Raw genomic sequence first — 113,471 nt, 5'->3', positions numbered from 1 at the left:
GTCATCGCGCTGGGGATCCTCCTCGCCCCGGTCACCCTGCTGCTCGGGGCGCCGGTCACCTTCGCGCTGCTGGCGCTGGCGAACCTGGCCGGCACCGCCGTCGCCTGGTATCTGCTCTTCACCCGGGCGCTGGGCGCCCACCGGGTCGCCGCCGCGCTGGGCGCCGCCCTCTGCGGCTTCGGCCCGGGCATGGTCTCGCAGACCAACAGCCACCTGCACATGACCGCCCAGTGGCTGGTCCCGGTGATCGTCTGGCTGGTGGTCCGGCTGCTGCGCGCCGCCGACCCCGCCGGCCGGGCCACCGCCGACGGGCCGGACCGCCGGCGGGTGGTCAGTTCCGCCGTCGGCCTGGCGGCGGCGGTCACGGCGCAGGTCTTCATCGGCGAGGAGGTGCTCTTCCTCTCCGCGCTGACGCTGCTGGTGATGGCGGTCACGTACGCCGTGACGGACCCTGGCCTGGCCCGCCGCGCCCTGCCCGGCTTCGCCGGCGGGATGGTGCTCGCCGCCGGGCTGGCCCTGCTCGTGCTGGCCTGGCCGCTGTGGTTCCAGTTCGCCGGGCCGCAGGGCGTCGCGGACGGCATGTTCAGCCCGCACTACTTCTCGGCTGACCTGCGCAGCTGGTGGACGGTGTCGCCGCTGTCGGTGGTCGGCAGCGACGGGGCCGCCCGGCTGACCACCGGCCCGGCCGAGTACAACACCTTCCTCGGGTGGCCCCTGCTGCTGGTCACCACCGCCTGCGCGGTCTGGCTGGGTCGCCGCCCGCTGGCCGTCGCGTGCGTGGTCGGAGCGCTGGCGATGGGGGCGCTGTCGCTCGGCCCCCGGGTGGTGCTCGACGGCGAGCGCACCGCCGTGCCGGGGCCGTACACACTGCTCTCCGGACTGCCCGTGGTGGACGGCGCGCTGCCGATGCGGTTCGCCCTCGCGACGCTCCCGCTGATCGCCACGCTGCTGGTGCTCGCGGCCGACCGGGCGCTGCGCGGCGCGGGCCGGGCCCGGCGGCTGGTCCCGGCGGCGGTCGGCGTGGCGCTGCTGCCGCTGCTGCCCGCCCCGCTGCCCACCGCCGAGCGCCCGCCGCTGCCGGAGTTCGTCACGGCCGGCCACTGGCGGCAGTGCGTCGAGCCGGGCGGGGTGCTGGTGCCGGTGCCGCTCGCCACGCCGCAGGAGCCGTGGCCGATGCGCTGGGCCACCGCCGCCGACGCCGCGTTCGGCATGCCGGAGGGCTTCTTCATCGGCCCGTACGGCCGGGACGGCACGGCGGCGATGGGCACCTACAAGCTGCCCACGTCCGCCCTGCTGACCGAGGTCGCCAGACGCGGCGGGCAGCCGGTGATCGGGGACCAGCAGCGGCGGCAGGCCGCGAAGGACGCCGACTTCTGGGGTGCCTCCTGCGTCGCGCTGGCCGTCGACACCCCGCACGCCGACAGCCTGCGCGGCACGCTGGAGCAGCTCTACGGGCCGTCGACCCGGATCGCCGACGCCTGGATCTGGCGGGTCTGACCGGCGTACGCCCGCCCGGCGCGGCGTGAACCCCGCCCCCACACGGACAGCAGGCCCCTCCGCGCGCGGAGGGGCCTGCTGTCCTGCTCGGTCAGGACCGGCGGGCGCCGACGGGCTGGGACGCCTCGGCGAACTCCTCGCGCGGGTCGTGCAGCTGGCCAAGGGCGACCACCTCACGCTTGAGGAAGAACGCCAGGGACCAGTCGACCACGACCCGGACCTTCCGGTTGAACGACGGGATCCGGCTCATGTGGTACGTCCGGTGCATGAACCAGGCCGGCCAGCCGGTCATCTTGATCCCGTACACCTGGGCGACGCCCTTGTGCAGGCCGAGGCTGGCCACGCTGCCGGCGTGCTTGTGCTTGTACTCCACTGGCTCGCGGCCGCGCACCACGTTGGCGATGTTGTCGGCCATCCGGGCGGCCTGGCGGACCGCGTGCTGGGCGCTCGGCGAGCAGTAGTTGCCCGGCTCCTTGGTCAGGTCCGGCACCGCCGCGCAGTCACCGGCGCTCCAGGCACCCTCGACCGCCCGGTCGCCGTCGACGATCTGGAGGGTCGGCAGGCAGGTGACCCGGCGCCGCTCGTCGCGGGGGAAGTCCGTCGCGTCCAGCATCGGGGACGGCTTGACGCCGGCCGTCCAGACGATGGTGTCGGAGCGGAAGCTGTCGCCGTCGGAGAGCTTCACCACCCCGTCGACGCAGGACTCCAGGCGGGTGTCCAGCCGGATGTCCATGTTCCGCTTGAGCAGCTGCTGGACCGTGTAGGCGCCCATGTCCCGGTCGACCTCCGGCAGCACCCGCTGGGTCGCCTCGACCAGCACCCAGCGCATGTCCTCCGGCCTGAGCTCCGGGTAGTACCTCAGCGCGTCCCGGGCCATGTCCTCCATCTCGGCGAGCGCCTCGATGCCGGCATAGCCGCCGCCGACGAAGGTGAAGGTCAGCGCGGACCGGCGGACCTCCGGGTCCGGCGTGACGGCGGCCACGTCGAGCCGGTCCAGCACGTGGTTGCGCAGGTAGATGGCCTCACCGATGGTCTTGAAGCCAATGCCGTGCTCGTGCAGGCCGGGGATCGGCAGCGTCCGCGAGACCGAGCCGGGGGCGACGACGACGTGGTCGTACGGAATCTCCCGGGTCGGGCCGCTGATCGGCTGCACCACGGCGGTCTTGCGGTCGTGGTCAATCCGCGTCACGGCGCCCGCCACCACCTTGCACCGCCGCAACTCCCGTCGCAGCGGCACCACGGAGTGCCGGGGCGAGATGTTGCCGGCCGCCGCCTCCGGCAGGAAGGGCTGGTAGGTCATGTGGGGCTGAGGGTCCACCACGATGACCTCAGCCTCACGGGAGCTGAGCTTCTTCGACAGGCGCAGGGCCGCGTAGAGACCGACGTGCCCGGCACCCACCACAAGGATCCGCTTCGGATTCACGTCATCTATCTTTCCCGGCGCGGCCCGGCTAATCCCGATCGCGCCCCTCTTCTGTGACGGAGCACAACCGCTGTGACCTGCGCAACGGCTGTTACCGGCAGGTTAACGGCGGCGCAGCAGCCACCCCAGCAACGCTGTCAACGCTATCGCCGTCAGTAGTCCGGCCGCGGTCGCGAGTTGGGATCCGGCGCCGTCGCCGAGGCCGCCGATCTCCACGAGGAGCACGCCGAGCACGAAGGTCCCCAGCAGCACCGCGCCGGCCCGCGCGAGCCAACGCACGATCACGTCCGGGTCGACCACCGCGTCGTACGGCAGGACGGCGGCCAGCGCGCAGAGGGTGTGCGTGAGGTAGAGCACGGCCGCCACGGCGAGCAGCCGCCAGAGCGCGATCGGCCGGCCGTACCCGTCGGTGGCGACCAGCCAGCCGCCGACCGTGACCAGCGCGGCGAAGGTCGGCCAGACCCGGCGCGGCCCGAGCGCCGGCAGCAGCGCCACCACGACCAGGGCGAGCAGCGGCCGGCCGAGGAGCACCTGCGACGGGTACGCCACCACCAGCCCGACCAGCGTGGTGAGGAAGATGCCGGCGCGGACCAGCAGCGGCGTCAGGCTGACCCGGGCGGCGGCGTACCGCACCGCCCGGACCCGCTCGACCGGATTCATCGAGCCCCCACCCTCGGGGCGGTGGCCAGCCGCGCCACGTCCCGCAGCACCTGGTCGAGGCTGCCCGCGCCGGCCCAGCGCACCACCGGCACGCCGTGCTCCCGCAACTGCCCGATCATGGTGTCCCGGTCCAGCCGCCACAGCCGGTACGCCACCTCGGCCCAGCCCCGGTCCTTGGGCGGGGCGAGGTCGGCCGGCAGGGTGTCCACCGCGACGACGAACCGCCCCGAGCGGGCCAGCCGGGCCAGCATCTGCGCCGACCGCTCGTCCAGCAGCGGGGTGAGGACCACCACCAGCGCGTCCGCGGAGAGCAACTGCGGCCCGAAGACCTGGTCGTACGGCTCGTGCGGGGAGGACTCGGCGCGCACGTCGAGCAGCCACTCCAGGACGGTCAGGTACTGCCGGCGGCCGGTGGCCGGGCGCAGCCGGCGGGCGGCCGGGCCGTACTCCAGCATCGACACCCGGTCGCCGCGGTGCAGGTAGTGCTCGGCGATCGCGGCGGCGGCCCGGACCGTGGTGTCCAGCACGGAGGCGGCGCCGGACACGCCGCCGGAGCGGCCCGCCTCGGCGAGCACGTCGAGCAGCACCACCACCTCGGCGTCCCGGTCGGAGAGGGTGGCCGCGACGTGCAGTTGCCGGGCGCGCAGCGACACGCGCCAGTCGATCCGGCGCAGCCGGTCGCCCGGGGCGAAGACCCGCACGCCGGCCAGCTCCCCGCCCTCGCCGGGCCGGCGCGAGTGGTGCGCCCCGACCAGGCCGGCGGCCCGGGGCATCGCCTCGACCGCGTCGAACGGCTCGGTCCTCGGGTAGACCCGGACCCGGGCCGGCTCGGTGACCACCGCGCGGGAGACCAGCAGACCCTGCGCGGCGGCGACCCGGGCGCCGGCCGGGCCGACCGGGTGCCGGCCCCAGCGCAGCGCCGTGCCGGCCAGCTCCAGGTCGACGGCCGCGTCGGTCGGGACGGCGGTCACGAAGGGCCGGTCGGCGACGGACGGGACGACGGCCGAGGGGGCGCCGGGCGCGGCCACCGCCCCGGCGATCGTGGCCCGCTCCACCCGCAGCCACGGCGAGACCCGGCTGCGGACCACCGCCACGTCGTAGTCGAGCACGTCCGGGTTGCCGACGCTGACCGTGCCGGTCAGCTCGCCGCCCTCGACCAGGTGCCCCTCGTCGGCGGAGATCCAGACCTGCGGCAGGGCGGCCGGCCGGCGGCGCAGCGCGCACGCGGTGCCGATCGCGAACGGGGCGGCCAGCACGATCAGGTCGACCCGGCCGAGCAGCACCCCCGCGATCAGCAGCAGGCCGGTGAGCAGCACCGCCCGGCCGAGCGCCCAGGTGGGCACCCAGCCGGTCGCGGGCTGCGGCCCCTGCTCCGGCGACTCGGTGCGGGGCGGCACGGCGGGCGCGACCATCAGTGCCCGGGCCGGCCGGCGGCGTAGCTGGGCAGCGCCCCGCTGGCCGGCGCCGGGGTCGCCTCCAGCACCTCGCCGACCACGAAGGACGGGTCGACGCGGCGCAGCCACATCTCCGGACGCAGCGTGATCCGGTGCGCCAGCGCGGGCGCCGCGACCTCCTTGACGTCCTCCGGCACCACGTAGTCGCGGCCGGCCATCACGGCCCGCACCCGGGCCAGCAGCAGCAGCGCCAGCGAGCCGCGCGGCGAGGCGCCCACCAGCACCGACGGGTGCTCCCGGGTGGCGGCGGTCAGCGCGACGATGTAGCGACCGACGGAGTCCTCGACCACCACGTCCTCCAGCGCGGCCTGCATGGCGCGCAGCGTGGCCGCGTCGACCACGGGCTTGATGTCCGCCTCCTCGCGGCGGCGGGCCATCCGCCGGCGCAGCACCTCCCACTCCTCCTCGTGCTCGGGGTAGCCGAAGGAGACCCGCAGGAGGAACCGGTCGAGTTGCGCCTCGGGCAGCGGGTAGGTGCCCTCGTACTCGATGGGGTTGGCGGTGGCCAGCACGTGGAACGGCTCGTCCAGCCGGTAGGTGACGCCCTCGACCGAGACCTGCTTCTCCTGCATCGCCTCCAGCAGGGCCGACTGGGTCTTCGGCGGGGTCCGGTTGATCTCGTCGGCGAGGAGCAGGTTGGTGAAGACCGGGCCGGCCCGGAACGCGAAGTCGCCGCTGCGCTGGTCGTAGAGGAACGAGCCGGTGACGTCGGCCGGCAGCAGGTCGGGGGTGAACTGGAGCCGGCGGAAGTCCAGCCCGAGCGCCTGCGCGAAGGAGCGCGCCGTCAGCGTCTTGCCCAGGCCCGGCAGGTCCTCCAGCAGCACGTGCCCGCCGGCCAGGATGCCGGCGAGGACCAGCTCCAGCGCGTCCCGCTTGCCGACCACGACCTGACCGACCGCCTCCAGCACCGACCGGGCGAGGTGGCCGACCTCCGCGGCGGGCATGCTGCGGTCCACGTCGTTCATATCTTCTCCAGTTCGGCGACGATCGCCGCGAGGTCGCGCGGCGACGGGGGGCGGCGGGAGGGCGTGCTGAGGAAGGTCCAGAGCCGGTCGCCCAGCAGGTCACGGGCGCGGGCCGGGTCCGACTCGCGGGTCAGGCCGTGACGCTGACGCAGCCGCTCGTCGGCCAGTTCGCCGAGCCACGGCAGGACCCGCTCGGCGAACCGCTCCCGGCTGCTTTCGCACCAGTCCAGCGGGCGCTCCCAGCCGTTGATCGCGGTGCGCAGCGCGTCCCGGGCACCCCAGTTCCACGTGCCGTCGTCGTCGCCGGCCGGGACCCGGGCACCGGCCCGGGACGGGGGCGGGGGCGCGAGGGCGGCGACGACCCGGCGCACCACGAACAGCGCGACCACCCCGGCGACCAGGACCAGCAGGGAGACCTGGAGCCCCACCACGCGCAGGCCGGCGACCAGCACCACCACGACCGCCGCGATGCCGGCCAGGGCGCGGAACACCCGGCCGACCCGCCCGCCCCGGGACCGGCCGGCGCGCCCCGGCCGCTCCTCCTCGAAGCTCAGCAGGTCGTCGATGCTGGTGCTGCTCACCGCGCCACCTCATCACGCCGGGCGCGCGCCCGCCACGACCCGGTCACGTCGGCACCCCGGCGTCGCCGGCGACCACGGCGGTCAGCTCGGCGCGGAGCCGGCGCAGCGCCGCACGGGCCTGGTCGCGGGTGCGCTCGTCGACGGGCCGGGTGGCGTACCGCGCCTCGCGGTAGACGTGCGCGAACTCGGCCAGCACGTCGGCGCTGGCGATCGCCGGCACCCCCGCCGACGGGTCGCCCCGCAGCAGGCGGGTGACCAGGTCGGTGGGGGTGTCCCCGGCCAGCCGGGGCACACCGGCGCCGGCCGCGGCCTCTTCGAGGCGTACCCAGCAGGCGATGACCGCGGCGCGCGGGTCGGCGTCCGCGTCGTCCAGCTCCACCAGGCCGGCGTCGAGGGCGGCGGCCACCTCGCGGGCGGTGCCCTCGGCCGTGCGCCGGTTCCGCTGCCGCGGCAGTGCCCGGGTGGTGCGGCGCATCGCGCCCCGGACCAGCGTCCAGGCGAGGTAGCCGAACGCGGCGAGCAGGGCCGACCCCAGCAGCACGAGGGCTATCGTGCCGAGCCACGGCGGGATGCTCGCCTGGGTGGCCTCGCCGGCGTCCCGGGGCTCGACGGGGATCGACGCGGCCGGCTCGGCGGTCGGGTATTCCGGCACGTAGGGGATGTTGTCGGCGGGCGGGATCCGGCTGGCGCCGATCGACGAGTGGGCGGACGCCAACGCGGCGACGGCAAGCAGGACGCCGACTGCGGCGACCGGCCACCACCTGCGCAGCACGCTCAGATCCATCCGGGGTTACCTCCGGGCCGCCGGGGGGTGCGTCGCGGGCCGACGCGTTCCGTCCGTCATCGCCACCGCCCCCGCGTGCCTCAGTCCACCCCGGCCAACTGCTTCGCCCGGGCGAACACGTCGTCCAGCATCCCTGGTGTCAGCCGTCCGGTGAAGGTGTTCTGCTGGCTGACGTGGTAGCAGCCCAGCAGCTCCGGTGCGGCCGTGCCGGACCAGTGTGCCCCATGACCGAACGCCGGTCGCGGGGCGGGCGGGCGCTGGGCGTACACCTGACGCAGCACCGGCCACCACGCGGACCAGGCGAAGGCGCCCAGCGCGACCACGACGCGCAGGGTGGGCCGGATCAGCGCGACCTCGCGGTGCAGCCACGGTGCGCAGGTGTCCCGCTCGCCCGGGGTGGGCTTGTTGTCCGGCGGCGCGCAGCGCACGGCGGCGAAGATGCGGGTGTCCCGCAGGGACAAGCCGTCGTCGGCGGCGACGCTCGTCGGCTGGTTGGCCAGCCCGGCGCGGTGCAGCGCGGCGAAGAGCACGTCGCCGGAGCGGTCGCCGGTGAAGATCCGGCCGGTGCGGTTGCCGCCGTGCGCGGCGGGCGCCAGGCCGAGGATGGCGATGCGCGCGTCGGGGGCGCCGAAGCCGGGCACCGGCCGGCCCCAGTACTCCTGGTCGCGGAAGGCCGCCCGCCGCGTGCGGGCCACCTCCTCGCGCCACTCGACCAGGCGGGGGCAGGCGAAGCAGTCGCTGACGGCGGCGTCGAGGTCGGCGAGGTCGGTCGCCCGCGCGGCGCGGGCGACCACCTCGTCGGGCGTACGCGGCTCAGCCAAGCTTGGCCCGGAAGAGTTCGAGGGTGCGCGCCCAGGCGGTGGCGGCGGCGCGCTGGTCGAAGTTCTCCGGCCGGTCCTCGTTGAAGAAGGCGTGCGCGGTGCCGGGGTAGTCGTAGGTCTGGCACGTGCCGCCGGCGGTCTCGACGGCGCGGCGGACGGTCTGCACGCCGTCGGCGGCGGAGGTGCCGTCGGCTTCGGAGCAGTGGATGAGGGCGGCCTTGCCCGCGTAGTCGGCCCACTCGGAGCGCATCCCGTCCCAGGGCAGCCGGGGGTAGAAGGCGGCGGTGGCGACGATCCGCTCGGTGCGGCTGGCCGCCCACAGGGCCAGGCTCGCGCCGGCGCAGAAGCCCGCGCAGCCGACCTTGCCGGTGACCTCGGAACGCCCGGCGAGGTAGTCCGCCGCGGCGGCGATGTCCGCCGCCGCCTCGTCCATCTGCGGGCTGTTCAGCATCTGGCGCGGCTCGTCGGGCTTGCTGGCCGGGCCGCCGTGGCGGAAGTCCGGGGCGAGGGCCACGAACCCGGCCTCGGCGAACCGGTCCGCGACGGAGGTGATGTGGGGCACGAGCCCCCACCAGTCCTGGATGACGATGACCGCTGGGCTGGCCGCACCGCCGGACGGTATCGCGAGATACCCCTCGCGCGTACCCCCGTTGCTGGTGAAGCTCACCATTTCGCCCATCGGCCCGTCCTCCTAGCGGTCAGTCATCGTTGGCTGGTCGCCCAGTGGTCCTACGTGCCGGTAGCCTGCCACGCCGTGCGCGCCCCGGGGAAGACGCCGGAACAGTGGCATTCACCTCCCGTTCGCCGGCCGTACGCGGAGACGCCGACGGCGGCGCGGACCGTCGTCCGCGCCGCCGTCGGCGGTGCCGTGGTGCCGGTCAGGCCTTCTTGGTCAGGCAGAGCAGGTAGCCCTTCTTGCCCGGCTCGATGCTGTAGAAGACGTAACCGTCCTGGTCTTCCTTGATGTACTGCTCGCACGCCTCGCCGGAGCGGGCCTGCGCCTCGGTCTGCCCGTCGACCCGACCGACCACGTTGTACACGGCGTCGGTGGAGGTGCACTCGACGACCTTCGCGCCGTCGACCTCCTCCTCCTTGGTGCCGGTCACCTCGGGCAGCTCGGCGATGCAGTCGCCGACCTTGGCGTCGGCGGTCTCGTCCTTGTTGAGGAAGTTGCCGATCGCCGAGCCGACGCCGAACTTGAGCCCCGCGATGACCAGGAACGCGACGATCGCGCCCACGATGCCGAGCACCTTCCTGGAGCCGGACTTCTTCGTCTCCGGCTCCGCCGGGGGCGCCGGGAAGGCCGACGGGGGCTGCGCGGCGTCCGGCGCGGGGGGCGGTGCGACCTGCTCTGACACGGGTTGTCCTTCCGAGGGGTGGATGAGCAGACGACACCGTAGCGATCGGGTACGACGGCCGCCGCCCCGTCGACCTCATCCGTTCAGCTATTTCCCAGCTTTCCCGGACGCGATCCGGCTCACGTCCGGCTCGGCGCCGGGGTGGCGGCCGGGGCCTCCGTCGCGGGCGGGGCCTCCACGGTCGGGACCGCGGTCGGTCCGGCCGTCGGGCTGCCCGTCGGGACCGGGCCGGACGGGTCGGCCGACGTGGTGGGCGCCAACGGGGGCAGGCCGGGCGCGGGCGGGGTGGCCGCCGGCGGGCGCGGCGCGAACGGTGCCCGGTCGGGGCAGTACGGGTACGGACGCAGCAGCGGGTTGCCGACCCCGTTCGGGTCCCGCCCGTCCGGACAGTTCGGGTGGCCGAGGCGGATCGGGTCGCCGTTCTGGTCGAAGAGCCGGGCGTTCTCCACCAGCCGGCCCTCGCTGTCGTAGACGTAGACGTCCCGGACGTGGGAGTACCGGTCGTCGACCGAGATCTGCTCGTAGCCGAAGTCCCCCGAGCCGACGCGGCTGTTCATGTCCGCCAGGCCGACCAGCCCGAAGAGCACCAGCACGGCGGTGCCGGCGTGCAGCAGTCGCCGCTTGGGCCGGCTCAGGCCCGGCGTGTGGTGGCCGAGCCAGATCGAGGCGAGCACGCTGCCGGCGAGCAGCACCAGGCCGGCCAGCGCGCTGCCGTTCAGCTCGGGCAGCACGCCGAACGAGTCACCGGTGGTGGCCACCGTGACGAGCATGGCGGCCAGGTAGCCGCGCAGCACCCACCAGGCCGGCCGGAGCAGCCGGAGGAACTCGCTCGCCGAGACGTACCCCAGGGTTGGTCCGAGTTGGACGTCCCAGCGCCGCGCCCGCGCGCGGAGCCGGTCCACGGCGGCGCCCAGGCGGCGGTCGAGGCGGCGTCCGCCGGCCACGGCGCCGACCCCGGCGGCGGCGCGCAGCTCGGCCGCGTACGCCTCGGGCTCGCCGAGCCGCTCGACCAGGCTGCCGCCGGCCTCGACGGCGACCTCGGCGAGATGTTCCGGCAGGTCCTCGGTCAACTCGTCGCGGTGCGCCGGCGGCAGGTCGGCCAGTGCGGCCCGCACCCGTGCGACGTAGTCCGCGATCTCCTGCTCCGTGACGGTCATGCCGCCATCCCCCGATCGTCGAGCAGTGCGTCCATGGTGGTGGCGAACGAGCGCCAGAGCTTGCCGTAGCGGGTGAGCTGGTCCCGGCCGGCGGCGTTGAGGGAGTAGTACTTGCGGTGCGGGCCGGACTCGCTCGGCACGACGTAGGTGGTCAGCAGGCCGGCGGCGTAGAGCCGGCGCAGCGTGCCGTAGACCGAGGCGTCGCCGACCTCCTCCAGCCCGGCCTCGCGGAGCCGGCGCAGGATGTCGTAACCGTAGCCGTCCTCCTCGCGCAGCACGGCGAGAACCGCGAGGTCCAGCACGCCCTTCAGGAGCTGTGTGGTGTCCACGCTTCGCACACTACTGCGCATTGCGAAGTAGTGTCAAAGGAACGCGCCGCGCGGCGGGTCAGGCCGCGCGGCGCGCCGCGTCCTCCGCGATCCGCAGCAGATCCCGGAGTACGTGCACCAGCGCGCGAGCCTGCGCCAGGTCGATCGGCCAGCGCTCCGGATCGTCGCCGGCCGACAACTCCAGCAGGACGCCGGCCGGAGACAGTCGCCCGACGTCCATCTGCCAGAGCGCGGCACGCACCTGGATCACCTCGTCGCCGCGCGGCGCGACCGGCCGCAGGCGGGACAGGTGCAGCGCGCTGGTCCCGCAGCCGCTCTCGGGCACGCACCACGTCGGGTGGAGGCGTCGGATCGTCACGTCATCGCCCCTCGTCGGGTTGTGAGGGCACTGTGGGCCCCGGGTCGCCCCCATCATCGTGACCACCCGACTACGGTCGGAAGTCACGCGACGGGCACCGGTCGGCGGTGGCCCGCCCGGCCCGGCATGTGAAGCCCGGTGAGGGAGATGTGATGACCAGGCCCCAACTGTCGACGCTGGATCTCCTGGCCGGTGAGCTGCGGCGGCTGCGCACCGAGCGCGGGCTGAGCCAGGAGGAGCTGGCCCGGCGGATCAACTACTCCGGCTCGCTCGTCGGGATGGTGGAGATCGGCCGGCGTACGCCCTCGCTCGACTTCGTCCGGCGCGCGGACGAGGCGCTGGACAGCGGCGGCCTGCTCGGGCGGATCCTGCCGCTGGTCAGCGTGGAGACCGCGCCGGCCTGGTTCCGGCCCTGGGTGGCCGTCGAGCAGGAGGCGGCCACGCTGTGGTGGTTCGAGATCTCCGTCCTGCCCGGCCTCCTCCAGACCGAGGCCTACGCCCGCGCGGTCCTTTCCGACGGCGGCCTTGTGCCCGACGCCGAGGTCGAGGAGCGGGTGACGGCACGACTCCAGCGACAGCAGATCCTCGACCGCGCCCAGCCGCCGCAACTGGTCGCGGTGATCGACGAGACGATTCTTCGTCGCCCGGTGCCGGACCGGTTCGGGGTGATGCGCGAACAGCTCGACCACCTGATCGAACTGGCGGCCCGCCCACACATCCACCTGCACGTGATCCCGGCCGAGGTAGGCGTGCACGCTGGTGTGGCCGGGCCGTTCATCCTGGCGGGGTACGCCGACGGAGGCTGGGTGGCGCATCTCGACAGCCCGCTGCGCGCCCAGGTGCTGGACCGCGCCGAGGAGATTGCCAGCCTGCACCGCAGGTGGGAAAGTGTCCGCTCGGAGGCGCTGTCCCGGCGGCAGTCGCTGGCCCTGATGCAGGAAGTGGCGAAGACATGGAGCTGACCGGCGCCCGGTGGCGCAAGTCCACCCGGAGCGGAAACGGCGGCGCCTCGTGCGTGGAGGTCGCCGACAACCTGCCCGACGTGGTGCTGGTCCGCGACAGCAAGGACCGCTCGGGCCCCGTGCTCTCCTTCGGACCGACCGCCTGGTCCCGCTTCGTCACGGGCGTCGTGGACGGCACGGGTCTCCGGAGCTGACGACACCGTTTCGCCGAACGGGTCCCGTTAGCCCGTCAGCAGGTTGACCACGACACCGGCCGGGATGGACACCGCGACCCCGGCGAGGAAGAACCACCACTGGGCCCGCTGCCCGCGCTCGTTCGTCGTGCGCACCAGGGTCTCCAGGTTCACCAGCCTCTGATGCACGTCGGGCGCTGGCCCGGGCGGAGCGGGGGGCGGGGGCACCGGGTCCGGCGCCGAGGTGAGGAAGGTGCTCGGCCGCGTCTTGGGCCAGCGGCGTACCCGACTGGTGGAAGACGCGATCTCCCTAACCGTGGAACTGAGCCACCGCAGTCGCCGCTTGGAGCGGGACTGCGCCAAGGGCAGCGAATCCGACTGGGGCGGGCCGTACGATGCGCCAGCCCGCGTTGCTCCGCGCCGCCGGGACGGTTCCTCGTGTCCGCCGGGAGGCCGGGCCTGCGGGTACCACCGGGTCTCTGACGGTTCGATCCGATGGCGCAGGAGCACGTCCCGGTTGCGACCGGCCCGGAGCCGGAGCCCGCCGGCCAGCCCGACCAGCAGCAGGTCCGCCACGGCCGCCACGAGCGACCACGGCTGCGGAAGCCCGTACGCCACGACGCCCGTCACGCCGGCCGCCGCGATCAGCACCTTGGGCACTCGGCTCATGCCGCTATTCAAGTCCTTCGTTCCCGGCTGTCATGACGCAAAGGCGACACCGGGCGCGCATCGGTTTCCGACCTCGCGCAGCCGGCGTCGCTGCCCGGGCCGGCTACGCGAGGCTCCAGGCGATGCCGTCCGGCAACTGCGACAGAATTCGTACAGTCAGATCAAACATAGAGCTTGCGGAGTTCCCGGGCGATGTCGGAGACCTCGGTCATCGCGCCGCCGGCCACCGACATCACGAGAGCTTCGGCCTGGTCGACGTCGACATCCCGGATCGGGACCTCGTTGAGGGCCAGGAAGACACGCGCCGCCGCCCAGGCGAGACGCTTGTTCCCGTCGATCAGCGCGTGGTTCATGCAGATCGAGTGCAGCAGCGCGGCGGCCTTGCCCCACAGTTCGGGATACGCCTCCTGGCCGAACGCAACCGTGGCGGGCCGCACGACCGCGGAGGAGAGCAGGCCGGGATCACGTACCTGCGGTGCCTCGCCGAGGACGATCGAGGCGATCTCCATCAGGTCGTCGACGTCCAGATAGTTGATCACTCGGCAAGTCGCCGCAGCAGCTCGGCGTCACGGTCCGCGACCTCGCGGGCAAGGCCCTGTACGCGGGCGCGACGGCTGCGAGCAGCCACGTACTCCTCCACCGCCACGACGATGGTGGCGTTCATCGACCTGTGCTCCTGCTCGGCGAGATCCTTCAGCCGCTCGTGCAGACCGTCGGGGAGATTGACCGTGGTGACCATATGGAAATCATACCGCTGGTGACCAGCGGATTCCGGGTCACGCGACCTCAGGCCAGCGACCAGGCGATGCCGTCGAGGATGTCGTGCTCGGAGGCGACCACCGAGGCCATCCCGGCCCGCTCCATGATCACCCGCAGCACCAGGGCGCCGGCGCCGATCACGTCCGCCCGGCCAGGGTGCATCACCGGGATCGCGCGCCGCTGCTCCCGGCTCTTGCCGAGCAGGTCGGCCGTCACGTCGGCCACCGCCTCGTACGACACCCGGGCGTGGTGGATGCGGCCCGGGTCGTACTCCTGGAGGCCCTGGGCGATGGCGACCACGGTGGTGACCGACCCGGCGAGCCCGACCAGGGTGGCGGCCTGCCGGCCCGGCACGGCCGCCAGCGCCCGGTCGACCGCGACCGCGATGTCGGCCTGCGCGGCGGCGACCTCGTCCAGGCCCGGCGGGTCGCCGTGCAGGTGCCGCTCGGTCATCCGGACGCAGCCGATGTCCATCGAGATGGCCGCCTCGACGCCGCCGGCGCGGGTGCCCACGACGAACTCGGTCGAGCCGCCGCCGATGTCGATAACCAGGAACGGCTCCTCGGTGCCGGCGGGCAGCCCGCGTACCGCGCCGGTGAAGGAGAGCCGCGCCTCCTCGTCGCCCGTCACCACCTCGGGCGCGACCCCGAGAGTCCGCTCGACCATCTCCCGGAAGTCGGCGGCGTTGGAGGCGTCCCGGGACGCCGACGTGGCGCACATCCGGACCCGCTCCGCGCCGAGCTTCTCGATCTCGGCCGCGTAGGAGGCCAGCGCGACGCGGGTGCGCTCGATGGCCTCCGGGGCCAGCCGGCCCGTCTTGTCGACGCCCTGGCCGAGGCGGACGATCTCCATCCGCCGGTTCAGGTCGACCAGCGGCGCGTCCGGGCCCGCCGAGGGATCGGGCAGGTCGGCGACCAGCAGTCGGATCGAGTTGGTCCCGCAGTCGATGGCGGCCACGCGCGTCGTCACGGCAGCAACCCTACGGCAGGATCCGGGGCTTGTTCGCCGCCCACCCGCACCGGGCTGAGGCCACGGGCGGTCAGAGGCGCAGCAGCATCCGGGTGTTGCCGAGGGTGTTCGGCTTGACCCGTTCCAGGTCCAGGAACTCGGCGACGCCCTCGTCGTAGGAGCGCAGCAACTGCTCGTAGACCGGCTGCGGCACCGGCGCGCCGTCGATCTCGGTGAACCCGAACGAGCCGAAGAACCGGGTCTCGAAGGTGAGCACGAAGATCCGGGCCACGCCCAGCTCGCGGGCGGCGTCGATCAGCTCCGCGACGATCCGGTGGCCGAGCTTCCGGCCCCGGCAGGACGGGTCGACCGCCACCGTCCGGATCTCGGCCAGGTCCTCCCACATCACGTGCAGCGCGCCGCAGCCGACCACCGCGCCGTCGTCCGCCCGGACCGCGACCCGGAACTCCTGCACGTCCTCGTAGAGGGTCACGGTGGCCTTGCTGAGCAGCCGCCGGTCGTCGGTGTAGGTGTCGACCAGCCGCCGGATGCCGCGCACGTCGGAGGTGCGGGCCCGCCGCACCACGATCTCGTCGGCCCCCGCCACGCCCCCGCCCGCGTCCGCGCCCGCCATGGTCAGTCGGCCGCCGGCACGTCCACGCAGGGGCCGGCCGCCCACCACTTCTCCACCAGCGCCAGCGTCTCGTCGCCGAACGGGTTGACCCCCGGCCCGGCACCCAGCGCGTGCCCGAGGTGCACGTGCAGGCACTTCACCCGGCCGGGCATGCCGCCGGCGGAGATGCCGGCGATCTCCGGCACCTCGCCGATCGCCTCCCGGCGGGCCAGGTAGTCCTCGTGCGCGGCGCGGTAGCGCGCGGCCAGCTCCGGGTCGGCGGCCAGCCGGTCGGCCATCTCCTTCATCAGCCCGGCCGACTCCAGCCGGCTGCACGCCGCCGTGGCGCGGGGGCAGGTCAGGTAGAACAGCGTCGGGAAGGGCGTGCCGTCGGCCAGGCGCGGCGTCGTCTCCACCACGTCGGGCAGGCCGCAGGGGCAGCGGTGGGCGACCGCCCGGGTGCCCCGGGGAGTGCGTCCGAGCTGCGCGGCCACCGCGGCCAGGTCGGCCTCCGTGGCCGGCTCGCGCTTCGGCGGGGGTACGGAGTCCGCCGCCGGCTCCTGCGGTGGTACGACAGTCACGGTGCCCATCTCTCGTTCGGTGCTCGGGTGTTGCTCACTTGTCGGGCTGGTCGCCGTTGGCGGCCCGCACGCTGGACCAGAGGGTGTCGTACCAGGGGTCGGGCGTGGCGGCCTTCGCCGACTGTGCGGGCCCACCGGCGTCCCGGGCGGCGCCCTCGGGGTCGGAGAGCACGACCAGCAGCGTCTCGTCGGGGCGGACCATGAAGAACCGCTCCCGGGCCTTCGTCTCGATGTACGCCGGGTCCTGCCACTTGGCCGCCTCGGCGGAGAGCCCCTCGATCACCTCGCGCTGGGCCGCCTGGGCGGCCTCCATCCGCTCGATGTCGGCCTGTTGGTCGAGGTAGACCCGCACCGGGTAGGTGTAGGCCAGGGCGAGGGCGATCAGCACCGCGAAGAGCACGGTGGCCCGCCCGGTGAGGCCCCGGGAGTGGGGTGCGGTGAGCCGCTTGACCGTGCCGCCGGCCGCCGTACGACGGGCCCCGGCGGGCCGGTTCGCGGAGCGTACGCCCTCGGCGCCCCGGGCCGTCCCCGGTGCGCGACCGGCGGTGGCACGCGGCTCGGCGCGGACGCCGCCGTCGCGGACCGAGGCCCGGGCGCCCCGGGCCCCGCCCGGCCGGCCGGAGTGACCCGGCCGGCGGGCGGGACGCTGGCCACCCGGTGTGCGGCGCTGCTGCATCGTCACACCCCTCCCCCGAGGCTTCGCGCGTCTCAGGCCGAACGGTAGCGCGGGAACGCGCCCGCCCCGGCGTACCGCGCCGCGTCGGCCAGCTCCTCCTCGATCCGCAGGAGCTGGTTGTACTTCGCGACCCGGTCCGAGCGGGCCGGTGCGCCGGTCTTGATCTGGCCGCAGCCGGTGGCCACCGCCAGGTCGGCGATGGTGGTGTCCTCGGTCTCGCCGGAGCGGTGGCTCATCATGCACTTGAAGCCGGCCCGGTGGGCCAGGTCCACCGCGTCCAGGGTCTCGGTCAGCGAACCGATCTGGTTGACCTTGACCAGGACCGCGTTGGCGGCGTTCTCGGCGATGCCGCGGGCGATCCGCTGCGGGTTGGTGACGAAGAGGTCGTCGCCCACGATCTGGATGCGGTCGCCGACGGAGGCGGTGAGGGTCTGCCACCCGGTCCAGTCGTCCTCGGACAGCGGGTCCTCGATCGACACGATCGGGTAGTCGCCGACGAGCTTGGTGTAGTAGTTGCTCATCTCCTCGGCGGTCTTCGCGGCGCCCTCGAAGGTGTAGGTGCCGTTGTCGAAGAACTCGGTGGCGGCCACGTCGAGCGCGAAGACGATGTCGGCGCCGAGCCGGTAGCCGGCCTTCTCGACCGCCTCGGCGATCAGGTCCAGCGCGGCGGAGTTGGTGGGCAGGTTCGGCGCGAAGCCGCCCTCGTCGCCGAGGCCGGTGGACAGGTCCTTCTTCTTCAGCACCGACTTCAGCGCGTGGTAGACCTCCGCGCCCGAGCGCAGCGCCTCGCGGAAGCTGGGCGCGCCGATCGGCGCGATCATGAACTCCTGGATGTCGACGTTGGAGTCCGCGTGCGCGCCGCCGTTGAGGATGTTCATCATCGGCACCGGCAGCAGGTGCGCGTTCGGGCCGCCCAGGTAGCGGAAGAGGCTCAGCTCCGCGCTGCCGGCCGCCGCCTTGGCCACGGCCAGGGAGACGCCGAGGATGGCGTTCGCGCCCAGCTCGGACTTGCTGTCGGTGCCGTCGATGTCGAGCATCTTCTGGTCGATCAGCCGCTGCTCGCTGGCCTCGTAGCCGATGAGCTCGTCGACGATCTTGTCCTCGATGTTCGAGACCGCCTTCTCGACACCCTTGCCCTGGTAGCGGTCGGCGTCACCGTCGCGCAGCTCGATCGCTTCGAAGGCGCCGGTGGAGGCGCCGGAGGGCACCGCCGCACGGGCGATCGTGCCGTCGTCGAGCCCGACCTCGACCTCGACGGTCGGGTTGCCCCGCGAGTCCAGAATCTCCCGCGCGACGATTCCCTCGATGGTTGCCACTGAGTCGCTCCTCGTTTGTGTGGTTCCGGTCCGGTTCGGGCCGCGACGGTGCGGCTGAGGCAGGTGTGTTGAACGCAGCGTATCGGGCGGCCGTCGGACGCGGGCGGTCCGGGCGCACGGGGACCGGATCCGGAACATGCCCTCCGGCGGCGCTTTACGCAGACATTCCCGAATTCTCGGGCCTCAACCGGCAACGGGTTTGCGCGCGGTTGACCCGATCGGCCACGCTGTTCGCCATGCCCGCCGCCTCGACCACTCTCCGCATGCTCGCCGTGTCGGTCATCGCGTCGCTCACGGTGACCGGCTGTCAGACCCTGGACGACGCCGGCCGGGCGATCGGGCGGGCCGACCTGGTCAACGACATGGCCACCCGGCTGGACGGGGCGCTGGAGCTGACGTACTCGGCCGACTACCAACTTCCCGGCGGGCAGACCGCCACCATCGCCCAGGCCCAGGAGCCGGCCCGCTCCGCCTACACCTGGCCGGGCGGCAAGCTCACCGTCACCCCGGAGGCGACCGCCCGCTGCGAGACCGCCGCCGGCCGGGCGACCTGCACCCTGGAGGCCCCGCCCGCGCCCAACGCGAAGCCCTCGGTGGCCGTGTTCACCGAGGCCAAGCAGCAGGGCCTGGTCACGCCGCCGATCGTGGTGGGGCTGCTGACCGCCGCCGCGCTCGATCCGGACGCGGTGATCACGCAGAGCGACACCACCCTCGCCGGTCGCCACGCCACCTGCGTCGACGTGGAGCGGTCGAGCGGCGACTTCGTCGCCTGCGTGACCACCGAGGGGGCGCTGGGCAGCTTCACCGGCCAGGTCGACGGCAAGCCGGTCGAGCTGGCCCTGCACCGCTACCGCGAGACGGTCGACGCCACCGCGTTCGACCTGCCGTCCGGCGCCGGCGTGGTGGACCGCCGGACGACCACCTCGTGACCGGCCCGGCCGGCCCCGGCGCCGCCGCCCCGAAAGCGGCCGGCACGGCCGCCACCCCGTCCGGTGCGGCCGGTGGGCACGCGGCGTCGGGTCGCGGACGACCGGGCGGGTTCGTCCCCGGAGCCGACCGCTCCGTCGCGCCCGCGCCGACCGACCTGGCCCTGCCGGTGGCCGGGCGCAAACTGCTCACCGCCGCCGACGGCGCCGTCCTGCGGGTCGCCGACCTGCCGGCCGACACCGCGTGGGTGCCGCTGGGCACGCTGGACGGCGTCCCCGCGTGGGCGGCCGAGGCGACCGGGCAGGAGGAGCCACCCGGGGCGACGGGGCTGCCGGCCCGCTGGCGCGGCTGGGCGTCGCTGGCCGCCGAGGTACCCGAGCCACTCGCCACGCTGGCCGGCCGGGCGCTGACGGTGGTCGACTGGCGGCGTACGCACCGGTGGTGCGGGGCCTGCCGGGCCGAACTGGCCGACGTGCCCGGGGAGTCGGCCCGGCGCTGCCCCGACTGCGACCTGTACGTGCCGATGCGGCTCTCCGCCGCCGTGCTGGTGGCGATCACCCGCCCCGGGCCGGCCGGCCGCCCCGACGAGCTGCTGCTGGTGCGGCACGCGTCCGGGCCGACCGGGCTGTGGGCGCTCGTGGCCGGGTTCGTCGAGGCCGGCGAGACGCTGGAGGCGGCCGCCCACCGCGAGGTCGGCGAGGAGGTCGGGCTGGAGCTGGCCGAGCTGGTCTACTTCGGCAGCCAGCCGTGGGCGCTGTCCGGCCCGAGCGTGCTGCTCGCCGGCTTCACCGCCACCGCCGCCGACCCCACCGCCGAGCCGGTGGTGGACGGGCGGGAGCTGACCCAGGCGCGCTGGTTCCCGCTCGACCGGCTGCCGGCGGAACTGCCGCCCGCGTACTCCATCTCGCGCTGGCTGATCGACGCGACGGCGACCGCCGCGCGGCGGTGAGCGTGCCCTGCGCGTGCTCTACCGCGCGGCGCTGCGCATGCGCTGTTAGGAGGGGGCCCTTCCTCTACCGAAAACGTTAACTAGGTGCCCTTCCTTACACGCCGAGCAGGGTGCGCAGGTGGCGCGGGGGCGGGCAGTCGTGGGCGAGCATCGCGTCGTGCCAGTCGCGCACCGACACGCCGGCCGGGCGGGCCGCGGCGATCTCGGCCACCTCGCTGTAGCCGACGAAGTACGTCGAGAGCTGGGTCGAGGTGAGCAGCGCGCGCCGCCACTTGCCGGCCGCCTCGCCCTCCTCCTGGAAGCCCCGCCCGGTCATCAGCGCCATCGCCTCGGCCTCCGGCAGCCCCTCGCAGTGCACGAGCTGGTCCAGCAGCGCGTTGATGGTCATCCGGAGCTGCATCTTGAGCTGCTGCAACCGGACCGGCAGGCCGCCGAAGCCGAGGCCGGCCATCAGCTCCTCCGCGTAGACCGCCCAGCCCTCGATGAACGGCCCCGACTCGGTCAGCGCCCGGACCCGGGTGGGGCCGACGTGCCGGCGGGCGTGGGCGAGCTGGAGGAAGTGCCCCGGCATCGCCTCGTGCACGGTCAGGTTGCGGATCATGTGGTCGTTGTACTCCCGGTAGAACGACTCGACCCGGTGCGCGGGCCAGTCCGCCGGGGTGGGCGCGATGCAGTAGAAGGTCGGCACGGCCGCCGTCTCCAGCGGGCCGGGCGAGTCGCAGTAGGCGACCGCGACGCCCCGGGCGAACTCGGGCATCTCCTGGATCACGCAGGGGTCGTCGACCAGGGTGACCAGGTCGTGGGCGCGGACGAAGTCGGTCGCCTCGTCCAGGGTGACCGAGGCGAGCGCCACGATGGTGTGGTCGTCGGGGTGCTCGGCGGCCAGCATGTCCAGCGCGCGCCGCACGGTCTCGTCGTCGGCCGGGCCGCCGACCAGCTCGACGGCCGCCGCGCGGATCTCCTCGGTGACCCGGTCCAGGTTGGCCCAGGCCCGGCGCTGGATCTCGGCAGCGCCCAGCTCGGTGTCGAGGGTGTGCCAGAGCCGCGCCTCCCAGCGGCGGCGGCCCAGGCGCGGGTCGCGCCCGGGGCCGGCGTCGGCCGCCAGGCCCTGGCGCAGCCATGCGACGAACTCCTCCAGCGCGGCGATCGCCGAGATGGCGGCCGGCTCGACCCGGTCGTGCAGCGCGGGCGCCTGCGCGAGCAGGGCCGGCACCTCGTCACGGATCAGCGCCGCCGTGCCGGTGAACTGCCCGACCGCCGTCTCGGCGTGGACGCGCGGCATGTCGCGCAGCGTGGCGCGGGCGGTCGCCAGCGCGTCCGGCACCGCCGCGAGCCGGCCGGCCAGGCTGGTCAGCCGCTCCTCGACCGGGGCGTACGGGCGGGCGGCCAGCGCGTGCAGCAGCGGCCCCGGATTGTGCACCAGCGGGTCCCACTCGTGCGCCCGGATCTCGCTCCACTCGAACAGCTCCCGGTCGACGAACGACGTGAGCAGGGCGTGGTCGACCCGCTCCTCGACGCCCAGCGCGTCCGGGTCGAGTTCGGAGAGCGCGTCGGCGGCCTCCCTCAGCATCGCCTGGTCGGCCGCGGCGGCCGTCGCGGACAGGTCCGGCAGCCGGTCGTCGTACCGGTGGTCCCCGGTGGAGGTCGCGAGCCCCGGCCGGCTCTCCAGCAACGCGTCGACGATCCGCTCGGCGAGCGGCACAAAGGATTCCACCCACCGACCCTACCGGCGTTCGGCCGTCCTGACCGCGTCCGCGTAGGCGAGGGCGGCTCGGCGCAGGGCCGCCTCCGCGTCCAGGCCGGCCTCGCGGGCCGCCGCCACCGTGGCGAGCAGGCCCGCGCCGAGCCGCGCCTCCGGGTCCACCTGGGACTCCGCCAGCGGGGGCGGCACGGCGAGCCCGACCCGGCCGGCACGGTCGAGGATCTTGGCGGCCAGGGCGAGCGCGGGCTGGCTCAGCGCGATGCCGTCCAGCACCGAGTCACGCGCCTTCTCGGCCCGCTTGATCCGCTCCCAGCTCGCCTCGATCTCCTCCAGCGTGCCCGCCTCGCCCTCCGCGAAGACGTGCGGGTTGCGCCGGACCATCTTGTCGACCAGGCCCCCGGCCACGTCGTCGACGGTCCACCGCCGCCCCTCGGGCAGCTCCTCGGCGAGCCGGGCGTGCAGCACCACCTGGAGCAGCACGTCGCCCAGCTCCTCGCGCAGCGCGTCGGTGTCCTCGGCGCTGATCGCGTCGTACGCCTCGTAGCACTCCTCCAGCAGGAAGCCCGCGAGGCTGCGGTGGGTCTGCGCCCGCTTCCACGGGTCGCCGCCCGGCGAGACCAGCCGGTCCATCACCGCCACCGCGTCGAGCAGCCGGGCCCCCGGCGGGTCCCACGAGCCGTACATCAGCTCCAGCTCGGCCAGTCCCGGCTCGCGGGCCAGCCGCAGGCCCAGCTCCCGGGCCAGCGACTCGTCGCCGGCCGGGCCGGCCAGCCACACCACGGTGCCGTGCGCCGCCGCCGCGTCCAGCAGCGCCTGCGTCGCCGGACCGTCGACCACGGTCACCTCGGCGCCCGCCGCGCGGACCGCCGTGGTCGACTCGCTCTCCGCCCCGGTCAACACCGGATGCCGGCGTACGACGTCCCAGGCGGCGGCGGTCAGCAACCCGGCCGGCAGCCGGGGCGAGGTGACGAGCAGGACGATCCGCGCCGGCATGCTCAGCTGTCGGCCGGGCCGGCCGCCTCCGCCCCGGCCGGCGGCAGCGGATCCGGGGTGGAGACGTCGGTGACCGCGTCCGAGCCGGGCTCGCCCAGCGGCACGCTCACCGCCGGGGCGTTGCCGGCGAAGCTCAGCACCGGGAACTCCAGCGGGCGGTAGCGGGGGTTGACCGTCACGTCGTGCGCGGCGACCACCTCGGCCAGTGCCTTCCGGGTGGCCAGCGCGGTGCGGAACTGCGCGCCGTCGAGCTGGCCGGCGGCCGCCTCGTCGGTCACGTCGGCCGGGATGGCGCCCGCCTCGCGGCCCGCCGCCACCACGTCCCGCAGCTCCTGCTCCGTCGGCGCGGCCGGCGCCCCGGTCGGCACCCCCGACAGGCAGGTGTAGAGGTCGGCCACCCGCCGCACGTAGTCGGTGTCGGGCGACAGGCCGAACTGCTGGGCGAGCTGCGCCGCCGCCACCGCCCCCCGGGGCTGGTAGTTCTTCTCCGCCGAGACCTGTGCGCAGACCTCGCCCAGCACCAGCACACTGACGACCTCGCCGCGCCCGGGCAGCTGCGGCGCGGGCGCCGAAGGCCGGGCGTCGGGGGCGGTGGACTCCCCGCCCGGGGTCGGGTTCTTCGCCCGCAGGTCGGCCATGACCCCGGCGACGGCATCCTCGGTGATGCGCTGGTCGCCCACGTAGGCGGCGACACCGGGCTCGGCACGGCAACCGGAGAGGGCGACGAGGCCGATCGCCACGCTGGCGACGGCGACAAGACGGCGAGCACGCATGACGGCCACTCTCTCATGCCGCCCGCAGCCCGTGTGACGCCGCCCACCCGTCGCCCCGCTCACCGGGCCGGCGCCCCGACCGCCGCCGGCTCGCCCAGCACGTCGGAGAGGAGCTGGGCGCACCACTCCAGGAGGGCCTGGTCGCGCAGCGGCTCGCCGCCGATCCGCCGGGTGCTCGGCCGGGGCACGCTGACCTGGTCGAGCGCGGACTTGTAGACCGAGTCCGGGTGGTAGCGCTTGAGCCGCAGCTGCTTCGAGTCGGGCAGCGGCAGCGGGCCGAACCGGATGTGCTTGCCCTGCATGGAGACGTCGGTGAGGCCGTAGCGGCGGGCCAGCAGCCGGAACCGCGCCACCGCGACCAGGTTCTGCACCGGGGCGGGCGGCTCGCCGTACCGGTCGGTCATCTCGGCGACCACCTCGCGCAGCCGCTCCTCGTCGCGCGCCTCCGCGAGCTTGCGGTACATCTCCAGGCGCAGCCGCTCCACGCCGACGTAGTCGTGCGGCAGGTGCGCGTCGACCGGCAGGTCGACCTTGACCTCGGTCTCCTCCTCCGGGCGCTCCCCCTTGAACGCCTGCACCGCCTCGCCGACCATCCGCACGTACAGGTCGAAACCGACGCCCTCGATGTGCCCGGACTGCTCGCCGCCGAGCAGGTTGCCGGCGCCCCGGATCTCCAGGTCCTTCATCGCCACGTACATGCCGGCGCCCAGCTCGGTGTGCTGGGCGATGGTGGCCAGCCGCTCGTGGGCGTGCTCGGTCAGCGGCTTCTCCGGCGGGTAGAGGAAGTACGCGTACGCCCGCTCCCGGCCCCGGCCGACCCGGCCGCGGATCTGGTGCAGCTGGGCCAGGCCGAGCAGGTCGGCACGCTCCACGATCAGGGTGTTGGCGTTCGGGATGTCGATGCCGGACTCCACGATCGTGGTGCAGACCAGGACGTCGAACTCCTTCTCCCAGAAGCCGACCATCACCTTCTCGAGCGCCTCCTCGCCCATCTGGCCGTGCGCCACCGCCACCCGGGCCTCGGGCACCAGCTCGCGGAGCTTCCGGGCCGCCTTCTCGATCGACTCGACCCGGTTGTGCAGGTAGAAGACCTGCCCGTCGCGGAGCAGCTCGCGGTGGATGGAGGCGGCCACCTGCCGTTCGTCGTACGCCCCGACGAAGGTCAGCACCGGGTGCCGCTCCTCGGGCGGGGTGGCGATGGTGGACATCTCCCGGATGCCGGTGATCGCCATCTCCAGGGTGCGCGGGATCGGGGTGGCCGACATGCTCAGCACGTCGACCGAGGCGCGCATCGTCTTCAGGTGCTCCTTGTGCTCGACGCCGAAGCGCTGCTCCTCGTCGACGATGACCAGGCCGAGCGACTTGAACCGGGTGGCCGCCTGGAGCAGCCGGTGGGTGCCGATGACGATGTCGGCGGTGCCCTCGGCGGCCATCGCCAGGGCCTGCTCGGCCTCCTTGGGCGTCTGGAAGCGGGAGAGCTGCCTGATCGTCACCGGGAACTGGCTCATCCGCTCGGCGAACGTGTTGTAGTGCTGCTGCACGAGCAGGGTGGTGGGCACCAGCACCGCCACCTGCTTGCCGTCCTGCACCGCCTTGAACGCCGCCCGGACGGCGATCTCCGTCTTGCCGTAGCCGACGTCGCCGCAGATCAGCCGGTCCATCGGGACGGTCTGCTCCATGTCCCGCTTGACCTCTTCGATCGCCGCGAGCTGGTCCGGCGTCTCCTGCCACGGGAAGGCGTCCTCCAGCTCCCGCTGCCACGGCGTGTCCGGGCCGAAGTTGTGCCCCTTGGACGCCTTTCGGGCAGCGTAGAGCTGGATGAGCTGCGCGGCGATCTCCTTGACCGCCTTGCGGGCCCGGGCCTTGGACTTCTGCCAGTCCGAGCCGCCCATCTTGTGCAGGGTGGGCTGCTCGCCGCCCACGTAGCGGGAGAGCTGGTCGAGCTGGTCGGTGGGGACGAAGAGCCGGTCGCCGGGCTGGCCGCGCTTACTCGGGGCGTACTCGATGACCAGGTATTCCCGGGACGCGCCGTTGACGGTGCGCTGCACCAGCTCGACGTAGCGGCCGATGCCGTGCTGCTCGTGCACGACGTGGTCGCCGGCCTTCAGCTCCAGCGGGTCGATGGTGTTGCGCCGCCGGCTCGGCATCCTGCGCATGTCCCGCGTGGAGGTGCCCCGCCCGCCGGTGACGTCGTTGCCGGTGAGCAGCACGAACCGGGACGCCTCGTCGACGAAGCCGCTGGCCAGGTTGCCGCAGCTGACCAGCAGCTCGCCGGGGGCGGGGGCGGCCGGGATCTCCTCGGTCAGCCGCGCGCCGAGGCCGGCGTCGCGGAGCACCTCGACCGCCCGCTGGGCGGGGCCGTGCCCCTCGAAGACCAGCGCGATCGACCAGCCCTCGCCGGCCCAGCGCTTCAGGTCGTCGACGACCCGGGCGGTCTCGCCGTGGTAGAGCGGGGCCGGCTGCGCGGCCAGGGTCACCGCGATCGCGTCGTCGGGGGTGACGTCCACCTCGCCCGGCTCGTCCTCCCAGGGCTCCCGCGCCGGGGCGCCCTCCGCCTCGGCCAGGCCGAACGGCGACAGCGTCCACCAGGGCCGGCGCAGCCGCGCGGCGGCGGCGCGGACGTCCGCCAGGGTCCGGAAGGCGGCGGCGCCGAGGTCGACCGGGGCCTGCCCGCCGACGGCGGCCGCCGCCCAGCTCGCCTGGAGGAACTCCTCGGAGGTACGCACCAGGTCGTGCGCCCGGGTGCGGATCCGCTCCGGGTCGCACAGCAGCACGTGGGTGCCGGCCGGCATGCAGTCCAGCAGCAGCTCCATCGAGTCGGCGCCGATCAGCGCCGGGGCGAGGGACTCCATCCCCTCGACGGGGATGCCCTCGGCCAGCTTGTCGAGGATCTCGGCCAGCTCCGGGTGCTCCTCGGCCAGCGCCGCGGCCCGTTTCCGCACCGACGGCGTGAGCAGCAGCTCCCGGCAGGGCGGCGCCCACAGCTGCGGCACCTGCTCGATGGTCCGCTGGTCGGCGACGGCGAAGGTGCGGATCTCCTCCACCTCGTCGCCCCAGAACTCGACCCGGGACGGGTGCTCGTCGGTGGGCGGGAAGATGTCGAGGATGCCACCGCGTACGGCGAACTCGCCCCGCTTGGTGACCAGGTCGACCCGCGCGTACGCCATGTCGGTCAGCCGGCGGGCGACGTCCTCCAGGTCGGCCTCCTGGCCGGCGGCGAGCTGCACGGGTTCCAGGTCGCCGAGCCCCTTGAGCTGCGGCTGGAGCAGCGACCGGACGGGCGCCACGACCACCCGCAGCGGGCCGGTGCGGCCGTGCGCGTCGGCCGACCCCGGGTGCGCGAGCCGCCGCAGCACGGCCAGCCGCCGGCCGACCGTGTCGGAGCGGGGCGACAGGCGCTCGTGCGGCAGCGTCTCCCAGGACGGGAAGACCGCCACCTGCTCGGGCGGGAGGAGGGCGCCCAGCGCCGAGGCCAGGTCGTCGGCCTCCCGCGTGGTCGCGGTCACGGCGAGCACGGGGCGGCCCGCGCCGCCACCCGCCCCGCCGCCTCGGGCACCGCCGCCGGCCCCGTCGCCGACCGGGTCCGCCGCGACCGCGGCGACCGCGAACGGGCGCAGCGCGGGCGGCGCGGTGATATCGAGGCCGTCGACCTGCGCGGCACCGGAGCGCGCCAGGTCACGTGCCCGGGCCAGCCCGGGGTCGGCCAGGGCGGCGGAGAACAGACCGGTGAGCATGTCAATCACTTCCCGTGGGATCGCCGGCTCGGCACGCGGCAGCGCCGCAGCACGACAGAAGCCCCGCGTCCGTCGGGACGGGGGGTGCACGCCCGCCAGCCTATCTCGCGGCGGGGACAATCTCGCCCAGAGCCGACGGCGGCGCGTGGCGCGGAACCCGGATCCCGCCCGGACCGGACCGGGCGGGATCCAGACCGGACCGGGCGGGACCGGATCTTGACCGGGCGGGACCGGACCGGGCGGGACCGGATCTTGACCGGGCAGCGCCGATCGGGAGCGGATCTTGACCGGGGCAGCGCCGGCGTGGTCGGCTTCGATCATGGGTGGGCAGTGGCGGGCACAGTTCGACGCGGAGGTCACCTTCGCCAACGGCGGCGGGCTGCGGACCGACGGGTTCCGGCTCGACATCCCCGGCCGGGAAATCGGCGACGACGAGCTGGCGGCGCTGTTCGTCCGGCACCTCGGGCTGCTGATGGTGGCCGAGGTGCGGATCAGCGACAAGACGGTCGTCCAGGAGCCGCACAAGGGCGGTCGGGGCCTGACCGGCCCGGACGGTCCGGCCAGTGCGGCCGGCGCGGACGGGCGGCGGCTGGTCGAGCTGAGCCACGTGGTCACCGACGGGATGACCACCCTGCCGGGCTGGCCGGCCCCGCGGATCAGCGAGTGGCTGACCCGCGAGGCGTCCCGGGCGAACTACGCCCCGGGCACCGAGTTCCAGGTGGGGCGGATCGACATGATCGCCAACACCGGCACGTACCTGGACACTCCCGCGCACCGCTACGCCGAGGGCGCCGACCTCGCCGGCACGCCGCTGGACCGCCTCGCCGACCTGCCCGGCACCGTGGTCCGGGTGCCGGCCGGCACCCGCGCGATCGACCGGCTGATGCTGGCCCCGTACGACGTCGCCGGGCGGGCGGTGCTGCTGCACACCGGCTGGGACGCGCCTTTCGGCACCGACCGGTACGCCGCGCCGGAGGCGCCCCACCTCACCGGGGACGGCGCCCGGGCCCTGGTCGAGGCGGGTGCCGCCCTGGTCGGCATCGACTCGATCAACATCGACGACATGAGCCCGGCCGCCGCCGGCGAGCGCCCGGCGCACAGCACGCTGCTGGCCGCCGGCGTCCCGATCGTGGAGCACCTGACCGGCCTCGACGCCCTGCCCCCGAGCGGTTTCCGGTTCACCGCCGCTCCGCCGATGGTCGCCGGGATGGGCACCTTCCCGGTCCGCGCCTTCGCCGTCGTCCCGGCCTGACCTCGTCCCGGCCCGCGAGCGGGCGGCCTCGCGCTGGAGTGTGACCCGGTCCGTCCGCGCGGACGGCTTCGGTGGAACGTCATGGGTGTCAAGACCGTTCGTTGACACCCGTGGCGTTCCACCGAGCGGGCGCCGACAGCGGCGGGTGGTCAGTAGCGCACCGAAATCCGGCGCTCGACCGCGTCCACCCGGATCTCGCCGCCGTACGGGACGATCAGCTGCGGATCGGTGTGGCCGAGGTCGACGTCGAACACCACCACCGCGTCCGGGTTGTAGGCGGCGAGCGCCCCGGCGACCGCGTCCCGCTGGGCGTCGGCCCACGCCCGCCGCTCGTCGACGGTGTGCGGCCGCTCGAAGTCCCACGCCTTCGCCCGGCCGACCAGCACCGCCGGGAACGCGGCGAGCAGGCCCCGCTCGCCCATGTTGCGCAGGATCCGGAACACCTCGGTGGCCGAGGGCATCTCCTCCGACGTCTCGACGATCAGCACCGACCCGGCCAGTGCCCCGGCCGACGGAACCCGGTCGGTGGCCATCAGAAAGTGCAGGATCTCCAGGTTGCCGCCCCAGGTACGCCCCTCGACGACCGCCGACGGCCCCTGCCAGCGCCAGCCCTCCCCCGGCAGCATCTCCGGCTCGTGGGCCAGCGACGCCGGGTCCCGCCAGTCGTTCGGCCGGTCGCCCCACTCCGGCGCGGGCGTCAGGTCGTACCAGCCGGAGGTGAAGAGGGCGGCGCGCAGCGAGTCGAACGTCAGCGGGTGCGGCCTGCCGGGGCGGCCGAGGTGCACCAGCACCGACCCGCCGTGGTACGCCACGATCCCCAGTCGGTGCAGGTGGTTGAGCACGTTCGTGTTGTCGGAGTACCCGAAGTACGGCTTCGGGTTGGCCCGCAGCACCGCGTCGTCGAGGTGCGGGGTGACCGTGATCAGGTCGTCCCCGCCGATCGTGGCGAGCACGGCGGTGACCGTCGGGTCGGCGAAGGCGGCGGTCAGGTCCCGCGCCCGGTCGCGCGGGTCGGCGCCCATCACCCGGGTCGTCGGGTACTCCACCGGCTCCAGGCCGAACTCCTCGCGCAGCCGGCGCAGCCCCAGCTCGTACACGTGGGGGAAGATCGCGGGCAGGCCGGCGGAGGGCGAGACGACCGCGACCCGGTCGCCGGGGCGGGGTTTCGGGGGATAGCTCGGCGACGTCATGATCGGACGCTATCGGGTCAGTCGAACGGATTCGGCCGGGATAATCGCCACGAAAGCTCCGAAAGCCGCCCTAGGCTGGCGGCGTGGACGAGGGGGCGCGCAACCGGCTGCGGACCGTGGGGCTTCTGCTCGGCACCCTCGCGCTCGCCATCGCGTTCATCGCCGCCTACGTCGGCGCGCTGCACCAGCCGACCCCGCGTGACGTGCCCGTCGGGGTGGTGCTCGGCGACCAGAAGGCGCAGGCCCTCCTCGCCGCCGTGCGCAACCAGACCGACAAGATCAAACCTGTCGAGTACGACGACCCGGGCGCCGCCGACGACGGCCTGACCACCCGCGAGGTGTACGGGGTGCTCGCCGCCACGCCGGCGGGCGGGCTGACCCTGACCACCGCCAGCGCCGCCGCGCCCGCCGCGGCCGACGTCGTCGTGCAGGTGCTCTCCACCGCAGCGCGGCAGGCCGAACTCCCGCTGCGGGTGACCGACGAGGTGCCGGTGGCCGGGACCGACCCCCGCGGGCTGGTCCCGTTCTACCTGGCCGTCGGGTACGTCCTCGGCGGGTACCTCGCCTCCACCGTCCTCGGCCTCGGCAACGGCACCGCGCCGCGCGGACCGCGCCGCGCCGGGCTGCGGATCGCCGCGCTGGCGGCGTACAGCCTGGTGCTCGGGGCCCTCGGCGCGGTCGTGGTCGGCCCGGTTCTCGACGTCTGGGACCACGACCTGGTGGGCGTCGCCGCCACCGGGGCGCTGGCGGTGTTCGCGGCGGCGATGGTCGCCTCCGCCGTGCAGGGCTGGCTGGGACTGCTCGGCACCGGGCTGGTGATCCTGCTGCTGGTGGTGCTCGGCAACCCGGGCTCCGGCGGCATCTACGCCCCCGAGTTCCTCCCCACCTGGCTGCGCGGCATGCACCGGTGGAACGTGCCGGGGCTGGCCACCGACCTGCTGAAATCCGTCGTCTACTTCGACCGCCGGTCGACCGGCTGGGCCGTGACCGGGCTCGCCCTGTGGTGCGTCCTCGGCGCGGCCGGGCTGCTCACCGCCAGCCTGGTCCGGGGCCGGCGGACGGCGCCCCGCCAGGCCGGGCGCCCCGCGTCCCCAACGGACTGAGGAATGGGACGAAACCGGGACCCCCTCCTGACGACGGGGTCGCCGTGGATACGATCCAGGGGATCGGACAGCGCTGTCCTTCGTACTCACGTAAGGAGCGCCCCGTGAGCGACCAGCACGACCACGACGGCCCCGACGCCGCGTTGCGAGCCGACATCCGCCGCCTCGGCACCCTGCTCGGGCAGACCCTCGCCCGCCAGGAGGGTCGGCCGCTGCTCGACCTGGTCGAGGAGATCCGCGCGCTGGTCCGCTCCGACGCCCCGAGCGCCGCCCAGCGTCTCGCCGGCCTCGACGTCACCACCGGCACCAAGCTGGCCCGCGCCTTCTCCACCTACTTCCACCTGGCCAACATCACCGAGCAGGTGCACCGGGCCCGGGACCTGCGCCGCCGCCGGGCCATCCAGGGCGGCTGGCTGGACCAGGCGGCCAAGATGATCGCCGAGCGCGGGGTGCCGGCCGAGGAGATCGCCGCAGCGGCCCGACGGCTGGCGGTACGCCCGGTCTTCACCGCCCACCCGACCGAGGCGGCCCGCCGGTCGATCCTGTCCAAGCTGCGCGCCATCGCCGACGAGCTGGACACCGAGACCGCCAACGCGATCCTCTACGGCGCCAGCGACGAGGGCCCGGCCAACCGCCGCCTCGCCGAGCTGCTGGACCTGATGTGGCAGACCGACGAGTTGCGGTTGGACCGGCCGGACCCGACCGACGAGGCCCGCAACGCCATCTACTACCTGCGCGACCTGTACGCCGAGGCCGCCCCGCAGGTCCTCGACGACCTCGCCGACACGCTGCGCGCCCTCGGCGTGGAAACCTCCCCGACCGCCCGGCCGCTGACCTTCGGCACCTGGATCGGCGGCGACCGCGACGGCAACCCGTTCGTCACCCCGACCGTGACCCGCGAGGTGCTGACCATCCAGCACGAACACGGCATCGAGGCCACCGAGAAGGCGATGGACCACCTGATCAACGAGGTGTCGGTGTCCCGGCGGCTGCGCGGGGTGTCGCTGGACCTCTCCGCCAGCCTCGCCGCCGACCTGGACGCGCTGCCCGAGGTGGCGCCCCGGTTCCGCCGGGTCAACGCCGAGGAGCCCTACCGGCTCAAGGCCCGCTGCGTGAAGGCGAAGCTGGCCAACACCCGGCAGCGGCTACGGCAGGGCACCGCGCACGTGCCCGGCCGGGACTACCGCGGCTCGGCCGAGCTGATCGCCGACCTGGAGCTGCTGCGCGCCTCGCTGGCCCGCAACTCCGGCCAGCTCACCGCCGTGGGCCGGCTCGCCTCCACCATCCGCACGGTCTCCGCGTTCGGGCTGCACCTGGCGACCATGGACGTGCGGGAGCACGCCGAGGCCCACCACGCGGTGCTGGCCCAGCTCTACGCGGCCGTCGGCGAGGTCTCCGACTACCCCTCGCTGACCCGCCTCGAGCGGACGAAGCTGCTCGCCGACGAGCTGGCCGGCCGTCGACCCCTGTCCACGCTGGACACGCCGCTGACCGAGGCGACGCGCAAGACGTTCGACGTCTTCGGCACCATCCGCGAGGCGCAGGACCGGTTCGGCGCGGAGGTCATCGAGTCGTACATCATCTCGATGACCCTCGGGGTGGACGACGTGCTCGCCGCGGTGGTGCTGGCCCGCGAGGCCGGCCTGGTCGACGTGCACAGCGGCCGGTCCCGGATCGGGTTCGTGCCGCTCCTGGAGACGCCGAGCGAGCTGAACTCGGGCGGCGAGCTGCTCGACGAGCTGCTGTCCCTGCCGGCCTACCGGGCGCTGGTCGCCGCGCGGGGCGACGTGCAGGAGGTGATGCTGGGCTACTCCGACTCCAACAAGGAGGCCGGCATCACCACCAGCCAGTGGTCCATCCACCGGGCCCAGCGCGCGCTGCGCGACGTGGCCGCCCGGCACGGCGTGCACCTGCGCCTCTTCCACGGCCGCGGCGGCACGGTCGGGCGCGGCGGCGGGCCGACGCACGAGGCGATCCTGGCCCAGCCGTACGGCACGCTGGACGGCGCGATCAAGGTGACCGAGCAGGGCGAGGTCATCTCCGACAAGTATTCGCTCCCGTCGCTGGCCCGGGAGAACCTGGAGCTGACCCTGGCCGCGGTGCTCCAGGCCACGCTGCTGCACACCGCACCCCGGCAGCCCGCCGAGATGCTGGAACGCTGGGACGCGACGATGGAGCTGGTCTCCGACTCGGCCTTCCGGTCGTACCGGTCGCTGGTCGAGGACCCGGACCTGCCCGCGTACTTCTGGGCGTCCACGCCGACCGAGCTGCTCGGGGCGCTGAACATCGGCTCCCGTCCGGCGAAGCGGCCCAACACCGGGGCCGGGCTCGGCGGCCTGCGCGCCATCCCGTGGGTGTTCGGCTGGACCCAGACCCGGCAGATCGTGCCCGGCTGGTTCGGGGTCGGCTCCGGGCTGGCCGCGGCGCGGGCGGCGGGGCTGGCGGACGTGCTGGCCGAGATGCACCGCAACTGGCACTTCTTCCGCACGTTCCTGTCCAACGTGGAGATGATGCTCACCAAGACCGACCTGAGCATCGCCCGCCGGTACGTCGAGACGCTGGTGCCGAAGAAGCTGCACCCGATCTTCCACAAGATCGAGCAGGAGTACGAGCTGACCAAGCAGGAGGTGCTGGCGGTGACCGCCTCGCCCGCCCTGCTGGAGAACTCCCCGGTGCTCCAGCGCACCCTGGCCGTCCGAGACACCTACCTGGAGCCGCTGCACCACCTCCAGGTCGCCCTGCTGCGCCAGTACCGGGAGTCCGGGGCGGCGGGCCGGGCGTTGGCGACCGCGCCGGGCGGCCGACGGGCCCCGAGCGACGGCACCGCGCTGGAGCGTGCCCTGCTGACCACGGTCAACGGCATCGCCGCCGGCATGCGCAACACCGGCTGAGGTGTAAGGAAGGGCACCTTGTTAACGGATTTTGTATAGCAAGGTGCCCTTCCTAACACGGCGACCGGCGGGAGCTCACTAGTCGCCGCCACCACCGAAATCGCCGCCGCCGAAGTCCCCGCCGCCGAAATCGCCGCCACCGAAATCGCCGCCGCCGAAATCGCCGGGCTGGTCGCCGCCGAAATCGCCGGGCTGGTCGCCGTGGTCGGCGCCGTCGCCGAAGCCCTCCTCGTAGCCGGCCACGTAGCCGTAGCCCGGGTCGGCGAAGGCCGGCGAGAAGAGCGCGTCGGCGATCAACAGGCCGCCGACCACGCCCGCCCCCGCGCCCAGCGCGGTCTTCCACCACGGCGTGGAGTACCAGCCCGCCGGCACCGGCCGGCCCTGGTAGCGCCCGCCCGGGTAGTAGTAGGGCGTGTCCCGGCCCGGTTGCGGGCCCGCCTTGAACGTCTGCCCCCGCACGTCGACCTGCCGCTCCCGGGTCAGCTCGCCGGCGCCCTGCGCGGCGGCCAGCGGGGGCAGCTCGGGGCCGGGGTCGATGCCGAGCGCCACCCGGGCGGCCCGGGCGTACGTCAGCCCCTCCAGCGCGGTCTCCCGGGCCAGGCGGTACTGGTGGACGGTCCGGGCCTGTTCGAGCTGGCTGCCGGCCGCGTTGTAGCGCTCGCCCGCGTCGACCAGCGCCTGGCGGACCGCCGGGTGGTCGCCGTGCAGGTTCATCACCTGTCCGCCCAGGCGCTCGTACCAGCGCTGGGCGTCGGCCCGCACGTCGGCCAGGCTCCGCGCCTCCCGGGCGGCGCGTTCCCGCCGCCACCAGACGAACGCGCCCACCAGCAGCGCCGCCAGGATCACCACCAGCAGAATTTCCATGGCACGAACGTACCCGGGACGGTCCGGCCGTACGCGTCTGGCAAGCTCCGGTGGTGGACTTCTCGACGCTGGCCGTGGTGGTCGTCTGCCTCGCCGCCGGAGGCGCGGTGGGCTGGTACGCCGCCCGGGCCCGCTCGGCCACCGACATCGCCCGGCTGGACGCCACGCTGCGGGCCACCCGGGAGGGCGAGGGCCGGCTGGAGCAGTCCATGCGGGCGCTCAGCTACGAGGCGACCGCGCAGTCCCAGGAGGCCGTCGCCCGGGCGGTGGCCCCGCTGCACGAGACGCTGCGCCGCTACGAGCAACGGGTGGCCGAGCTGGAGCGGGACCGGGTCGACGCCTACGCCGAGCTGCGCGAACAGGTCCGCACGATGAGCACCGTCTCCGGCGAGCTGCGCACCGAGACCAAGCAGTTGGTGGCGGCGCTGCGGGCGCCGCAGGTGCGGGGCCGCTGGGGCGAGCACCAACTGCGCCGGATCGTGGAGGCGGCCGGCATGCTGGAGCACTGCGACTTCTCCGAGCAGGTCACCGCCGCCACCGACCACCAGGGGGTCCGCCCCGACCTGGTGGTCCGGCTGCACGGGGGGCGGTCGGTGGTGGTGGACGCCAAGGCGCCCTTCGACGCCTACCTGACCGCGATGGAGTCCCGCGACGAGCGGGGCCGCGACACCCACCTCGACGCGCACGCGCGGCACCTGCGGGCACACGTCGACGCGCTGGCCGCCAAGTCCTACTGGGCCGCGTTCGACAGCACGCCGGAGTTCGTGGTGCTCTTCGTGCCGGCCGACCCGTTCCTCGACGTCGCGTTGCAGCGCGACCCGACGCTGCTGGAGCACGCGTTCGCCCGCAACGTGGTGCTGGCGACGCCGGCCACCCTGGTGGCGCTGCTGCGCACCGTCGCCTACTCGTGGCGGCAGGAGGCGCTGGCCCGCAACGCGGTGGCGGTGCACTCGCTGGCCCGCGAGCTGTACGGCCGACTGTCCACGCTGGGCGACCACGTCGGCAAGCTGGGCGCGTCGCTGGGCGGGGCGGTGACCGCGTACAACCGGGCGGTGGGGTCGCTGGAGGCCCGGGTGCTGGTCAGCGCCCGCAAGCTCGCCGAGCTGGGGGTCTCCGACGAGGAGCTGGCCGCCCCGGCGCAGGTCGAGCTGGCCCCCCGCCAGCCGCAGGCGCCGGAGCTGCTGGGCACGGCCGATGCGCCGACCGGTGGGTCGACACTGGACTGACGGCCGATTCCTACCACCTCCGCTGTGACAATGCGCATCGGTGCACGTCACGAAGTGGTCACAACGAACTCGCCGGTAGTGACACCGACCTGCGCCGAAGGATTTCGGTCACGCGTGCCCTGCATCTGAGGGCCCTGTTCTCTGGAGGAAAGAGAACGTGAGCAAACCCCGAAACCTGAGCCGGCGTACCTCCGCCGCGCTCTTCGCGTCGGTCGTGGCGGCCAGCGCCGTGACCGGCGCGGGCGGAGCCGCGAACGCGAGCACCGCACCCACCGCCGCCCCCGACACCTCGCAGGTCACCCCCGTCGAGGCCCTGGGCTCGCACGACGCCAAGCTGCTCGCCGAGGCGGAAGCGAAGAAGGCCCCGACCGTCACGCTGATCGTCGCCACCGAGAAGGGCGAGGCGAAGGACGTCGCCGCCGACCTCAAGGCGCTCGGCGCCGCGGTCACCGAGCGGTACGACAGCATCGGCTACGTCCTGGCCAAGGTCCCCACCTCGAAGGTGGTGAAGGCGGCCACGCTGCCCGGCGTCTCCGCCGTGGACCTGGACGAGACCATCCAGCTCCCCGACCCGACGCCCGAGGTGGCCCCCGCCGGCAAGAAGGCGGCGAAGCAGGCCGCGACCCTGCCCGGCCCCGGCGCCGACACCCCGGCCGCGAACCCGTACATGCCGACGCACGAGACCGGCGCGGTCTCGTTCGTGAAGCAGCACCCGGAGTGGGACGGCCGCGGCGTCACGATCGGCATCATGGACTCCGGTGTGGACCTCGGCCACCCGGCGCTGCAGCAGACCACCACCGGGGAGCGGAAGATCGTCGACTGGGTCACCGCGACGGACCCGTTCGAGGACGCCACCTGGCGCGCCATGATCACCGAGGTGACCGGCCCGTCGTTCACCGCGTCCGGCGCGACCTGGAAGGCCCCGGCCGGCACCTACCGGTTCAACCGGTTCACCGAGTCGGTCACCACCAACAGCGACCCGGCCGGTGACGTCAACCGCGATGGGGACCGCACCGACGCGTTCGGCATCCTCTACGACCCGGCCACCCACAACATCTGGGTCGACACCAACCAGAACAACGACTTCACCGACGACGCCCTGATGCGGCCGTACAAGGAGAAGTTCGACGTCGGCCACTTCGGCACCGACAACCCGGCGACCCCCGTCGCCGAGCGGATGCCGTTCGTCGTGGAGTACCGCGAGGACGTGGACACCACCCCCATCCGCGGCCCCGGCCCGGTCGACTACGTCAACATCGGCATCGTCGAGAGCACCCACGGCACCCACGTCGCCGGCATCACCGCCGCCAACGACATGCTCGGCAACGGCGCCTTCGACGGTGCCGCGCCCGGTGCCAAGCTCGTCTCCGCCCGCGCCTGCTCGTGGGGTGGCGGCTGCACGTACGCCGCCCTCACCACCGGCATGGCCGACCTGGTGATCAACCGCAAGGTCGACGTGATCAACATGTCGATCGGCGGCCTGCCGGCGCTGAACGACGGCAACAACGCCCGCGCCGAGCTCTACAACAACCTGATCACCACCTACGGCGTGCAGATGTTCATCTCGGCCGGCAACTCCGGCCCGGGCCTGAACACCATCGGCGACCCGTCGGTGGCCGCCAACGTGGTCAGCGTCGCGGCGAGCATCAGCAAGGACACCTGGCTGGCCAACTACGGCTCGGTGGTGGAGCAGAAGAACGCGCTGTTCAACTTCTCCTCCCGTGGCCCGCGCGAGGACGGCGGCGTCAAGCCGAGCATCACCGCGCCCGGCTCCGCCATCTCCACCGCGCCGACCTGGCAGCTCGGCAACCCGGTCCCCGAGGCCGGCTACCCGCTGCCCCCGGGCTACGCGATGCTGAACGGCACCTCGATGGCCTCCCCGCAGGCCGCCGGTGCCGCCGCCCTGCTGCTGTCGGCCGCCAAGGCGACCGACAAGGGCGTCACCCCGGCCGCGCTGCGCCGGGCCGTCTACTCGTCGGCCAAGCCGATCAAGAACGTCCCGACGTACGCCCAGGGCTACGGCATGTTCGACGTGGCGGGCGCGTGGAAGCTGCTGCGCAAGGGCGTGGAGACCCGCTCCTACACCTCCGACGCCCCGGTCTGCACCGTGCTCTCCGGGCAGCTCGGCACCCCGAACCGGGGCACCGGCGTCTACAACCGTTGCGGCTCGGCCGACGGCGGGCACCGGGTCGGCCAGTCGAAGACCTACCAGGTCGCGATCACCCGTACCAGCGGGCCGGCCGGCACCGTGAAGCACGTGGTGGGCCTGCGCGGCAACGACGGCACCTTCAAGGCGCCGAAGACCGTCTCGCTCCCGCTGAACAAGACCGTCACCGTCACGGTCACCGCCAAGCCCGCCACCTCCGGCGCGCACGGCGCGATCATGACGATCGACGACCCGCGTACCTCGGTCATCGACTTCGAGGTCTCCACCGTCGTCGTGGCCTCGAACGACGTGCAGAAGCCCGACTACTCCTTCTCGGCCGAGGGCTCGGTCGACCGGAACGGCTTCACCTCGTACTTCGTGACGGTGCCGCCGGGCACCGGTGCCCTCCAGGTGAACCTGTCCGGCATCGCCACCGGCTCGCAGACGCGGTTCATCGCGTTCAACCCGTACGGCGTCCCGGTGGAAAGCACCTCCAGCCTCGCCTGCTACACCAACTTCTCCGACGCCAACGCCTGCAAGCCGCAGGAGCGCGACTACCAGAACCCGATCGCCGGGGTCTGGGAGATCGAGGTGGAGTCCCGCCGGACCTCGCCGTCGCTGAACAACCCGTACCAGCTCACGGCGCGGGTGCAGGGTGTCGCGGTCGAGCCGGCCGTGATCGAGCTGCCGTCGGTCGACGCCGGTGCGGCGACCCCGGTGACCTGGTCGCTGGCCAACACCTTCGGCCCGGTCGCGGTGACCGGCCAGGGCGGCCCGCTGTCCAGCGTGCACGCCGAGCGGCCGACCATCACCGAGGGCGCGACGCAGGAGTTCATCGTGGAGGTGCCGGCGGGGGCGACCCGCTTCACCGCCCGGATCGGCAACCCGGCCAGCGCCGCGGCCGACCTCGACCTCTTCGTCTTCCGTGGCGCCACGGAGGTCGGTCGGGCCGCCGACGGCGACTCGGAGGAGGCCGTGACCATCAACAACCCCGTGGCGGGCACCTACCGGGTGGTCGTCGACGGCTACGCGGTCGACGGGGCCGGTGGCAGCACCGCCTACGACTACCGTGACTCGTTCTCCGCCGCGGCGCTGGGCAACCTCTCGGCGTCGGCCACCCCGCTCACCCTCGCCAACGGCGCCACCGCCACCCTGACCGGTACGGTGACCGCCCAGTCGACCCCGGCCGCCGGCCGGGCGCTCTTCGGTGAGCTGTCCGTGGTGACCACCGAGGGCGCGGTCGTCGGCCGCGGCGCCGTCTCCATCGGCACCGTGAGCTGACCCGTCCCGCACCGGAACACCGGAGCCCGCCCCCACCCGGGGGCGGGCTCCGCCCGTTCGTGCCTCCGACCACAGCCAATCGGCCTCGGGCCTCGGGCCTCGGGCCTCGGGCCTCGGGCCTCGGGCCTCGGGCCTCGGGCCTCGGGCCTCGGGCCTCGGGGCATTGTCCACGCCACGCTGTCGAGCTGCCCCGTCCATGAGACCGGTTCGAGGCGGCGTCCCGACGGGCCTGCCACCGCCGGCCCTGCCCCTATCCGTGGGGCAGCTCGACAGGGCACACGGCGGGACGGGTCTGCGCAGTTGGCCGACCACCGGCGCCCCGCGCCGAACCCGCCGACCACCGGCCCCGCGCCGAACCCGCCGGGAACCGGCCCCGCGCCGAACCCGCCGGCAACCGCCCCGCGCCGAGCCCGCCGGCGACCGGCGCCCCGCGCCGAACCCGCCGGCAACCGCCCCGCGCCGAACCCGCCGGCAACCGCCCCGCGCCGAACCCGCCGGCAACCGCCCCGCGCCGAGCCCGCCGGCGACCGGCCCGCGCTGAAGTCCCGGCGGCACCGCTGCCCGCCCGCAACGACGCCCGCCGCGATCAGGACCCCGCGCGATGAGCACCCGACGCGCCGCCTGCGCGCGGATGGCGGCTCAGCCGCGGCGGGCGGTGTCGACCTGGAAGGGCGTGCCCTGCTGGCAGGTGGTGAGCAGGTCGGGCTGGACCCGACCGGTGACGGTCACCTTCGCGCCGGGCTTCAGCACGTCGCGCGGGCCGCCGATCAGCAGGTAGTTGCCGAGCAGCAGGCAGTTGGGCTCGACCCCGGGGGTGACCGTCCCGGTCAGCGTGGTGCCGCCCGCTGGCGGCGACGAGGTCGGCCGGCCCGGGCGCTTCGTGGGTGGGGGCAGGACGGGGCCGCTCGCGTCGTCGCTGGTCGGCGGCGTGCCGGGGGTGGTCTGATCCGGGCTGGACGGCGTGGTCACTGGGGCTCCCGTCGGGCTGGGGGTGGGGATGTCGCCGCCACCGTCCTGACCGCCGCAGGCGCTCAGCGCCACGCAGACGGCCAGCGCGGAGGCGGCGAGCCGAAAGGTCCTCATACCCGTATCGGACGCAGCGAAGCCCGGCGCCGTTCCCTGCCGGGTCAGCCGCGGGCCGCGGCGGCCTTCATGTCCCGCTTGAGCTCCTGCGGCAGCGAGAAGGTCAGCCGCTCGTTGGCCGTCACCACCTCGTCCACGTCGGTGAACCCGTGCACGGCGAGGTGGGCGAGCACCTCCTGCACCAGCTCGTCCGGGACGCTGGCGCCCGAGGTCAGCCCGACCGTGCGCGCCCCCTCCAGCCAGGCGTCGTCGATCTCGTGCGCGAAGTCGACGAGGTGACCGGCCCGCGCGCCGGCGTCCAGGGCGACCTCGACGAGGCGTACGGAGTTGGAGGAGTTGCGCGAGCCGACGACGATCACCACGTCGCACTCGGGCGCGATCTCCTTGACCACGTGCTGACGGTTGGAGGTGGCGTAGCAGATGTCGTCGCTGGGGGGCGACTGGAGCATCGGCAGCCGCTTCTTGAGCCGGGCCACCGTCTCCAGCGTCTCGTCGACCGAGAGGGTGGTCTGGGAGAGCCAGACGACCTTGTTCGGGTCGCGGACGGTGATCTTGTCGGCGTCCTCCGGGCCGTCCACGAGCTGGATGTGCTCCGGGGCCTCGCCGGAGGTGCCGATGACCTCCTCGTGCCCCTCGTGGCCGATGAGCAGGATGTCGTAGTCCTCGGCGGCGAACCGCTTCGCCTCCTGGTGCACCTTGGTGACCAGCGGGCAGGTCGCGTCGATCGCCTTGAGCGAGCGCGTGCGGGCCTGCTCGTAGACCTCCGGCGCCACCCCGTGCGCGGAGAAGATGACGGTGGCGCCCTCCGGCACCTCCTCGTTCTCCTCCACGAAGATCGCGCCCTTGGCCTCCAAGGTCTGCACGACGTGCTTGTTGTGCACGATCTGCTTGCGTACGTAGATCGGGGCGCCGTAGAGCTTGAGCGCCTCCTCCACGGTCTGCACCGCGCGGTCCACGCCCGCGCAGTAGCCGCGGGGCTTGGCCAGGAGCACGCGCTTGCCGGTCCGGGACGTCGCTTCAGCCTGAGTCACCCGCCCATCGTACGTGCCGCCCGGACGGCGACATCGACTGCGACCGCCGCCACAGGGACAGCCCGCGCCCAGCACCCGACCCACCTCGTTGATCATGAAGTTGCCCACGACACGCCGTCAGCAGGGCAACAGCTTCATGATCAACGGAGCTCGGACGGCGGGCCGTAGGGTGGGCGGGTGAGCACAGGCGAGGTGGGGCGGAGCACGTCCGAGGAGCCGTGGCCGGTCCGGGTGGTCAGCCAGAAGGTCGGCGCCTGGATCGCCCGGCTGGGCTGGGTGTGGGTCGACGGGCAGGTGGCGCAGATCAGCCGCCGGCCGGGCGCCACCACCGTCTTCCTCACCCTGCGGGACCCGTCGGCCGACCTGAGCCTGACCGTCACCACCAACCGGGACGTCCTCGACGCCGGCGCGCCGGAGCTGCGCGAGGGTGCCCGGGTGGTGCTGCACGCCAAGCCGGAGTTCTACGCGGCCCGGGGCACGCTCAGCCTGCGCGCCGACGAGATCCGGCAGGTCGGCCTCGGCGAGCTGCTGGCCCGGCTGGAGAAGCTCAAGAAGCTCCTCGCCGCCGAGGGGCTCTTCGACCGGGCCCGCAAGCGCCGACCGCCGTTCCTGCCCAACCGGATCGGGCTGATCACCGGCCGCGCGTCGGCCGCCGAGCGGGACGTGCTGACCAACGCCCGACGGCGCTGGCCGGCCGTGGAGTTCCGCACGGTCAACGTGGCCGTCCAGGGGCCGAGCGCGGTCCCGCAGATCGTCGACGCACTCAAGGTGCTGGACGCCGACCCGACCATCGACGTGATCATCATCGCCCGGGGCGGGGGCGGCATCGAGGATCTGCTCCCCTTCTCCGACGAGGCGCTCTGCCGGGCGGTGTTCGCCTGCCGCACGCCGGTGGTCAGCGCGATCGGCCACGAGACGGACGCGCCACTGGTCGATTACGTCGCCGACCTGCGCGCCTCCACGCCGACCGACGCGGCCAAGCGGGTGGTCCCCGACCTCACCGAGGAGGTACGCCTCATCCGGCAGGCCCGGCACCGCCTGGAACGCGCGGTGCGCAACCTCGTCGACCGCGAGTCGCACCGGCTCGACGGGCTGCGCTCCCGGCCCGTGTTGGCCCGCCCGCAGGTGATGGTCGACCAGCGGGCCACCGACCTGACCGGGCTCCGCCAACGGGCCGGGCGCTGCCTGGACCACCGGCTCGCGGCCGCCGACGACGACCTGCGGCACACCCTGGCCCGGCTGCGTGCCCTCTCGCCGGCGGCCACCCTCGACCGGGGCTACGCGATCGTCCAGCGGGCCGACGGGCACGTCGTTCGGGCCGCGTCCGAGGTGGGCAAGGGCGACGCGCTGCGGGTCCGGCTCGCCGACGGCGAACTGGCCGCCACGGTCGACGGCTGAACGGGCAGGGCAGACACGATGTGGTGGGATGGCAGCGATGACTGACGAGAAGAAGGACGAGCGCCTCAGCTACGAGCAGGCCCGCGCCGAGCTGGCGTCGGTGGTCGAGCGGCTGGAGGCCGGCGGCACGACGCTGGAGGAGTCGCTGGCGCTCTGGGAGCGCGGCGAGAAGCTGGCCGAGGTCTGCCAGCGCTGGCTCGACGGCGCCCGCGCCCGGATCGACGCCGCCCGGCAGGAGGCCGCCTCCTGACGTCCCCGCGCGTCGATCACGGGGTTTGTGGGGGACGAGACGTCACCCACCACAAACCCCGTGACCGACGCGGCGCGCGTCAGTTGAACAGGTTGTAGAGCTCCGCCGGAGCCTCGACCACCTGGTCCGCCGGCGGCCTCTGCGCGGCGGTGGCGTTGCCGTAGTCCGAGTAGGTGATCCGGATGTCCTGCGCCTTCGTCTGGCCGGCGGCCGGGATCTGGATGACCATCTCGCTGAGTCGCCCCTGCGGGTCGAGCTTCGCGGTGAACGGCACCGACTTCGCCTGCGCGCCGAGGGCCGTGACCACCGCCGGGTCCACCGAACCCGCCTGCGCCGCCTTCGACACGTCGATGGTGCCGGCGTACGCGCCCTCGCCCGTCTGCCGCACCTCGGTGATGCCCTGGGTCAGCACCTCGCTGCCCGCCGGGTCGACCTTGTCGAAGTCGAAGCCGAGGTTCCGGTTGCCCTTGATCCGGGTCTGGTCGAGGTGCTGGTACTTGCCGAGGTTCAGCTTCTGCACGCCCGGCAGGCTGCCCGCGGTCGTGCCGCCGAGTTCCAGCTTCACCCAGCTGTCCGGCTTGGCGTGGATCAGGTCGAGCTTCATGAACAGGTCGTCGGTCGGCTGGCCGATCGTCACCCGCATCTCGGCGCTCTGGCTGGGCTCGTGCACCTGCCCCTCCGCCGCGGAGCCGGCGCCGGACATGGTGAACCGGAAGTTGCCGTTGCTGATCTCGCGGGTGGAGGCCAGCAGCGCCTGCTTGGCGTCGCCGGGGACCGGGGTCGCGGCGCCGGAGGCCGCCACCGTGCCGGACGCCGACCCGGACGGGGAGGCGGACGAGCCCGCCTCCGGTGTCCCGCTGGCATCGCAGGCGGCCAGACCAGGAGTGAACAGCGCGGCGGCCACCAGGCCGGCGCTCAGGCGTCGAAGAGTCATGCGTGTCTCCCACGTGGGTCACCCGACGCACCTGACGGCGCCGGAAACCGGGCGACGCACCGCGTCGGCTACGTCGCGCGAGCCCGCGGGCCGGCCGCCGGAGCGGCCGGGCGGGCCCGCTCCCCTGTTGTTCCCTGCCACCGCGTCGCACAATCACCGGTCTGTCCGGTTGCCCCGGTCGGGTGACCGCCGAAACGCGGAAACGGGCGGCCGGAGCCGCCCGTTTCCGTCGTGCCGGTGTTACTTGAGCATCTCGTACGTCGAGGCCGGGGCCTCGACGACCTTGTCCGCCGCCGGCTTCTGCGGGGCGGTGGCGTTGCCGTAGTCGGCGTAGGTGACCGTGATGTCGTGGGCCTTGGTGTCACCGGCCGCGGGGACCGAGATGACCAGCTCGGTGAGCCGGCCCTGGGCATCCAGCTTGGCGGTGAAGGGCAGCGACTTGGCCTGCGCGCCGAGCGCCTTGACCAGGTCGGAGTCCAGGGCGGCCGAGTCGTCGCCCACGGCGGACGCGTCGAGCTTGCCGGCGTAGCTGCCCTCGCCGGTCTTCTGCACCTCGGTGATGCCCTTGGCGAGCACGGCGGTGCCGGCCGGGTCCACGTCCTCCATGTTGAGGCCGAGCTCGCCGGCGTCCTTGACCTTGGACTGGTCGAGGTGCTGGTACTTGTCCTTCATCTTGTCGGCGCCGGGGATCATCGCCCCCAGGTCGCCGAGGTCCATCTTCACCCAGCTGTCCGGCTCGATGTAGATCATCTCCATGCCGAAGGTCGTGCCGGAGCCGTCGTCGACCTTCATCGTGAACTGGGCGCTGTTGCTGGGCTTGTGCACCGAGCCCTTGCCGCTGATGCCGTCACCGGCGATGGTGAAGTTGAAGTTCCCCTTCTCGATCTCCTTGGTGGAGGCGAGCAGCGCCTCCTTCGGGTCGGCGGGGACGGCCGGGGCCGACGACGCGGACGAGCCGGCGGCGCCGGGCTCGGCGGCGTCCGACTTGCAGGCGGCCAGGCCGGGAACGAGCAGGGTGGCGGCGAGCACGCCGACGCTCCACCGTCGAATGTTCACTGTTGTCTCTCTTCGCAGAACGGTAAGCACCCGGCCGACCGTGGTCGCCGGAGGTGAGCCGGGGCAGCGTAGCCGATGGGACCGACGTCCGGGGGCCCTCGACGGCCGGCCGCTACCGGATCGTCCCGGCCAGGTGTCGCAGCTCGTTGTCCCGGGCGTCGCCGACCACGATCACCGTCCGGTTCGGTTCGAGCAGCACCAGCGCCTGCTCGTTGGCCCGGGCGGTGTACCGCTGCCAGGTGCGCCCGCCCAGGTCGGTCTGCCCCTGGGGTTGCCCCTCGGCGGTCAGCTCGGCCGGCAGCAGCCGCTCCGGCGGCACGTTGCTCTGCACCAGCTGGGCGCCCCGCCCCTCCGGGGTGAGGTAGCCGAGGCGCAGGCTCGCCCCGCCCTCGACGTTCTGGAAGGTCGCGTTGACCGTCCGCCACCCGTCTCCCAGCTCCACCGGCTCGCTGACCGGGAACGCGTTGGCGGCCCGGGCCGACTCGACGGCGGGCGCGGGGTCGACCGTGACCGGCTGGTCGCCGCCGAGGAACCCCCGGTAGAAGGCGAGTAGCAGGGCGATCGGGATCAGCAGCACGAGCAGCGAGAGCGCCATGTCCTTCGGCGACCGCTCCGACTTGCGGGCGTCGACCGCGGGCGGCGGCGCGGGCAGCTCGCCCGTCTCCGTCGCGCCGGCCGGCACGGCGCCCGGCGCGGCGGGAGGCTCCACCAGCGCCGGCTCGCCCTCCGGCACGGCGGCGGCCGGGGTCGGGGCGACCGGCGGCTGACCGTCCGGCGGCGTCTGGTCGGCGGGTACGCGATCGGCAGGCTGTGCGGGTTCCACCCCGCCATCTTCCCGCACCGCCCGACCGGCCGTATCCGGGCCATCACCGCCCCGGCACGGCGCCCGGTCCGCCATCGTGTGAGGATCAGCGACACAGCCGGCAGCGGCGACGCCGCACCCTGCCGCCCCGCAACGTCGCGAGGAGGAGCCGTCATGACCAACACCACCAGGACGCGGATCCCACAGGATCTCGACCGCAACCTCGCCCTCGACCTGGTCCGGGTCACCGAGGCCGCGGCGATGGCCGCCGGCCGCTGGGTCGGCCGGGGCGACAAGGAGGGCGGCGACGGGGCCGCCGTCGACGCGATGCGCAAGCTGATCAACTCGATCCCCATGCGGGGCGTCGTGGTGATCGGCGAGGGCGAGAAGGACAACGCGCCGATGCTCTTCAACGGCGAGGAGGTCGGCGACGGCACCGGGCCGGAGGTGGACGTCGCGGTCGACCCGATCGACGGCACCACGCTGATGAGCAAGGGCATGCCGAACGCGCTGGCCGTGCTCGCGGTCGCCGAGCGCGGGGCCATGTTCGACCCGAGCGCCGTGTTCTACATGGAGAAGCTCGCGGTCGGCCCGGTCTACGCCGACGTGGTGGACATCAACGCCGGGGTGGCCGACAACCTGCGCCGGATCGCCAAGGTCAAGGGCGCCGACATCTCCGAGGTGACGGTCTGCGTCCTGGACCGTCCCCGGCACGACGACCTGGTGGCGCAGATCCGGCGCGCCGGGGCGGGCATCCGCTTCATCTCCGACGGCGACATCGCGGGCGCCATCGCCGCCGCCCGTGGCGAGTCGGACGTCGACGTGCTGATGGGCATCGGCGGCACCCCGGAGGGGATCACCGCGGCCTGTGCCCTCAAGTGCATGGGCGGGGTGATGCAGGCCAAGCTCTGGCCGCGCGACGCCGAGGAGCGGGAGAAGGCGCTCGCCGCCGGGCACGACCTGGACCGGGTGCTCACCACCGACGACCTCGTCACCGGCGACAACTGCTTCTTCGTGGCGACCGGGGTCACCTCCGGCGACCTGCTGCGCGGGGTCCGCTACCGGGCCGGCGGGGCGTACACCCAGTCGATCGTGATGCGCTCGAAGAGCGGCACGATCCGGGTGATCGACTCGTACCACCGGCTGGAGAAGCTGGCCCTCTACTCGGCGGTGGACTTCGACGGTCGCCCCCTGGCCGAGCAGGAGTGACCGCCACCGGGACGATGGCCCCGCCGGCCCCGTCGGCGACCCGCCGGATCGCCGGCGTGGGCCTCGCGACCGCCTCCGGGGTCGCCGTGGCCGTGCAGTCCCGGATCAACGGCGAGTTGGGCGTACGCCTGTCCGACGGGATCGCCGCCGCGGTGGTCTCGTTCGGCGTGGGCCTGCTGGTGCTGTTGGTGCTGGTTCCCGCCACCCAGGGTGGGCGGCGGGGACTGGTGGCCCTGCGTGGTGCGCTCGCCGACGGCACGCTGCGGCCGTGGCAGTGCCTCGGCGGGGTGTGCGGCGCCCTGCTGGTGGCCGCGCAGGGGCTGACCATCGGCGCCCTGGGCGTGGCCGTGTTCACCGTGGCGGTGGTCGCCGGCCAGTCCGGCAGCAGCCTGGCCGTCGACCGGGCGGGGCTCGGCCCGAACGGGCGCCAGCCGGTCACCGCCCAGCGGTTGGCCGGCGCGGCGCTGACCGTGGTAGCCGTCCTGCTGGCCGTCGGCGACCGGCTCGGCGACCCGGGCACCCTCGGGCTGGCGCTGCTGCCGCTGCTCGCGGGGGTAGCCATCGCCTGGCAGCAGGCGGTCAACGGTCGGGTGCGGATGGCCTCCGGCAGCGCCCTGGCGGCCACGCTGGTCAACTTCACCGCCGGGACGACGGCCCTGCTGGCGACCTTCGCCGTCGACGTCGCGGTCCGGGGCTGGCCGGCAGGCGACCTGCCCACCGAGCCCTGGTTCTACCTGGGTGGGCCGATCGGGATCGTGTTCATCGCGATCGCGGCCGCGATCGTCCGGTTCACCGGCGTGCTGTTGCTCGGCCTGGCCACCATCGCCGGTCAGATCGTCGGCGCCGTGCTGCTGGACGTGCTGCGGCCCACGACGGCCTCCCACCCGAGCCCCACCACGCTGCTCGGCGCGGCGCTGACCATGGTCGCGGTCCTCGTCACCGCGCTCGCCCCGGCTGCGCCCCGCCAGCCGGACGGCCCGGCCCGCTGACGTCGTCAGGGCGGTGGCCGACAAGGGATCCTGCTCGACCGCCGACGACCCGACGCCGGGCCTGTCCACCGACACGGCCGACCACCTGTCCACCGACACCGACAGCCGGCCCCCTGCCGCCGCCGGGCGTGCCGGCCCGCGTGGAGCGGACCGGCGGGCGTGCCGGGTGTTCAGGAGGCCCGCGCCGGAGCCGGCCGGGCGCGGAGGGCGGCGACGGTGTCGGCGAGGGCGTCGTCGAGCGGGGTCGGGTCGATGCCGAAGGTCGCGACGGCCGCAGTGGAGTCCAGCACGAACGGCCGGTCGAACTGGTAGGCGATCTCCCGCAGCTCCTTCGCGGCCGGGTCGAACAACCCGCCCAGCCACAGCACCGGCCCGGGCATCCGGGCGAGCTTCGGCGCGGGCGCCCCGGCGAGCATGGCCGCGCGGGCGGCCAGGCCACGGATCGAGACCGCCGGCGCGGTCGGCACGTGCCAGGCCCGGCCCCAGCCCCGCTCGTCGGTGGCCGCGGCCACCAGGGTGCGGGCCACGTCCGGCACGTACGTCCAGCTGTGCGGCGCGTCGAGGTCCGCCGGCACCAGCGCGCGCCGGCCGGCCAGGACCTGCGGCAGCACCAGCATGCTCGGCAGCGATTGGGCTCCGGCGCCCAGGTAGTCCGAGCCCCGCACCTCGGTGACCCGGACCCGGCCCGCCTCGTGGGCGGCGAGCGCGTCGGCCCACATCTGCGCCCGGACCCGCCCCTTCACGCTGCTCGGCCGCAGCGGCGTCGCCTCGGTCATCGGGACGTCGACGGGGCCGTAGCCGTAGAGGTTGCCGACGGTGGCGAGCACCGCCCCGCTCCGCTCGGCGGCGGTGAGCAGGGCGGTGGCCAGCGGCGGCCAGTCGGTGGTCCACCGGTGGTAGGCCGGGTTGGCGCAGTTGTAGAGCGCCGCCGCGCCGGTGGTCGCCGCGGTGAGCCGGTCGGCGTCGGTGGCGTCCGCGGCGATCCGCTCGACCGCCGGGTGCTCCGGCCCACCGCCCCGGCGGGTCACCAGCCGCACCCGCTCGCCCCGGTCGGCGAGGAGGCGGGCGGTGGCGGTGCCGACGGGGCCGGCGCCGACGATCACGTGCAGTGCCATCAGGGGTCACCTTTCAGACCGGCGATTCTCTCCGAGAGCGGTGCTCTCGTTCGACCCAAGCATGACCCAGGACCCTACGCTGCGTCAAGAGCACTGCTCTCGATTTTGATCTGCGCTCTCATCCGTGGCAGGGTGGAGGCATGGCTGCATCCTCCATCCGCGCCCGGGTCCGCGCCGAGATGATCGACGAGATCAAGGCCGTGGCCCGGCGACACCTCGCCAGCGACGGCGCCAACCTGTCGCTCCGTGCGGTCGCCCGGGACATGGGCATGGTCTCGTCGGCGATCTACCGCTACTTCCCCAGCCGCGACGAGTTGCTGACCGCGCTGATCATCGAGGCGTACGACGCGCTCGGCGAGGCCGTGGAGGCGGCCGACGCCGGATGCGACCGCCTCGACCTGCGCGGACGCTGGCACGCCGCCTGCCGGGCGGCCCGCGGCTGGGCGCTCGCCCACCCCGCCGAGTACGCCCTGCTCTACGGCAGCCCCGTGCCCGGCTACGCCGCCCCGGACGACACCATCGGCCCCGCCCAGCGACCGCCGCTGACCCTGATCGGCATCCTCCGCGACGGATTCGGCGCCGGTCGGCTCGATCCGCCACCGGCCGCCGAGGTGGCCGGGCCGCTCCGCGCCGACCTGGCGGACCTGGCCGGGATGCTGGGCGGTGAGCTGCCCGAGGCACTGCTCGCCCGGGGCATGGCCGGCTGGACCCAGCTCTTCGGGCTGATCAGCTTCGAACTGTTCGGCCGGATCAACCGCACGCTGCCGCATCGGGACGCGTACTTCGACCACCAGACGGCACTGATGGCCGACCTGATCGGGCTCCCCCGCACGGGCTGAACCCGTCCCGCGCGACGGTCAGCGGGGCGGCACGGCGGGACGCGGCGTCGGCCACGGCGGATCGACCGGCTCGGCGGACGCTCCGACCAGCCGGGCCGCCCGCCAGCCCAGCAGCAGCCCCGGCACCGTGGCCACCGCCGCGAGCAGCAGAGCCGTGCGGGTGTACGCGGGCCGGCCGTAGAGCCAGCCGACCAGCGGCAGCGCGGTCAGCGCCAGGGTCAGGGCGGTGGCCAGCAGCGCCTCCAGGGTCCACCGACCGGGCGCGCCCCGCGACCAGGCCGGCACCAGGGCGAACAGCAGCACGCCCAGCAGGACCGGGAGCAACGCGAGGAGGGCCAGCCAGAGCTGCGGCTCACCCGGCCAGACGACGGCCAGCAGCGCCCAGGCGCTGGCCCCGAGCGCGGCCAGGCAGGTCGGCAGCCAGGGCCCGTTCCCGGCCCGGAGCCCCGCCCGGGCGCCCGACACGGCGAGCACCGATACGCCCAGCATGAGCCCCGCGAGCAGGGCGAGGAGCGGATCGGCACCCCGGTCCGCCGGGGTGCTCCGGCCGAGCGCCGGCGGGCGTCGGTCGAACGGGTACCCGCCCACCTGGGCGTCGACGAAGCCGAGCCGCTCCCAGGTCCCGTCCGGCCGGCGGAGGGCGAAGCCGTCCCGACCGTTGGCCACCAGCACGACGTGCCGGCCGTCGCCGGTGTCCCGCACGGTCAGCTCCTGGGCGGCGATCCGCTCCCCCCGCGGCCCCGGGTCCGGGTACTGCCGGAGGAGGACGGCCCGCTGCGCCTCGGTCACCGCCCAGGCGGGGTGCCAGCTCCGGCCCCCGTCGTCGCTCTGGTCCACCGCGAGCCGGCCGGGGACCACCCGGTAGCAGCGCGTCGGTACGGCGGTCGAGCAGTCCCGGCTGACCGGGCCGGCGACCGGCCCCTTCACGCCGGTCAGCGCCTCGATCTCGCTCCGCGTCGGATCGCGCCACGTCACCCCGGCGTCATCGCTCACCCGCCAGTCGGGCGTGGTGCCGAGGACCTGGTCGGCGTAGCCGTGGCCGATGCCGGCCGCCAACCGTTCGTCGAGGACCACTGCCCGGACGGCGTCGGGATAGTGGACGGCGCTGGTCGCCGCCACCGCGAGCGTCGCCGCCGGCAGCAGCACCAGCAGGTGGACCAGCCGGGCGGACCGCCGCCGCACCGGCTCCCGCCGCGCCCAGGCCCAGCACCAGCCCGCGAGGGCCAGGGCCGGCAGGGCGAGCAGGTCGCTGCGGTCCGCCCGGATCAGCGAGGGCCCGCTGACGGCGCTCCAGGCCGCCGAGGCGACGGTGGCGGCGTACCCGCTGGACTTGACCACGGTGAAGCCGGCGGCGACGAGACCGAGCCCGAACCCGGCGGCGGTGCGGGCCGGCAGCCGCGGCGCCAGCAGGGTGAGCAGCACCGCGACCAGCGGCGGCGCGAGGACCAGGCCGGCGAGGTCGCTGAGCTTGCCGGTCAGCGCGCCGGGGAAGGCCGCCTTGAGCAGGTGGTCGTTGACCACGAGGAGGACGAGGGCGGCGACCGTCGCGGGGTGCCCCAGCCAGGCCAGGGTCGCCGGCGCGCCGTCGCGGTGCGGAGCCGGGACGCTCATCCGCCCACCGTCGCAGCCATTGATCTCGATCCGGCCACGGCCCGGGCGGCATCCGGTACCGGTGCGTCAGGTGCCGTCGGAGGAGTGCCCGGGGAAGAGGTGCGCGCTCGGGTCGATGGCCACGGCCGCGTTGTTCACCGCCGTGGCGGCCTCGCCGAAGCCGGTGGCGATCAGCCGCACCTTGCCCGGGTACTCGGTGATGTCGCCGGCCGCGAAGACCCGGGGCAGGTTCGTCGCCATCGCGCTGTCGACGACGATGTGCCGGCGGTCGAGCCGCAGCCCCCACTCGGCCAGCGGGCCGAGGTCGGCGGTGAAGCCGAGGGCGGCGACCACCGTGTCCACCGGCAGCAGCTCGGCGGCGCCGCCGCGTACGGTGATCTCGGCGCCGCTCACCGCCCCGTCGCCGTGCAGCCCGGTCACCTCCGCGTTGACGATCACGCGCACCGGCAGCTCCAGCACCCGGGCGACGGTGGCGGCGTGGGCGCGGAACTTCTCCCGCCGGTGCGCCAGCGTCACCGAGCGGGCCAGCGGCTGGAGCGTCAGCGCCCAGTCGAAGGCGGAGTCGCCGCCGCCGACGATCAGCACGTCCCGGCCGGCCAGCTCGGTCGGCTGCGGTACGAAGTAGACGATCCCCGTACCGGCGAAGTGCTCCGCCACCGGCAGCGGGCGGGGCGTGAAGCTGCCCAGCCCGCCGGTCACGATCACCGCCCCGCAGCCGAGCTGCTCGCCCCCGGCGAGGCCGAGCACCGGCCGCCCGTCGGCGTACGAGAGCTTCTCGGCGCGGGTGCCGAGCAGGTAGCGCGGGTCGAAGGGCGCCGCCTGGGCGACGAGGTTGGCGATCAGGTCCCGCCCCTTGACCGCCGGGAAGCCGGCCACGTCGTGGATCAGCTTCTCCGGGTACATGGCGGTGATCTGGCCGCCGGGCTCGGGCAGCGCGTCGACGACCGCGACGGAGAGCCCGCGGAAGCCGGCGTAGTAGGCCGCGAACAACCCGGCCGGACCGGCCCCGATCACCGCGACATCGACCTCGCGCATGGGCGTACCGTCGCTTTCCGCTCACGGATCAACGCGTGCTGATCCCGACGGTAGGGCCGGCGGTGTGCCCGGGCAAGCACGTCCCACCGGCCGCACGGCACCGGCGCGTCGGCGCTCAGGGCAGGGTGAGCGTGGACTCCGAGCGGTGGGGGCCGCCGAGGTCGTCCCGGCGGCGCCGGAAGATGATCGCGGCGACCGCCCCGCCGAGCAGCCCGAACAGGTGCCCCTGCCAGGAGATCCGCTCGTCGGTGGGGAGGATGCCGACCAGCTGCCAGCCGTAGAGCAGGCCGACCAGCAGGAAGACCGCGAAGTTCCACCAGCTCCGCTCGACGATCCCCCGCATGAGCAGGATGCCCAGGTAGCCGAAGATGACGCCGCTCGCGCCGACCACGACGGAGTTGGACGAGCCGGTGAACCACACCCCCAGCCCGCTGACCAGGACGATGACGAGCGTCGACCAGAGGAACCGGCGGGCGCCGGCGGCGAGCACGAAGGTGCCGAGCAGGATCAGCGGGATGCTGTTGCTGTAGAGGTGGTCGAAGCCGTGGTGCAGGAACGGCGAGAAGAACACCCCGTCGAGCCCGTCGATGCGCTTGGGGATGATCCCGGCGGCGGTGTCGAAGCCGGCCGCCAGCCCCTTGTCGAGGGCCTCGATGAGGAAGAGGAACGGCACCACCGCGCACATGGCGACGAAGGCCCGGCCGAGCGCGGCGTAGAACGCCTCGGTGCCGAACCGGTGCGGATCGCCGCTTCGCGGGTGCAGGGTCACCCGTCAAGAGCTATCAGGTGACGGCCCGTGCCGCCACTCCTGCGGCGATCCGTGCGCCCCGACGACGGAGGCGGGGTGTGTGGACGCCCACACACCCCGCCTCCGGTCGGTCGGTCAGTACCAGCCCACGTCCTGGGAGTGCGCCCAGGCCTTGCAGGGCGAGCCGTAGCGGCCCTCGATGTAGCCGAGGCCCCACTTGATCTGGGTCGCCGGGTTGGTCTGCCAGTCGTCGGCGACCGAGCCCATCTTGCTGCCCGGCAGCGCCTGCGGGATGCCGTACGCCCCGGACGAGGAGTTGCGGGCCTTGTGGTTCCAGCCGCTCTCCTTGGTCCAGAGCTTGTCCAGACAGGGGAACTGGTCCATCCCGAAGCCGGCCTTCACCATGAGCGCGCAGCCGACCTCGCGGTTGCCGCTGAACTCCGCGCAGGACGCCGGGATCGGCCCGTCGTACGGCTTGCTCTCGGCGGCCTTCTCGGCCGCGGCCTTGGCGGCGGCCTCCCGCGCCTTCTTCCGGGACGCGGCGGCGGCCTCGGCCTCGCGGGCCCGCTTGGCGGCTTCCTTGGCCGCCGCGGCGGCGCGCAGCTTCGCCTGGTATTCGGCGGCCCGCTGCTTCGCCGACTGCACCTGGTGGGCGGCCTGGCGTTCGCGCTGGTAGTCGAGCTCGGCCTCCTCCACGGCGGCGCCGACCTGCGCGGTGAGGCCTTGTTGCTGGGTCTGTCGGTCTTCGCCCAGGTAGACACCGCCGGCAACGCCCACGGAGAGCAGTGCGACAGCGGCCGTGCGGGCGCCGAACCGGCTCCACAGCCGACTCACGAAGTGGTCCCTTCGTCGGGGGCAAGGACACGGCGCGGGCACCCTTCATGGGGCGGGTCCGCGCCGCGAGCGCCCCGACCCTGTGCCGGTCGCAGCCGACGCACCGGGGGTGGAAGATGTCGGTGTGACGAACGATCACCAACGATCTTGTCGGTACGTGGGCGCTCGTTGGACACCATCGCGCACGGTGAGGCCGATGGGAAACCAAGAGGCTTAATTGTGACTTGCGTCACTCAAATTATAGGCACAAACAGCCAGATAACGGTCATCAGTGCGGGATGTCCTCCAGCAGGTCCGTCACCATCGCGGCGATCGGCGAACGCTCCGAACGGCTGAGGGTGACGTGGGCGAAGAGCGGATGGCCCTTGAGCGCCTCGATCACCGCGGTCACCCCGTCGTGCCGTCCGACGCGGAGATTGTCCCGCTGGGCCACGTCGTGGGTGAGCACCACCCGCGAGCCCTGGCCGATCCGGGAGAGCACGGTCAACAGCACCCCGCGCTCCAGCGACTGCGCCTCGTCCACGATCACGAAGGCGTCGTGCAGGCTCCGGCCCCGGATGTGGGTCAGCGGCAGCACCTCCAGCAGGCCGCGCGACGTGACCTCCTCCAGCACGTTCTCGTGCACCACCGCGCCGAGGGTGTCGAAGACCGCCTGCGCCCAGGGCGACATCTTCTCCGACTCCGAACCGGGGAGGTAGCCCAGCTCCTGCCCGCCGACGGCGTAGAGCGGGCGGAAGACCACCACCTTCTTGTGCCGCCGGCGCTCCATCACCGCCTCCAGCCCGGCACAGAGGGCCAGCGCGGACTTGCCCGTCCCGGCCCGCCCGCCCAGCGAGACGATGCCGACCGACTCGTCGAGCAGCAGGTCGAGAGCGATCCGCTGCTCGGCCGAGCGGCCGTGCAGCCCGAACGCCTCCCGGTCGCCGCGGACCAGCCGCACCGTCTTGTCGGGCAGCACCCGGCCGAGCGCCGAGCCGCGGGCGGAGTGCAGCACCAGGCCGGTGTGGCAGGGCAGCCCGGCGGCCGCGTCCAGGTCGAGCGTCTCGCCGGCGTAGAGCCGGCCGATCTGCTCCTCGGCCAGCTCCAGCTCGGACATCCCCGTCCAGGTGGGGTCGCTGGCCTGGCCGTGCCGGTACTCGTCGGCCCGCAGGCCCACCGAGGCCGCCTTCACGCGCAGCGGCATGTCCTTGCTGACCAGGGTCACCTCCCGCCCCTCGGCGGCGAGGTTCAACGCGACGGAGAGGATCCGCGCGTCGTTGGAGTCGGTGCGGAAGCCCGGCGGCAGGACGCCGTCGTCGGCGTGGTTGAGCTCCACCCGCAGCGTGCCGCCGGAGTCGTTGGCCGGCACCGGGCGGTCGAGCCGCCCGTGCCTGACCCGCAGCTCGTCCAGCATGCGCAGGGACTGCCGGGCGAACCAGCCCAGCTCCGGGTGGTGCCGCTTGCCCTCCAGCTCGGAGATGACCACGAGGGGCAGGACCACCTCGTGCTCGGCGAAGCGGTGGAAGGCCGCCGGGTCGGAGAGGAGCACCGAGGTGTCCAGGACGAACGCCTGGCCGGCTGGTCGGGGCTCCTCGGCGTCGGCCGGAGCGGCGGACGCCCCGCGGCGGCTCCGGGTGGTGCGGCGGGTCGTGGCAGTCGCGGCCGTGGTCCGGTCGGCCCCGGCGGTCGTACGGCGAGTCGTCACAGGCCTGCTCCGACGGATGGGCATCCGCCACCCGCGTTCCGCCTCCTCCGGTGCCCGGGGACACGGGGTCGGATGCGGAACCCCGTGCGCGAGGTCGCAGATCCGGGCGGACCGGCTGGCTCGGGAGAACCCCGTGCCATGCCTAGACGCTAGCGGCGTCGGACCCTCCGGGCTAGAGGGCGATCGTGGATCTCCGGGGACCGGCACGTTAACAGGCGTGGACGGCGGAACCGGCCGGGATGCATGCCCCCTGCGCGCATCCCGGCCGGTGGGACCACCGTCACCGGTCTGACGTGGTCCCGACGGTGCGTGTCCGCCGCGGACGACGCACCGTGCCCTGGGTACCGGCCGACGGGGCCTCGGGATCCCCGTCGACCGGGCTCAACCGGTCCGCCGCACGAGGGTGCCGGTCGGGTGCCGCCCGGTGACCGGGGCGGCCGGGGCCGCGAACGACGAGCCGGTGTACGTGGTGCCTGGCCGGACCACCGTGCCGGTGACGCGGGTGGTGGTGGGCGACGGGCCGGCCAGCGCTGACGCGATGGCCGCCTGGGCGTCGCGGCGGCGTCGGTTCCACGCGCCCCGGTCGCCGTCGAAGTAGCCCTGTCGGTAGCCGAACCGGTAGCCGATCCGGTAGCTGAGCTGCCCGTGCAGCCGGCCGGCGGCGTAGCTGGTGGCGCCGAGGACGAGGACGAGGAAGACCGCGAGGAAAGGGCTCATCCGGCGGCTCCGGTGCGCCGCGGGTGCCCGGTCATCGCTCCTCCGGCTCGACCGGGGTGGGACCGACGACCAGGAGCTGGTCCAGGTCGTCCGTGCTGACCTCCTCGACCAACTCGACGGTGATCCGGCAGCCGTCCAGGACGACCTCGGCCACCGAGGACCGGCGGATCTCGCCGCCGGCGTCGTACACCCGGACGCTGAGCTCCGGGCAGCCGAGATGGGTACGCCAGGTGTCCCACTCGGTGCGGTCACCGACGCTGAGCGAGAGGTAGCGGCAGCCCCGGGCGACGTAGAGGCGCCAGGGCGCGCTCAGGCCGGCGGCCACTCCCTCCGCGATCAGGCCGAAGGCCTGGGCTCGGGTGGCGAGTTCGGTCACCACACCCCCCTCGCGCCGGGGGCGTGACGCATGTGAGCACTGATCGTCTCATGCACGTGACACACCGTAGGTTGTCTCATGGGCGTGACAGTATCAGCTTTTCGTCTGTTTACTCCGCCTCTACGGGCACCTACTCTGCCCAGGTGACACCCCTCAGGAGCGGCGCCGGATCGTTTACCGGCAGGCCGGCATTCGCGTCTCGTCCGCGTGACACCAGCGTGCCGGGGCGGGCACGGCTGGCCGGCGGGTCGTACCGTCACGACGTGACCGAGACGGCCAACGCACGGAAGATCGCCTTCGCCACCTTCGTCCGTCGGGCGCTCGACGAGGCCCGGGCCACCCGGGCCTGGAGCGGCACCGAGGTCTCCCGTCGCACCGGGGTCTCCCGGCAGACCATCAACCGCTGGGTCCGGGGCGACTGGGCCAGCGACCCGGAGGCCGAGCGCGTGGTGGCGTTCTGCGAGGGCCTGGGGCTCAACCCGGCGACCGCCTTCGCCGCGCTGGGCTGGGACCGCACGGCGACGCCCCGCAGCACCCCCACCCCGCCGCCGATGGACCCCGACGTCGAGGCACTGCTGCGCCGCCTCGTCGATCCCGACGTCTCAGACGCGGAGAAGTTCCACATCCGGGAGACCATCCGTTACCTCGCATATCGCCCGACCCTGCCGGCCGATGTCCGAAAACGAGGTAAACAGGCCGGCTAGTTCCTCAGATGGCGAAAGAACGGCAGGTCAGACCCATTCGTTTCGCTCCGGGGCCGGAACGGGCACGCTAGCGTCCCTATTCGTACTGCTTGGGCTCGTCGTCGGTGGGGGGACGGGACAAGGCCGAACCCAGCCCTGCGGGACAGAAGGAGGGGTCTGTCCATGACCCTGAAGTGGATGGCAGTCGTCATCGCCACCGTGTCGATGACACTGGGCATGACCGGAAACGTGGTGACGCTGGCGGTCAACGGCGGGCAGCTTCCCCTGCTCGTCAACCTCCTCGTGCTCGCCACCGCCGGCACCGCGGTCGTCCTGGCCGTGGTCGCCGAGCTGCACGACCGGCTGAACGACCGGATCAGCGCGCTCACCGACTTCCTGGTGAGCCGGCTCAAGGAGATCGAGGAACGCAGCGGCGACCGGAACACCGGGTTCGTGGAGGGCTACCTGCTCAGCCACGGCCAGGAGGCGGCCGTCGTGCCGTTCGGGCGACGGGGACGGGGAGCCGCCGAACGCTGACCCGCCAGGCCCGCCTCCCGTGCCGACCGCGCCTCCGGACGCCGGCCGGACCACATCGTTCGACCGGGATTGAGCCGACCCGGCCGGGGTACGCTGACGCGCGTGCCGCCGTTGAACCTGGGCAACCAGCAGCCGAAGACCCCGTTGGACGCCGACCTTGCCTGGCGGACGACCGCCGGGCGGGCTGACGCGACGGTGCTCTTCTTCGACTTCGACGGCACCCTGGCGCCGGTCGACGACGACCCCACCGCGGTACGGCCCGCGCCGAACGTGATCGCCGCGATCGAGGCACTCGCCCCCGTCGTACGGCGGGTCGCGATCGTCTCCGCGCGACCGGTCGAGTTCCTCCGCGACCACCTCGGCGGGCTGGCCGGGATCGACCTGTACGGCCTCTACGGCCTGGAGCACAGCCACTCGGGCGGCGAGACCGTGACCGAGCCGGCGGCCCTGCCGTGGGTGCCCACCATGGCCGAGCTGGCCGAGCTGGCCCGGGCCGAGCTGCCCGAGGGCGCGCTGGTGGAGTACAAGCGGCTCTCCGTGGCGCTGCACTGGCGTACGGTGCCGCAGCTCGGCGACACCGTGGAGCGGTGGGGCCGGGCCCAGGCCGAACGGCTGGGGCTCAGGGTCCAGGCCGGTCGGATGGTGCTGGAGCTCAAGCCGCCGGTCGACCGGGACAAGGGCATGGTGATCGACGAGGTGGTCCGGGACGCCCAGGGCGCCTGGTACTTCGGCGACGACGTCTCCGACATCAAGGCGTTCGCCGCGCTGCGGGCCCGGGCCGCCGCCGATCCGAGCTTCTTCGGCGTCTGCGTCGCCGTCGCCAACCCCGAGACCGGCCACGAGGTCGCGGAGGCCGCCGACCTGACCCTCGACTCCCCCGCCGCCCTCGGCGACTTCCTCACCGCCGCCGCCCACCGCCTCACCTGACGCCGGGGCGGCCGGGGCCGGGAGGTCAGGCCCCGTAGCGGCGCTGCCGGTTGGCGTAGGAGCGCAGGGCGCGGAGGAAGTCGATGTGGCGGAAATCCGGCCAGTTGAGTTCACAGAAGTAGAACTCCGAGTGCGCGGACTGCCAGAGCATGAAGCCGGACAGCCGCTGCTCGCCGCTGGTGCGGATGACCAGGTCCGGGTCAGGCTGACCCCGCGTGTAGAGGTGCTCGGCGATGTGCTCGACGTCCAGCACCTCGGCCAGCTCCTCGATGGTGCCGCCGGAGGCGGCGTGCTCCAGCAGCAGCGAGCGCACCGCGTCGGTGATCTCCCGCCGGCCGCCGTAGCCGACCGCGATGTTGACCTCGGCCCCGCCGCTGCGCTCGCGGGTGCGCTCCTCGGCCGCCTTCAGCGCCGCGGCGGTCGACGCCGGGAGCAGGTCGAGCGCGCCGACCATGCGCAGCCGCCAGGGGTTGCCCTCCTCGGCCAGCTCGACCACGAGGTCCTCGATGATCTGCAGCAGCGGGTCCAGCTCGCTGGCCGGCCGGCGCAGGTTGTCGGTGGCCAGGAGGTAGAGCGTGACGTGCGCGATGCCGGCCTGGTCACACCAGCCCAGCACGTGTTTGATCTTCGCGGCGCCGACCCGGTGCCCGTCGTTCGGATCGACGTAGCCCATCTCCCGGGCCCACCTGCGGTTGCCGTCGCACATCACGCCGACGTGCCGGGGCACCGGCTTGCCCGCGAGCTTGGCCGTGAGGCGACGCTCGTACACCGAATAGATCAGGTCCCGCAGAGTCATCACCTTGCAGCGTAGCGACCTGTCCCGCCGATCACCCCCTCGGATGGCGTTCCCACGCCGACAGACCGATGCCGATCATGCCCAGCGTGCGGGCGTCGAGCCGCCCGTCGCCCAGCCCCAACTCGACCACCGTCCGGTAGACCCGGTCGTCCCGGCGGGCCGCCCGCACCGCCGCGTCGACGACCCGCCGGTGCCGGGCCAGCCACGCCGCGAACGAGCTGTGCCGCAGGTGAACGCCGAGCCGGCGGCGCAGCGCCGCCGCGTACCGCCGGGCGGCCTGCTCGGGCGAGCCGACGGCCGCCGCGCCGGCGAGCGCGCCGGAGAGCAGGGCGTAGAAGATCCCCTCGCCCGTGAACGGATTGATCAGCGAGAGCGCGTCGCCGGCGAGCAGCACCCGGCCGCGCCCGGGCGACGGGCGGTGCGTCGACAGCGGCAGGTGGTGCGCCCGCAGGTCGGTCACCGTGGCCAGGTCCGTGCCGGGCAGCAGCGCGCCGAGCCGGTCGACCAGGTGCGCCCGGCTCAGCGGCTCCCCCCGCAGCACCTCCCCGTACCCGACGTTCGCCCGGCCGTCGCCGATCGGGAACGACCAGGCGTACGCCGGCCAGCGCGGCGCCGAGGTGACGATGAGCTGTTCGGGCGGGCCGGGCAGCGCCGGGGCGTACCCCCGGATGGCGAGCGCCAGGTGGCGGTCGGGGTTCACCCGGTGCCCGAGCGCCCGCCGGACCACCGACCCGGCGCCGTCCGCGCCGACCACCACCCGCGCGGACAGTTCCCCGTCGAGCACCACCCGGTCGGCGCGGACCTCCACCCGCCGCACCGCCTGCCGGCGCAACCGCGCGCCGGCCGCGACCGCCGCCGCCACCAGCCGGGCGTCGAAGACCCTCCGGGGCACCGTGTACGCCGGCCGGGGCAGCGCCCGGGCCACCGTGCCGCCACCCGGCCCGACCAGGCGCAACGCCGGCAGCGGCGCGTGCCCGGCCACCGCGTCGGGCACACCCAGCTCGGCGAGCACGTCCAGCGCGTGCGCCGCGATGCCGTCCCCGCACGCCTTGTCCCGGGGAAAGTCGGACCGGTCCAGCAGCAGGACGCTCGCCCCCGCCCGCCGGGCCGCGAGCGCGGCGGCCGACCCGGCCGGACCGGCCCCGACCACCACCACGTCGAACTCATCGCTCACCGCGTCGCCTCCCTCCGGCCGGCGGCACCGGCCCGGCCCGGCCGCCCCGGCCGGCCCGGCCGGCCCGGCAACCCGTCCTGCCCGGCGATCCACCGGCCCGGCAACCCGTCCTGCCCGGCGATCCACCGGTCCGGCGATTCGTCGTGCCCGGCGAACCGTCAGCGCCCGGCGAACCGTCGGGTCCGGTCACCGCCCCGCTGGTCCGTCTGCCTCCCGGCTTCCCGGGTTCCCGGCCTCCTGACCTTCCGGCTCTCCGGCCATCCTGCCGTCGCGCACGCGCAGCGCGCCGAAGCCGCACCGGCATGTCCGTCAGCGCGTCGTCGACCCGGCACCGACCAACGGCTCGGGCCCTGTCGAGCTGCCCGCACAGACGGGGCACGATCCGGGCGTGCGGCCTCGTCATTCCGGCGGTCCCATGGACGGGGCAGCTCGACAGCGCGCGACAGGGGTCCCGCGACAGCCGTGATCCGCGCCGGAGTCGTCGCTCCGTCAGGCCGGTGCGGCGCGCTCGGCTGCCCCGGCACGGCTCGGGTTCACCCGGCGCGCTCGGGTTCACCCGGCGCGCTCGGCGCGCTCGGTTCGCTCGGCGCGCTCGGTTCGCTCGGCGCGGGTCGCGCGCCACAGGCCGTAGAGCGTCAGGGCGGCGGCGGCCAGCAGCGGGCCGCCGTCGCGGACCAGCCCGTCCAGCCCGAGCAGCCACCAGCACAACGGCAGGTCGACGGCGAGCACGACGACGGTCACCGCCACCAGCAGGATGCGCGCCCAGCCCTTGCCGCGCATCAGGAAGGCGGTGCAGAACAGTACCGCGTAGCTGGTCACGATGCCGGCGACGAACCAGAACAGCACTGCCGGCACGGCGGTCAGCCGGTCGTCCAGCACGGCGCCGCCGGCGATCAGGGCCGGAACCAGCATCAGCGGGCTGTAGGTGAACGCGGCAACCCGGCTGGTGAGCAGCCAGCCGCTGACCTCGGGCCGGCGGGGTGGGCTCTCCCGCCAGGAGATGCCACTACGGTCGATGACCAGCCGGGGCCGGTGGCGGACCAGGTGCCCGGACACCGCGGGCGAGCGGTAGAGCAGCCAGACCACGGCCGCGCAGAGGGCGGTGAGCAGGGCGAACCCGAGCAGCCCGGGCAGCGGCGGCACCCCCTGCCGGGGCACGATCAGCCGCCCGACGGCGAACACCGTGGTCACCGCGAGGATCAGCCCGAACGGCCGGGCCACCGTCCGGCCGCGACGGACGTGCCCGATCAGCAACAGGAAGCCGAGCGAGCGGAGCATGGCCCAGCCGGTGCGTACGGCCAGCCCGAAGCCCTGCTCCGGGGCGTACCACCAGTTGAGCAGCTCGACCACGACGGTGGCCGCCGCGGTCAGTGCGAGCAGCGTGGTCAGCGCCCGGACGGCGGACGGCCGCCGGACCTCGGTCTCGGCGGCCGTCCTCATGGGAACCGATGATGCCCGGTACGGGCGTCGATCACACCTGTCGTCAGCGCTGCGGCTCCGCGTCGAGCCGGGCGCGCAGCGCGTCCAGCTCGGCCCAGAGCACGCCCGGCAGCTTGTCGCCGAACTTCTCGAACCACTCGGTGACCAGCGGGAGCTCGTTGCGCCACTCCTCCGGGTCGACCTTCAGCGCGATCCGGACGTCCTCCGGGGTCATGTCCAGGCCCTCGATGTCGAGCGCGTCCTGGGCCGGGACCATGCCGATCGGGGTCTCCACCGCCTCGGCGCGCCCCTCGATCCGCTCGACGACCCACTTGAGGACGCGGGAGTTCTCGCCGAAACCGGGCCAGAGGAAGTTGCCCTCCGGGTCCTTGCGGAACCAGTTGACGTAGTAGATCTTCGGCAGCTTGGACTCGTCGCCGTCGGCGCCCTTGCCCATCTCGATCCAGTGCCGGAAGTAGTCGCCGGCGTGGTAGCCGATGAACGGCAGCATCGCCATCGGGTCGCGCCGGACGACGCCGACCGCGCCGGAGGCGGCGGCGGTGGTCTCCGAGGAGAGCGTCGCGCCCATGTAGACACCGTGCACCCAGTCGCGGGCCTCGGTCACCAGCGGGATGGTGTCCCGGCGACGGCCACCGAAGAGAATCGCGTCGATCGGCACGCCGTTCGGGTCGTAGTAGTCCTCGGCCAGGATCGGGCACTGGGTGATCGGGGTGCAGAACCGGCTGTTCGCGTGCGAGGAGAGGTTGTCGCTCTCCGGCGTCCAGTCGTTGCCCTTCCAGTCGATCAGGTGCGCCGGCGGCTCACCCATGCCCTCCCACCAGATGTCCCCGTCGTCGGTCAGGGCCACGTTGGTGAAGATGGAGTTGCCGCGGTCCAGCGTCCGCATCGCGTTGGCGTTGGTCTTCCAGTCCGTGCCGGGCGCGACGCCGAAGAGGCCGTACTCGGGGTTGACGGCGTAGAGGCGGCCGTCGGGGCCGAAGCGCATCCAGGCGATGTCGTCGCCGATGGTCTCGACCTTCCACCCCGGGACGGTCGGCTCCAGCATGGCGAGGTTGGTCTTGCCGCAGGCGGACGGGAACGCGCCGGCAATGTGGTAGACCTTGCCCTCCGGCGAGGTGATCTTGAGGATCAGCATGTGCTCGGCGAGCCAGCCCTCGTCGCGCCCCATCACGCTGGCGATCCGCAGCGAGTAGCACTTCTTGCCCAGCAGCGAGTTGCCGCCGTACCCGGAGCCGAAGGACCAGATCTCCCGGGTCTCCGGGAAGTGCGAGATGTACTTCGTCTCGTTGCACGGCCACGGCACGTCCTGCTGGCCGGGGGCGAGCGGGGCGCCGATCGAGTGCAGCGCGTGGACGAAGTCCACGTCGTCGCCCATGGCCTCGAGGACCTTGGCGCCCATCCGGGTCATGATGCGCATGGAGGCGACCACGTACGGGCTGTCGGTGATCTCGACGCCGAACATGGGGCTCTCGGCCTCGACCGGGCCCATGCAGAACGGGATGACGTACATGGTGCGCCCGCGCATGCAACCGCGGTAGAGCTCCGTCATCGTCTGCTTCATCTCGGCCGGCGCCATCCAGTTGTTGGTGGGGCCGGCGTCCGCCTCGTCGACGGAGCAGATGAAGGTGCGCTCCTCGACCCGGGCGACGTCCGTCGGATCCGTCCGCGCGTAGAACGAGTTGGGCTTCTTCTCCGGGTTGAGGCGGATCAGGGTGCCCGCCTCGACGAGCTCATCGGTGAGGCGCCGCCACTCCTCGTCGGACCCGTCCACCCAGACGACACGGTCGGGGGTGGTCAGTTCAGCGACCTCACGGACCCAGGCGAGCAGTTTGGGGTGGGACGTCGGGGCCTGATCGATACCCCGAACGGTAGCCGGAGCAACCATGACACATCTCCTTGGTGGTCGACGCTGACCGGTCTATGGGATGCACGAGTCTTGACGGCGCTGTGCGCCCTTACGGCGCGGTGCGTCGCCCTTCGTGGAAACCTGGGATTGGCCTCAGCGTAAACCGGGTGGCGTCGCCAGTCAGTGGGACTGGTTGTGAAGAACTGCACAAGGTACGGTCACGCTGCGGCATCACGAGCTAATACCCGCTTTCGCGCGCAGTTTCACGCAAATCCTCTGGGAAACCCCCGGCGACCGACCCGCCGCGTCCCGTCGACGGACTCGCGAACCGCCCCGCTCGACCACCCCGACTCGTTACGCTCTGTCCACAGGCGCACACCCGCGCGGGCCGCTCGTCGTTGCTACCCGTGTGGGATGCAACCAGCCGGTAGGCTCGGCGTCGTGGCCGCGACGATGACCGGGGAGCCAGGCTCCCGGCAGACCCGCCCGGGTCTGGCCCACGCACTGGTCGAGCGTTTCGGCCACCTCGTCCGCGAGATGAGCAAGTTCGCCACCGTGGGCGGAATCGCCTTTCTGATCGACTTCGCGCTCTTCAACTACCTGACGAGCGTGCGGGGCGTCGAGCAGGTGACCGCGAAGACCGTCTCGACGGTGATCGCGGCGACCGTCGCGTTCATCGGCAACCGGTTCTGGACGTGGCGGCACCGCAAGCGCTCCAACCCGGCCCGCGAGTACGCGCTGTTCTTCTTCTTCAACGGTGTCGGCCTGGGGATCGCGGTGGCCTGCCTGGCCATCAGCCGCTACGGCCTGGGCAGCATCTGGCCGGAGGTCTTCCAGACCCCGTTGGCCGACAACATCGCCAGCTTCATCGTCGGCACCGGGCTCGGGACGCTGTTCCGATTCTGGTCCTACCGACGGTTCGTCTTCGTGGAAGCGGGAACCCCAGCCGTTCCGGAAGTGAAGCACGACCGAGACCACCGGGCGTGACCTGCCGCCCACCTCGTCCCGGCCGGAGCCTCCCGGCCCCGCCCACTGCCCTAAGGTGTTCCGCATGCGTCTTGTCCGTCTGCTGCCCGAGCGCTGGCAGAAGTTCATCCACGAGGCGCTCAAATTCGGCATCGTCGGCGGCGTCAACACCGTCATCAATTACGCGGTGTTCAATGCCCTGGCACTCACCGTTTTTGTCGACGGCCAGTTGAAGGCGACGGTCATCGCCACCATCGTGGCGACCATCACGTCGTATCTGATGAATCGTCACTGGACGTACCGCGACCGCCCGAAGTCGGCGATGCGGCGCGAATACGCCCTGTTCTTCCTCTTCAACGGAGCCGGCCTGCTCATCGAGCTGGGCGTCCTCGCCGCCGCCAAGTACGGCCTGGGCATGACCAGCCTGCTGGCCCTGAACGTGGCGAAGACCGGCGGCGTGCTGCTCGCGACGCTGTTCCGGTTCTGGTCCTACCGGACGTTCGTCTTCCAACCGGCACCGGCCCACGCCGCGGAGACGTGGCACAGCATCCCGCGCGACGAGTGGGACACGATGGCCGAGATGGACCCGGTGGCGGAGCTGGCCGAATCCATCTCCGAGCTGGAGGAGGCGCAGCCACCACCGGGCGCCGAACGGCGCGGCCCCGTGCCGGCGACCGGCCAGAGCGCCCCGCTCCAGGGCCGCCCCGTGCCGCTCGACGCCGGCATCGGCAGCTCCCTCGACCGGGAGCTGGAAGCCGAGCTGGCCGCCGAACTCCAGGCCAGCACCCGCCGCACCCCGCGCCGCTGACCCGCCACACCCCGCGCCGCCGCGCCGTTACCGTGCGGCGGGCGGGCGTGGGGCCGGGCTCAGGCGGTGGGGTCGCGCAGCGGCTTCCCCTCGTTCATGTCCGCCAGGATGTCGCGCATCTCAGCGTCGCCGAGGGAGTGCTTGTCGTGGTGGGCCTCGACCAGCTCGTAGAGCTTGGTCTGGACCTGGCCGACCCCAGGCACGTCGTGCAGGACGGACTGCCCGCGCTCGCCGGCGGACTCGATGGTCAGGGTGCCGCAACCGAGCAGACGCTCGACGAACCGCTGGTTCATCGCGTGGTCGTTGACCCGGGTGAGCGGGATGTCCCGCCGGTCGCGGGAGAGCACGCCGTGCTGGAGCAGCACCCGCTCGTTCGTGAAGAGATAGTGGGTGGTCCGCCAGACCAGGAACGGCCAGAGCGCCAGCCAGAACACCGCCGCCAGGGCCAGCACCCCGATCACGGCGAGCGCGATCGAGCCGCCCCCGCCGGACGGCAGCAGGACCATGCCGGCCACCACCGCCGCGACGGCGAGCACGAGCACCGCGACCGGCCGGATCAGCGCCTTCCAGTGCGGGTGCAGGTGCAGCACGACATGCTCGTCCTCGGTGAGCACGTCATCGGGGAACGCCACGGGAACCTCCTCGCAGAAACGGACGCGCTGACCGTAACCGCTCTCCCTCCCGCCGCGACATCAGCCGCGCGGCGATCCCGCCCCCGCGATCTTGCAGTTTCGGCTCCCGTCTCGCGGCTTTCGCCCCGTTCGCCAGGGCAAGAAGTGCAAGGTCGCGGGGAAGGGGGCGGGGGCGGGGGTCAGCGGAGGTGGAGGACGTCGCCGGCGGCCAGGGCGCGCACGCCCGTGGGGGTGGTGACCAGCAGTCGGCCGTCGGCGTCCACGCCGGTCGCGGTGCCGGTGACCTCGTCGCCGCCGGGCAGCAGCACGCGTACCTGGCGGCCGATCGTCGCGCAGGCGGCCAGGTAGGCGTCGCGCAGTCCGCTGGCGACCGCGTCCCCGCCGGTCGAACGCCAGCGGCCGTACCAGTCGGCGACCGAGCGGAGCAGTGCTCGCAGCAGCGGATCGCGGTCGGTGGCCGCCGCGCCGGCCAGTTGCAGCGAGGTCCGCGGCAGGCCGGTCGGGTTCTCCGGCAGCTCGTCGGCGCGGAGCGTGACGTTCAGGCCGATGCCGAGCACGATCGCGGGCGGCTGCGCCGGCGAGTCCCCCGGCACCGCCTCGGCGAGGATCCCGGCGCACTTCGCGTCGCCGATCAGCAGGTCGTTGGGCCACTTCAGGCCGGCGTCCAGCTCGGCCAGCCGGGCCACCGCCTCGACCAGGGCCACACCGGCGAGCAGCGGCAGCCAGCCGTACGCCGCCTGGGGCACCGGTAGCCAGCCACGGTCGGTGACGGCCTCCCCCGGCCGGAGCAGCACGCTGGTGGCGATGCCCGCCCGCGCCGGTGACTGCCACGCCCGGCCGCGCCGCCCGCGCCCGGCGGTCTGCCGCTCCGCGACCACCACCAGCCCCTCCGGCTCGCCGGCCCGGGCCGCCTCGGCGACGTCCGCGTTGGTCGAGCCGGTCTCGACGCGCAGCTCCAGCCGCGCCCACGGCCCGTGCGGGGCGACCAGCGCCCGCCGCAACCGGGCCGCCGACAGCGGCGGACGGTCCAGATCGGTGTACGGCGAGCCCGGCATCCCGTCAGCCTACGGCCCGCCCGACGCCCACCCGCCGGCCGCCGGGCGGGCGGCCGTGGGCGCCGGGGGCGAGCGTCCGTGGGCGTCGGGCGAGCGTCCGTGGGCGTCGTCGCCGAGCGGTCGCCGGGCTGAGGCGAACTGCACAGGGGCGACGGCCTGAACCATCGTTATATTCCCAGGGTGACTACCGAGACCGGGATCAACATTCACAGCACCGCGGGCAAGCTGGCTGACCTGGAGCGACGGGTCGACGAGGCGGTGCACGCCGGGTCGGCGCGCGCGGTCGAGAAGCAGCACGCGAGGGGCAAGAAGACCGCCCGCGAGCGGATCGAGATGCTGCTCGACGAGGGCTCCTTCGTCGAGTTGGACGAGCTGGCCCGGCACCGGTCCACCAACTTCGGGCTGGACAGGACCCGCCCGTACGGCGACGGCGTGATCACCGGCTACGGCACCATCGACGGCCGCCAGGTCTGCGTGTTCGCCCAGGACTTCACGGTCTTCGGCGGCTCCCTCGGCGAGGTCTTCGGCGAGAAGATCGTCAAGGTGATGGACCTGGCCATGAAGATCGGCTGCCCGGTCGTCGGCATCAACGACTCCGGCGGCGCCCGCATCCAGGAGGGCGTGGCCTCGCTCGGGCTCTACGGCGAGATCTTCTTCCGCAACGTCCGGGCCAGCGGCGTCATCCCGCAGATTTCCCTGATCATGGGCCCGTGCGCGGGGGGTGCCGTCTACTCCCCGGCGGTCACCGACTTCACCGTGATGGTCGACCAGACCTCGCACATGTTCATCACCGGCCCCGACGTCATCAAGACCGTCACCGGCGAGGACGTGGCGATGGAGGAGCTGGGCGGCGCCCGTACGCACAACTCCCGCAGCGGCAACGCGCACTACCTCGCCAGCGACGAGGAGGACGCGATCGAGTACGTGAAGGCGCTGCTGTCGTACCTGCCGTCGAACAACCTGGACGAGCCGGTGGTCTACGAGGCCCCCGCGGACCTCTCCGTGAGCGATGAGGACCGGGAGCTGGACACGCTGATCCCCGACTCGGCGAACCAGCCGTACGACATGCACCGGGTCATCGAGCACGTCCTGGACGACGGCGAGTTCCTGGAGGTCCAGCCGCTCTACGCGCAGAACCTGATCATCGGCTACGGCCGGGTCGAGGGGCGCCCGGTCGGCGTGGTCGCCAACCAGCCGATGCACTTCGCCGGCACCCTGGACATCGCCGCGTCGGAGAAGGCCGCCCGGTTCGTGCGCACCTGCGACGCGTTCAACATCCCGGTACTGACCTTCGTGGACGTTCCCGGCTTCCTGCCCGGCACCGGCCAGGAGTGGGACGGCATCATCCGCCGCGGCGCGAAGCTCATCTACGCGTACGCCGAGGCCACCGTCCCGAAGGTCACCGTCATCACCCGCAAGGCCTACGGCGGGGCGTACGACGTGATGGGCTCCAAGCACCTCGGCGCGGACCTGAACTTCGCCTGGCCGACCGCGCAGATCGCGGTGATGGGCGCGCAGGGCGCGGTGAACATCCTCTACCGGCAGGAGCTGGCCACCGCCGAGGACCCGGCCGCCGTACGGGCCGAGAAGATCACCGAGTACGAGGACACCCTCGCCAACCCGTACATCGCGGCCGAGCGCGGCTACGTCGACAGCGTCATCCCGCCGCACGAGACCCGCACGCAGATCGTCCGCGCCCTGCGGGTGCTGCGTACCAAGCGCGAGACCCTGCCCCCGAAGAAGCACGGCAACATCCCGTTGTAAGGACATTTCCGGAGGTTCCCGCGTCCTCGTGGAGGCGGGAACCTCCGTCTTCAGCAGCCGGGGTTCGCCGCCGCGCACATCCGGCGCGCCGCGGTCCTGCCCAACGCTTCCAGCTCGGCGTGACTCAGGCCACGGCCGGGACGGACGCCGTCGACCGTGTCCGCGACGGCACCCGGGCCGGTCGCGACCACGGTGACCAGGTCACCGACCCGCACCACCATGGTGACCTCGACCGACGGCGCCGCGGCCACCACCTTCCCGCCGAACTGGCCGCGGGGGGCCAGTGACACGTGACGCACCATCACGGACTCGTCCCCGGCGAAGCCGCTGACCGGCGTGTCCCACCGGTGGGTGTCGACGGTCGTCACCGAGCGGCCTTCCACGAACGCGGACCCGGCGAGCCGCCATTCCGCACAGGCGTTGAGCAGCAGCCCGACAAGGCCGAAGACCAGCCGTCCCTGATCCGGGTCGACCCGGTACACGTCCTGGGTGAGCATCGGGTGCTGTGTCGTGGCGTCCGTCGGCGCCCAGAGCAGGGTCTGGGACCTCGAATAGCGGGACGTGGGCAACCCCGTCGGCACACCCCGGGCGCGGCCGCAGGACTCCAGCACCCGGTCGACCCGTACCGGCTCGACCATGCCGGTCTCGCCGAGCTGCACACCCGTCTTCAGGGGCACGTCCCGGGGAGTGAGCAGGGCCTCCTGCGGGATCTCGGCCGGCGCGGCATTCGCCGGTGACACCGGGATGGCGGCGACCAGGGGTGGCGGCGACACCGGCCGCCCGGCCGCCGCGTACGCGGAACCGGACATCACGGCGAGCACCGCGACCGCCGCCGTCAGCGCCGCACGCCGGCTGCGCCGGCGGGCCCGGGCACGGATCTCGGCGGGCTCCGGCCAGCGGACGTCCCGCAGGTCCCGGTGCAGCCGGTCGACGAACCTCGTCTCGTCACGCATCGGCGGCCTCCTTCAGATCAGAGACGGCGAGCAGCCCGGCCAGCGCGGCGCGCCCCCGGGAGAGTCGGGCCTTGACCGTGCCCACGGGGGCGTCGGTCTGCCGGGCCACCTCGGCCACCGGCATGCCGACCAGGTAGTACAGGGCGATCGCGGTGCGCTGCTCCTCGGGCAGCCGGCGCAGCGCGGCGACCACGTCGACGGTGTCGGGATCCGGGCCGGGAACGGTATCGGTGGCGCCGTGCCGCAGGTAGGCGCGGGCGCGGCTGCGCAGGCTGCGCCAGCGGCTGACCGCGATCCGACTGGCCACCACCCGCACCCACGCCTCCGGCTCCTCGTACGCGCTCACGGTCGACCAGCGCTGCCAGGCGCGCACGTACGCCTCCTGCACGGCGTCCTGCGCCTCGGCGAGGTCACCGGTGAGCACGTAGACGAAGCCCAGCAACCGTTGCCGGCTGCCCCGGTAGAACTCGTCGAAGCCGTCGACGTCCGGCACCCTGCTACCTCCCCCGTGACGGTCGCAGGGGACACGCGCCGGCCGGGGCCGTCGGTTGCCCGCTCAACCGATCATTTTCGCCAGCTCCGCCGACCGGAACCCGCCGGCCGGACCCCGCTCCCGCAGCGCGCGGCGGACCGCGAGCTCGGGCCCATTCTGCCCGCTCGCGCTTCCGCGCCCTCCCCGGCGACGGCGGACGGCCTGGTCAGGCGTGGTGTCTCCCCGTACTTTCCCCGTGCCGGGTCGGTGCCGCTCAGAGCGTGATGCCGGCCTCGGCGAGGATCGGGCCGGCGAGCAGCAGCGCGCCCGCGGCGAGGGCGACCAGGTTGACCAGGGCAAACACGGTGACCCAGAAGAACGCGGGCAGCGGGGTGATCCCGGCGAGCTGGTCGGCGTCGGAGGCGGGCATCCGTCCCCGGGAGCGCAGCCGTTGCAGCTCCACCACGGGTCGCACGCCGCCGAGCAGCAGGAACCACACCCCGGTGTACGCGAACGCCGCCTGCACCTGCGGCGTGGCGTACCAGGAGACGGCGAGCACCACCCCGCCGGTGACCAGCAGCGAGAGCACGCCGAAGACGTTGCGGATCATGACCAGCATGGCCAGTAACAGCGCCACGGCGACCCAGAGCAGCAGGGTGATCCGGTTGCCGCCGAGCAGCCACGCGCCGGCCAGCCCGACCAGCGGCGGGGCGACGTAACCGGCCAGCAGGGTGAGGATCATCCCCGGGCCGGCGGGCCGGCCGGCGGAGAGGGTGAGCCCCGAGGTGTCCGAGTGCAGCCGGATGCCGTGCAGCCGGCGGCCGGTGAGCAGCGCGACCAGCGCGTGCCCGCCCTCGTGGGCGATGGTGACGGCGTTTCGGGCGATCCGCCAGGGCAGCCGGGTGGACACGACCACCAACGCGACGGCGGCGGTCAGCAACACCAGCAGGGGCGGTGGGTCCGGCTGCGCCGCGAACAGCTTGTCCCAGAGACCGCCGAGCCCCTCGATCGACACCATGGGGCGCCAGCCTACCGGCCCCGACCTGTGTCGCTGCGCCCTCGTGGGTCCGTATCGTGTGAAGCTGACCTGGTGGCGATCGGAGCGGGAGGTGGACGCCGGTGAGCGCGGCACCCCTGGAACCCCACGTCGGCCTGTGGACAGAGGCCGAGTACCTCGCCATGGGCGAGACTTCGAACCGGATCGAACTGCTCGACGGAAGCCTGATCGTGAGCCCTGCCCCGAGCAAGCGACACCAGCGGGTGTCGAGACTGCTGGCCAACAGCCTCGACGACGCGGCCGGAGCCCTCGCGGTCTTCGAGGCGGTGAACGTCCGGCTCGGGGTCGACCGGATCGTCATCCCGGACGTTGTCGTCGCCGACACCGACGACGAGGGCACCGTGGTCGAGGCGGGCGAGGTCGTCCTCGTTTGCGAGATCGTCTCTCCGGGGAACGCGGCGGCCGACCGGCTGGTCAAGATGCAGCTCTACGCCATCGCCCGGATTCCCTGGTATCTGCTGGTCGAGCAGGACGGCCAGACCCACTCGTTGCGGCTGTTCCGGCTGGACGGTGCGCACTACGTCGAGGACCAGGTCGCCAAGGCGGGCGAGCGCCTCACCCTGAACCAGCCGTTCCGCTGGGGTGTCGACCCGGCTTCGCTCCGCTGAGCCCAACGTCAGTCGTCAATGTAAATTTGTTTAGCGCCCCTTGTGATCGAGGACGCTTATCTCCAAAGATGGTCGTCAATTCCATCGGCGTCCTTGGAGGCATCCATGACCCGTACCAGACCATCGCTGCGCAGAATGCTCGCCACCGGCCTCACCGTGCTCGCCACCGTGGCGGCGGGGCTCGTCGCCACCAGCACCCCGGCGGCCGCGGCCACCACGCCCGGCATCGACGTCTCGCGCTACCAGGGCAGCATCAACTGGACGAGCGTGCGCAACGCCGGGATCCAGTTCGCCTTCATCAAGGCCACCGAGGGCACGAGCTACAAGGACCCGAACTTCAACAGCAACTACACCAACTCGTACTACGCGGGGGTGATCCGGGGGGCGTACCACTTCGCCCGGCCGAACATCTCCTCCGGGGCGATCCAGGCGAACTACCTGGCCTCCAACGGCGGCGCCTGGTCGGCCGACAGCCGCACCCTCCCCGCCGCGCTGGACCTGGAGGCCAACCCGTACAGCGGAGGGTACTGCTACGGCCTGAGCACGTCCGGGATGCGCAGCTGGGTCCAGGACTTCCTCAACACCTACCGCTCGCGCACCGGCCGCTACGCGGTCATCTACACGACCACCAGCTGGTGGAACACGTGCACCGGCAGTTGGACCGGCCCGTGGGCGAACCACCCGCTCTGGATCGCCCGCTGGTCCACCTCCCCCGGCACCCTGCCGGCCGGGGCGCCGTTCTGGAGCTTCTGGCAGTACACCGACAGCGGCAGCGTCGCCGGAATCAGCGGCCCCGTCGACCGCAACTACTGGAACGGTGACCGTACCCGGCTGATCGCGCTGGCCAACAACACCGCCTGAGCCTGACTCGCCTGGGGAGGCATTTGGCGGCAGCGGGATCGGCTGTCACCGTACGGTCGACAACTGGTCCGGCTGCCGCCACGCCACTGGCGCCGGTGTCAGGCCCGCCGTCGGGCCTGCGGGCGTCAGACCCTCCTTCGGGCCGCCACCGGAACGGTCACCGCGTTGTCACGGGCGAGCCCGTCACGCCGCGTGATCCGCCAGGCCACCACTGCGGCGAGGGTGACGGTGACGACGCTGAGCAGCGCGAACAGTGCCGGCAGGCCGGCGCCGACGAGCAGCAGGACGACGTCGCCGAGGGCCACGAGCATCCACAGTGCCACCCGAGGCCGGGCGTCCTTCCGTCGGTAACCCATGTCGTGCCTCCCTTCCGTCGTGCGGGTCAGATACCCCGTACGACGGAAGGTCATGCGAATCAACCTCGCGGCGGCGCGAATCCCGCGGATCAGTCCTTGCGGTCGGGCACGAACCCGGCCGCGATCCGGTCGAAGTTGGGCAGGTTGGCCTGCCAGTCCGCCGCGGCGACCTCCCACCGGAGGGCGTAACCGCGATTCTTGGCCGTCACGAAGCCCCGGTTGCGGACGTGGATCCGCGTGCCGTCGCGGGTCTCCAACCACTCCCAGTCCGCGCAGGTCTTCCAGTAGTCACAGCGCTCGATGCTCAGGTACTTGTAGTTGTCGACGATGCCCTTGCGGGCCGGCTCGATCCGCCTCCATTCAGCGGCCGCGTCCGACTTCGGCGTGCTCGTCCACTGGACGAGCAGTTCGCCGACACCGCCGGGCTCGTCGAAGATGACAGTGTCCGCTCCGACGCTCCGGCGCACCCAGTTCGCCGGCAGCGGCAACTCGAACCCGGCCGGGTCCTTGTGCAGCTTCCAGCCGGCCGGCAGTTCCGCCGCCGAGGGGGTGACGGACGGCGTCGGGCTGGGGGCGACGCTGGTCGGTGGCGGCGCGGCGGGCCCCGACGTCTGCGGCGCCTGCGAGGCGGCAGTGGTCGGGTCGGCCTGCGGGGTGTCGTCGCCGTCGCCGCTGCTCAGCATCGGTACGACCAGCACCAGACCGACCAGCAGCAGCGCCACCAGCACCCCGATCAGCACGTTGCGCCGGGTGTTGTTGGGCTTCGTACCGTCGGGCGGCACCACCGTGGCGCGGCCGGACGGCGGGCTCACCGGCGCGGGCATCACCGACGTGGGGTTCACCGGCCTGTGCGGCGCGGGGCTCACCGGCACGGCCGGCGAGGCACCGGTCGCCGGCTTCGGTGCCTCGACCTTCGCCGTCGGCGCGGTGTCGGACGTAGACGACCCGACCTTGGCGGTCGGCGCGACATCCGAGGCGGCGGACGCAGTCTCGGCCGCCACGGTGACCCCGGCGGAGGCGACCGCCTCCTGCGGCGCGCGGGGCGCCGGCGGGCTGACCGGCCTGGCCGCCGGGTCCTCGGCCGGTCGCGGCGCCGGCACCAGCGGCGGGCGCGGCTCGCGCGGGCCGTTCGGCCCCGGCCGGCGTACGCCGTCGAGCAGCGGGATGGTGCGCGTGCGCTTGCCGCCGGCACGGCGCAGCAGCTTCTCCGCTACCTCGGCGGTGATCCGCTCGTTCGGGTCCTTGCGCAGCAGGCCGTTGAGCACCGGCTTGAGCGGGCCGGCGTTCTTCGGCGGCGGCGGTGCCTCGGTGGCGAGCGCCGCCAGGGTGGCGATCGCCGACGGGCGGGCGTACGGCGACTTGCCCTCGACCGCGGCGTAGAGGGTGGCGCCCAGCGACCAGAGGTCGGCCTCCGGCCCGGCGGTGCCGTCGCGGGCCCGCTCCGGCGCGATGTACGCGGGCGAACCGAGCACCATGCCCGTTCGGGTCACGTTCGGGTCGCCGGGGATCGTGGCGAGACCGAAATCGGTCAGCACCACCCGGCCGTCGTTGCCGAGCAGCACGTTGCCCGGCTTGACGTCGCGGTGCATCACGCCGGCCTTGTGCGCCGCGTTCAGCGCGCCCAGCACGCCGAGCCCGATCTCGACCGCGCGCGCCGGCGGCACCGGGCCGTCCTCGGCGAGCGTGTCCTGCAACGACCTCGACGCCACGTACTCCATGACGATCCACGGGTCGCCGTCGGTGCGCAGCACGTCGAAGATGCGGACCACGTTGATGTGGTTGAGCCGGGCGATGGCCCGGGCCTCGCGCAGCGACCGCTCCCGCATCTCGCGGCGCTCGTCGTCCGTGAGGCTGGGCGGCGGGACCAGCTCCTTGATCGCCACGTCCCGGTGCAGCACCTCGTCGCGCGCCTTCCACACCCGACCCATGCCGCCCTGACCGAGCGGCGAGAGGAGCCGGTATCGGTCAGCGACGAGTTGGGGCAGCGCGTTAGACATCGCCCAGACGGTACCCGGCGGGCACGACGCTCACACCGCCGGCACGCCACTGTGCGGTTCAGGTCAAGCTTGCCGCCGCGTACGCTGACGCCATGTCTGCCGAAGAGCCGCTGTTCCGGGTCGTCCGCGGGGTCCCCACCGCCGAGGAACTGGCCGCGCTGGTGGGCGCGATCGTCGTCCGGTCCCGTCCGGCCGCCGCACCCTCGCCGGCCGCCGCGTCCGCCTGGGCGCGCAGCGGGCGCCCGGCCACCGCGACGCCCGTCGCCGGTCCCGGCGCGTGGCGCGCCTCCGGCCTGCCCCGCTGACCTTTTCCCGGTACGGATCACCCCAGCTCGGTGCCCCTGCCCGCCGGCCGGACGGCTCGGGTGTGCGGGGTTGGGGCTGCCGACATCGCCGGAGACCCATTAACCTCACTCAGGGAAACGGCGCAGTGACGGGTAGGGAGGGCCGATGATCCCCGAGGAGGACCATCCAGCGTCCTGGCTCCGCGGTTACGGCGGCATCGAGGCCGACATCCGCCGGTTGCGCGAGTTCGCCGACAAGCTCCAGGCCGAGGTGGAACGCAACTACGCCCCCCACCTGTCGTACATCGCCGAGGACATGAAGGCGCCGGTGCCCAACCCGGCCGACGCCTTCATCGAGCTGGTCAACTTCCTGCGCGCCCACCACGAGACCCAGCAGGCCACCGCCGACATGGTCTGGGGCGTCCGCGACGCCACCGGCCACCTGGCCGGGGCCGCCGGCGTCGTCGCCGCGCGCTACACCGACTCCGATGCCTTCTCCTCCGCGCGGGTGGCCGACGTCGAGCGGGCGCTCGCCAACCCGGCGACCGCCGCGTCACGCGGCCCGTCACCCGTGTTGCACGATCCCACCGGGCCGGAGACGGGGCCGGGGCGGGTGGTGCTGCCGTGATCGAGCGGGGCAGCGGCCGCACGTCCGGCCTGACCGACTGGCGGCTGATGGACGTGGCCAGCATGTGGGCCTGCCTCCAGGACCACGACACCACCAACCACTGGAAGCAGGTCGCCGGCTGGCGCAAGGTCTGTGACCTCGCCCGGACCCACCTGAGCCGGCTCCAGGAATACCGGCGCGGGCTGGCGGAGGCCTGGCCCCCGGAGACCAACGAGGCAGCCCGGGCGTACGTCCGCGAGCTCGACGAGCTGATCGACAAGGTGCAGCGCACCCACGACGCGGCCAGCGCCAACTACACCGCGCTCTCCGCCGCGACACAAGCCATCGGGACCACCCGCACCGAACTCAAGAAGATCTACGACGAGTACGCCGTCAAGCTCCAGGAGAAGCGGACGTACGAGGCGACGCTCGCGGACCCGAAGGCGGCCATGGGCAGTCGGGTCCCCGACCGCCCGGTGACGGACGCCGACCTGGAACGGCTCAACGTCCAGGCGCGGGGCATCATGTACGGCCTCAGCGGCGAACTCCAACACGCCCAAGTAATGCTCCAAAAGCCGCCCCCGGCAGTACGTCCGCCACGGCCTGGCATCGATCCTGGGACTTCAGAAATATATGGAGGTGGGATCGCGCCAGTTATTCCTCCGATCATGCCGGTCCCAGTCCCGACATCAACTGGTGCGCCATCGGTCAACCGACCCTCGGGTCCCGTCCGGCCGGTCCAAACCCCCACCGCACCGAACACCGGCCCCGTGCTGGGCGGCGCTGGCCCTGGATTGGCACCGTCACCAGCCAATCCAGGGCCGCCGATCGCTACGCCGCCCGCACCGCCCAATCCGCACCAGAGTGCGGGAGGGCTACCGCCGCTATCGACAGGATCGGGCCGACCCGTCGCTACCGGGCCACTACACGGCCCGTTGGGCAGGCCCGTCGCCGGAGGCACCGGCAACCAAGCCCACCCGACACCCCCCTCCCTGGGTCGGTCAATGCCTCCTGGCGGGCTGATCGGAGGAACGCCGGGGATGGGGCTTGGCCAGCCGAATGCGGGCAACAACCAGCCACGGCGGGTGAATCCGATCGGCGGTGTAATCGGCGGCGGCGGTGCGGGCACCGCGCCGACGGGCGGCGCCGGATCCCGCCCGGGTGGCGGTCGTGGCATCGGAGCGACGCACGGAATGTCACCAATCGGCGGCGCCCCATTCGGCAGCACGTCGGGGCGACCCGGACGGCGGGAGACCGAGGAAACGCGCCGCTGGGACCCGGACCACCCGTGGGAGACAGACGAGGGAGTGCCTCCAGTCGTCCGCCCGCCCAACGAGGAGGGACCAATCGACCCGGGGCCAGCTATCGGCTTCAACAGGTAATGCTCCGCGCAATTCTCGGCACGCTCGCCATAAGTGCGTCTTTGTTGACGGCGCCTGCCGCACAAGTTGCCACCTCAGAGCATGCAGCGCAGCCACGCGGTGTCGGCCGGATTCGAAGTGACCAGTGGCATCTGCGCTACCTGAAGGTAGACCAAGCGCATCGAATTTCCCGCGGGGATGGCGTTACTGTCGCGGTGCCAGACACTGGTGTGGAACCCCATCCCGACCTCCGCAACAACTTGCTCTCGGGAACAGACGCCATCCCTGGAGGAAGCGGCGATGGCTGGCAGGACCGCAACGGGCATGGAACCGGGATGGCCGGACTGATCGCCGCGCACGGTCAGTCTCGGCAGTTGGGCGCCCTGGGCATCGCCCCTAACGCCAAAATTCTCCCGATCATGTCGTCCTCGGCTAGCAACCTCGGGGACGCGGATGACCTAGCACTGGGAATAGAGTTCGCCATTTCTAGCGGTGCCGATGTAATCAGCATCTCTAGCGGAGGCGGCGCCAGTCCTCGCCTCACACAGGCGGTCCGAACGGCGCTTGCATCAGACGTTGTCATAGTTGCGGGTTCCGGCAACATCCCGTTCGACAGAACAGTCGCATACCCAGCCCGAGAGCCAGGCGTCCTCGCCGTTGGCGGGATAGATCAAGCCGGTCGGCATGCATCAATATCGGCCACAGGTCCCGAAATTGACGTGGTTGCTCCAGCCGTTGATATCTACAGCACGAGTATCGACGGCAAGTATCGCAAGGGCACCGGCACGTCGAACTCGACGGCAATCGTCGCCGGAGCTGCTGCACTGATTCGGTCGAAGTACCCATACCTCCCGGCCTCCGAGGTAGTGCATCGACTCACGGCCACCGCCGTCGACAAGGGACCGCCCGGACGGGACGACGAGTACGGCTACGGGGTCATCGACCTCGTTGCGGCGCTGACGGCAGACGTACCCCCGTTGGGCTTCGGATCGGCGACGGCGAGCGGCCCGGCGCCCACCGCCTCGACCACGACGGCGGTCGCGGAGCCCGCCGACGACGGAGACGGCGGAGCGACCGCCCGTGGCCTGGTCACCCTCGGTGTGATCGTGGCTGCCGGTGGCGCGTGGGTCCTGGTTGCGCGTCGCCGGCGCCACGGCGACGACCCACCTCCCCGGATCAGCCGGTAACGTCGGCGACGTGCCAGAAACGATGCCGCTCCGCCTCGTGCTCGCCTCGGCGAGCCCCGCCCGCCGCAAGATTCTCCAGGCCGCCGGGATCGAACCGGACGTGCTGGTCAGCGGCGTCGACGAGTCCCTGGTGGTCACCGAGCGGGCCGAGGATCTCTGCCTGGAACTGGCCCGGTTGAAAGCGCAGGCGGTGCTCACCCGGCTGCGGCCGACCGACGACCAGCGGACGCTGGTGATCGGGTGCGATTCGGTGCTGGCCTTCGACGGGGACATCCTCGGCAAGCCGGCCGACGCGGCGGACGCCACCCGGCGCTGGCAGCGCATGCGCGGGCGCAGCGGCGTGCTGCACAGTGGGCACTGCCTCATCGACATCGTGACGGGGCGTCGGGCCGAGGCCGTCGCCTCCACCGTCGTGCACTTCGCCGACGTCAGCGACGACGAGATCGCCAGGTACGTGGGCACCGGCGAGCCGCTCGCGGTGGCCGGCGCCTTCACGATCGACGGGCTGGGCGGGCCGTTCGTGGAGCGGATCGAGGGCGACCCGAGCACCGTCATCGGGCTCTCGCTGCCGATGCTGCGCCGCCTCCTGGCCGAGCTGGATCTGCGAATCACCGATCTGTGGACGAAGGTCGCGCCTGGCAACCAGTCGGTCGAACCGCTCGGCTAACGTCCGTCCATGACCACGAAGTCGATCCCGCTCACGTCGGAACTGCACGCGTACCTGGTGGCGCACGGCTCGCCGCCGGACGAGATCATGCGGGACCTGGCCGAGAAGACCCGCGCCGCCCTGCCGGACGACGCACAGATGCAGGTCGCGCCGGAGCAGGCCGCGTTCCTGACCTTCCTCACCCGGCTGCTCGGCGTGCGGCAGGCCGTGGAGGTGGGCACCTTCACCGGCCTCTCCTCGCTGGCGATCGCCCGGGGGCTGCCCGAGGGCGGGCGGCTGACCTGCTTCGACATCTCCGAGGAGTTCACGGGCATCGCCCGGCGGTACTGGGCCCGCGCCGGCGTGGAGGATCGCATCGAGCTGCGCATCGGCCCGGCCGGCGACACGCTGCGCGAGCTGCCCCACGAGCGTCATCTTGACTTCGCGTTCATCGACGCGGACAAGACCGGGTATCCGGTCTACTGGGCGGAGCTGGTGCCTCGGATGCGTCCCGGCGGGGTGATCGCGGTCGACAACGTGCTGCGCGGCGGCCGGGTGATCGCCCCGCAGAACGCCGACGACCGGGCCATCGCCGCGTTCAACGACGAGGTGCTCGCCGACGTCCGGGTGGACGCGGTGATGCTCCCGGTCGCCGACGGCCTGACGCTGGCCCGGGTGCACTGACCGCCACAGTCTGGGCCCCGCCCTGCGCGATCTTGGTACTGAAGGGCCCCTGGAGGGCCGTTCCGTACCAAGATCCGACGGAGCCGGCCGACCCGGCGTCAGACGGCGGCCGGGGTCCGGACCTCGGTGGGGGCCGGGCGTAGGGCGCGGCCCAGGCGGGCGGCGAGCAGCGCGGCCGCCGCGATGAAGCCCGGCAGCAGCAGGAACGCCAGGTGCGGGCCCACTCCGTCGGCCACCCAGCCGAGCGCGACCGGCGCGATCCCGAAGCCGACCCCCATCGAGTACGACGCCCAGCCGGCCGCCCGGTCCGCGGCCGGCCCGGCGACGGCGAGCGCGATCGAGATGGCCAGCGGGTAGTGCAGCGCGTTGCCGAGGCCGAGCACGACGAGGCCGGCGACCGCGAGCCAGCCGACCGGGGCGACCCAGAACAGCGCGAACCCGGCCAGCGACACGCCTAGCGCGGCCAGCAGCAGCGGCACCGGCCGGTACCGCAACGCGAACCGGCCGCCGACGAGCCGGCCGACGAACATGCCGCAGACGATCGCGGCGACGGCGGCCGAGGCGGCGCCGGCCGCCATTCCGGCGTGCGAGCGGAGCACGTCGGCGGTCCAGAGGGACAGGCAGACCTCGATCGAGCCGGTGACCGCCATCAGCACCCAGGCGATCCAGTAAGTCGGGGGCAGCCGCCGCGCGGCGCCGGCGACGGGAGCAGCCCGACGCGCGCCGACGGTCGGGTCGGCGTCGGCCGGGTCACCGGCCGGGGGATCCCCGGCAGCCGCACCGGGGGCGGCCTCCGGCAGGCGTACGCGGAAGATCACGGCGGCGAGCGCGACCAGCGCGATCAGGCCGGCCTCGACGGCCATCACGGGCCGCCAGCCCCAGCCGGCGTCGACGCTGGTGCCGATGACCAGCGGGGCGAGGATTCCCATGCCGGCGCAGGCGGCGTTGGCCTCGGTCAGCGCGGCCGGCGCGCCGGTGCCGTGCCGGTCGGTGAGCACCACCGACACGCCGCTGATCACCAGCATGCCGAAGGTGGCGATCACCGCGACGGCGGTGATCGTGGCAGGCAGTGCCCGCAGGGTGCCGAGTGCGGTGACGCCGAGCGCCACCCCGGCCAGCCCGGTCCAGATGGCGCGGCCACGGCCGACCCGGCGGGCCAACGGCGCGAAGAGCGCCCCGCCGGCCAGCGCGCCGACGGCGATGCCGGTGCTGTGCAGGCCGGCGACGGCGGCCGAGGTGCCCTGTTCGTCGCGGAGCAGCGGCACGACCGGCCCGAATCCGTAGAGGAAGAAGCCCCACAGCCCCAGCTGGGCGTAGGTCAGCCAGGTGGTCCGGTCACGGGTGAGGCGGGGCACCGGCCTTACGGTACAAGCGTCCGGCCGGTGCCTCGCCCCGGTGAGAGGCAGCTCTCCCCACCGTCAGGAGGGGTTCCATCCCGCTGTCGGAGGCGCTCCCAGGGTGTTCAGCGGACGGTGCGCGCGAACTGCCGGGCCGCCCAGACGACGCCGGCCGCGGCGAGCACCGCGATGATGCCGAGCCCCTGCCAGACCTTGTCGTCGCCGAGGTCGCCGTTGAAGAGGGCGCGGGTGCCGTCGACGGCCCAGGAGAACGGGTTCCACTCGGCGATGCCCTGGAGCCAGCCGGGGGCGAACGTGAGCGGCAGCAGGATGCCGGAGAGCAGCAGCACCGGCTGCGCCACGGTGTTCATCAGCGGGGCCAGCGCGTCCTCACTCTTGACCTTGAGCGCGACGCCGTAGGAGACGGCCGAGGTCATCAGCGCGATCAGGGCGAGCATGAGGTACGCCAGGAGCAGGTCGACGATGAAGACGCGCAGGTCGAACAGGAGCGCGAGCAGGGTGATGATGACCGCCTGCACGATCAGCGACACCACGTCGCGCAGGGAGCGGCCGAGCAGCAGGGCGAGCCGGCTGACCGGGGTGACCCGGGAGCGTTCGATGACGCCGGCGCGCAGCTCGGCGATCAGGCCGAAGCCCTGGAACAGGCCGCCGAAGATGGCCAGCAGCACCAGCAGGCCGGGCACGAAGATCTTGTAGGCCTCCGCCTGGGTGGGGGCGTTCAGGGCCGGCTTGAGCAGCGGGGCGAAGAGCAGCAGGTACATCACCGGCTGGAAGATGCCGACGAAGACCCAGACGGGGTTGCGCAGCAGCAGTTGGAGCTGACGCTGGAAGATCAGCCAGGTGTCACGGGCGAGTTTCATGCGGTCTCTCCGGTCTGGGATCAGGACTCGCGCAGCGAGCGGCCGGTCTTGGTGAGGAAGACGTCGTCGAGGCTGGGCCGGTGCAGCTCGATGGAGTCGAGCGTGAGGCCCGCCGTGTCGACGCGGCGCAGGATCTGCGGGATGGCGGTCGCGCCCTCGTCGACGTAGAGCCGCAGGCCGCCCTCCTCGACGGTCTCCAGCTTGTTGACGTACGGCTCGCTGTCGAGCAGCTTCGCGGCCTGCGGGGTGGCCGCCGCGTCCAGCCCGACCAGCACCACGTCGCCGGAGATCTCGCGCTTGAGGCCCGCCGGGGTGCCCTCCGCGACCACCTCGCCGTGATCCATGATCGCGATCCGGTCGCAGAGCGCGTCGGCCTCGTCGAGGTAGTGCGTGGTGATGAAGACGGTCATGCCGTCGGCGCGCAGGCGGCGGATCTCGTCCCACATGTGCGCGCGGCTCTGCGGGTCGAGGCCGCTGGTCGGCTCGTCCAGGAAGACGATCTTCGGCTCGTGGATGATGCCGAGGGCGATCTCCACCCGTCGCCGCTGGCCGCCCGAGTAGGTCTTGCACTTGCGGTCCGCGTACTCGGTGAGCTGGAAGGCGTCGAGGGCGCGGGCGGCGCGCCGCTGCGCCTCGGCCTTGCCGATGCCGTACATCCGGGCCTGGAGGACCAACTCCTCGCGGGCGGTCGACTCGTCCCAGGTGCTGCCGCCCTGGGCGACGTAGCCGATGCGGCGGCGCACCTCGGCCGGGTCCTTGCGCAGGTCGGCCCCGGCGATGGTGGCCTCGCCGCCGTCCGGCTCGATCAGGGTCGCCAGCATCCGCAGGGTGGTAGTCTTGCCGGCGCCGTTGGGGCCGAGGAAACCGAAGATCTCCCCCGCGGCGACCTCCAGGTCGACCCCGCGCACCGCGTCGACGGTCCTCGTCTGGCGACCCTCTCGGGAGCGGAACGACTTCCGCAGCCCTCTGGTCTCGATCATCTCTGCTCCTGGTCGTCCGGGCCGGTGCGACCGGCCATCTGGTCTGTCCCTCGGGGACGACGCCGGACGGCGTGCTCCCCCCGTCGCGCCGCGAGCAGGCTAACGCGATATAGCTCCAGTGGTCAATCTTGATTATTCGGTTGTGTCGCGAGATGTGGCCTCGCCGTCGGACCACCCGTTCCAACCCTCCGCCCCGACCAGGCCATCAGGCAGGTACGACACTCCGGAGTCGATGCGTTCGGCGATCCGTTCGCACCAGCCGACCTCGGCCTCCGCCCGTGCGGTCCAGAGTTCGAACATCCACCCGACGTGCACCGGCTTGGAGTTGCGCATCCAGTCGGAGGCCAGCGCCGCGCGCATCGACTCGACGCCGGCGCGCAGCAGGTTCGCCCGGTTGCGCAGGGCCGCCGACGCCTCCTCGCGGGGGAGCGCGGGCAGGAACGAGAACGCCGCCGCGAACGGGTCCGGCGGCTCGTGCAACTGCCACCAGTGCCCGCGCAGCAGCGACTCGAACTCGTCCTCGCCCTTGGCGGTGACCTCGTACGTGGTGCGCGCCGGCCGGGCGCCCACCTGCTCGGTGGCCACCTCGCGCAGCAGGCCCTCCGCGGTCAGCTTGCGCAGGGCGTGGTAGATCGAGCCGGGCTGCACGTTGGCCCACCGGTCGGCGTTCCAACTGAGCAGTTCCCGGCGCACGTCGTAGCCGTGCACGGGCTGCATCCACCGCACCAGCCCGAGGATCATCATTCGCGTGGCAGACATCCGGCAAGCGTAATAAGCAAGTTTGACTAGGACGCGACGCGACAGTGCGGCATCCCACACTGAGCGATCGTTAGGGTCCTCAGGGTGGCCGATACACTCCCGGTCAGTAACCTCCCGGGAGGAGCCCCCAAGGTGCGCAAGGTACTCATCGCCAACCGCGGCGAGATCGCCGTCCGCGTCATCCGCGCCTGCCGCGACGCCGGTCTGGGCAGCGTCGCCGTCTACGCGGACTCCGACCGGGACGCCCTGCACGCCACGCTGGCCGACGAGGCGTACGCGCTCGGCGGGGACTCCGCGACCGAGACGTACCTGCGCATCGACAAGCTGCTGGAGGTCGCCGCCAAGGCCGACGCCGACGCCGTCCACCCCGGCTACGGATTCCTCGCCGAGAACGCCGACTTCGCCCAGGCCGTCATCGACGCCGGGCTGACCTGGATCGGCCCCACCCCGCAGGCGATCCGCGACCTCGGCGACAAGGTGACCGCCCGGCACATCGCCCAGCGCGCCGGCGCCCCCCTGGTGCCCGGCACCCCCGACCCGGTGGCCAACCCGGACGAGGTGATGGCGTTCGCCGTCGACCACGGCCTGCCGGTCGCCATCAAGGCCGCCTTCGGCGGCGGCGGGCGCGGGCTCAAGGTGGCCCGCACGATGGAGGAGATCCCGCACCTGTTCGAGTCGGCCACCCGCGAGGCGGTCGCCGCGTTCGGCCGGGGCGAGTGCTTCGTCGAGCGCTACCTCGACAAGCCCCGCCACGTCGAGGCGCAGGTGCTGGCCGACCAGCACGGCAACGTGATCGTGGTCGGCACCCGCGACTGCTCGCTCCAGCGCCGGCACCAGAAGCTGGTCGAGGAGGCCCCGGCGCCGTTCCTCACCGACGCGCAGCGCGCCCAGATCCACGACAGCGCCAAGGCGATCTGCCGGGAGGCCGGCTACCACGGTGCCGGCACGGTGGAATACCTGGTCGGCGCCGACGGCACCATCTCCTTCCTGGAGGTCAACACCCGTCTCCAGGTCGAGCACCCGGTCACCGAGGAGACCGCCGGCATCGACCTGGTCCGCGAGCAGTTCCGGATCGCCGACGGCGAGAAGCTGCGGTTCACCGAGGACCCGACGCCGCGCGGGCACTCCATCGAGTTCCGGATCAACGGCGAGGACCCGGGCCGCAACTTCCTGCCCGCCCCCGGCACGGTCACCGCGCTGCGGCTGCCCACCGGCCCCGGCGTCCGGGTCGACACCGGCATCTCGGCCGGCGACGTGATCGGCGGCAACTTCGACTCGCTGCTGGCCAAGGTGATCATCACCGGCGAGACGCGCACCGAGGCGCTGGAGCGGGCCCGCCGGGCGCTGGACGAGATGGTCGTCGAGGGCATGGCCACCGCGCTGCCGTTCCACCGGCTGGTCATCCGCGACGAGGCGTTCACCGCCGAGCCGTTCACCGTGCACACCCGGTGGATCGAGACCGAGTTCGACAACACCGTCCCGCCGTTCACCGCCGCCGCCGGCACCGCCGAGGCGCCGGCCGAGCGCGAGACCGTCGTGGTCGAGGTCGGCGGCAAGCGGCTGGAGGTCACCCTCCCCGCCGGCCTCGGCGGGGGTGCGGCCGCCGCCGCGCCCGCCGCCCGCAAGCCGGCCCGCCGGGGTGGCGCGGCCAAGGCCGGCGCCGCCGTCAGCGGCGACGTGCTCACCTCGCCCATGCAGGGCACCATCGTCAAGATCGCGGTCGCCGACGGGGACACCGTCGCCGAAGGCGACCTGGTCGTGGTGCTGGAGGCGATGAAGATGGAGCAGCCGCTGCACGCGCACAAGGCGGGCACGGTCAGCGGCCTCGCGGCCGAGGTCGGCGCCGTCATCTCCGCCGGCGCGGCGATCTGCACGATCGCCTGAGGTGTAAGGAAGGGCACCTTCCTAACGTTTTCGGTAGAGGAAGGGCCCCTTCCTAACGCAACGCTGGGCGGCACCGGCCAGCCTGACAGTCAGCGCAGCTCGGTGCGGGCGACCGCCCGGACGGCGGCGGTCAGCGCGTCCAGCGTGGCGGAGTCCACCCGCCAGTGCTGCCAGTACAGCGGTCGGTCCAGGTGACGCCCGGCACCGATGTCGACGCAGCGCCCGGCCGCGATGTCGGCACGGGCGATCCGCTCCGGCACCATCCCCCACCCCAGGCCCAGCCGCACCGCCTCGTTGAAGCCGTCGAAGGACGGGACGTAGTGGACCGGCGGGGCGATCCGACGCCGGGTCACGGTGCGGGCGAACCGGTGCTGGAGCTGGTCCTTGCGATCGAACGCCATCATCGGCGCCGTCGCGAGGGCGGCCTCGGTGGGGCCGTCGGGGAAGTGGCGGGCCGCGAACCCGGTCCGGGCCAGCGCGACGTACCGCATCGCGCCCAGCCGCTCCACCCGGCAGCCCTGCACGGCCTCGCGCTGCGCGGTCACCGCGGCCATCGCCGTACCGTCGCGGATCAGCTCCGCCGTGTGGTCCTCGTCGTCCCGGCGGACGTCGAACAGGAGCGCCAGCTCGGCGGGCAGCCGCGCCAGGGCGCCGACGAACCAGGTGCCGAGCGAGTCGCCGTTCGCCACGATGGTCACCCGGCTGGGGGCGGGCCCGCCGACCGTCGGCGGGCGGGCGGCGTCCAACGCCTCCCGTTCCAGCAGGGCCACCTGGCCGGCGAGCCGCAGCAGCGGCCGGCCCGCGTCGGTGGCCTGGCACGGCTTCGTGCGGCGGACCAGCACCTGCCCGACGGTCTGCTCCAACGCCTTCATCCGCTGGCTGACGGCCGACGGGGTGACGTGCAGCGCGTGCGCCGCCGCCTCGAAGCTGCCCTCGCGGACCACCGCGGCGAACGTCCGGAGCTGCGTGGAGTCAAGCATGGTGAAGCTGAGCTTATCTGCCGTGAGAATCTTTAGCTGGGCTGCATCGGCTGCGGCTCGTAGCCTCGGCTCGTGCCCGACATCCTCAGCAACTCCGTGACAGGTTCCGCCGCCGCCGGCTTCTCCCTCTCGATCGCGCTCATCGCCGCCATCGGAGCGCAGAACGCCTTCGTCCTGCGGCAGGGCCTGCGTCGGGAGCACGTCCTGCCCGTGGTCGCCGTGTGCGCCGCCTCCGACGCGCTGCTGATCTCGGTCGGCATCGCCGGGATGGGCACCGCCACGGCGGAGCACCCCGCCGTGCTGACCGCCGTCCGCTGGCTGGGGGCCGCGTTCCTGCTCGGGTACGCCGTGCTGGCCGCCCGCCGCGCGCTGCGCCCCGGCGCGCTCTCCCCCGCCGACCGGCCGCCGGCCACGCTCGGGGCGACGCTGCTGGCCTGCCTCGCCTTCACCTACCTCAACCCGCACGTGTACCTCGACACCGTCCTCCTGCTCGGCGGGGTGGCCCGCCAGCACCCGCACCACTGGGTCTTCGGCGCGGGCGCGGCGCTCGCCAGCGTGGTCTGGTTCACCACCATCGGCGCCGCCGCCCACCGGCTCGCGCCCGTGCTGGCCCGCCCGACGGCCTGGCGGGTCGTCGACGGTGCGATCGCCCTCGTGATGACCGCGCTCGCGGCGGGGCTGCTGCTCGGCTGACCCGGCGACGCCGGGCCGCGCGCAGCCTCTTCCTGGCCGAGCTGGCGGTCTTCGGCGACGCCGGCCGGGGGTGTTTTCGGCGACCACCGGGGGCGCGGACGGCGGCCGGCGGGAATGATGGCGGGGTGCGGTTCCTACACGGCGCGGTTCCCGCGCACGACCTGACCTACAACGACGTCTTCATGGCGCCGGCCCGCTCCGAGGTGGGCTCGCGGCTCGACGTCGACCTGGCCGCCAGCGACGGCACGGGCACCACCATCCCGCTGGTCGTGTCGAACATGACCGCGGTGTCCGGCCGCCGGATGGCCGAGACGGTCGCCCGGCGCGGCGCGATCGCGGTCATCCCGCAGGACATCCCGATCGAGGTGGTGGCGAACGTCGTCGCCTGGGTCAAGCGGCGGCACCTGGTGCACGACACCGCGATCACGCTCGGCCCGACCGACACCGTCGGGGACGCGATCCACCTGCTGCCGAAGCGGTCGCACGGCGCCGTGGTGGTGATCGACGACGAGGGTCGGCCGCTGGGCGTGGTGACCGAGGCCGACACCGTGGGCGTGGACCGCTTCGCCCAGCTCCGGCACGTGATGTCCACCGAGCTGCACACCGTGCCGGCCGACGCGGATCCGCGTACGGGCTTCGACCGGCTCTCGGCCGGCCGGCGTCGGCTCGCCCCGGTGGTCGACGCCGAGGGCCGCCTCGTCGGGGTGCTGACCCGGCAGGGCGCGCTGCGGGCGACCCTCTACAAGCCGGCGGTGGACGACCGGGGCCGGCTGCGCATCGCCGCCGCCGTCGGCATCAACGGCGACGTGACCGGCAAGGCGGCGGCGCTGCTGGAGGCCGGGGTGGACACGCTGGTCGTGGACACCGCGCACGGCCACCAGGACCGGATGATCTCCGCGTTGCGGGCCGTCCGCGCGCTGGACCCGGCGGTCCCGGTCGCCGCCGGCAACGTGGTGACCGCCGAGGGCGTACGCGACCTGGTGGAGGCGGGCGCCGACATCGTCAAGGTGGGCGTCGGCCCGGGTGCGATGTGCACCACCCGGATGATGACCGGGGTGGGTCGGCCGCAGTTCTCCGCCGTGCTCGACTGCGCCGCGGCGGCCCGCCAGCTCGGCCGGCACGTCTGGGCCGACGGCGGCGTACGGCACCCGCGGGACGTGGCGCTGGCCCTGGCCGCCGGCGCGTCGAACGTGATGATCGGCTCCTGGTTCGCCGGCACCTACGAGTCCCCCGGCGACCTCTACACCGACGCCGACGGCCGGCGCTACAAGGAGAGCTTCGGGATGGCGTCGGCGCGGGCGGTCAGCGCGCGGACGGCCGACGACAGCGCGTACGACCGGGCCCGCAAGGCGGTCTTCGAGGAGGGCATCTCCTCGGCCCGGATGTACCTGGACCCGGCCCGCCCCGGCGTGGAGGACCTGATCGACGAGATCATCGCCGGGGTGCGCAGCGCCTTCACCTACGCCGGCGCCCGGGACCTGGCGGAGTTCCACGAGCGGGCCGTCGTCGGCGTGCAGAGCACGGCCGGCTACACCGAGGGGATGCCGCTGCCCACGAGCTGGTGAGAGCCCAGCCGGCCGTCACTCCTCGGGGAAGAGGCGTCGGATGACCTCGCGGGCGGCGGCCCGGGGGTCGTCGCCCACCCGCTCTGGCAGCGCGCCAGCGAGCCAGAGCGTGGCGAAGCCGTGCACGATCGACCAGGCGGCGAGCGCGTCGCCCTGCGGATCCTCCGCCGTCGGGCGCCCCTGGGGCAGCCCGGCGACCCCGGCGTGCAGCGCGTCGCCGGCGCGCTGGCGGGCCGCCGCCACGTCGTCGGCGTCGGCCCGGTAGAGGTCCGGGCGGAACATCACCTCGAAGTGCGCGCGGTGCCCGACGGCGAAGTCGACGTACGCGACGCCGCTGTCCAGCAGGTCCTCCGCGCCGCCCAGAGCCTCGGCGAGCAGGTCGAAGCCCTCGGCGGCGAGGGCGGTGAGCAGGCCGGCCTTGTCGCCGAAGTGGTGCGCCGGGGCGGCATGCGAGACGCCGGCCCGGCGGGCCAGGTCGCGCAGGCTCAGCGCCCCGGGGCCGGACTCCTCGATCACTCGCACCGCCGCCGTGAGCAGGGCGCGACGCAGGTCGCCGTGGTGGTAGCCGCGTGTTCCGGTCATGCCGCGATCCTATCTTGCCATTGACAAGATGCCACCTCGGGGCGCAATCTTGTCGGCGACAAGTTCGCGCCCTGGGGGGTATCGATGGCTCCGCTGATCGCGCTCGTGGCCGGCACCGCACTCGCCCGGCTGGCCGGCCTGGCCGGCGTGGCCGCGCTCGACGGCTGGCACCCCGCGCTGCGGGTGGGGCTGGCGCTGATGTTCGTGGTGACCGGCCTCGCACACTTCGCCGCCACCTACCGGTCGGACATGATCGCGATGGTGCCGCCCACCCTCCCTCGACCCGACCTGCTGGTCACGGTCACCGGGGTGTTGGAACTGGTGGGCGCGGCCGGCCTGCTCGCGCCGGCGACCGCCCGCTGGGCCGCGGCCGGGCTGGCCCTGTTGATGCTGGCCATGTTCCCGGCGAACGTCTCGGCGGTGCGGCGCGGGCTGACCCTCGGGGGCCGGCCGGCGACCCCCCTGGGGCCACGGACGGCGGAACAGGCCCTCTTCGTCGGCGCGGCCGTCGCTATTTCGTTTGGGGCCTGACGTTCAGGGAGCTAATCTGGCCACCATGAAACTGATCGAGCTGCGGGACGTGCCCCTCGGGCGACTGCTCGTGGTCGCCGGGCACGTCACCGGGCAGCGGTGGAACCGCTACCTCGCCGAGGAACACGGGCTCACCCAGGCCGGGATGGCCACCCTGATGACCCTCGCCGAACACGGCGAACTGCCGCACCGCACGGTGGCCGAGCACTGCTTCGTCCGGCCGGCCACCCTCACCGGCATCGTCGACACGCTGGAACGCGACGGCCTGGTCGAGCGGCAGCGCGACGAGGCCGACCGGCGCAGCATCCGGATCGCGATCACCCCGGCCGGGCAGGCCCGGATCGACGCGCTGACCGCCGTGATCCGGTCCGGCGCTCCGCTGACCTCGGTCGACGCCGACCCGGCGAAGGCGGCGGTGATCCGCCAGTTCCTCCTGGAGGTCATCGGCAGCGGCGACGCCGGCACGCCGGAAGGGGCACCGACATGTTGACCCGGCTGCTGCGCACACAGCTGCGCCCCTACCGCCGGGCACTGGCAGCGGTGCTGCTGCTCCAGTTCGTCGGCACGATGGCGTCGCTCTACCTGCCCAGTCTCAACGCCGACATCATCGACCTCGGCGTGGCGCGGGGCGACACCGACTACATCATGCGCACCGGCGGGTGGATGCTCGCGGTCAGCCTGGTGCAGATCGTCTGCTCCGTCGCCGCCGTCTACCTCGGCGCACGCACCGCGATGGGCTTCGGCCGGGACGTCCGGGCGGCGGTGTTCGGGCACGTGAACGGCTTCTCCGCCCGCGAGGTGGCCCGGTTCGGGGCGCCCTCGCTGATCACCCGCAACACCAACGACGTGCAGCAGGTGCAGATGCTCGTGCTGATGAGCTGCACCATGCTGGTCGCCGCGCCGATCATGAGCGTCGGCGGCGTGGTGATGGCGCTGCGCGAGGATCTCGGGCTCTCCTGGCTGATGCTGGTCAGCGTGCCCGTGCTGGCCGTCGCCCTGGGGCTGATCATCCGGCGGATGGTGCCGGGCTTCCGGCTCATGCAGACCCGGATCGACACGGTCAACCGGGTGCTGCGGGAGCAGATCACCGGCATCCGGGTGGTCCGGGCGTTCGTCCGGGAGCCGTACGAGACGGAGCGCTTCGCCGCCGCGAACGCCGACCTCACCGCGACCGCCCTGCGCACCGGCCGCCTGATGGCGTTGATCTTCCCCGTGGTGATGCTGGTGCTCAACGTCTCCAGCGTCGCGGTGCTCTGGTTCGGCGCCCAGCGCGTCGACGCCGGGGCGATCCAGGTCGGCGCCCTCACCGCCTTCCTGCAGTACCTGATGCAGATCCTGATGGCCGTCATGATGGCCACCTTCATGCTGATGATGGTGCCCCGCGCGGCGGTCTGCGCGGAGCGGATCGTCGAGGTGCTGGACACCGACTCCTCGGTGGTGCCGGCGCCCCGCCCGGTCACCGAGGTGGCCACGCGCGGCGAGCTGGAGCTGCGCGACGTGTCGTTCCGGTATCCGGGGGCGGCCGCACCGGTGCTGCGGAACGTGTCCTTCCGGGTGACGCCGGGCACCACCACGGCGGTCATCGGCAGCACCGGCGCGGGCAAGACCACGCTGCTGTCGCTCGTCCCCCGGCTGGTCGACGTGACCGCCGGCACCGTGCTGGTCGATGGCGTCGACGTCCGCGACCTGGCGCCGGACGAGCTGTGGCGCCGGATCGGGCTGGTGCCGCAGAAGCCCTACCTGTTCACCGGGACGGTGGCGAGCAACCTGCGCTACGGCAACCCGGACGCGACCGACGCGGAACTCTGGGACGCGCTGGAGATCGCCCAGGCGCGGGACTTCGTCGAGGCGATGCCCGAGGGGCTGGCGTCGCCGATCGCGCAGGGCGGCACGAACGTCTCCGGCGGGCAGCGGCAGCGGCTCGCGATCGCCCGGGCCCTGGTGCGCCGGCCGGAGATCTACCTCTTCGACGACTCCTTCTCCGCGCTCGACCTCGGCACCGACGCGCGGCTGCGGGCGGCGCTGCGGCCGGTCACCGCGGACGCCGCCGTGGTGATCGTGGCGCAGCGGGTCTCCACGATCGTCGAGGCCGACCAGATCATCGTGTTGGAGGACGGGGGCGTGGTCGGGATGGGCCGACACGACGAGTTGCTGGAGACCTGCCCGACGTACGCCGAGATCGTGGCGTCGCAGAACACCACGGGGGTGGCCGCGTGAGCGAGCGGAGCGAGCGAACCATCAGGCACAGCAGCGTGGCGCCCCGCGCCGCCGCCGAGCGGAGCGAGGTGGCCGCGTGAGCGCCGTACCGCAGCAGAAGCCGGCCGCCGACGCGCGGACGCCGAAGCGGCTGCCGGGCGGCGGGCAGCGCGGCGGCCCGCCGTGGGCGGGGGCCGGGATGCCCGCCGAGCGGTCGATGAACTTCGGGCCGTCGGCCCGGCGGCTGCTGCGCCGCCTGCGCCCGGACCGCCTCGCGCTCGTCGCGGTGATCGCGCTGGCCGTGGTCAGCGTCGGGCTGAGCGTGGTCGGGCCGAAGGTGCTCGGGCACGCCACCGACCTGATCTTCACCGGGGTGATCGGCCGGCAGCTGCCGGCGGGCACCACCGCCGACCAGGCGGTGGCCGCGGCCCGGGCGGCCGGCAACGACAGCTTCGCCGACATGCTCGCGCGGATGGACGTGGTGCCCGGCGTGGGCATCGACTTCGCCGCGCTGGCGCGGGTGCTGCTGCTGGCGCTCGGCCTCTACCTGGCGGCCAGCGCGCTGATGTGGTGGCAGGGCTGGCTGCTCAACGGCGTGGTGCAGCGGACCGTGCTGCGGCTGCGCGCCGACGTGGAGGACAAGCTCAACCGGCTGCCGCTGCCCTACTTCGACCGGCAGCCCCGCGGCGAGCTGCTCAGCCGGGTCACCAACGACATCGACAACATCTCGACCAGCCTCCAGCAGACGCTGAGCCAGTTGCTCACCTCGTTGCTCACCGTGGTCGGCGTGCTGGCCATGATGTTCTGGATCTCGCCGTTGCTGGCCCTGGTGGCGCTGGTCGCGGTGCCGGTGTCGGTCGTCGTCACCGGCGCGATCGCCAAGCGGTCGCAGGCGCAGTTCATCGCCCAGTGGACGCACACCGGCGAGCTGAACGGCCAGATCGAGGAGGCGTTCACCGGCCACGAGCTGGTCAAGGTCTTCGGCCGGCAGCGCGAGGTGGAGGCGGCCTTCACCGCCAAGAACGAGGAGCTGTTCCGGGCCAGCTTCGGCGCCCAGTTCATCTCCGGGATCATCATGCCGGCGATGATGTTCGTCGGGAACCTCAGCTACGTGGCGATCGCCGTGGTCGGCGGCCTGCGGGTGGCGTCGGGGTCGATGAGCCTCGGCGACGTGCAGGCGTTCATCCAGTACTCCCGGCAGTTCACCCAGCCGCTCACCCAGGTCGCCTCGATGGCGAACCTGCTCCAGTCCGGGGTGGCCTCCGCCGAGCGGGTCTTCGCGGTGCTCGACGCCGAGGAGCAGAGCCCCGACCCGGCCGAGCCGGCCCGGGTGCGCGACCCGCACGGCCGGGTCGAGTTCGCGCACGTCTCCTTCCGGTACGCCCCGGACAAGCCGCTGATCGAGGACCTGTCGCTGGTGGCCGAGCCCGGGCACACCGTCGCCATCGTCGGGCCGACCGGGGCCGGCAAGACCACCCTGGTCAACCTGGTCATGCGCTTCTACGAGCTGGACGCCGGCCGGATCACGCTGGACGGCGTGGACATCACCACGATGCGCCGCGACGACCTGCGCGGCCGGGTCGGGATGGTGCTCCAGGACACCTGGCTCTTCGGCGGCACCATCCGCGACAACATCGCCTACGGCCGGCCGGGCGCGACCGAGGAGGAGATCCTGGCCGCGGCCCGGGCGACCTTCGTGGACCGGTTCGTGCGCAGCCTCCCCGACGGCTACGACACGGTGATCGACGAGGAGGGCAGCAACGTCAGCGCGGGCGAGAAGCAGCTCATCACCATCGCCCGGGCGTTCCTCGCCGAGCCGTCGCTGCTGATCCTGGACGAGGCGACCAGCTCCGTGGACACCCGCACCGAGGTGCTGCTCCAGCGGGCGATGGCCGCCCTGCGCTCGGACCGCACCAGCTTCGTCATCGCGCACCGGCTCTCCACCATCCGCGACGCCGACCTGATCCTGATGATGGAGGACGGCCGGATCGTGGAGCAGGGCACGCACGACGAGCTGCTGGCCGCGCGGGGCGCGTACCACCGGCTGTACCGGTCGCAGTTCACCGCCGCCGCCCGGCCCGACCCCGAGCCCGCGTCGCTGTGACGGTGGTCGCCGTGACGACAGTCCGCCCGGCCGCGACGGGCGGCCGGGCGGCGGGGCCGGAGCCGGGCGGAGGCTCAGTCCGCCGGGAGGAGGGCCGCGCCGCGCCCGGCCACGACCGCGCCGATCAGCCGGAGGGCGTCGGCGGCGGGCATCGGGTCCAGGGCGCGGCCGCCGCGCAGCCGCAGCGAGACGTCGCCCTCGGCCGCCTCGCGGGGACCGATCACGGCGGCGTACGGGACCCGGGCGCGGGCGGCGTCGCGGATGCGGGCACCCAGCGAACCGGCCGACTCCACCTCGACCCGCAGCCCCGCCGCGAGCGCGTCCCGGGCGAGCCGGGCCGCCGCCCCGGCCTGGTCGTCCCCGACCGGCAGCACGACCAGCTGCACCGGGGCGTACCAGGCGGGGAAGGCGCCCTCGTGCACCTCGATCAGGTACGCGAACAGCCGCTCCATGCTGCCGACGAGGCTGCGGTGCACCATCACCGGTCGACGCCGCCCCCCGGTCGGGTCGGTGTACGACAGGTCGAACCGCTCCGGCTTGTCGAAGTCGAGCTGGACGGTGGAGAGGGTGGACTCCCGTCCGGCGGCGTCCAGCACCTGGATGTCGATCTTCGGCCCGTAGAACGCCGCCTCCCCCGGGGCCTCGGTGAACTCCACCCCGTCGAGCGCGGCGCGCAGCAGCTCCTCGGCCCGCGCCCACTGGTCGTCGTCCCCGACGTACTTCTCCCCCGGCCCGCGCAGCGACAGCCGGAACCCCGCCGGCCGTACGCCGAGCGCGGCGTGCGCCTCACGGATCAGCCGGAGGATCTCCGCCACCTCCTCGCCCACCTGCTCCAGGGCGCAGAAGTTGTGCGCGTCGTTGAGCGAGATGGCCCGCACTCGGGACAGCCCGCCGAGCACCCCCGAGCGCTCGGCCCGGTACATGCCGCCCAGCTCGGCGATCCGCAGCGGCAGTTCCCGGTAGGAGCGGCCCCGGGCCCGGTAGACGAGGGCGTGGTGCGGGCAGAGCGCCGGGCGCAACACGAACTCGTCGTCGGCGGAGAGCTTCATCGGAGGGAACATGTCGTCGGCGAAGTAGCCGAGGTGGCCGGAGAGCTCGAACAGCTCCCGCTTGCCCAGCGGCGGGGTGTGCACGTGCCGGTAGCCGGCCCGGCGCTCCAGGTCGCGGACGTACTCCTCGACGGCGTGCCGGGCGGCGGCGCCGGCCGGCAGCCAGAGCGGCAGCCCGGCGCCGGCCAGCGGGTCGGAGACGAACAGGTCCAGCTCCCGGCCGAGCCTGCGGTGGTCGATCATGTCGCGCTCCTTGATCGGGTACGACCCGGAGGCGACCCGGTCACCGGACGCCACGAGGCCCCGGGGCGGATCGCCCCGGGGCCTCGTCGACGGTCAGGTCAGTGCGGCGCGCCGGGGTCTCCCGGCGTCGTCGTCAGCACCGCACTGCTCATGCGGCGACGGTACGCCCGCCCGCGTGGGGGCCGCAGCCGGTTTTTCGCGGGCGGCGCGGCACCTCGCGCCCTGCCCGGGGTCGCGGGAGCGGACGGCCCGCGGAACGGGGGCGGGCCGCCGGCACGGGACCTGCCGGCGGCCCGCGGCGGCCCGGTCGTCGAGAACGGGGGACCCGACGGTGGTGGGGCCGCGCGCCGACAACGGTACGCCGACCGACGCCGATCCGCCGACCCCCGACGGCGGTACGCCGTCGCGTCACCTTCGCCGACGCCCGCTCGTTGGTCCCGGGTAGCCCTGCCGTGTCGGTGGTCACCACGAGCCAGGGCCGTGCCCGGTGACGCCGGACACGCCGTCAGGCTCGGTACCCCGATCGGCCCCATCCGGCGAGGTGGCAGTGGTGCCCGAACTACTCACTGAGGTCGCGTCGCCGACCTGGGCGTACCTCGCGCTGCTCGGGCTGCTGGTCGCCGACGCCTTCGTCCCGGTGATCCCCACCCAGGTCGTCATGATCACCAGCGGCGCCCTGACCGTGTACGGCGGGCTGAACCTGCCGGTGACCATCGCCGTCGGCGCGCTCGGCGTCTTCGCCGGAGACCTCGCCTGCTACCTGCTCGGGCGGGGCGCACCCGACCGCCGGTCGCCGCGCGACGTCGCGCCGGGCCGGGCCCGACGGGTCGCCAGCCGGGTCACCCAGGGGCTGCGCCGGCCCGGCCCGCTCGTCATCCTGCTCTGCCGCTTCGTGCCGGGCGGCCGGATGGCGGCCTGCTTCTCCGCCGGCCGCAGCCGGTACCCGTACCGGCTGTTCCTGCTCTACGAGGGCCTGGCGGCGCTGGGCTGGGCGACGTACGGCGGACTGGTCGGGCACCTGGGCGGGACGGCGCTGACCGAGTCGGCGTGGCGGCTGGCGGTGATCGCGGCGGTGGCGGCGGCCGGGTTCGCGGCGGCGGGCTGGGCCATGACCGTCGTCGGCGCCCGGCGGGCGACCGAGCCGGATCCGGCGGTGCCGGTCGTCGTCGGGGCGCGGGCGGACGTCCCCGGGGCGGACTGACCCACCCCGGCCGCCTAGGGGTGGTCCCCGGGACCGATCTCGGTGGCCCGCCCGGATCCGTCTGGGGTCCCCTGCGGGACAGGCTGAGGCATGCCTGGTACCCGGAACAGTGGACTGCTGACCCTCGGCGGGATCGCCGTGGCGGCGCTGCTCGCCGTGATCGGCCACGTCGAGGTGAACGACGACCTGAACCCCTGGGCACTGACCGTCAGCGACTTCGCGGTCTCCGACCGCGGCGGCGTGATCGACGCGGCCATGGTCGTGCTCGCCGCGGCCACCGCCGTGCTCCTGCCCGCCCTGCGGCGCGCGCACCGCTCCCCCGCCGCCCGCCCGGGGCGGGCCGCCGAGCTGCTCCTGGCCGCCTGGATCGGCGGGCTGCTGCTGGCCGCGCTCGTGCCGACGAACGAGCCCGGCCTGCCCATGGACACCGCCGCCTACGTCCACCGGTACGCCTCGGTGGTCGCCTTCCTGGCGCTGCCGCTCGCCGGCTGGCTGCTCGCGGCCCGGCTGCCGGCCGTCGCCCGCGCGGTCCGCGGGCTCACCCTGGTCAGCCTGGCCCTCGCCGCGACGATGGTCTGGTCGGCCTACCCGGGCGACCGGCTGCTGCTCGGGCTGGTCGAGCGGCTGCTCATCCTCGCCGAGGTCGCCGTGCTCGCCGTCGTCGCGGTCACCCTGCTCCGCCGGTCACCCACGGCCGACCTCCCGGGCGGGCGGGTCACTCCAGCTCGTGGAGCATGAGCTGGCGGGCGGCCTCGGTGATGGAGCCGGACAGGCTCGGGTAGATCGTGATGGTCTGGGCCAGCTCGTTGACGGTGAGGTTGTTCTCCACCGCCATGGTGATCGGCAGGATCAGCTCGCTCGCCTTCGGCGCCACCACCACGCCGCCGATCACCTGGCCGCTCGCCGGCCGGCAGAAGAGCTTGACGAAGCCGTCGGCGAGGTCGTCCATCTTCGCGCGGGCGTTGCCGTCCAGCGGCAGCATGACCTGCCGGGCCGGCACCTTGCCCGCGTCGACCTCGTCCTGCGAGACGCCGACGGTGGCCAGCTCCGGGTCGGTGAACACGTTCGCCGCGACGGTACGCAGCCGCAGCGGCCGGACGGCCTCGCCGAGCGCGTGCCACATCGCGATCCGGCCCTGCATGGCGGCGACGCTGGCCAGCGGCAGCACGCCGGTGCAGTCGCCGGCGGCGTAGATGCCGGGCACGTTGGTGCGGGAGACCCGGTCGACGGTGACGTACCCGCCCCGGGCCAGCTCGACGCCGTACTCGGCCAGGCCCAGGTCGGCGGTGTTGGGGATCGAGCCGACCGCGATCAGCGCGTGCGAGCCGGACACCTTCCGGCCGTCGGAGAGCTCGACCTCCACCCCGTCGGCGGTGCGGCGCACGGCGTCGGCCCGGGAGTTGTTCAGGATGCTCATGCCCCGGTTGCGGAAGACCCGCTCGATGGCCATCGCCGCGTCGGCGTCCTCGTGCGGCATCACCCGGTCGCGGCTGGAGACCAGGGTCACCTGCACGCCCATCGCGAGGTAGGCGCTGGCGAACTCGGCGCCCGTGACGCCGGAACCGACCACGATCAGGTGCTCGGGCAGCTCCGGCAGGTCGTACACCTGGCGCCAGGTCAGGATGCGCTCGCCGTCCGGTACGGCGGTGGGCAGTTGGCGCGGGGTGGCGCCGGTGGCGATCAGCACGGTCGACGCGTCGATCGTGTGCTCCCCGCCGCCGTCGGCCGGGGTGACGACCACGCGGTGGGTGTGGCCGAGCGTGTCCTCGCCGAGCCGGGCGGTGCCCGCGACGAAGGTCACCCCCGCCTTGACCAGCTTGGCGTGGATGTCGGCGGACTGGGCCAGCGCGAGGCGCTTGACCCGCTCGTGCACCGCCCGGGCGTCGACGGTGACGGCCTCCAGCCCGTCGGAGTGCACCCCGAACTCCTCGGTGTCCCGGTAGCCGGTCACCACCTCGGAGCTGGCGATGAAGGTCTTCGACGGGACGCAGTCGGAGAGCACGCAGGCCCCGCCGGCGCCCTCGGCCTCCACGACGGTGACGTCGGCGTCAAGCTGCGCGGCGACCAGGGCGGCCTCGTAGCCCGCCGGTCCGCCGCCGATGATCACGATCCGGCTCACAGCGCTCGCCCTTCGTCAGTGCTCACAGTGACTTTCTTCTCCCGAACGCGTCCGACACGCACCGTCGTATTCTCCCCCACCCGGCGGGCGGGCTATCGTCATCGCCGTGCGTCATTACGCCGCCTACGGCTCAAACCTCGACCCCGCCCGCATGCGCGCCTACTGCCCACATTCGCCGATGGTGGGCACCGGCTGGCTGGAAGGCTGGCGGCTCACCTTCGCGGGCGAGGACGTGATCGGCTGGGAGGGCGCGGTCAGCACCGTCGTCGAGTCCCCCGGCGACCGGGTGTTCGTGGCGCTCTACGACATCCACCCCTACGACGCCGCCCAGCTCGACGAGATCGAGGGGGTGACCGCCGGCACGTACCGCAAGCTGCACGTGCGCGTCTCCACCCTCGACGGGGACGTGACCGCGTGGGTCTACGTCTTCGACGGCTACGAGGGCGGCCTGCCCACCTCGTGGTACCTGTCGGAGATCGCGAACGCCGCCGAGAAGGCGGGCGCGCCGGACGACTACGTCACCGAGCTGCGGTCCCGCCCCACCGGCACCGCGTCGGCCTGACGCGGCTCGTCGGCCCAGCGCGTTTCCCACGGCCCCAGTCTGCTACCGGGCGGGCCGCCGCCTCGATCCGGCCCCGGCCGGGGTCGTCAATCACACACCCGTGGCCGGGACGACCAGCTCGTACATGTCGGTCCAGCGCACCTCGCGCAGCCCCACGGACCGGTAGAGCGTGACCGGGACGGTCGGGTTGGTCAGGTCGACGCCCAGCCCGGCGGCCTCCCGGCCCTTGGCGGCATAGACGGTGAAGGCCCGCCACAGCAGCGCCGCCCCCACCCCCCGCCGCCGGTACGCCGGCAGCACCGACAGGCTGCGTACGAAGCCCTCGTTCTGCTCCAGCGCCTGGTCCGAGGACTGGAGCGCGCCGGCCGACACCCCGTCGACCTCGGCGACGAACCACTCGTCCCAGGTGGTGCCGTGCTGGCTGACCCGCTGCCGCCAGCGGTCGAACCCGACCGGCTCGTAGTCCGGGGTGTCCCGGAACGCGATGTCGTAGATCCGGTGGAACTCGCGCAGGTCGGCCTCGTCGTCGCCGCGCAGCGGGCGGACGGTCACCCCGGGCGGGGGCGGCGGCTCGGCGGGCAGCCCGGCCAGCGGCCGGCGCATCCGCACGTACCGCTTGGCGAGGGTGAACCCGGCCTCGGCCAGCTCCGCCGCCCAGCGCGTCTCGGGGGCGAAGCCGGCGGTGCGGACGGTCAGCGCCGGCACGCCCCGTTCGGCGGCGCGTTCGGCGACGCGGTCGAGCTGCCGGGCGAGCAGCGGCGCGCGCACCTCGGCGCCGCGCTCCGGGTCCACGTACACCTCGACGAACTCGCGTCCCACGCCGGTCGGATTGTCCAGCGTCGCCCAGGCCACGACCACGCCCTCCGGGTCGGTGACCAGCCACGAGTCGCGCGCCGGGTCGAAGAACGGCGCGGTCAGCGCGGCCGCGACGTCCTCGGCGTCGAAGTCGGGGTAACCGACGGCGAAGGTGTCGGCGGCGTGCACCACGGCCAGGATCGCCGGCACGTCGTCGAGGGTGGGACGGCGGGCGTGCCAGCCGGCGGGGAGAGTCACGGGGGCGATCCTGACAGGCGGGCCGGCGGAACGCCGCCGAATTTCGCGCGGCCCCACGTCACGCCGGTCCGGGCGCCGGGCGCCGGGCCGTCCCGGTCCGGGGAGCCGGCACGGGTGCGGGCGGGGAGCCGGCTCAGCCCCGGCCCGCCAGGTGGGCCCGGGTCGCGAAGAGCAGGTCCACCAGTTCGGCGCCGTCCGCCGGGCCGAGTGCCGCGAACGCCGGCGAGGCCAACCGGTCGGTCACCGCCTCGGCCCAGAGGCGCCGCCGGACCAGCGGCCCGACCGGCGGGTACGGCGGCTGCCAGCCGCAGGCCACCGCGCCCGCCTCCCCCTCCGGCCCGGCGAGCACGGCCTCCAGCGGGGTCATCCCGCCGGCCCGGACGGCGAGCAGGTACGCCCCGGCGAAGTGCTCCCGGAGCAGGCGCAGGCCGACGGCCGCCCGGGCGCCGGCGGTGCGCTCCGGCACCGGCATCGCCCGCCACGCGGCGAAGAGCGGCATGCCGCTGGCGTCCGCCGCCTCGACGGCCCGGCCGAGCAGCGCCGCGAGCCGACCCGCCCCGGGGAGGGCGTCGAGGTGCTCGTCACCCCAACGGCAGCACTCGACGAGGGTGGCGGCGGCCGCCTCGACCGGCCGGACGGTGCGCAGGGCCGCGTCCCAACCGTCGGCGACCGCGTCGGGGGCGAGGAAGCCGAGGGCGGCGGCGACCGTCTCGGCCCGGACGTCGCCGAGGGCACCGGCCCGGCCGGTGACGTAGAACGCCCAGCCGGAGATTCCGAGCAGCCGCGCCCGGCGCAGGGTGGTCGGGCAGCGGGTGAACGCGTCACCGAGTTCGAGCACCACGGGCTTGCTGGCCGCGGCGACCTGTTCCGGCGTCATCCGCCCGCACCCGGGTCGACCCGTCCCTCCACAGGGGTCAGTCTGCCGCGTCGTCGCCCGGCTCGGCATCCCCCTCTTCGGCGTCGAGGGCCTCCACCGCCGCCTCGACCTCGCCGGCGCGGCGGCGGGCGGCGGTGGCCGTCCGTTCCGCCCCGCGGCGGGCGAGCTTCGCCCGGCTCAGGTCCTGCTCGGCGACGGCCCGCCGCCGCTCCAGCTCGGCCAGCTCCGCCTCGATCGCGTCCAGGGCGGCGGCCCCGTCGTGCTCGGCCGCCGTCGCGTCGGCCAGCTCCGCCTCGGCCCGTTCCTGGTCGGTACGCGCCTTCGCCAGCTCCTTCTCCAGCGCCCGCCGCCGGCGGGCCCGTTCCGCCCGGGCCGCTCGTTCCGCCTGCTCGGCGCGGAGGGCGGCCCGGTCGGCGCCGGCCCGCCGCTTCCCGGCCGGCTCGGGCCGGGGCTCCGGTTCCGGCTCCTCGCCGCCGGTCACCAGGCGCAGCTGCGGACGGGGCACCTCCCCGAACCCGGCGTAGTTGGCGGCCCGCAGCAGCCGGCCGGAGCGGACCTGCTCGGCGACCTCGGTGTCGGAGAGCGCGGCGTTGAGGGTGCCCTCCACCTCGGCCAGCGGCAGCTTCCCGGCCGGCGGCGCCCCCTCGGCCTCGGCCGCCAGCTTGCGCACCTCGGCGACGAGCGCGCCGACCACCGACCGCCGTTGGGCGGACAGTTCCCGCAGCCGGGGCCCGCGCAGTTCGCGCTGGGCGGACCGCAGCGCCTCGGCGAGCTGGGCCAGGTCGGCGACCAGCTCGGGGCGGCGGATGGCGAGCAGGTTGACCAGCCAGGCGGCCACGGTGGGGCGACGCAGCCGGGCGATCTCCCGGGCGGTCTTCGGGTCGCCGGCCCGGCGCGCCTCGGCGGCGGCCTCGTCGCGGATCGCGACGAACCGGTCCGGCGGGGTGGTGTAGAGCCGGTGGACCAGCTCCCGGGGCGGGCCGGGCATCGCCGTCAGGCGTCGATTCGGGTGCCCGGTTCGAGCCGGCGGTAGTCGACCTCGGAGAGCCGGGTGAAGTTGCTGTTCAGGACGCCGAGCCCGTGGTCGTTGAGCAGCCCGTCGTGCAGCGCGTACGCCCGGCGCGGGGCCACCGCGCGGAGGAAGTCCAGCGACTCGGAGAACTTCGTCCACGGGGCGTGGATCGGCAGGAAGAGCGTGTCGACCTGCACGTCCTCCGGGACGACCAGGGAGTCCCCGGGGTGGTAGACCACGTCGCCGATCAGGTAGGCCAGGTTGTCCACCACCGGGATGTCGGGGTGGATCACGGCGTGCCGGCCGCCGTAGGCGCGCACCGGCACCCCGGCGGCCGTGAACGACTGTCCGGGCTGGACCGGGTCGAGCGCCTCGGCCGCGTCGCCCAGGGTGCCGGCGAGGGCGGCCGGGCCGTGGATGCGGAACGGACGCCGGTCGAGCTGCCGGGTGACCGCCTCGACGTGCACGTGGTCGGGATGCTCGTGGGTGATCAGCACCGCGTCCGCCCCGTCGAGCGCCGCGGGCTCGCTGAACACGCCCGGGTCGACGACGAGCACTGCCCCGTCGTGCTCCACGCGGAGGCAGGAGTGGGCGTACTTGGTGATGTGCATCGTGACTCCAAGATTATCGAATCGTGATGTCCTGAGCGCAGTCTGCCGGAACCGGCGTGTTGGTGCGCCGCGTCTGACGTATCGCCCCGCACGGGGGCTAGGACGAGGGGAGCCGGGATGGACGGACGGGAACGACGGCGCCGGAGCGTACGGCTGACGGCCGCCGCGCTGGTCGCGCTGCTGGGGTTGGCGGCCTGCGGCAGCGGCGACTCCGGTGGGAACAAGGACTCGGCCGCCAGCGCGCCGGAGGCCGCCTCGGCGGACAAGAACCGGGCCCGCGCCGGGGCGGAGCAGGGCGGCGGGCAGGCCGAGCAGGGCGGCGCCGGCGCGCCGGACCTGCGGGTGGACCAGCGGTCCATCATCTACACCGGCACGATGCGGGTGCAGGTGGACGATGTGGACGCCGCCGCGCGGAGCGCTATCGCCACCGTGACGGCGGTCGGCGGCTTCGTCGGCGGCGACGAGCGGCGCAGCGCCGACGCCGACGCGACGGCACAGCTGGAGCTGCGGGTGCCGGCGGCGAAGTTCCACGGGGTCGTCGACGAGCTGGCGAAGCTGGGCCGGCAGCAGCGCCGGGAGATCCACACCGAGGACGTCACCGAGCAGGTGGTCGACCTGGACGCCCGGATCACCACCCAGCGCGCCCGGGTGGAGAGCGCCCGCCGGCTGCTGGCCCGGGCCAGCACGATCACCGACCTGGTGTCGCTGGAGAACGAGCTGTCCCGCCGGGAGGCCGACCTCGCCTCGCTGGAGGCGAAGAAGAAGCGGCTGGCGGACCTGACCAGCCTGTCCACGATCACCGTGTCGCTGGTCGGGCCGGATGTCAGCACCGCCGACGAGGAGACCGAGATCGGCTTCCTGGTGGGGCTCAAGGGCGGCTGGAAGGTCTTCCTGACCTCGATGACCGTCCTGCTGACGGTGCTGGGCGCGGTGCTGCCGTGGCTGCTGGTGTTCGGCGTGCCGCTGGCGGTGCTGCTGGTGGTGCTGCGCCGGCGGCGGCGCACGAGCCCGCCGCCGGTGGCACCAGCCGGGCCGGCGGGGCCGGGGCCGGGGCCGGCCGGGCCGGCGGGGCCAGGGCCTACCGCGCGGCCGCCAGTGCCCGCAGCGCGGTCTGGACCATGAGCCGTACGCCGACCGGGATGGCCCGCTCGTCGACGTCGAACGAGGCGCGGTGCAGGTCCACGTTCGGGCCGGAGCGGCCCACGCCGAGCCGGGCGAGCGCGCCGGGGACGTACTCCAGGTACCAGGAGAAGTCCTCGCCGCCCATGCTCTGCGGGGTCTCGGCGATGCCCTCCGGCCCGAGCGCGGCGGCGGTGGCGGCGGTCAGGATCTGGATGGCCCGCGAGTCGTTGCTGACCGGGGGGCGACCGCGCAGGTATTCCAGGTCGACGGTGGCCCCGGTCGGCGCGATGACGTCGCGGACGACCTGACCCACGATCTTGGGGGCCAGCTCCCAGGTGTCGCGGTCCATCACCCGCAGGGTGCCGGAGGCGCACGCCTCGGAGGGGATGACGTTGTAACGGGTGCCGGCCGAGGCGTGGCCGAACACCAGCAGCAGCCCGCTGTTGGCCGGCACCCGGCGGCTGACCAGGGCCGGCACCTCGGTGATCAGGCGGCCCAGCGCGTCGACCAGGTCGACGGTCAGGTGCGGTCGGGCGGTGTGCCCGCCGGGGCCGGTGAGCCGGACGGTGACGTTGTCGGCGGCGGCGGTGATCGGGCCGACCCGCAGGCCGACCTTGCCGACCGGCTGGTTCGGGTCGCAGTGCAGCGCGAAGATCTGCACCACGTCGTCGAGGCCGCCGGCCTCGATGACCTCCAGCGAGCCGCAGGGCAGGATCTCCTCGGCCGGCTGGAAGATCAGCCGGACCCGGCCGGGCAGCTCGCCGAGGTCGGCGAGCTGCGCCAGCAGCATGCCGACGCCGAGCATGACGGTGGTGTGGACGTCGTGGCCGCAGGCGTGGCAGACGCCGTCCACGGTGGAGCGGTACGGCACGTCCTTCGAGTCGGTCAGCGGCAGCGCGTCGATGTCGGCGCGCAGCGCGACCACCGGGCCGTCGGGGCGGCCGTCGATGTCGCAGATGACCCCGTTGCCCTTGGGGAGCAGTCGCGGGCTCAGCCCCGCCAGGGAGAGCTCGCGGGCGATCAGGGCGGCCGTCTCGAACTCCTCGCCGGAGAGCTCCGGATGCGAGTGGAGGTGGCGACGGGTGGCGATCAGCCCGGGCACCCGGAGGGCGAGCAGGTGGTCCAGCTCGAACGGCAGGGGCTGGGACCCGGACGGCGCCTCCGGCCAGGACGACGCCAGCTGGCTGCCGGTCGGCAGCGTCAACGCACTCGTCACGTCGAATTCTCGTTCGCTAGAGATGGATGGATCATCAGGAACAGCAGACAGCCTAGACCTCCGGCGGTGACGCTGCGCAACGTCGTTCCGGTGATGATCAGAGCGCACAGCGTCACGAATGCCCTGCTGGGAGCGTTCGTAGATCTGCGGGACAGCAGGTAGATCGCGATCGAACGCCGTCATCTGCCCCACACCTCCTACACCGCGTAACCGACCCGGCCGTCACCAAATCGACGCCGATCTCGGGGGCCGTCGTTCCGAATTGTCGCATTAGTCGGTCCGGTGAACTGACACTCCGACAATTACGCGACCCCTGTCGGCGGCGAGGCTCCGAAGACGGTCACACGACCGAGCACGGAACGACCGCACACCGTGTGCGTCCGGGTCCACCCCGTCGGATACCCCCGAACCCCTCCGGCAACCGCCGACCGGTGGGCCGCGCCGCCCCGCCGTACGCGGAAGCCCCTCCGGCGGCGTCGCCGGGCCTGCTCCCGCGGTCTGCGTCGCCGATCGGCGACGGGAACTGACTCCGACTGTAGCTCCCGCCCGGCATGCGGCGCGACCTGCGCAAACGCCCCGACCGACCGGCCTGCGGGATCCGCCGGAACGGCCGACGGGCCAGCCAGGCCGCAGCGGTCAGAAGCGGTCGGCCGGGCGGTGCAGCCCCCACACCTGGCGCAGGGTGCCGCAGACCTCGCCGACGGTGGCGCGGGCCCGCAGCGCCTCCTTCATCGGGTAGAGCACGTTCTCCGTGCCCTCGGCGGCGGCGCGCAGCTCCGCCAGCGCCCGCTCGACCGCGCCCGCGTCCCGCTCGGCGCGCAGCCGGGCCAGCCGCTCGGCCTGCGCCGCCTCGATCGCCGGGTCGACCCGCAGCGGCTCGTACGGCTCCTCCTCGTCGATGGCGAACCGGTTGAGGCCCACCACCACCCGCTCGCTGGAGTCGATCTCCTGCGCGATCCGGTACGCGGACTGCTCGATCTCCCGCTTCTGGAAGCCCGCCTCAATGGCGTCGACCGCCGAACCGTGGTCGAAGACCCGGTCCATCAGCTCGGTCGCCGCCGCCTCGATCTCGGCGGTCATCGCCTCCACCACGTACGAGCCGGCGAACGGGTCGACGGTGGCGGTCAGGTCGGTCTCGTACGCCAGCACCTGCTGGGTGCGCAGCGCCAGCCGGGCCGCCTTCTCGGTGGGCAGCGCGATCGCCTCGTCGAAGCTGTTGGTGTGCAGCGACTGGGTGCCGCCGAGCACCGCGCCGAGCCCCTGCACCGCCACCCGGACCAGGTTCACCTCGGGCTGCTGGGCGGTGAGCTGCACGCCCGCGGTCTGGGTGTGGAAGCGCAGCATCATCGACTTCGGGTCCTTGGCGCCGAAGTCGTCGCGCATCAGCCGGGCCCAGATCCGCCGGGCGGCCCGGAACTTCGCCACCTCCTCCAGGAGCGTCGTTCGGGCGACGAAGAAGAACGACAACCGGGGCGCGAAGTCGTCCACGGCCAGCCCCGCCGCGAGCGCGGCCCGGACGTACTCGACGCCGTTGGCCAGGGTGAACGCGATCTCCTGCGCGGGCGTCGCGCCGGCCTCGGCCATGTGGTAGCCGGAGATGGAGATCGTGTTCCACTTCGGCACCTCCTTGCGGCAGTAGCCGAAGGTGTCGGCGACCAGCCGCAGCGAGGGCTTCGGCGGGAAGATGTACGTCCCCCGGGCGATGTACTCCTTGAGGATGTCGTTCTGGATCGTGCCGTTCAGCGCCATGCCGGGGACGCCGTTCTCCTCGGCCACGAGTTGGTAGAGCAGGAGCAGCACCGAGCCGGGCGCGTTGATGGTCATCGAGGTGGAGACCTTGTCCAGCGGGATGCCGTCGAAGAGCAGCCGCATGTCCTCGATCGAGTCGATGGCCACCCCGACCTTGCCCACCTCGCCGTGCGCGATCGGGTCGTCGGAGTCGTAGCCCATCTGCGTCGGCAGGTCGAAGGCGACCGAGAGGCCCATCGTGCCGGCCCGCAACAACTGGTGGTACCGCGCGTTGGACTCGGTGGCGGTGCCGAAGCCGGCGTACTGGCGCATCGTCCAGGGGCGGGAGGTGTACATGGTGGGGTAGACCCCCCGCGTGTACGGGAACTCGCCCGGGCCGCCCAGCCGGGAGTCCAGGTCCTCCGGAAGGTCGGCGGCCGTGTAGACGCCCTTGATCGGGAAACCGGACTCGCTTGACCGCCGTTCGCTCATTAGCGGATGGTAGGACGCGCGACGGCGTCGGCGGGTGAGGGATAGCGCACACCCGCCCCGTGGACATCGACGAGAGGTGAACGTCAGGGCACGTATGGTCCAGTTCGGTAAACGTCCGTCGCGTCGGGTTTCGCATCGGGCGTCGGAACCAGCAAGATAGGGGGGTTGTGTCCCAGCCCCCCTCGATTTCCCCCGGTGGCTTTTCTGTGACTCAGATCCCGACGTGGAGCGGCGGACCAGTCAGTCCCCCCAACGGACGCGCGACCCCCGGCACGACCATCGGTGGTCGTTACTCGCTGCGTTCCGCGGTGGGCAACGGCGGCATGGGCACGGTCTGGCGTGCCACAGACACGCTCCTGCGGCGGGACGTCGCCGTCAAGGAGGTCGTCCTGCCCCCGGGTCTGGCCCCCAGCGACCGCGACGCCATGTACGAGCGCACCCTGCGCGAGGCCCGCGCGGCGGCCGCGATCCAGCACCCGGCCGTCGTGCAGGTCTACGACGTGGTCACCGAGGGCGACCGGCCCTGGATCGTGATGGAGCTGCTGGACGCCCGCAGCCTCGCCGACATGGTGATCGAGGACGGGCCGGTCGCGCAGCGGGTGGTCGCCAAGATCGGCATAGCGCTGCTCGGCGCGCTGGAGGTGGCGCACGCGATCGGCGTGCTGCACCGCGACGTCAAGCCGGCCAACGTGCTGATCTGCGCCGACGGCCGCTGCGTGCTGACCGACTTCGGCGTGGCCCGGATGCCCACCGACGTGCAGCTCACCACCCCCGGGATGGTGCTCGGCTCGCCGCACTTCATCTCCCCGGAGCGGGCGATGGGCCAGGAGTTCGGGCCGCCGAGCGACCTGTTCTCGCTGGGCGTCACGCTCTACACGGCGGTGGAGGGGCGGCCCCCGTTCGACAAGGGCGACCCGATCGAGACCATGCACGCGGTGGTCGAGGACCCGCCCGCCCCGCCGCAGCGCAGCGGGCCGCTGACCCGGGTGCTGATGGGCCTGCTGGAGAAGGACCCGGCCCGCCGCCTCGACGTGCACACCGCCCGGGCGATGCTGCGCGAGCTGCTCGCCGGCCCGCTGACCAGCAACGCCGCCGCGGTGAACTCGATGACCGACCCGTACTCAATCGTGCCGGTGCAGCAGCGACCGCTGCCCGCCCCGCCGGCCGCCCAGCCCGAGCAGCCGAAGCCGACCGGGCAGATCGGCGGGCGGGCGATGCTCAACCCCGGCGAGTCGCTCACCGACCGGCTGGCCGCGCTACGCCGGGGCGAGCGCCCCGCGCAGGCCGCCCTCCCCGCCAGCCCCGCCGCGATGGAGGACACCAGCGCCGACGCGCTGGCCGGGCCGCTGCACACCCCCACCGGCGCGATGCCGGCCCCGGGCACCCCCGCGCCGGCCGGCCGCACCTACGGCGGCCCCGAGGCCACGCCGCAGGTCGCCGGCTCCGACGCCACCCAGCAGCTGCGCACCAACGCGGCCGGCCTGGTCGGGTTCGGCGGCCAGCCGGACGCCACCCAACGGATGGGGGCCGGCGCGCCCGCCTTCGGGCAGCCGGACGCCACCCAGCGGATGAGCGCGGGCGCCCCGGTCTTCGGCGGCCAGCCGGAGGCCACCCAGCAGCTCGGCGGCACGTACGGCGGCGGCCAGTGGTCGGTGCCGGGCACCGGGCAGCCCTGGGCGACCCCCGCCACCGCGCCGGCCGCGGCCGGCGGCGGGCTCGCCGGTCGGGTGGGCGCGATCGGCAACCAGGTCGTCGGCACCGTCAAGGGCTGGCCCCGCAAGGTGCAGCTCGCCGCCGCCGGCGGCCTGGCCGTGGTGCTGCTGATCGGGGCGGTCGTCCTGTTCACCGGCGGCGACGACGCGCCGACCGTCCCGCAGGCCGCCCCGACCTCGGCGGCCCCGGCCGGCAACGCGCCCGAGATGAAGGAGCACTCCGGCAAGGGCGTGCGGGTCATGGTGCCGCAGGGCTGGGAGCGCAAGAGCGCCGGCAACTGGGTCGACTACGTCGACCCGCAGGACGAGGGCCGCAAGGTGCGGATCCTCGTGGAGGACTTCCGCACCACCTCGATCCGCTGGGCCGAGGTCGCCGAGGACGGTCTGAAGAACCGCTCCAAGTCCTGCGTCAAGCCGTACGCCCAGCTCGCCATGAACGAGATGGAGTGGGTCGGCAAGCAGGCGGCCGAGTTCGAGTACACCTGCGGCGAGGGCGAGACCAAGCGGCACGGCGTGTGGCGCGGCGTGGTCCACGACGGCAAGGCCTACTCGTTCTACCTCACCTCCACCGACGCCAAGTTCGCCGAGAGCAAGCCGATCTTCGACGAGATGGTGAAGACGTTCCAGCTCACCGACGCCGGCTGATCGCAGGGGAAGAGAAGCGGCGATCCGCCGGCGTGCTATCAAGAGGCATGCCGGCGGATACCACTGACATCGACGACATTCGCGAGCAAGCTCGGCGCTGGCTCGACGACGACCCCGACCCGGCCAGCCGGGACGAGCTGCGGGCGGTGCTCGACCGCCTGCCGGCGAGCGCCCCGGAGCTGGCCGACCGGTTCGCCGGCCCGTTGACCTTCGGCACCGCCGGGCTGCGCGGCCCGCTGCGCGCCGGTCCGAACGGGATGAACCTCGCGGTGGTCACCCAGGCCGCCGCCGGGCTGGTCGCCTGGCTCGCGGCCCAGGGCGGTTCCGGCCCGCTGGTGATCGGGTACGACGCCCGGCACGGCTCCCGGCAGTTCGCCGAGCGGACGGCCCAGGTCGCCACCGGCGCGGGACGCCCGGCGCTGCTGCTCCCCCGCCCGCTGCCCACCCCGGTGCTCGCGTACGCGGTGCGGCACCTCGGGGCGGTCGCCGGGGTGATGGTGACCGCCAGCCACAACCCGCCGCAGGACAACGGCTACAAGGTCTACCTCGGCGCGGAGCTGGGCGGGGCGCTCGGGGCGGGCGCGCAGATCGTGCCGCCGGCCGACGCCGGCATCGAGGCCGCGATCCGGTCGGTCGGCCCGCTGGCCGAGGTGCCGCTCGGCCCGGCCGGGCAGGTGCTCGGCGACGACCTGGTGGCCTCCTACGTGGAGCGGGCCACCGGAGTGATCGACCCGGACGGGCCGCGCGACCTGGCCGTGGCGTACACGCCGCTGCACGGGGTGGGGGCGGCGGTGCTCACCGCGGCCTTCGCCCGGGCCGGCTTCCCGGTGCCGGGGGTGGTGCCCGAGCAGGCGGAGCCGGACCCGGCGTTCCCGACCGTCTCCTTCCCCAACCCGGAGGAGCCGGGGGCGGTGGACCGGCTGGTCGCCCTCGCCGAGTCGACCGGCGCGGACATCGCCATCGCCAACGACCCGGACGCGGACCGCTGCGCGGTGGTCGTCCGGGACACCGGCCCGGCGGCGAGCGCCCGCGGGGAGGTCGCCGGTCCCACGGAGCCGGACGCCGACCGGCCCGGCTGGCGGATGCTGCGCGGTGACGAGGTGGGCGTGCTGCTGGCCGACCACCTGATGCGGCGCGGCGTCACCGGCCTGTACGCCACCACGATCGTGTCGTCGTCCCTGCTGCGGGCCATGTGCGCCGCCCGGGGCCTGCCCTACGACGAGATGCTGACCGGGTTCAAGTGGATCGTGCGGGCCGGCGGCGGGACCGAGCCGCTGGTCTACGGCTACGAGGAGGCGCTCGGCTACTGCGTCGCCCCTGAGCACGTCCGCGACAAGGACGGCATCACCGCCGCGCTGACGGTGGCCGAGCTGGCCGCCGGGCTGAAGACGCAGGGACGCACCCTGACCGACCGGCTGGACGAGCTGGCCGCCGAGTTCGGCGTGCACCACACCGACCAGCTCTCGGTGCGGGTGGACGACCTGCGGGTGATCGCCGACGCGATGGCCCGGATCCGCGCCGCGACGCCGACCGCGCTGCTCGGCCACCCGGTCGCGGAGACGCAGGACCTGCTCCCCGAGGCGGACGTGGTGATCCTGCGCACCGGGGCCGCGCGGGTGGTGATCCGGCCGTCCGGCACCGAGCCGAAGCTGAAGGCGTACCTGGAGGTGGTGGAGCCGGTGGCGGACGGCGACGTCGCCGCGGCCCGCGCCCGGGCCGCGGAGTCCGTCGCGGCCCTGCGCGCGGAGATCGCGGCCGCTCTCGGTCTCTGATCGGGCTTCCGGGCACCCGCCCCCCTACGCCCTTTGCTCTGCTTCACCCGACGCAACGGAAAAGCGCCACAAGTGTTGCGTGGGTTGAAGCAGAGCAAAGGGGCCGTGGGGTGGTGTCGGATCGGGGCGTGCACGTGGTGTCAGCGGCGCGGGCAGCGCCGGACAGCCAGGCGTGCGCGTCGTGTCAGCGGCGCGGGCCGAGGGCGGCGTCCACCGCGCTGCCCAGGGCGGCCACGACCAGGCCCACCGAGGGGCGGACGACCGAGTCGTCGAGGCTGACGTTGCCGGAGAAGCCGGCGCCGCCGGCGATCTCCTCCAGGCGGCGGCGGGCGTCCCGGGCCGCGTCGCCGGTCAGGCCCAGGGCCGGCTCCATCCGCAGCACCGCGACCAGGGTGGCCAGGGCGGCGGTCCGCTCGTCGGGGAGCTGCCCGTCGGCCAGCGCCTCGGCGAGCCGGCGGCGGGTGTCCGCCTCCACCTCGGGGTTCACCGTCGGGTAGCGGTGCACGTGGATGAAGCCCAGCTCGGTCTCGTCGACGTCCCGCACCACGCCCTGGGCGCACAGGGTTTCGAGGATCTTGTCGCGCAGGCCGTGCCGCAGCCGCTGCACCCAGGACGACGGGCTGTGCGGGGTGTCGGCGGCGATGCGGGCGAGGACCCCGTCGACGAGCGGCTCGCCGGTGGGCGTCGGGTCGGCCACCGCCAGGGACCCCTCGGAGTACACGATCCGCCCGGCCAGGGCCAGTTCGATCAACACCGCGGCGGCCATCCCCAGGTCGAGGCTGATCCGCGGCATGGTCGCCTTGCCGGTCTCGTCGTCGTACGCGAGGAGAAGCAGCTCTTCGGCGAGCGCAACACCAGTCATGGCCGGAGACGCTAGCGGGTGCGCGCATTCCGCGCAGCAACCGGATGCCGACGACGCGCCGCCGCGCCCGTGCGCCTCGCCGGTCCCCAACGGACTGAGGAATGGGACGAAACCGGGACCCCCTCCTGACGACGGGGTCGCCGTGGATACGATCCAGGGGATCGGACAGCGCTGTC

General features: G+C 73.6%; 107 protein-coding genes (1 of these 107 running past the window's edge). 42 read left to right on the top strand and 65 right to left on the bottom strand.

From position 1 onward, the window contains the following. Window positions 1-1,497 carry the 3' portion of a hypothetical protein gene (locus tag AB0G14_RS00535; RefSeq protein WP_357692294.1) on the top strand. It extends 342 nt beyond the left edge of the window, so only the last 1,497 of its 1,839 coding nucleotides appear in the window; its start codon lies beyond the left edge, outside the window; the stop codon is at window positions 1,495-1,497. A 91-nt stretch (window positions 1,498-1,588) separates the two neighbouring features. On the opposite strand, the gene AB0G14_RS00530 is transcribed toward AB0G14_RS00535, so the two are convergent. The 12 genes from AB0G14_RS00530 to AB0G14_RS00475 form a co-directional block, all read right to left on the bottom strand. Further along, a complete protein-coding gene (locus tag AB0G14_RS00530; protein WP_357692292.1) occupies window positions 1,589-2,920 on the bottom strand; it encodes an NAD(P)/FAD-dependent oxidoreductase in 1,332 nt (443 codons plus the stop codon). A 102-nt stretch (window positions 2,921-3,022) separates the two neighbouring features. Then, window positions 3,023-3,580, bottom strand: coding sequence for a hypothetical protein (locus AB0G14_RS00525; RefSeq protein WP_357692290.1), 558 nt, complete (start codon window positions 3,578-3,580; stop codon window positions 3,023-3,025). Next, complete coding sequence (locus tag AB0G14_RS00520; RefSeq protein ID WP_357692288.1) at window positions 3,577-4,992, bottom strand: DUF58 domain-containing protein; 1,416 nt, start codon at window positions 4,990-4,992, stop codon at window positions 3,577-3,579. The genes AB0G14_RS00525 and AB0G14_RS00520 overlap by 4 nt, the downstream gene beginning before the upstream one ends. Next, window positions 4,992-5,999: a MoxR family ATPase gene (locus AB0G14_RS00515; RefSeq protein WP_350703340.1), complete on the bottom strand. Its 1,008-nt coding sequence runs from the start codon at window positions 5,997-5,999 to the stop codon at window positions 4,992-4,994. Before AB0G14_RS00515 ends, AB0G14_RS00520 begins: the two co-directional genes overlap by 1 nt. Further along, window positions 5,996-6,580, bottom strand: a complete 585-nt coding sequence (locus AB0G14_RS00510; RefSeq protein ID WP_357692286.1) for a hypothetical protein — start codon at window positions 6,578-6,580, stop codon at window positions 5,996-5,998. The genes AB0G14_RS00515 and AB0G14_RS00510 overlap by 4 nt, the downstream gene beginning before the upstream one ends. Before the next feature lie 43 nt (window positions 6,581-6,623). Continuing rightward, window positions 6,624-7,364, bottom strand: coding sequence for a DUF4129 domain-containing protein (locus AB0G14_RS00505; protein WP_357692284.1), 741 nt, complete (start codon window positions 7,362-7,364; stop codon window positions 6,624-6,626). 80 nt (window positions 7,365-7,444) lie between these two features. Further along, window positions 7,445-8,158, bottom strand: a complete 714-nt coding sequence (locus tag AB0G14_RS00500; RefSeq protein WP_357692481.1) for a uracil-DNA glycosylase — start codon at window positions 8,156-8,158, stop codon at window positions 7,445-7,447. Window positions 8,159-8,177: 19 nt separating this feature from the next. Then, entirely contained in the window at window positions 8,178-8,864 is a 687-nt protein-coding gene (locus AB0G14_RS00495) for a dienelactone hydrolase family protein (protein WP_350703346.1), read from the bottom strand. A 199-nt stretch (window positions 8,865-9,063) separates the two neighbouring features. After that, the gene (locus AB0G14_RS00490) at window positions 9,064-9,543 is read right to left on the bottom strand and encodes a hypothetical protein (RefSeq protein WP_357692282.1); all 480 of its coding nucleotides are present in this window, start codon (window positions 9,541-9,543) and stop codon (window positions 9,064-9,066) included. 119 nt (window positions 9,544-9,662) lie between these two features. Continuing rightward, the gene (locus AB0G14_RS00485) at window positions 9,663-10,700 is read right to left on the bottom strand and encodes a hypothetical protein (RefSeq protein ID WP_357692280.1); all 1,038 of its coding nucleotides are present in this window, start codon (window positions 10,698-10,700) and stop codon (window positions 9,663-9,665) included. Further along, on the bottom strand, window positions 10,697-11,029 hold the full coding sequence (locus AB0G14_RS00480; RefSeq protein WP_350686966.1) for a PadR family transcriptional regulator: 333 nt from the start codon (window positions 11,027-11,029) through the stop codon (window positions 10,697-10,699). Before AB0G14_RS00480 ends, AB0G14_RS00485 begins: the two co-directional genes overlap by 4 nt. Before the next feature lie 58 nt (window positions 11,030-11,087). Then, entirely contained in the window at window positions 11,088-11,387 is a 300-nt protein-coding gene (locus tag AB0G14_RS00475; protein WP_357692278.1) for a hypothetical protein, read from the bottom strand. Window positions 11,388-11,539: 152 nt separating this feature from the next. Here AB0G14_RS00475 and AB0G14_RS00470 point away from each other — a divergent pair, with 152 nt between their 5' ends. Both AB0G14_RS00470 and AB0G14_RS00465 read left to right on the top strand, forming a co-directional pair. Continuing rightward, window positions 11,540-12,349: a helix-turn-helix transcriptional regulator gene (locus tag AB0G14_RS00470; RefSeq protein WP_357692276.1), complete on the top strand. Its 810-nt coding sequence runs from the start codon at window positions 11,540-11,542 to the stop codon at window positions 12,347-12,349. Further along, entirely contained in the window at window positions 12,340-12,543 is a 204-nt protein-coding gene (locus AB0G14_RS00465; protein ID WP_357692274.1) for a DUF397 domain-containing protein, read from the top strand. Before AB0G14_RS00470 ends, AB0G14_RS00465 begins: the two co-directional genes overlap by 10 nt. 27 nt (window positions 12,544-12,570) lie before the next feature. Here the strand turns inward: AB0G14_RS00465 and AB0G14_RS00460 are convergent, their stop codons facing one another. From AB0G14_RS00460 to eno, 8 genes are all read right to left on the bottom strand, one after another. After that, window positions 12,571-13,191, bottom strand: a complete 621-nt coding sequence (locus tag AB0G14_RS00460; RefSeq protein WP_357692272.1) for a hypothetical protein — start codon at window positions 13,189-13,191, stop codon at window positions 12,571-12,573. Window positions 13,192-13,352: 161 nt separating this feature from the next. Next, window positions 13,353-13,730: a Fic family protein gene (locus AB0G14_RS00455; protein WP_357692270.1), complete on the bottom strand. Its 378-nt coding sequence runs from the start codon at window positions 13,728-13,730 to the stop codon at window positions 13,353-13,355. Then, a complete protein-coding gene (locus tag AB0G14_RS00450) occupies window positions 13,727-13,930 on the bottom strand; it encodes an Arc family DNA-binding protein (RefSeq protein ID WP_357692268.1) in 204 nt (67 codons plus the stop codon). The genes AB0G14_RS00455 and AB0G14_RS00450 overlap by 4 nt, the downstream gene beginning before the upstream one ends. Before the next feature lie 47 nt (window positions 13,931-13,977). Further along, complete coding sequence (locus tag AB0G14_RS00445; RefSeq protein WP_357692479.1) at window positions 13,978-14,907, bottom strand: Ppx/GppA phosphatase family protein; 930 nt, start codon at window positions 14,905-14,907, stop codon at window positions 13,978-13,980. An 82-nt stretch (window positions 14,908-14,989) separates the two neighbouring features. Continuing rightward, a complete protein-coding gene (locus tag AB0G14_RS00440; RefSeq protein WP_357692477.1) occupies window positions 14,990-15,532 on the bottom strand; it encodes an amino-acid N-acetyltransferase in 543 nt (180 codons plus the stop codon). Window positions 15,533-15,534: 2 nt separating this feature from the next. Then, complete coding sequence (locus tag AB0G14_RS00435) at window positions 15,535-16,092, bottom strand: DUF501 domain-containing protein (RefSeq protein WP_357692266.1); 558 nt, start codon at window positions 16,090-16,092, stop codon at window positions 15,535-15,537. Window positions 16,093-16,126: 34 nt separating this feature from the next. Then, window positions 16,127-16,768 carry a septum formation initiator family protein gene (locus AB0G14_RS00430; RefSeq protein ID WP_357692475.1) on the bottom strand — a complete coding sequence of 214 codons (642 nt, stop codon included), beginning with the start codon at window positions 16,766-16,768 and terminating at the stop codon, window positions 16,127-16,129. Between the two features lie 32 nt (window positions 16,769-16,800). Further along, window positions 16,801-18,084 (bottom strand): phosphopyruvate hydratase, encoded by a 1,284-nt coding sequence (eno, locus tag AB0G14_RS00425; RefSeq protein WP_357692264.1) that lies wholly within the window; start codon window positions 18,082-18,084, stop codon window positions 16,801-16,803. A gap of 236 nt (window positions 18,085-18,320) precedes the next feature. Between eno and AB0G14_RS00420 the strand changes: the two genes are divergently transcribed. Further along, on the top strand, window positions 18,321-19,013 hold the full coding sequence (locus tag AB0G14_RS00420; RefSeq protein WP_357692262.1) for a hypothetical protein: 693 nt from the start codon (window positions 18,321-18,323) through the stop codon (window positions 19,011-19,013). Further along, window positions 19,010-19,960, top strand: coding sequence for an NUDIX domain-containing protein (locus AB0G14_RS00415; RefSeq protein WP_357692260.1), 951 nt, complete (start codon window positions 19,010-19,012; stop codon window positions 19,958-19,960). Before AB0G14_RS00420 ends, AB0G14_RS00415 begins: the two co-directional genes overlap by 4 nt. 94 nt (window positions 19,961-20,054) lie before the next feature. Here the strand turns inward: AB0G14_RS00415 and AB0G14_RS00410 are convergent, their stop codons facing one another. The 4 genes from AB0G14_RS00410 to mfd are packed head-to-tail and all read right to left on the bottom strand — an operon-like array spanning window position 20,055 to window position 27,162. Beyond that, window positions 20,055-21,674 carry a DUF885 domain-containing protein gene (locus AB0G14_RS00410; RefSeq protein WP_357692258.1) on the bottom strand — a complete coding sequence of 540 codons (1,620 nt, stop codon included), beginning with the start codon at window positions 21,672-21,674 and terminating at the stop codon, window positions 20,055-20,057. Window positions 21,675-21,683: 9 nt separating this feature from the next. Beyond that, window positions 21,684-22,655, bottom strand: coding sequence for a nucleoside triphosphate pyrophosphohydrolase (locus AB0G14_RS00405; RefSeq protein WP_357692256.1), 972 nt, complete (start codon window positions 22,653-22,655; stop codon window positions 21,684-21,686). A gap of 2 nt (window positions 22,656-22,657) precedes the next feature. Beyond that, window positions 22,658-23,428 carry a hypothetical protein gene (locus AB0G14_RS00400; protein ID WP_357692254.1) on the bottom strand — a complete coding sequence of 257 codons (771 nt, stop codon included), beginning with the start codon at window positions 23,426-23,428 and terminating at the stop codon, window positions 22,658-22,660. 59 nt (window positions 23,429-23,487) lie between these two features. Further along, on the bottom strand, window positions 23,488-27,162 hold the full coding sequence (gene mfd, locus AB0G14_RS00395; protein WP_357692252.1) for a transcription-repair coupling factor: 3,675 nt from the start codon (window positions 27,160-27,162) through the stop codon (window positions 23,488-23,490). Between the two features lie 319 nt (window positions 27,163-27,481). On the opposite strand from mfd, the gene AB0G14_RS00390 reads away from it, so the two are divergent. Further along, complete coding sequence (locus AB0G14_RS00390) at window positions 27,482-28,414, top strand: cyclase family protein (RefSeq protein WP_357692473.1); 933 nt, start codon at window positions 27,482-27,484, stop codon at window positions 28,412-28,414. A gap of 149 nt (window positions 28,415-28,563) precedes the next feature. Here the strand turns inward: AB0G14_RS00390 and AB0G14_RS00385 are convergent, their stop codons facing one another. Further along, window positions 28,564-29,604 carry a S66 peptidase family protein gene (locus tag AB0G14_RS00385; protein ID WP_357692250.1) on the bottom strand — a complete coding sequence of 347 codons (1,041 nt, stop codon included), beginning with the start codon at window positions 29,602-29,604 and terminating at the stop codon, window positions 28,564-28,566. 83 nt (window positions 29,605-29,687) lie between these two features. Between AB0G14_RS00385 and AB0G14_RS00380 the strand changes: the two genes are divergently transcribed. Then, a complete protein-coding gene (locus AB0G14_RS00380; RefSeq protein ID WP_357692248.1) occupies window positions 29,688-30,707 on the top strand; it encodes a hypothetical protein in 1,020 nt (339 codons plus the stop codon). A 104-nt stretch (window positions 30,708-30,811) separates the two neighbouring features. After that, window positions 30,812-33,598 carry a phosphoenolpyruvate carboxylase gene (gene ppc / locus AB0G14_RS00375; RefSeq protein ID WP_357692246.1) on the top strand — a complete coding sequence of 929 codons (2,787 nt, stop codon included), beginning with the start codon at window positions 30,812-30,814 and terminating at the stop codon, window positions 33,596-33,598. Between the two features lie 78 nt (window positions 33,599-33,676). Here ppc and AB0G14_RS00370 read toward each other — a convergent pair whose 3' ends face one another. After that, the gene (locus AB0G14_RS00370) at window positions 33,677-34,462 is read right to left on the bottom strand and encodes a hypothetical protein (protein WP_357692244.1); all 786 of its coding nucleotides are present in this window, start codon (window positions 34,460-34,462) and stop codon (window positions 33,677-33,679) included. Window positions 34,463-34,515: 53 nt separating this feature from the next. Here AB0G14_RS00370 and AB0G14_RS00365 point away from each other — a divergent pair, with 53 nt between their 5' ends. Both AB0G14_RS00365 and AB0G14_RS00360 read left to right on the top strand, forming a co-directional pair. Next, window positions 34,516-35,688 (top strand): DNA recombination protein RmuC, encoded by a 1,173-nt coding sequence (locus AB0G14_RS00365; RefSeq protein WP_357692242.1) that lies wholly within the window; start codon window positions 34,516-34,518, stop codon window positions 35,686-35,688. Between the two features lie 157 nt (window positions 35,689-35,845). Beyond that, window positions 35,846-39,115: a S8 family serine peptidase gene (locus AB0G14_RS00360; protein ID WP_357692240.1), complete on the top strand. Its 3,270-nt coding sequence runs from the start codon at window positions 35,846-35,848 to the stop codon at window positions 39,113-39,115. 639 nt (window positions 39,116-39,754) lie between these two features. Here the strand turns inward: AB0G14_RS00360 and AB0G14_RS00355 are convergent. Both AB0G14_RS00355 and AB0G14_RS00350 read right to left on the bottom strand, forming a co-directional pair. Next, complete coding sequence (locus AB0G14_RS00355) at window positions 39,755-40,198, bottom strand: hypothetical protein (protein WP_357692238.1); 444 nt, start codon at window positions 40,196-40,198, stop codon at window positions 39,755-39,757. A 44-nt stretch (window positions 40,199-40,242) separates the two neighbouring features. Then, window positions 40,243-41,229 carry a 4-hydroxy-3-methylbut-2-enyl diphosphate reductase gene (locus AB0G14_RS00350; RefSeq protein WP_357692236.1) on the bottom strand — a complete coding sequence of 329 codons (987 nt, stop codon included), beginning with the start codon at window positions 41,227-41,229 and terminating at the stop codon, window positions 40,243-40,245. 177 nt (window positions 41,230-41,406) lie between these two features. Here AB0G14_RS00350 and xseA point away from each other — a divergent pair, with 177 nt between their 5' ends. Both xseA and AB0G14_RS00340 read left to right on the top strand, forming a co-directional pair. Beyond that, entirely contained in the window at window positions 41,407-42,627 is a 1,221-nt protein-coding gene (gene xseA, locus AB0G14_RS00345) for an exodeoxyribonuclease VII large subunit (protein WP_357692234.1), read from the top strand. Window positions 42,628-42,664: 37 nt separating this feature from the next. Next, window positions 42,665-42,877, top strand: coding sequence for an exodeoxyribonuclease VII small subunit (locus tag AB0G14_RS00340; protein WP_357692232.1), 213 nt, complete (start codon window positions 42,665-42,667; stop codon window positions 42,875-42,877). A gap of 79 nt (window positions 42,878-42,956) precedes the next feature. Here AB0G14_RS00340 and AB0G14_RS00335 read toward each other — a convergent pair whose 3' ends face one another. The 3 genes from AB0G14_RS00335 to AB0G14_RS00325 form a co-directional block, all read right to left on the bottom strand. Continuing rightward, window positions 42,957-43,811 (bottom strand): hypothetical protein, encoded by an 855-nt coding sequence (locus AB0G14_RS00335; protein WP_357692230.1) that lies wholly within the window; start codon window positions 43,809-43,811, stop codon window positions 42,957-42,959. A 240-nt stretch (window positions 43,812-44,051) separates the two neighbouring features. Further along, window positions 44,052-44,867, bottom strand: a complete 816-nt coding sequence (locus AB0G14_RS00330) for a hypothetical protein (protein WP_357692228.1) — start codon at window positions 44,865-44,867, stop codon at window positions 44,052-44,054. A gap of 112 nt (window positions 44,868-44,979) precedes the next feature. Continuing rightward, window positions 44,980-45,690, bottom strand: coding sequence for a DUF4245 domain-containing protein (locus AB0G14_RS00325; RefSeq protein WP_357692226.1), 711 nt, complete (start codon window positions 45,688-45,690; stop codon window positions 44,980-44,982). A 153-nt stretch (window positions 45,691-45,843) separates the two neighbouring features. On the opposite strand from AB0G14_RS00325, the gene glpX reads away from it, so the two are divergent. Together glpX and AB0G14_RS00315 are read left to right on the top strand one after the other, a co-directional pair. Then, window positions 45,844-46,878 (top strand): class II fructose-bisphosphatase, encoded by a 1,035-nt coding sequence (glpX, locus tag AB0G14_RS00320; protein ID WP_357692224.1) that lies wholly within the window; start codon window positions 45,844-45,846, stop codon window positions 46,876-46,878. Between the two features lie 14 nt (window positions 46,879-46,892). Then, entirely contained in the window at window positions 46,893-47,867 is a 975-nt protein-coding gene (locus AB0G14_RS00315; RefSeq protein WP_357692471.1) for a DMT family transporter, read from the top strand. A gap of 170 nt (window positions 47,868-48,037) precedes the next feature. On the opposite strand, the gene AB0G14_RS00310 is transcribed toward AB0G14_RS00315, so the two are convergent. After that, complete coding sequence (locus AB0G14_RS00310) at window positions 48,038-48,982, bottom strand: NAD-dependent epimerase/dehydratase family protein (RefSeq protein WP_357692222.1); 945 nt, start codon at window positions 48,980-48,982, stop codon at window positions 48,038-48,040. A gap of 140 nt (window positions 48,983-49,122) precedes the next feature. On the opposite strand from AB0G14_RS00310, the gene AB0G14_RS00305 reads away from it, so the two are divergent. Further along, the gene (locus AB0G14_RS00305; RefSeq protein ID WP_357692220.1) at window positions 49,123-49,821 is read left to right on the top strand and encodes a TetR/AcrR family transcriptional regulator; all 699 of its coding nucleotides are present in this window, start codon (window positions 49,123-49,125) and stop codon (window positions 49,819-49,821) included. Window positions 49,822-49,839: 18 nt separating this feature from the next. Here AB0G14_RS00305 and AB0G14_RS00300 read toward each other — a convergent pair whose 3' ends face one another. From AB0G14_RS00300 to AB0G14_RS00270, 7 genes are all read right to left on the bottom strand, one after another. Beyond that, a complete protein-coding gene (locus tag AB0G14_RS00300) occupies window positions 49,840-51,432 on the bottom strand; it encodes a hypothetical protein (protein ID WP_357692218.1) in 1,593 nt (530 codons plus the stop codon). 66 nt (window positions 51,433-51,498) lie between these two features. Then, window positions 51,499-52,467, bottom strand: coding sequence for an NAD(P)/FAD-dependent oxidoreductase (locus AB0G14_RS00295; RefSeq protein WP_357692216.1), 969 nt, complete (start codon window positions 52,465-52,467; stop codon window positions 51,499-51,501). Between the two features lie 115 nt (window positions 52,468-52,582). After that, entirely contained in the window at window positions 52,583-53,236 is a 654-nt protein-coding gene (locus AB0G14_RS00290) for a rhomboid family intramembrane serine protease (protein WP_357692214.1), read from the bottom strand. A 114-nt stretch (window positions 53,237-53,350) separates the two neighbouring features. Then, window positions 53,351-54,049 (bottom strand): lytic transglycosylase domain-containing protein, encoded by a 699-nt coding sequence (locus AB0G14_RS00285; protein WP_357692212.1) that lies wholly within the window; start codon window positions 54,047-54,049, stop codon window positions 53,351-53,353. Window positions 54,050-54,317: 268 nt separating this feature from the next. Next, window positions 54,318-55,733 carry a PhoH family protein gene (locus AB0G14_RS00280; RefSeq protein ID WP_357692211.1) on the bottom strand — a complete coding sequence of 472 codons (1,416 nt, stop codon included), beginning with the start codon at window positions 55,731-55,733 and terminating at the stop codon, window positions 54,318-54,320. A 381-nt stretch (window positions 55,734-56,114) separates the two neighbouring features. Beyond that, on the bottom strand, window positions 56,115-56,450 hold the full coding sequence (locus AB0G14_RS00275; protein WP_350703423.1) for a hypothetical protein: 336 nt from the start codon (window positions 56,448-56,450) through the stop codon (window positions 56,115-56,117). A 31-nt stretch (window positions 56,451-56,481) separates the two neighbouring features. Next, the gene (locus AB0G14_RS00270; protein ID WP_357692210.1) at window positions 56,482-56,826 is read right to left on the bottom strand and encodes a hypothetical protein; all 345 of its coding nucleotides are present in this window, start codon (window positions 56,824-56,826) and stop codon (window positions 56,482-56,484) included. A gap of 263 nt (window positions 56,827-57,089) precedes the next feature. On the opposite strand from AB0G14_RS00270, the gene AB0G14_RS00265 reads away from it, so the two are divergent. The 3 genes from AB0G14_RS00265 to otsB all read left to right on the top strand — a co-directional run bounded on the left by AB0G14_RS00265 (window position 57,090) and on the right by otsB (window position 58,973). Next, window positions 57,090-57,530: a helix-turn-helix transcriptional regulator gene (locus tag AB0G14_RS00265; RefSeq protein ID WP_357692209.1), complete on the top strand. Its 441-nt coding sequence runs from the start codon at window positions 57,090-57,092 to the stop codon at window positions 57,528-57,530. Between the two features lie 162 nt (window positions 57,531-57,692). Continuing rightward, the gene (locus AB0G14_RS00260; RefSeq protein WP_357692208.1) at window positions 57,693-58,046 is read left to right on the top strand and encodes a hypothetical protein; all 354 of its coding nucleotides are present in this window, start codon (window positions 57,693-57,695) and stop codon (window positions 58,044-58,046) included. Between the two features lie 102 nt (window positions 58,047-58,148). Then, window positions 58,149-58,973: a trehalose-phosphatase gene (gene otsB, locus AB0G14_RS00255; protein ID WP_357692207.1), complete on the top strand. Its 825-nt coding sequence runs from the start codon at window positions 58,149-58,151 to the stop codon at window positions 58,971-58,973. Window positions 58,974-58,998: 25 nt separating this feature from the next. On the opposite strand, the gene AB0G14_RS00250 is transcribed toward otsB, so the two are convergent. From AB0G14_RS00250 to AB0G14_RS00235, 4 genes are all read right to left on the bottom strand, one after another. Beyond that, window positions 58,999-59,769, bottom strand: coding sequence for an isoprenyl transferase (locus AB0G14_RS00250; RefSeq protein ID WP_350678538.1), 771 nt, complete (start codon window positions 59,767-59,769; stop codon window positions 58,999-59,001). A 31-nt stretch (window positions 59,770-59,800) separates the two neighbouring features. Continuing rightward, complete coding sequence (locus AB0G14_RS00245; protein ID WP_357692206.1) at window positions 59,801-60,943, bottom strand: geranylgeranyl reductase family protein; 1,143 nt, start codon at window positions 60,941-60,943, stop codon at window positions 59,801-59,803. Window positions 60,944-61,495: 552 nt separating this feature from the next. Continuing rightward, window positions 61,496-62,383, bottom strand: coding sequence for a hypothetical protein (locus AB0G14_RS00240; RefSeq protein ID WP_357692205.1), 888 nt, complete (start codon window positions 62,381-62,383; stop codon window positions 61,496-61,498). Window positions 62,384-62,426: 43 nt separating this feature from the next. After that, on the bottom strand, window positions 62,427-64,268 hold the full coding sequence (locus AB0G14_RS00235) for a phosphoenolpyruvate carboxykinase (GTP) (RefSeq protein ID WP_357692204.1): 1,842 nt from the start codon (window positions 64,266-64,268) through the stop codon (window positions 62,427-62,429). A gap of 414 nt (window positions 64,269-64,682) precedes the next feature. Between AB0G14_RS00235 and AB0G14_RS00230 the strand changes: the two genes are divergently transcribed. Next, the gene (locus AB0G14_RS00230) at window positions 64,683-65,216 is read left to right on the top strand and encodes a GtrA family protein (RefSeq protein ID WP_357692470.1); all 534 of its coding nucleotides are present in this window, start codon (window positions 64,683-64,685) and stop codon (window positions 65,214-65,216) included. Between the two features lie 64 nt (window positions 65,217-65,280). Continuing rightward, window positions 65,281-66,003 (top strand): GtrA family protein, encoded by a 723-nt coding sequence (locus AB0G14_RS00225; RefSeq protein WP_357692203.1) that lies wholly within the window; start codon window positions 65,281-65,283, stop codon window positions 66,001-66,003. Between the two features lie 59 nt (window positions 66,004-66,062). Here the strand turns inward: AB0G14_RS00225 and AB0G14_RS00220 are convergent, their stop codons facing one another. Both AB0G14_RS00220 and AB0G14_RS00215 read right to left on the bottom strand, forming a co-directional pair. Next, window positions 66,063-66,635 (bottom strand): PH domain-containing protein, encoded by a 573-nt coding sequence (locus AB0G14_RS00220; RefSeq protein ID WP_357692202.1) that lies wholly within the window; start codon window positions 66,633-66,635, stop codon window positions 66,063-66,065. Window positions 66,636-66,814: 179 nt separating this feature from the next. Further along, on the bottom strand, window positions 66,815-67,690 hold the full coding sequence (locus AB0G14_RS00215; RefSeq protein WP_357692201.1) for a biotin--[acetyl-CoA-carboxylase] ligase: 876 nt from the start codon (window positions 67,688-67,690) through the stop codon (window positions 66,815-66,817). A 180-nt stretch (window positions 67,691-67,870) separates the two neighbouring features. Between AB0G14_RS00215 and AB0G14_RS00210 the strand changes: the two genes are divergently transcribed. Then, a complete protein-coding gene (locus AB0G14_RS00210; protein WP_357692200.1) occupies window positions 67,871-69,454 on the top strand; it encodes an acyl-CoA carboxylase subunit beta in 1,584 nt (527 codons plus the stop codon). A 50-nt stretch (window positions 69,455-69,504) separates the two neighbouring features. On the opposite strand, the gene AB0G14_RS00205 is transcribed toward AB0G14_RS00210, so the two are convergent. From AB0G14_RS00205 to AB0G14_RS00195, 3 genes are all read right to left on the bottom strand, one after another. Beyond that, window positions 69,505-70,407, bottom strand: coding sequence for a hypothetical protein (locus AB0G14_RS00205; protein ID WP_357692199.1), 903 nt, complete (start codon window positions 70,405-70,407; stop codon window positions 69,505-69,507). Then, window positions 70,400-70,900, bottom strand: a complete 501-nt coding sequence (locus AB0G14_RS00200; RefSeq protein WP_357458352.1) for a SigE family RNA polymerase sigma factor — start codon at window positions 70,898-70,900, stop codon at window positions 70,400-70,402. Before AB0G14_RS00200 ends, AB0G14_RS00205 begins: the two co-directional genes overlap by 8 nt. 253 nt (window positions 70,901-71,153) lie before the next feature. After that, complete coding sequence (locus tag AB0G14_RS00195; protein ID WP_357692198.1) at window positions 71,154-71,897, bottom strand: M50 family metallopeptidase; 744 nt, start codon at window positions 71,895-71,897, stop codon at window positions 71,154-71,156. 101 nt (window positions 71,898-71,998) lie between these two features. Here AB0G14_RS00195 and AB0G14_RS00190 point away from each other — a divergent pair, with 101 nt between their 5' ends. Both AB0G14_RS00190 and AB0G14_RS00185 read left to right on the top strand, forming a co-directional pair. Next, window positions 71,999-72,544 (top strand): Uma2 family endonuclease, encoded by a 546-nt coding sequence (locus AB0G14_RS00190; RefSeq protein ID WP_357692197.1) that lies wholly within the window; start codon window positions 71,999-72,001, stop codon window positions 72,542-72,544. A 105-nt stretch (window positions 72,545-72,649) separates the two neighbouring features. Next, window positions 72,650-73,405: a GH25 family lysozyme gene (locus AB0G14_RS00185; RefSeq protein ID WP_357692196.1), complete on the top strand. Its 756-nt coding sequence runs from the start codon at window positions 72,650-72,652 to the stop codon at window positions 73,403-73,405. Between the two features lie 125 nt (window positions 73,406-73,530). Here AB0G14_RS00185 and AB0G14_RS00180 read toward each other — a convergent pair whose 3' ends face one another. Together AB0G14_RS00180 and AB0G14_RS00175 are read right to left on the bottom strand one after the other, a co-directional pair. Next, the gene (locus AB0G14_RS00180; RefSeq protein WP_357692195.1) at window positions 73,531-73,761 is read right to left on the bottom strand and encodes a hypothetical protein; all 231 of its coding nucleotides are present in this window, start codon (window positions 73,759-73,761) and stop codon (window positions 73,531-73,533) included. Window positions 73,762-73,850: 89 nt separating this feature from the next. Then, window positions 73,851-75,758, bottom strand: coding sequence for a protein kinase (locus AB0G14_RS00175; RefSeq protein WP_357692194.1), 1,908 nt, complete (start codon window positions 75,756-75,758; stop codon window positions 73,851-73,853). A 92-nt stretch (window positions 75,759-75,850) separates the two neighbouring features. On the opposite strand from AB0G14_RS00175, the gene AB0G14_RS00170 reads away from it, so the two are divergent. The 6 genes from AB0G14_RS00170 to AB0G14_RS00145 all read left to right on the top strand — a co-directional run bounded on the left by AB0G14_RS00170 (window position 75,851) and on the right by AB0G14_RS00145 (window position 80,527). Beyond that, window positions 75,851-76,063 (top strand): acyl-CoA carboxylase epsilon subunit, encoded by a 213-nt coding sequence (locus AB0G14_RS00170; RefSeq protein ID WP_357692193.1) that lies wholly within the window; start codon window positions 75,851-75,853, stop codon window positions 76,061-76,063. Window positions 76,064-76,208: 145 nt separating this feature from the next. Further along, complete coding sequence (locus AB0G14_RS00165; RefSeq protein ID WP_357692192.1) at window positions 76,209-76,670, top strand: hypothetical protein; 462 nt, start codon at window positions 76,209-76,211, stop codon at window positions 76,668-76,670. Beyond that, entirely contained in the window at window positions 76,667-78,031 is a 1,365-nt protein-coding gene (locus AB0G14_RS00160) for a hypothetical protein (RefSeq protein ID WP_357692191.1), read from the top strand. Before AB0G14_RS00165 ends, AB0G14_RS00160 begins: the two co-directional genes overlap by 4 nt. Then, complete coding sequence (gene mycP, locus AB0G14_RS00155; protein ID WP_357692190.1) at window positions 78,031-79,197, top strand: type VII secretion-associated serine protease mycosin; 1,167 nt, start codon at window positions 78,031-78,033, stop codon at window positions 79,195-79,197. The genes AB0G14_RS00160 and mycP overlap by 1 nt, the downstream gene beginning before the upstream one ends. A gap of 10 nt (window positions 79,198-79,207) precedes the next feature. Further along, window positions 79,208-79,864 carry a nucleoside triphosphate pyrophosphatase gene (locus tag AB0G14_RS00150; protein WP_357692189.1) on the top strand — a complete coding sequence of 219 codons (657 nt, stop codon included), beginning with the start codon at window positions 79,208-79,210 and terminating at the stop codon, window positions 79,862-79,864. Between the two features lie 9 nt (window positions 79,865-79,873). Further along, a complete protein-coding gene (locus AB0G14_RS00145; protein WP_357692188.1) occupies window positions 79,874-80,527 on the top strand; it encodes an O-methyltransferase in 654 nt (217 codons plus the stop codon). A 98-nt stretch (window positions 80,528-80,625) separates the two neighbouring features. On the opposite strand, the gene AB0G14_RS00140 is transcribed toward AB0G14_RS00145, so the two are convergent. The 4 genes from AB0G14_RS00140 to AB0G14_RS00125 form a co-directional block, all read right to left on the bottom strand. Then, window positions 80,626-81,882: an MFS transporter gene (locus AB0G14_RS00140; RefSeq protein ID WP_357692187.1), complete on the bottom strand. Its 1,257-nt coding sequence runs from the start codon at window positions 81,880-81,882 to the stop codon at window positions 80,626-80,628. A gap of 107 nt (window positions 81,883-81,989) precedes the next feature. Next, window positions 81,990-82,745, bottom strand: a complete 756-nt coding sequence (locus AB0G14_RS00135; RefSeq protein WP_350703478.1) for an ABC transporter permease — start codon at window positions 82,743-82,745, stop codon at window positions 81,990-81,992. Window positions 82,746-82,765: 20 nt separating this feature from the next. Next, window positions 82,766-83,725, bottom strand: a complete 960-nt coding sequence (locus AB0G14_RS00130) for an ATP-binding cassette domain-containing protein (protein WP_357692186.1) — start codon at window positions 83,723-83,725, stop codon at window positions 82,766-82,768. Window positions 83,726-83,857: 132 nt separating this feature from the next. Then, entirely contained in the window at window positions 83,858-84,484 is a 627-nt protein-coding gene (locus AB0G14_RS00125; protein ID WP_357692185.1) for a PadR family transcriptional regulator, read from the bottom strand. A gap of 132 nt (window positions 84,485-84,616) precedes the next feature. Here AB0G14_RS00125 and AB0G14_RS00120 point away from each other — a divergent pair, with 132 nt between their 5' ends. Further along, the gene (locus tag AB0G14_RS00120; protein ID WP_357692184.1) at window positions 84,617-86,368 is read left to right on the top strand and encodes a biotin carboxylase N-terminal domain-containing protein; all 1,752 of its coding nucleotides are present in this window, start codon (window positions 84,617-84,619) and stop codon (window positions 86,366-86,368) included. A gap of 89 nt (window positions 86,369-86,457) precedes the next feature. Here AB0G14_RS00120 and AB0G14_RS00115 read toward each other — a convergent pair whose 3' ends face one another. Next, the gene (locus AB0G14_RS00115; RefSeq protein ID WP_357692183.1) at window positions 86,458-87,348 is read right to left on the bottom strand and encodes a LysR family transcriptional regulator ArgP; all 891 of its coding nucleotides are present in this window, start codon (window positions 87,346-87,348) and stop codon (window positions 86,458-86,460) included. Between the two features lie 96 nt (window positions 87,349-87,444). Here AB0G14_RS00115 and AB0G14_RS00110 point away from each other — a divergent pair, with 96 nt between their 5' ends. Together AB0G14_RS00110 and AB0G14_RS00105 are read left to right on the top strand one after the other, a co-directional pair. After that, the gene (locus tag AB0G14_RS00110; RefSeq protein WP_357692468.1) at window positions 87,445-88,041 is read left to right on the top strand and encodes a LysE/ArgO family amino acid transporter; all 597 of its coding nucleotides are present in this window, start codon (window positions 87,445-87,447) and stop codon (window positions 88,039-88,041) included. A 125-nt stretch (window positions 88,042-88,166) separates the two neighbouring features. Continuing rightward, window positions 88,167-89,606 (top strand): GuaB1 family IMP dehydrogenase-related protein, encoded by a 1,440-nt coding sequence (locus AB0G14_RS00105; protein ID WP_357692182.1) that lies wholly within the window; start codon window positions 88,167-88,169, stop codon window positions 89,604-89,606. A gap of 15 nt (window positions 89,607-89,621) precedes the next feature. On the opposite strand, the gene AB0G14_RS00100 is transcribed toward AB0G14_RS00105, so the two are convergent. After that, entirely contained in the window at window positions 89,622-90,188 is a 567-nt protein-coding gene (locus AB0G14_RS00100; RefSeq protein ID WP_357692181.1) for a TetR/AcrR family transcriptional regulator, read from the bottom strand. A gap of 84 nt (window positions 90,189-90,272) precedes the next feature. Here AB0G14_RS00100 and AB0G14_RS00095 point away from each other — a divergent pair, with 84 nt between their 5' ends. The 4 genes from AB0G14_RS00095 (at window position 90,273) to AB0G14_RS00080 (ending at window position 95,019) form a co-directional block, all read left to right on the top strand. Then, complete coding sequence (locus AB0G14_RS00095) at window positions 90,273-90,719, top strand: DoxX family protein (protein ID WP_357692180.1); 447 nt, start codon at window positions 90,273-90,275, stop codon at window positions 90,717-90,719. A gap of 25 nt (window positions 90,720-90,744) precedes the next feature. Continuing rightward, window positions 90,745-91,209, top strand: coding sequence for a MarR family transcriptional regulator (locus AB0G14_RS00090; RefSeq protein WP_357692179.1), 465 nt, complete (start codon window positions 90,745-90,747; stop codon window positions 91,207-91,209). Further along, window positions 91,203-92,936, top strand: a complete 1,734-nt coding sequence (locus AB0G14_RS00085; RefSeq protein ID WP_357692178.1) for an ABC transporter ATP-binding protein — start codon at window positions 91,203-91,205, stop codon at window positions 92,934-92,936. Before AB0G14_RS00090 ends, AB0G14_RS00085 begins: the two co-directional genes overlap by 7 nt. Window positions 92,937-93,012: 76 nt before the next feature. Further along, on the top strand, window positions 93,013-95,019 hold the full coding sequence (locus AB0G14_RS00080; protein WP_357692177.1) for an ABC transporter ATP-binding protein: 2,007 nt from the start codon (window positions 93,013-93,015) through the stop codon (window positions 95,017-95,019). A 74-nt stretch (window positions 95,020-95,093) separates the two neighbouring features. Here the strand turns inward: AB0G14_RS00080 and thrS are convergent, their stop codons facing one another. After that, entirely contained in the window at window positions 95,094-96,311 is a 1,218-nt protein-coding gene (gene thrS / locus AB0G14_RS00075; RefSeq protein ID WP_357692176.1) for a threonine--tRNA ligase, read from the bottom strand. A gap of 550 nt (window positions 96,312-96,861) precedes the next feature. Here thrS and AB0G14_RS00070 point away from each other — a divergent pair. Both AB0G14_RS00070 and AB0G14_RS00065 read left to right on the top strand, forming a co-directional pair. After that, window positions 96,862-97,512: a DedA family protein gene (locus tag AB0G14_RS00070; RefSeq protein WP_357692175.1), complete on the top strand. Its 651-nt coding sequence runs from the start codon at window positions 96,862-96,864 to the stop codon at window positions 97,510-97,512. A gap of 90 nt (window positions 97,513-97,602) precedes the next feature. Continuing rightward, the gene (locus tag AB0G14_RS00065) at window positions 97,603-98,250 is read left to right on the top strand and encodes a DUF998 domain-containing protein (protein ID WP_357692174.1); all 648 of its coding nucleotides are present in this window, start codon (window positions 97,603-97,605) and stop codon (window positions 98,248-98,250) included. Here the strand turns inward: AB0G14_RS00065 and AB0G14_RS00060 are convergent. Beyond that, window positions 98,228-99,631, bottom strand: coding sequence for an NAD(P)H-quinone dehydrogenase (locus tag AB0G14_RS00060; RefSeq protein ID WP_357692173.1), 1,404 nt, complete (start codon window positions 99,629-99,631; stop codon window positions 98,228-98,230). The genes AB0G14_RS00065 and AB0G14_RS00060 overlap by 23 nt on opposite strands. Window positions 99,632-99,737: 106 nt before the next feature. Here AB0G14_RS00060 and AB0G14_RS00055 point away from each other — a divergent pair, with 106 nt between their 5' ends. Next, window positions 99,738-100,193 (top strand): gamma-glutamylcyclotransferase, encoded by a 456-nt coding sequence (locus tag AB0G14_RS00055; RefSeq protein ID WP_091097949.1) that lies wholly within the window; start codon window positions 99,738-99,740, stop codon window positions 100,191-100,193. A 90-nt stretch (window positions 100,194-100,283) separates the two neighbouring features. Here the strand turns inward: AB0G14_RS00055 and AB0G14_RS00050 are convergent, their stop codons facing one another. The 4 genes from AB0G14_RS00050 to AB0G14_RS00035 form a co-directional block, all read right to left on the bottom strand. After that, window positions 100,284-101,246 (bottom strand): GNAT family N-acetyltransferase, encoded by a 963-nt coding sequence (locus AB0G14_RS00050; RefSeq protein WP_357692172.1) that lies wholly within the window; start codon window positions 101,244-101,246, stop codon window positions 100,284-100,286. A 133-nt stretch (window positions 101,247-101,379) separates the two neighbouring features. Further along, window positions 101,380-102,123 carry a hypothetical protein gene (locus tag AB0G14_RS00045; RefSeq protein ID WP_357692171.1) on the bottom strand — a complete coding sequence of 248 codons (744 nt, stop codon included), beginning with the start codon at window positions 102,121-102,123 and terminating at the stop codon, window positions 101,380-101,382. Between the two features lie 37 nt (window positions 102,124-102,160). Then, window positions 102,161-103,111, bottom strand: a complete 951-nt coding sequence (locus AB0G14_RS00040) for a hypothetical protein (protein WP_357692170.1) — start codon at window positions 103,109-103,111, stop codon at window positions 102,161-102,163. A gap of 5 nt (window positions 103,112-103,116) precedes the next feature. Continuing rightward, window positions 103,117-103,746: an MBL fold metallo-hydrolase gene (locus AB0G14_RS00035; RefSeq protein ID WP_357692169.1), complete on the bottom strand. Its 630-nt coding sequence runs from the start codon at window positions 103,744-103,746 to the stop codon at window positions 103,117-103,119. 117 nt (window positions 103,747-103,863) lie between these two features. Between AB0G14_RS00035 and AB0G14_RS00030 the strand changes: the two genes are divergently transcribed. Further along, the gene (locus tag AB0G14_RS00030) at window positions 103,864-104,868 is read left to right on the top strand and encodes a DUF4349 domain-containing protein (RefSeq protein WP_357692168.1); all 1,005 of its coding nucleotides are present in this window, start codon (window positions 103,864-103,866) and stop codon (window positions 104,866-104,868) included. On the opposite strand, the gene AB0G14_RS00025 is transcribed toward AB0G14_RS00030, so the two are convergent. Then, complete coding sequence (locus tag AB0G14_RS00025) at window positions 104,825-106,084, bottom strand: amidohydrolase (protein WP_350685899.1); 1,260 nt, start codon at window positions 106,082-106,084, stop codon at window positions 104,825-104,827. The genes AB0G14_RS00030 and AB0G14_RS00025 overlap by 44 nt on opposite strands. A gap of 636 nt (window positions 106,085-106,720) precedes the next feature. Next, window positions 106,721-108,304 carry a methylmalonyl-CoA mutase family protein gene (locus AB0G14_RS00020; RefSeq protein ID WP_357692167.1) on the bottom strand — a complete coding sequence of 528 codons (1,584 nt, stop codon included), beginning with the start codon at window positions 108,302-108,304 and terminating at the stop codon, window positions 106,721-106,723. 206 nt (window positions 108,305-108,510) lie between these two features. Between AB0G14_RS00020 and AB0G14_RS00015 the strand changes: the two genes are divergently transcribed. Both AB0G14_RS00015 and AB0G14_RS00010 read left to right on the top strand, forming a co-directional pair. After that, window positions 108,511-110,661 carry a protein kinase gene (locus AB0G14_RS00015; protein ID WP_357692166.1) on the top strand — a complete coding sequence of 717 codons (2,151 nt, stop codon included), beginning with the start codon at window positions 108,511-108,513 and terminating at the stop codon, window positions 110,659-110,661. Between the two features lie 47 nt (window positions 110,662-110,708). Further along, window positions 110,709-112,433 (top strand): phospho-sugar mutase, encoded by a 1,725-nt coding sequence (locus tag AB0G14_RS00010; RefSeq protein ID WP_357692165.1) that lies wholly within the window; start codon window positions 110,709-110,711, stop codon window positions 112,431-112,433. 184 nt (window positions 112,434-112,617) lie between these two features. Here AB0G14_RS00010 and AB0G14_RS00005 read toward each other — a convergent pair whose 3' ends face one another. Then, on the bottom strand, window positions 112,618-113,295 hold the full coding sequence (locus AB0G14_RS00005; RefSeq protein WP_357692164.1) for a GPP34 family phosphoprotein: 678 nt from the start codon (window positions 113,293-113,295) through the stop codon (window positions 112,618-112,620). Window positions 113,296-113,471: the final 176 nt, after the last annotated feature.

The sequence above is a fragment of the Micromonospora sp. NPDC023814 genome, from assembly GCF_040639595.1.
Lineage (GTDB): Bacteria > Actinomycetota > Actinomycetes > Mycobacteriales > Micromonosporaceae > Micromonospora.
Note: the sequence above shows the minus strand (reverse complement) of the source record. Positions and strands in the feature narration are given on the sequence as shown.

Coding starts and splice junctions, on each gene's coding strand:
- AB0G14_RS00045 (WP_357692171.1), bottom strand. CDS start 102,123: ATGACGCCGGAACAGGTCGCCGCGGCCAGCAAGCCCGTGGTGCTCGAA.
- AB0G14_RS00495 (WP_350703346.1), bottom strand. CDS start 8,864: ATGGGCGAAATGGTGAGCTTCACCAGCAACGGGGGTACGCGCGAGGGG.
- AB0G14_RS00145 (WP_357692188.1), top strand. CDS start 79,874: ATGACCACGAAGTCGATCCCGCTCACGTCGGAACTGCACGCGTACCTG.
- AB0G14_RS00515 (WP_350703340.1), bottom strand. CDS start 5,999: ATGAACGACGTGGACCGCAGCATGCCCGCCGCGGAGGTCGGCCACCTC.
- AB0G14_RS00195 (WP_357692198.1), bottom strand. CDS start 71,897: ATGGTGTCGATCGAGGGGCTCGGCGGTCTCTGGGACAAGCTGTTCGCG.
- AB0G14_RS00225 (WP_357692203.1), top strand. CDS start 65,281: ATGCGTCTTGTCCGTCTGCTGCCCGAGCGCTGGCAGAAGTTCATCCAC.
- AB0G14_RS00335 (WP_357692230.1), bottom strand. CDS start 43,811: ATGACTCTTCGACGCCTGAGCGCCGGCCTGGTGGCCGCCGCGCTGTTC.
- AB0G14_RS00520 (WP_357692288.1), bottom strand. CDS start 4,992: ATGGTCGCGCCCGCCGTGCCGCCCCGCACCGAGTCGCCGGAGCAGGGG.
- AB0G14_RS00420 (WP_357692262.1), top strand. CDS start 18,321: ATGCCCGCCGCCTCGACCACTCTCCGCATGCTCGCCGTGTCGGTCATC.
- AB0G14_RS00315 (WP_357692471.1), top strand. CDS start 46,893: ATGGCCCCGCCGGCCCCGTCGGCGACCCGCCGGATCGCCGGCGTGGGC.
- AB0G14_RS00385 (WP_357692250.1), bottom strand. CDS start 29,604: ATGACGTCGCCGAGCTATCCCCCGAAACCCCGCCCCGGCGACCGGGTC.
- mfd (WP_357692252.1), bottom strand. CDS start 27,162: ATGCTCACCGGTCTGTTCTCCGCCGCCCTGGCCGACCCCGGGCTGGCC.
- AB0G14_RS00230 (WP_357692470.1), top strand. CDS start 64,683: ATGACCGGGGAGCCAGGCTCCCGGCAGACCCGCCCGGGTCTGGCCCAC.
- AB0G14_RS00205 (WP_357692199.1), bottom strand. CDS start 70,407: ATGCGTGACGAGACGAGGTTCGTCGACCGGCTGCACCGGGACCTGCGG.
- AB0G14_RS00430 (WP_357692475.1), bottom strand. CDS start 16,768: ATGCAGCAGCGCCGCACACCGGGTGGCCAGCGTCCCGCCCGCCGGCCG.
- AB0G14_RS00295 (WP_357692216.1), bottom strand. CDS start 52,467: ATGCGCGAGGTCGATGTCGCGGTGATCGGGGCCGGTCCGGCCGGGTTG.
- AB0G14_RS00305 (WP_357692220.1), top strand. CDS start 49,123: ATGGCTGCATCCTCCATCCGCGCCCGGGTCCGCGCCGAGATGATCGAC.
- AB0G14_RS00250 (WP_350678538.1), bottom strand. CDS start 59,769: ATGACTCTGCGGGACCTGATCTATTCGGTGTACGAGCGTCGCCTCACG.
- AB0G14_RS00165 (WP_357692192.1), top strand. CDS start 76,209: ATGATCCCCGAGGAGGACCATCCAGCGTCCTGGCTCCGCGGTTACGGC.
- AB0G14_RS00525 (WP_357692290.1), bottom strand. CDS start 3,580: ATGAATCCGGTCGAGCGGGTCCGGGCGGTGCGGTACGCCGCCGCCCGG.
- AB0G14_RS00135 (WP_350703478.1), bottom strand. CDS start 82,745: ATGAAACTCGCCCGTGACACCTGGCTGATCTTCCAGCGTCAGCTCCAA.
- AB0G14_RS00125 (WP_357692185.1), bottom strand. CDS start 84,484: ATGTCTGCCACGCGAATGATGATCCTCGGGCTGGTGCGGTGGATGCAG.
- AB0G14_RS00085 (WP_357692178.1), top strand. CDS start 91,203: ATGTTGACCCGGCTGCTGCGCACACAGCTGCGCCCCTACCGCCGGGCA.
- AB0G14_RS00215 (WP_357692201.1), bottom strand. CDS start 67,690: ATGCCGGGCTCGCCGTACACCGATCTGGACCGTCCGCCGCTGTCGGCG.
- AB0G14_RS00100 (WP_357692181.1), bottom strand. CDS start 90,188: ATGACCGGAACACGCGGCTACCACCACGGCGACCTGCGTCGCGCCCTG.
- AB0G14_RS00275 (WP_350703423.1), bottom strand. CDS start 56,450: ATGAGCCCTTTCCTCGCGGTCTTCCTCGTCCTCGTCCTCGGCGCCACC.
- AB0G14_RS00030 (WP_357692168.1), top strand. CDS start 103,864: ATGGACGGACGGGAACGACGGCGCCGGAGCGTACGGCTGACGGCCGCC.
- AB0G14_RS00235 (WP_357692204.1), bottom strand. CDS start 64,268: ATGGTTGCTCCGGCTACCGTTCGGGGTATCGATCAGGCCCCGACGTCC.
- mycP (WP_357692190.1), top strand. CDS start 78,031: ATGCTCCGCGCAATTCTCGGCACGCTCGCCATAAGTGCGTCTTTGTTG.
- AB0G14_RS00470 (WP_357692276.1), top strand. CDS start 11,540: ATGACCAGGCCCCAACTGTCGACGCTGGATCTCCTGGCCGGTGAGCTG.
- AB0G14_RS00400 (WP_357692254.1), bottom strand. CDS start 23,428: ATGCGTGCTCGCCGTCTTGTCGCCGTCGCCAGCGTGGCGATCGGCCTC.
- AB0G14_RS00095 (WP_357692180.1), top strand. CDS start 90,273: ATGGCTCCGCTGATCGCGCTCGTGGCCGGCACCGCACTCGCCCGGCTG.
- AB0G14_RS00450 (WP_357692268.1), bottom strand. CDS start 13,930: ATGGTCACCACGGTCAATCTCCCCGACGGTCTGCACGAGCGGCTGAAG.
- AB0G14_RS00115 (WP_357692183.1), bottom strand. CDS start 87,348: ATGCTTGACTCCACGCAGCTCCGGACGTTCGCCGCGGTGGTCCGCGAG.
- thrS (WP_357692176.1), bottom strand. CDS start 96,311: ATGATCGACCACCGCAGGCTCGGCCGGGAGCTGGACCTGTTCGTCTCC.
- AB0G14_RS00340 (WP_357692232.1), top strand. CDS start 42,665: ATGACTGACGAGAAGAAGGACGAGCGCCTCAGCTACGAGCAGGCCCGC.
- AB0G14_RS00300 (WP_357692218.1), bottom strand. CDS start 51,432: ATGAGCGTCCCGGCTCCGCACCGCGACGGCGCGCCGGCGACCCTGGCC.
- AB0G14_RS00405 (WP_357692256.1), bottom strand. CDS start 22,655: ATGCCGGCGCGGATCGTCCTGCTCGTCACCTCGCCCCGGCTGCCGGCC.
- AB0G14_RS00020 (WP_357692167.1), bottom strand. CDS start 108,304: ATGAGCGAACGGCGGTCAAGCGAGTCCGGTTTCCCGATCAAGGGCGTC.
- AB0G14_RS00090 (WP_357692179.1), top strand. CDS start 90,745: ATGAAACTGATCGAGCTGCGGGACGTGCCCCTCGGGCGACTGCTCGTG.
- AB0G14_RS00440 (WP_357692477.1), bottom strand. CDS start 15,532: ATGGCGGGCGCGGACGCGGGCGGGGGCGTGGCGGGGGCCGACGAGATC.
- AB0G14_RS00370 (WP_357692244.1), bottom strand. CDS start 34,462: ATGGAAATTCTGCTGGTGGTGATCCTGGCGGCGCTGCTGGTGGGCGCG.
- AB0G14_RS00010 (WP_357692165.1), top strand. CDS start 110,709: ATGCCGGCGGATACCACTGACATCGACGACATTCGCGAGCAAGCTCGG.
- AB0G14_RS00355 (WP_357692238.1), bottom strand. CDS start 40,198: ATGAGGACCTTTCGGCTCGCCGCCTCCGCGCTGGCCGTCTGCGTGGCG.
- AB0G14_RS00065 (WP_357692174.1), top strand. CDS start 97,603: ATGCCTGGTACCCGGAACAGTGGACTGCTGACCCTCGGCGGGATCGCC.
- AB0G14_RS00185 (WP_357692196.1), top strand. CDS start 72,650: ATGACCCGTACCAGACCATCGCTGCGCAGAATGCTCGCCACCGGCCTC.
- AB0G14_RS00005 (WP_357692164.1), bottom strand. CDS start 113,295: ATGACTGGTGTTGCGCTCGCCGAAGAGCTGCTTCTCCTCGCGTACGAC.
- AB0G14_RS00170 (WP_357692193.1), top strand. CDS start 75,851: ATGTCTGCCGAAGAGCCGCTGTTCCGGGTCGTCCGCGGGGTCCCCACC.
- AB0G14_RS00260 (WP_357692208.1), top strand. CDS start 57,693: ATGACCCTGAAGTGGATGGCAGTCGTCATCGCCACCGTGTCGATGACA.
- AB0G14_RS00390 (WP_357692473.1), top strand. CDS start 27,482: ATGGGTGGGCAGTGGCGGGCACAGTTCGACGCGGAGGTCACCTTCGCC.
- AB0G14_RS00465 (WP_357692274.1), top strand. CDS start 12,340: ATGGAGCTGACCGGCGCCCGGTGGCGCAAGTCCACCCGGAGCGGAAAC.
- glpX (WP_357692224.1), top strand. CDS start 45,844: ATGACCAACACCACCAGGACGCGGATCCCACAGGATCTCGACCGCAAC.
- AB0G14_RS00130 (WP_357692186.1), bottom strand. CDS start 83,725: ATGATCGAGACCAGAGGGCTGCGGAAGTCGTTCCGCTCCCGAGAGGGT.
- AB0G14_RS00035 (WP_357692169.1), bottom strand. CDS start 103,746: ATGCACATCACCAAGTACGCCCACTCCTGCCTCCGCGTGGAGCACGAC.
- AB0G14_RS00460 (WP_357692272.1), bottom strand. CDS start 13,191: ATGAGCCGAGTGCCCAAGGTGCTGATCGCGGCGGCCGGCGTGACGGGC.
- AB0G14_RS00310 (WP_357692222.1), bottom strand. CDS start 48,982: ATGGCACTGCACGTGATCGTCGGCGCCGGCCCCGTCGGCACCGCCACC.
- AB0G14_RS00240 (WP_357692205.1), bottom strand. CDS start 62,383: ATGAGGACGGCCGCCGAGACCGAGGTCCGGCGGCCGTCCGCCGTCCGG.
- AB0G14_RS00180 (WP_357692195.1), bottom strand. CDS start 73,761: ATGGGTTACCGACGGAAGGACGCCCGGCCTCGGGTGGCACTGTGGATG.
- AB0G14_RS00485 (WP_357692280.1), bottom strand. CDS start 10,700: ATGACCGTCACGGAGCAGGAGATCGCGGACTACGTCGCACGGGTGCGG.
- AB0G14_RS00040 (WP_357692170.1), bottom strand. CDS start 103,111: ATGCCCGGCCCGCCCCGGGAGCTGGTCCACCGGCTCTACACCACCCCG.
- AB0G14_RS00175 (WP_357692194.1), bottom strand. CDS start 75,758: ATGTCTAACGCGCTGCCCCAACTCGTCGCTGACCGATACCGGCTCCTC.
- AB0G14_RS00505 (WP_357692284.1), bottom strand. CDS start 7,364: ATGGATCTGAGCGTGCTGCGCAGGTGGTGGCCGGTCGCCGCAGTCGGC.